This is a genomic window from Micromonospora sp. SD12 (assembly GCF_052068495.1).
GTDB lineage: Bacteria > Actinomycetota > Actinomycetes > Mycobacteriales > Micromonosporaceae > Micromonospora > Micromonospora echinofusca.
This window is the reverse complement of sequence record NZ_JBQHDF010000002.1, coordinates 1-111,554: the sequence shown is the minus strand read 5'-3', so window position 1 is coordinate 111,554 and position 111,554 is coordinate 1. Positions and strand designations below refer to the sequence as shown.

Below are 111,554 nucleotides of genomic sequence, written 5' to 3'. Positions count from 1 at the left end.
TCGCGGCGCTGCTCGCGGCGACCGACCTCCTCGTCGCCGGGCCGTTCCTGGCCGACCGGATCGACACCCGGCGGCCCTGGGTGGGCTCCACCAACCAGGAGTTCGTGCTGCTCGACGGCCGCTTCCCGGGCCTGCTCGACGAGGTGTCGCGCAGCCCCGACCGGGTCGAGGTGACCGTCGACGCCGCCGGCCGCGTGGCGGTGAACGGCTGGGCCGAGGTCGACGCCCTCGACGAGTTGCTGGCGTCGGTGGCCCGCCCTCAGCCCCGGCGGCGGGCCAGCGCCGAGCGTCGGTAGCCGTAGAGGGCGTAGATGATCGCGCCGAGCACGAACCAGACGGCGAAGCGCAGCCACGTCTCCGGCGCCAGGTAGGTGATCAGCCAGAGGGAGAAGGCCGCGCCCAGCGCCGGCACCACCGGCATGCCGGGCAGCCGGAAGGTACGCGGCGCGTCCGGGCGGCGGTAGCGCAGCACGATCACCGCGACGCAGACCACCACGAAGGCCAGCAGGATGCCGATGTTGGTCAGCTCCGCCGCCTCCCGGATCGGCAGGAAGCCGGCGATCAGGGCCGAGCCCACGCCGACGATCCAGGTGACCCGGCTCGGCACCCGGCGGACCGGGTGCAGCTTGGCGAACCAGCCCGGCAGCAGACCGTCCCGGCTCATCGAGAACCACACCCGCGTGACGCCGAGCATGAAGGTGAACATCACGGTGAGGATGCCGATGATCGCGCCGACGGCGATCACGCTGGCCAGGCCCGAGAGCCCGACGAAGGCGAACGCCGAGGAGAAGCCGCTCTCCGGGTCGATGTCCCGGTAGTTCTGCATGCCGGTCAGCACCAGCGTGGCCAGCACGTAGAGGACCATCGAGATCGCCAGCGAGTAGATGATCGCCTTGGGCATGTGCCGGCGGGCGTCCTTCGACTCCTCGGCGGCGGTGCTCATCGCGTCGTAGCCGAACACGGCGAAGAAGACCGTGGCCGCGCCGGTCAACGCCCCACCCACCCCGAAGGGGAAGAACGGCGAGTAGTTCTCGGTGCGGATGTGGAAGAAGCCGACCACGACGACCAACAGCACCACGGCGATCTTCAGCCCGACGACGATCGTCTCGAAGCGGGCGGCGGACTTGATCCCCAGGTTCAGCAGGAAGGCGATGAACAGGCAGAGGATCACCGCGAACAGGTCGACCACCCGCCCCTCGCCGGTGCCCGGGGCGCCCAGCATCCAGGCGGGCAGGTCCGCCCCCAGCTCGCCCACGAGGAACGAGAAGTAGCCGGAGATGCCGATCGCCACGACGGCCACGATCGCGGTGTACTCCAGCAGCAGGTCCCAGCCGATGAACCAGCCCACCGCCTCACCGAGCACCGCGTAGCCGTAGGTGTAGGCCGAGCCGGCCTTGGGGATCATGCCCGCGAACTCGGCGTACGACAGGGCCGCCGCCGCGCTGGCCAGCCCGGCGATCAGGAACGACACCAGCACGGCCGGGCCGGCCGTCTCGCTCGCGACGGCGCCGGCCAGGGCGAAGATGCCCGCGCCGATGATGCCGCCCACCCCGATGGCGGTGAGCTGCCAGAGCCCGAGGGAGCGCGCCAGCCCGTCACCGGTCTCGTCGGCGATCTCCTCGACCGGCTTGCGACGGAAGATCCCCGTCCCGCCGCCGCCCGTCGTCCTTCCCGTGGAGGTCATCGTCGTCCCCCTTCCCGACCCGCCCGGCGTGCCCGACCCGCCGGCTGCGATGCCCATGCGGGTACCCGGCAACGACGCCGGTAAATCTCCAACGAGGACACCCGGGCCGGGTTGCGACGCGGGCCGCTACCGGCCGTCGACCTCCGGCTCGGCCGAAGCCGTGTCCTCCGGTCGGGGACGCGGGGCGGCCCGGGTCAGCCGCCAGTACTGCCGTCGCCCGTCGTCGCGGATCACCACCCCCGCGCGGCCCAGCTCGCCGCGCAGCTCCCGGGCCTCGCCGCCCCGGTCGGCGTCGAGCGCGCGCTGCCGGGCCCGCAGCAGCGCGTCCGCGCCGGTCGGCAGCCCGGGCAGGCCCGGCACCCACCGCCGGTACGCGTCCCGGTGCGGGTCGCCGTCGGTCCACGGCCAGCCGTGCGCGCGGAACGCGTCGCGCAGCCGGGCGGCGGCCAGGTCCGAACGCTCCCGGAGCAGTTCCTCGTCGTCCGCGCCGAGCAGCACGAGGTCCTTGCCGTCGACGAAGACCGCGCGCACCGCCCGCCGCCCGACCTCCCGGTCCGCGCGGTCGCGACGCAGCCGTACGCGTTCGGTGTCGACGCTGACGGCGAGCCGTTCGGCGGTGCCCACGGCGGCGACCAGCAGGCCGCCCAGCGTGCCCAGGGCCACTCCGCCGATGCCGGCCTGCGGGTCCGGTAGCCGGGCGACCACCTCGAACAGGTCCCGCGCCGGGGCCCAGGGCAGCCCGGCGACCCACTCCGCGCCGGTGACGAGCAGCCACCCCGCGCCCGCGCCGAGCGCCGGGAAGCCGCCCCAGAGGATCGCCAGTTCCGCCGCGCCGCCGTCGACGACGGTGGGTGCGCCGTAGCCGTCCACCGTCAGGACACCTCGCGCCGCAGCGTGCGGATCAGCCCCGCGACCAGTGGAACGGCCAGCCAGACCAGCAGCGACACGGCGAACCGTCCCCACTGCCCGGCGGTCACGTCCGGCGTGAGCAGCGGCTCCATGGTCCGGCCCGTGTCGAGCCAGCCCGCCGGGCCACGCAGCGGCCGGATCATCTCGCCCAGGATCGACCAGAGGGTCGGCAGCAGCAGGTACCCGACGATCGCCAGCGGGGTGTTGAGCAGCAGCAGGCCGAAGCCGGCCCCCATCAGCACGTTGGCCACCTGGAGCACCACGGCGTGCAACACCAGGGCCCACTCCAGGCGCCAGCTGCCGGCGCCGCCGGTGACCCCGGCGACCAGCGTGCCGGCGGCGGCCACGCCGAGGCTCACCAGCACCGACGCCAGCGCCGCCAGCACCATCGCGGCCAGCTTCGCGACGATCACCCGGCCCCGGCGGGGCACCAGGGCGAACGTGGTCAGCGCCGTACGCTGCGACCACTCCCCGGTGATCGACAGGATGCCCAGCACGGGCAGCAGCAGGCCGATCGGCAGCATCGAGGGGACGAAGAAGTTGTCGAAGGTCTGCGCGGCGTCGTCCGCCCAGATCAACTGGACCACCACGAGGGCGGCGGCCAGCAGCCCGATGGTGATCAGCAACCAGAGCCCGGCCCGGGTGTCGACGAGCTTGCGCAGCTCCACCCCGGTGAGCCGGAGCAGCGACGGCCGGCGTACGCCCGGATGGCCGGGGGTGGCGGCGGCGGTGGGCGGGCTGGCGGTGGTGGTGGTGCTCATCGGACGGCCTCCTGGGTCGACGCGCCGGCGGTCAGGGTGAGGAAGAGCTGCTCCAGGCCGCCGCTGCCGGCTGCCCGCAGCTCGGTGAGGGCGACGCCGGCGTCGGCGGCGGCCTGCCCGACGGCCTCGGCGTCGGCGTGCACCAGCAGCCCCTCGGTGCCCTCGGTGACGGCCAGCCCGGACCGCTCCAGCGCGCCGCGCAGCGCCACGCCGTCGCGGGCCCGGACCAGCGTCCCGCCGCCGGCCAGCAGTTCGGCCTTGTCGCCCTGGGCCACGATCCGGCCGCCCCCGATGACCACCAGCCGGTCCGCGACCGCCTCCACCTCGCGCAGCAGGTGGGAGGAGAGCAGCACGGTGCCGCCCCGGTCGGCGAAGTCGCGCAGCAGGCCGCGCATCCAGAAGATCCCCTCCGGGTCCAGGCCGTTGGCCGGCTCGTCGAGGATCAGCACCCGGGGGTCGCCCAGCAGGGCGTGCGCCAGGCCGAGCCGCTGGCGCATCCCCAGGGAGTACGCCCGCAGCCGGCGCCCGGCCGCGACCTCGTTCAGCCCGACCAGGTCGAGCTTGGTGGCCACCTGCCCACGGTCCACCCCCATCGTGGCGGCGGCCACGGTCAGCGCCTCCCGCCCGGTGCGCCCGGCGTGCTGCGCCGAGGCGTCCAGCAGCACGCCCACCTCGCGTCCCGGGTTCGGCAGTTCCCGGTACGGCCGGCCGCCGACCGTGGCGCCGCCGCCGCTGGGCGGCGTGAGGCCGCAGATCATCCGCATGGTGGTGGACTTGCCGGCGCCGTTGGGCCCGAGGAAGCCGGTGACGGTGCCCGGCCCGCAGCGGAACGACACGTCGTCGACGGCCGTGTGCCGCCCGTACCGTTTGGTGAGGTGTTCCACGTCGATCATGCCGGTCACGCTGCCGGAGCCACCCGGCCGTGCGCTGCGGCCGACGGTGCAGTCCGGTGGCTACCTTGGTCGACACCCTGGTCTCGACTTTGGTAGCTGGTCGGCCCGTCGTGGGGCTGCCTAGCATTGCGGGCGTGACCAGTGCCGCCGTACCGGAGCACCCCTGGCTGCTGCCGGGGGCGCTGAGCGTCGACCCGACGGCCCGGGCCGGGCGGCTGCCGCGGCGCACCACCCGCGACTGGGTGGTGGACTGCCTCTGCTTCCTGCTCTCCCTCGGCTGGGTCCTGCTCGCCACGGCCGACGCGGCGTCGCCCGACCCCGAGTTCGCCACCCCGCTGCCGCAGCGCTGGATGGTCCCGGTCGACGCCGTGCTCGGCCTCGTCTGCTGCGCGTTGATCTGGGCGCGCCGCCGTTGGCCGCTGGGGCTGACGGTGGCGACCCTGCCGCTGACCGTGTTCTCGATGGCGTCAGCGGTCCCGCTGCTGATCTTCTACTTCACGGCCGTGGTGCACCGTCGTACGGCTGTCGCGCTCGGGGTGACCGCCGCCGGTCTGGTCACCAACTTCGCCTTCAGCTACCTGCGCCCGGACCCCCAGATGCCGTACTGGGCGACGACGCTCTGGGGAGTGGTGATCAGCCTCTGCGTGCTGGCGTGGGGGATGTTCGTCCGGGCGCGGCGGCAGCTCGTCGTGTCGCTGCGCGAGCGCGCCGAGCGGGCTGAGGCGGAGCAGCAGTTGCGGGTGGCGCAGGCCCGGCACCTGGAGCGCACCCGCATCGCCCGGGAGATGCACGACGTGCTGGCGCACCGGATCTCGCTGCTCAGCCTGCACGCCGGCGCGCTGGAGTTCCGGCCGGACGCGCCGCCGGGGGAGGTGGCGAGGGCGGCCGGGGTGATCCGGGGCAGCGCCCACGCCGCGTTGCAGGACCTGCGCGAGGTGATCGGGGTGCTCCGCGCGGAGACCGTCACCGAGGAGGACCCGGAGCGCCCACAGCCGACCCTGGGCGACCTGCCCGCGCTCGTCGAGGAGTCGCGGGCGGCCGGGGTGCGGGTCGGTGTCCGCGACGTGGTCACGGCGGGGGAGCAGGTGCCCGCGGCGGTGGGGCGCAGCGTCTACCGCATCGTGCAGGAGGGCCTGACCAACGCCCGCAAGCACGCCGCCGGGGCGGCCGTCACCGTCGACGTCGCCGGCGCACCCGGTGACGGGCTGACCGTGGAGGTACGCAACCGGTGGCCGGTCGGCGGCGTCGCCGACCCGGCGATCCCGGGCGCCGGCACGGGCCTGGTCGGCATCGCCGAGCGGGTCAGCCTGGCCGGCGGCCGGCTGGAGTACGGGCGGGACGACTCCGGCGACTTCCGGCTGGCCGCCTGGCTGCCGTGGCCGGCGTGACCGGCGTGACCGGGCCGGGCGGGGGTGGGCCGGGCCCCACCGCCGACCGGCCGGTGCGGGTGCTGATCGTCGACGACGACGCGCTGGTGCGCGCCGGGCTGTCGATGATCCTCGGCGGCGTGCCGGACCTGCTCGTCGTCGGGGAGGCCGCCGACGGCGGCGAGGTGCCCGCCGCCGTGGCCGCCTGCGCGCCCGACGTGGTGCTGATGGACATCCGGATGCCCCGGGTCGACGGCCTCGCGGCCGCCGAGGCGCTGCGCGCGTCGCCGCACCCGCCGGAGGTGCTGGTGCTGACCACCTTCGACGCCGACGAGCAGGTGCTCCGGGCGCTGCGGGCGGGGGCCGGCGGCTTCCTGCTCAAGGACACCCCGCCGGCCGAGATCGTGCGGGCGGTGCACCGGGTGGCGGCGGGGGAGGCGACGCTCTCCCCGGCGGTCACCCGCCGGCTGATCGACCACGTGACCGCGCCCGGCGCGCCCGGGGGCCCGGAGCCACGCCGGGAGCGGGCGCGGCGTCAGCTCGCCGGGCTCAGCGAGCGGGAGCGCGAGGTCGCGGTCGCGGTCGGGCGGGGCCGGACGAACGCGGAGATCGCCGCCGAGCTGTTCATGAGCGTCGCGACCGTGAAGGCGTACGTGTCGCGGCTGCTGGTGAAGCTCGACCTCAACAACCGGGTCCAGGTCGCCCTGCTGGTGCACGACGCCGGCCTCGTCTGAGGCGGGGTTGAACCTTTCGGCGCGCCGGGCCGTACCAGTCGCCGAGGATGCGGTGCGGCGGGTCGGCCGCACCGCTGCCGGAGCCGCGGGAGGTCTGCCGTGCGATTTGGTGAGCAGTCGACGGATCCCATCGACCAGATCCTGGGCGAGGTGCCGGTACCGGCGTCGCTGACCCCCGAGGACGTCCGGCTCGCGGTGCGGGCCGTGGTGGTGCACGCCGCCGAGGAGTGGCCGGCGGGCCCGCTGTGCCGCAACGACGGCGCGACGTACCCGTGCCGGCTGCACCGCTGGGGCCGGCGGGTGCTGGAGCGGCACGGGCTCAACGAGCGGCAGGTCGACGCGCTGGTGCGGCACGGCAACCCCTTCGTGCACGTGCCGTTCCCGTTCACGGTGACCGGCCCCGCGCCGGCTTCCCGCGCGTCCGCCGGGCACCCGGGCGGTCCGCGGGCGGTCGCGCCCGGCGCCCGGCCCGCCGGCCCCGGCCGGCCGGTGGCTTCCCCCACCACCGCGCCGCGCTGGCCCCGGGCGAGCTGAGCGGGGGTACGCCCGCCGGCACGACCGGGAACGGAACCGGCCCGGGACACGGGGTGTCATCCCGCGTCCCGGGCCGGCGTCGCCGTGCCACCTGCCGGCGTCACCTCTCACCCGTCACCCGTCGACCGCCGGTGACCGTCGCCGCCCGGTCGCCCGGCGTGGCGGTCAGTCGTTGCCGGCGCCGATCCCGCAGTCCGGCGCGGACCAGCTGGTGGTGTTCGGGGTGTCGTCCCGGTCGTTCTCCCGTCGCGAGTCCACGTGCACGTGGTCGTCGTGGTCCGGGTAGCCGGGCCCGTAGATCCCGCTGAAGCCCCGGCTGCGCGCGTCGCGGGCCAGTTGGCAGAGGGAGCTGGTGCGGGAGGTCAGGTCGGCGGCGTTGCCGTAGAGGTGCTGGCTGTCCGACGCCCCGCCGACCTGGCTGTTGCAGACACGGCTGCGGAAGCCGCTGCTGACGTAGAGCGGCTTGTCGCCGAGGCTGCGCCGCATCGCCTCCAGCTTCCACATCGTGCGCAGCGCGTTCTGCCTGGTCTGCGCGGGGGAGAGCGGACCGCCGCTCCAGCCGCCGCGACCGCAGCCGTCGTCCATCTCGCTGAAGCTGAAGTGCCGCGGCGTGCAGTCGTTGTCCTGGAGGTCGTAGAGCTTGCCGTACGTCTGCGGCCCGGCGACGCCGTCGGCGCGCAGCCCGTACGCGGACTGGAATCGCTTGACGGCGGCGGCGGTCTTCGGTCCGTAGCGACCGTCGTTCTCCACGATGTCCCGGTTGCCGGCCCACCCGGCCACCCGGATCTGCAACTGGCGGACGTCGTCGCCGGAGCGTCCCTGGTAGAGGTTGCGCTTCCACGTGTAGCAGCCGTCGGCGTGGGCCGCTGGCGCGGCGACCACCGTGGCGACAGCGGCTGCCGGCAACGCCAGGGCGAATGCGACAGCGGCCCGTTTCAGGGTGTTAACGCGCACAGAAGTCCTCCCGATAGGAGTGCGATTGGGGTGGCGTCCGGGACATCGGCCTGCCCGTCCCGTGATTTCCACCCTGGCAGGGCGACGGACGGTTCGCGGCAATTAACAAGAATTGTCCTCACGATTCGCCGTTCCTGGGCGTTGCCTGGGCAGTACGCGAATTGCGAAACACCCAAGGGTCGGCATTCGACGACAGGGGACCGCGAAAGGCACGGAAAGCGGCAGTCGGGCACACGCAGGGTGATGTGAGCCGGCCAGTCCGACCCGGTAACGTCAGCGCCGGCGGGAGCGGGGGAGGGGGCGGCATGGCACGTGGTGGCGTCTTCTGCATCGAGGGCCAGTGGCACCGCGACCTCAACGAGCGCGGCTCCGTCCTGCCCACCCTCGAACTGCTCGAACGGCTCGGAAAGATCCGCTTCATCCACAAGGACGCGGCCACCCGCGACGAGCTGTTCTACTTCGTCGACCGCTGGCTGCTCAAGCAGTACGCCGACCACCGGGTCGGCTTCTTCGCCATGCACGGCGAGCCGAGCCGGCTCTGCCTCACCGACTGGGAATCGGTGGCGCTCGCCGACGTCGCCGAGCTGATGGCGGGTCGCTGCGAAGGCCGACGGCTCTATTTCGGCAGTTGTTCGGTGCTGCGCGCCTCCGACGCGGTGCTGCGCGGCTTCCTCGACGCCACGGGGGCGGCGCTGATCTGCGGGTACACCCGCGAGGTGGACTGGGTCGAATCGGCCGCCTTCGAAACCGTCCTGCTCGACGTGCTGGCCAACGGCCAGCGCCACAACGCCGCCGAGCTGCGGATGGGCTCGGCGCACTGGGCGCCGCTCGCCTCGTACCTCGGCTTCCGGGTGATCTACGCCAACGGCCGCGCCTGGCGGCCGTCGGTCCGCCCCCGCGTGCCCGCCCAGGCCGCCCGCCGCGCCGCCCCGCGACCCCGGTGAGGTCGCCCGCGTGCCCGCGTGGCCGGTGGGCCACCGCGCCCGGGTGGGCCGGTGCGGTCGCCGTGCGGCGGGCGCCCTGGTAGGAACGAACGATGGCACGCAGCATCGCGACGAACACCCGGGTCGACCGGGCCGAGCTGACCGAGTTCCTCCGGCCGCGGCACCGGGTGGTGCTGATGACCACCCGCGCCGACGGCCGGCCGCAGTCGTCCCCCGTCACCGCCGGGGTGGACGGCGAGGGACGGTTGGTGATCTCCACCTATCCCGGGCGGGCCAAGGTCGCCAACGTCCGCCGCGACCCCCGGGTGTCGGCGTGCGTGCTCTCCGACGACTGGAACGGCCCGTGGGTACACCTCGACGGCACCGCCGAGGTGCTGGACCTGCCGGAGGCGCTGGAACCGCTCGTGGAGTACTTCCGCTGCATCTCCGGCGAGCACCCGGACTGGGACGAGTACCGGGCGGCCATGCTGCGTCAGGGCAAGTCGCTCATCCGGGTCACCATCGACGCGTGGGGTCCGATCGCCACCGGCGGCTTCCCGGCCCACCTCGCCGACTGACCCGCCCCCGCCCTCAGTACGCGGCGGTGAAGCGGGCGTTCTCGTGGCGCGGCTGCTCGATCTCGTCCACGATCGCCACCGCCAGGTCCTCGTAGCTGAGCACCGAGCGGCCCTCGTGGTCGGTCACCGGCTCGTCGCCGCCCGTGCGGTAGTGCCCGGTGCGCTCGCCCGGATGGAACTCCAGCGGCGGCGGGGAGACGTACGTCCAGGTCACCCCGTCGGCCGAGGAGCGGTAGAAGTCGAGGGCGTCGGCCTGCCCCAGTGCCGCGTCGCGGTACTCCTCGGGGAAGTCCGGCTCGTCGAGGTAACGGGTGCCCTTCGGGGTGAGCAGGGTCGAGCCGCCGCCCACGTGGACGATCCGGGGCGCGCCCGGCATGCCCCGCAGCGCGCCGACCAGGTTCCGCGCCGCGTCGAGCCACAGGTTGTGTTCGCCGCCGCCGATCGCCACCACCATGACGTCCGTGTCGGGCGCCAACTCCCGTACGCTCCGCTCGCTGGTGGCGTCCCCGGTCACCACCGTGACGGCCGGTGGCAGGTACGAGGTAGCCTCCGGCCGGCGCACCGCGGCGGTGACCCGGTGGCCCCGGCCGACCGCCTCGGCGGTGATCCGCGAGCCCGCGGTGCCACCCGCGCCGAAAACGACGATGTTGCTCATACCGCCTCCCGCCCGGCCCGTCCGGCCCGGCGGACGTAGCCCGTCTCCAGGCTATTGACCGGTGCCGCCGCGCGCTGGCGGACCGGGGATCCCGGCCGGCGCAACCGCCCTTGCGCCCTCGCCCGGTGTCGGGGTGCACTGGTATCGGGCCGTGACCGCTGAGGGCGGGGGTGGACGCGATGACGAAGGAACGTGACGCGCCCGCCGAGACGCCCGTGCCCCCCGGTCCGTCGACGGCACCGGCGGAGGAACCGGGGACGCGCCGGTCGGATCGGCTGTGGTCGCTGCTGCGTCGGCTCTCACCCGCCGGCCCGCCCGCCGGCCGCTGGTTCGCCGGGGTCCTCGCGGCCGTCGTCACGGCGGTGCTGACCGCCTGGCTCCTCGCCTGGGGTCTCCTACCCGGCACGCCCCCGCCGCCTCCGCCCGACCCCGACGCGCTGCCGTTCACGGTCGCGGTCCGCGTGGGCCACGACCCGACGGACGGCTGGGTGGTCGAGGCGCCGCTGGCGGACATTCCCACCCGACCGGTCTGGTCGGGCGACTGGACGCAGTGGGCCCGGGAGGCCGCCGGAGCCCCGGCCTCCCGGCAGTACGTCTACTTCACCGTCCAGGGAGTCGACGAGGCACAGGTGACCCTCACCGACCTGCGGGTGCGGGCGGTGACGCGGCGTCCCGCCCTGCGGGGCGTGTTCGCCGCTCCGGGCGGGGGCGGCCCGACCGCCTACCGGTGGGTGGACGCGAACCTGGACGAGGACCCTCCGGTGCTCACCGCCGGCATGTTCGACGAGGGCGGGCAGAGCCTCCCCGAGCACGAGCGCAAGGAGATCCGCTTCCCGTACCGGGTGTCGCTGGCCGATGCCGAGACCTTCCTCGTCATCGGCTACACGGATGACTGCGACTGCGACTGGAAGATCGAGCTGGACTGGGCGGCGCGGGGCCGCACCGGCACCGTCACGATCGACGACGCGGGCCGCCCGTTCCGGGTCACCGGCACGGCCCGGGCGCACACCGACTGCCGGACGTCCCCCGACGGGACGGAGGACTGCCGGCAGCGGTGACCCGGCGACCGGAGCCGAGCCGGGACCGTGCCGCCGCTCACCCGCGCCGGCGGAGTGCGGCCGGCTCAGTCGACCAGGGCGGAGTAGACGAGCTGCCGCAGCTGCGGCCGGATCGGGTAGGTGCTCGACGGCATGAGCTGGGTGAAGAACAGGGCCGTGACCTCCTCGGCCGGGTCGACCCAGAACGCCGTGCTGGCCACCCCGCCCCAGTAGTACTCGCCGGGGCTGCTCGGCACCCGGCTCGGGACGGGGTCGTCGACCACGGCGAAGCCGAGCCCGAAGCCGATCCCGTCGAGGGTGGTCTCGGCGAAGCCGCCGGTCGAGAGGGTCTCCAGGTCCTGCCCGCCGGGCAGGTGGTTGCGGGTCATGAAACGCACCGTGCGCGGCCCCAGCAGGCGCACCCCGTCGAGCGCCCCGCCGCGCAGCAGCATCTGGGTGAACCGGTGGTAGTCGGCGGCGCTGGAGATCAGGCCGCCGCCGCCGGAGAGCAGCAGCGGCTTCTCGTACGCCAGGGCGCCGAGCGTGTCGTAGCGGAAGGCGCGGCCGGTGCGCGGGTCGGGCGCGTAGAGAGCGGCGAGCCGCTCGGCGGCGTCGCCCTCGGCCCACCAGTGCGTGTCGGTCATGCCCAGCGGACGGAAGATCCGGTCGGCGAAGAACGCGTCCAGGCTCTGCCCGGAGACCACCTCGACCAGCCGGCCGAGCACGTCGGTGGCGACCGAGTAGCCCCACGCGGTGCCGGGCTGGAACAGCAGGGGCAGCTCGCCGAAGGCCTGGCAGGCCGTCGCCAGGTCGACGTCCGCCGGCGGGTACAGGTCGTAGCCGGCGGCCCGGTAGATGGTGTCGACCACCGAGGTCTGCATGAAGCCGTACGTCAGGCCGGCGGTGTGGGTGAGCAGGTGCCAGACCCGGATCGGCTCGACCGCCGGCACCGTGTACGGCTTGAGGGCCGAGCCCTTGGAGTAGACCCGCAGGTCGGCGAACTCGGGCAGCCACCGGCTGATCTCGTCGGTCAGCTCGAAGCGGCCCTCCTCCCACAGGATCATCGCGGCGACCGAGGTGACGGGCTTCGTCATCGAGTAGATGCGCCAGAGCGTGTCCGCCTCGACGGGCCTGCCCGCCTCCGCGTCGCACAGCCCGTACGTCGAGGAGTGGGCGATCTCGCCCCGGCGGGTGACCAGCACCTGCCAGCCGGCGAGGCGACCGTCGTCGACGTACCTTCCGAAGTGCTCGTCGATGCGCGCCAACCGCGCCGGGTCGAAGCCGATCTGGTCCGGGTCGATGCTGCGTGCCACACTCACGCCGCCGAAACTACTAGCCGGTACGCCGCGCCGGAAGGGCCGCCGCCAGTTGTCCCAGCCCCTCGGTAGCCTGGTCCGATGCCCGAGGTGACCGAGGACGCGACGTTCCGCGACGAGGACTGGTACGGCGAGGAGCTCGTGGACCGGCACTTCGTCCGCTGCACCTTCTTCGACGTCGACCTCAGCGAGGCGGTGAGCCGGGGCGCGGTCTTCGACGGCTGCACCTTCGGCAACGTGCGGTTCAACTCCTCCCGGCACACCGACTCGGCCTTCACCCGCTGCACCTTCCAGCGGTGCAACCTCTTCGAGGTGCAGTTCACCGGCTGCAAGCTCGTGGGCAGCAGCTTCGCCCAGTGCGACCTGCGGCCGCTGACCGTCGCCGGCGGCGACTGGTCGTTCGTCGGGCTGCCCGGTGCCGACCTGCGCGGGGCCCGGCTGACCGACGTCCGGATGCGCGAGGCGGACCTCACCGGGGCCAACCTGACCGGCGCCACGGTCACCGGCGTCGACCTCTCCGCCGCGCAGCTGCACCGCTGCCGGCTCGTCGGTGCCGACCTGCGCGGCAGTGACCTCACGACGCTCGACCCGACGGCGGTGGAGCGGGCCGGGGCCATCGTCGACGCCGCGCAGGCCATCGTGATCGCGCAGGCACTGGGCTTCGAGATCCGCTGACGGGAGCCGACCCGCCCGCAGGACCCGCGACGACGTTCCCGATCGATGTCCGCTACGGTCCGGTGACGAACTGGACACACCCGTCCCGCCCGGCGCGACGGGCGGGGCGGTGCGGGCCGGGAACGCCCACGGCGGGTGTTCGCGTCCGGCCGGGCCGGTGGGGAGTGGAGGGTCGGTGGCGGAGGAAGACCTCACCCGGCAGCGCATCCGGCCGTCGCGGTACGGTGCCCCGCCCCCGATCCGCCACCCCCTCCTCCCCCTGGCCGGGCGCACCCGCGCCGACCTGCGGCGACTGGTCCGGGCGCGGCAGCGCCGCCGGTGGGTCGTCGGAGGGGTGGCCGTGGTCGTCTGCCTGGTCGCCCTCGCGTCGTACCTGATCGCCGGCGACCCCGAACCGGGCGGGCAGAGCGCCGACGGCGTGCCCGCGGGTGCCGGCCGGCCGAGCGGCCTGCCCGGCCTGGAGGGGCGCGACCTCGACGCCGGCCTGGTCTCGCCCGGGCTGCGGCCCCGGCAGCGTCCGCCGAGCCCGTCCCCGACGCCGCCGACGTCCGCCCCGGCGGTGCCGGCGGTGCTCGACGCCGGCATGGCCGAGGCGCCGGCCGAGGTGGACCTGACCACGGTGGGCGGTCGCGACTGGGTCCACTGGGGCCTGCGCGGCGCGGACTCGACGGTCCGCAAGCGCGGCGGCTCCGGCGAGATCCGCGACGAGGGCGGCTCCGGCCGGCGCGGCGGCTGGGACGACAACCAGGAGAGCTTCAGTTGGCGCGACGGCAGCCCGGTCGCCTCGGTGAGTGGCTCGTCCCACGGGGTCTACCGGTGCGGCGTCGGCAGTGGCTTCACGCTCGCGGTGGCCGCCGACGGCCGGGCCCGCACCGTCCGCCTGTACGCCGGGGTGTGGATGGCCCGGGGCCGGCTGGACGCCCGCCTCTCCGTCGGCGGTCCGAGCCGGACCCTGCGGATCGAGGACCGGCACACCAGCCGGTCCACGGAATTCACCATCCGGTTCCAGGCGCCGAAGGGCGGCCGGCTCGTGCTGACCTGGACGGTGGAGCAGGCCTTCAGCGACGACTGCGGCAGCGTCGGGGTCCAGGCGGTCGCGCTGCGCTGACCCCGGCCGCGCTGACCTCGGCGGTCACGGCTCGCTGACCTCGGCGGTCGCGGCTCGTCGGCACCAGTGTCGTCGTTCGCCCGCCGGCCGGTCGTGACCCACAGTAGCGTGGGCGCGACGACCGGTGGGTGCGGGCGAACGGAGAGTCGATGAGCGAGCAGGTGCTGGACAGCCCGCAGGGCTGGGTGGCCGACCACATCCGGCGCTACGTCGAGACCGACGGCGCCGAGGGACACGAGTGGCAGCCCGGTGTCTTCACGCTGCTGCTGACCACCCGGGGCAGGCGTAGCGGGAAGCTGCGGCGCACCGCGCTCATCTACGGCCGCGACGGGGACGCCTACCTGGTTGTCGCCTCGCAGGGCGGCGATCCGAAGCACCCGGCCTGGTACCTGAACCTGCTCGACGAGCCGCTGGTCGAGGTGCAGGTGGGCGCCGAGCACTTCACCGCGCGGGCGCGTACCGCCACGGCGGGGGAGAAGCCGCGCATGTGGTCCACGATGGCCGCCATCTGGCCGGCGTACGACGAGTACCAGGCGAAGACCGACCGCGACATCCCGGTCGTCGTGCTCGAACGCGCCTGACCTGGGCGACAGCCCGTCGTTACCCCACGGGTAATCGACGTCGGGCGGGCGGCGGCGCGAGACTCGGCGTACCGCCCCGGTCATCCGGCCGGGCGCACCGGCCCCCGGGAGGCACCATGCCCGCGTTCGCGCTCGCCCACCTGCACGACGCGCCGATCAACGAGGACATCCTCACCTACATCGAGCGCATCCAGGCCACGCTGGACCCGTTCGGCGGCCGGTTCCGGGTGCACGGCGGCGAGGTGGAGGTCAAGGAGGGCGACTGGCCGGGCACCGTGGTCATCGTCGAGTTCCCCGACGTGGAGCGGGCCCGGGCCTGGTACGACTCGCCGGCGTACCGGGAGATCCTGCCGCTGCGCACCCGGCACATCCCGGGCGCGACGCTGATCGTCGACGGCGTGCCCCCCGACTACGACGCCAGCCGGACGGCCGCGCGGCTGCGGGCCCGGGCGGCCGGCTGACCGGCGGCTCCGCCCCGACGACGTCGCCCACCGCCCGCCGCCCGATCGACGGCGGGCGGTGCCCTGTCCACGCTTCGGGACAGTTTGTCCGTCGCACCGCGTCGATCCCGCCGTAACTTTCTGCTGTCCACGTCCGACCATCCCCTGTGGAGGCGTCACCGATGAGCAGCACCACCACCCGCACCGTCCGTCCGAGGGCCCCCCGGGGCGTGCGGGAGCCGTCCGGGGAGGTGCTCCGGGAGATCCCGATGCCGCCGTACGTGACGGTCGAGGACGCCCAGTTCGCCGTGCGGGCGGTCGTGGTGCACGCGCCCCGGCTCTGGTCCGGCGGGACGATCTGCCGCAACGACGCCAGCCCGCACCCGTGCCGGCTGCACCGCTGGGGAACCCGGGTACTGACGCAGCGCGGCCTGCGTCCCGCCGAGATCGCCGCGCTGATCGAGCGCGGCGACCCGGCGGCCGAGCTTCCGCACCGTCCCGGCGCCTAGCGCCGGCGGGGCCCTCGCACCGGGCCCCGCCGGCCCGTCAGCAGGCGGTCGGCTTGATCCACGCGCACTCCAGGCCCTCCGGGACCCGGGGGGCGTCCGGCGCCGCCGGGGGCGCGACCCGCGCGCCGGTCACGCTCCTTGCCGTGTACGAGGCCAGGGCGATCGCGATCTGGTCCTCCAGCGTCTTCACGGAGGAGGCGAGGTAGTTGTTGAGCAGGATCGAGAACGCCAGCACCCGCCCGTCGGCGTCGGTGACGTAGCCGGAGAGGCCGGAGACGCCGGTCAGGCTGCCGGTCTTGGCGTGCACGTTGCCCGCCGCCGGGGTGCCCCGCATCCGGCTGCGTAGCGTGCCGCCGACGAACCGGTCCGCCTCGCCGGCGACCGGCAGGGCCGCGTACCAGGTGTCGAACCAGGGCTCCGCGCGGACGGCGGTGAGCAGGTCCACGAACTCGTCGGCGGGGATCAGGTTGCGCCGCGAGAGCCCGGAGCCGTCCCGCTGGCGCAGCGTGCCGGTGTCCATCCCGGCGTCGGCGACGTACTCGCTGATCGCGGTCAGCCCGGCCGACCAGGTGCCGGAGCCGGAGAGCACCCGCCCGATCTCCTTGGTCAGCACCTCGGCGTGCCCGTTGTTCGACAGCTTGAGGAACGGCACCATCAGCTCGGCCAGTGGCATCGAGCGGTGCCGGCCCACCTCGGCCGCGCCCTCGGGGGTGGGCTGCCCGAGCACCGTGCGGCCGAGCACCCGTACGCCGTGCCGGCGCAGCGCCGAGCGGAAGACGTCGGCGGCGTAGCCGGTGGGCTCCCAGACGCTGACCCAGTCGCTCTCCGGCGCGGTGCCGAGCGCGATCTGCCCGGTGACCACGACGGTGTTGCTGCCGTGCGCGCGCTCGAAGGAGATCGACGTCGCTCCGCCGGCGACCGTCTCGGCCCGGTTGTCGATCTTCAGGTATCTGGTGGGCGGGGTGGTGGTGACGACCGGTCGCGCCCCGGCGGTCGCGCCGGGGGCGGCGTGGACGATGACGGTGCCCGCGTCGTAGTCGGTGTCCGGCGCCACGGTCAGGGCCGAGACCTGCGCGGCGTAGTAGTACGGCTCGTCGTCCCAGGTCCAGTCCGGCCCGAGGCGGGTGCTGTCGTAGCGGGTGTCGTCGGCCACCAGGTTGCCGGTGACCACCCGGACGCCCGCCTCGGCGACCTGCGCGGCCAGCGCGTCGTAGTCGGCGGCCAGCATGGTCGGGTCGCCGCCGCCACGCAGGTAGAGGTTGCCGGAGACCAGGCCCGCGCGGCGGGCGCCGCTCGTGCGCACCTCGGTGCTGAAGCGGTGGCCCGGCCCGAGCAGTTCCAGCGCGGCCGCCGAGGTCAGCAGCTTGGTGTTGGAGGCGGGCACCAGCCGGCGGTCGCCGTTGCGGTGGTAGACCGTCTCCCCGGTGGTCGCGTCCTTGACCACCACCGAGGCCTGCGCCCCGGCCAGCCGGCTGTCGGCGAGGATCGCGTCGATGGTGGCGTTCAGGCGGGTCGCCGCGGGGGTCGGGGACTCGGCGGTGGCGGTGGGCGCGCCCGCCGTGGCAGCGGCGGCGACCAGCGCCACCAGCGCGAGCGTCCGGGGGAAGAGACGACGATGCATGGGGTGATGCTGCCATGCAGGTATCTGCCAGAAAAGACCGTCGATGGAAAGAAATTTTCCGGGGACCCGGCGGGCTGTGACCGGCGAGACGCTTCCGGCGGGCAGCCGGGCGGGCCCGCCGGTGTTGTACGGGGCATGGACGAGCGCTCCGTCGACGTGCTGGTGATCGGGGCCGGGCAGGCCGGCCTCTCCGCCGGCCACCACCTGGGCCGCGCCGGGTTCGCCCCCGGGGACGGCTTCGTGATCCTCGACGGGGGAGACGGGCCGGGCGGGGCGTGGCGGCACCGCTGGCCCACGCTGCGGCTCGACCGGGTGCACGGCTTCCACGACCTGCCCGGCCTGCCTTTTCCGGCGGCCGGACCCGACCGGCCGGCGGCCGAGGTGGTCAGCGCCTACTTCGCCGCGTACGAGCGCGAGTTCGACCTGCCGGTGCGGCGGCCCGTGCGGGTCCGGGAGGTGCGCGACCGCCCCGACGGCCGGCTGGCCGTGCACACCGACCACGGTTCCTGGAGCACGCGCGCCCTGGTCAACGCCACCGGCACCTGGACCCGGCCGTTCTGGCCGCACTATCCCGGCCGGTCGACCTTCCGGGGCCGGCAGCTGCACACGGCCGACTACCGGGGGCCGGCGGAGTTCGCCGGTCGGCGGGTCGTGGTGGTAGGCGGCGGAACGTCGGCCGTGCAACTGCTCGCCGAGGTCTCGACCGTGGCCGCGGGCACCACCTGGGTGACCCGGCGCCCGCCCGACTTCCGCGACGAGGAGTTCACCCCCGAGCGGGGGCGCGCGGCGGTGGCCCTGGTCGACGCGGCGGTACGCGCGGGCCGCCCGCCGGAGAGCGTGGTGGCGGTGACCGGGCTGCCGCTGACGCCGGAGCTGCGCCGGCTGCGCGAGCGCGGCGTGCTGGACCGGGTACCCGTCTTCGACCGGATCACGCCCGACGGGGTGGCCTGGGACGACGGGCGGTTCGTGCGGGCGGACGTGATCCTGTGGTGCACCGGTTTCCGGGCCGCGCTGGACCATCTCGCGCCACTGCGGCTGCGCGGCCCGGGCGGCGGTATCACGATGGACGGCACCCGGGTGGTCGCCGACGAGCGGATTCACCTGATCGGGTACGGCCCGTCGGCGAGCACGATCGGCGCGAACCGGGCCGGCCGCGCGGCGGTACGCGACATCCGCGCCCGGCTCGCCCCGGCCGGCGCTGCGCACTGAGACCGCTCTATTTGACGGATGCCCCGGCAGGGGGCAACGTAGGCCGTGGAGGGGCCCTCAGCTGCCCCGAAGAGCGACGGCGACGTGCGTACGCGTCGCCCGCCATCGCCTCCCACGTGTGCTCGTCCGCGGGCCGATGCCCGGTCCCGCACCGTGAATCCGAGAATCCACGAGGAGGTCCGCCATGCTCACCATGACCGACAACGCCGTGCTGGTCATCCGAGACCTCGCCAGCCAGCAGGACGTCGCCGAGGACGGCGGGGTGCGGATCGCCGCCGACACCGACGCGGGTTCGCTCACCGTCGAGCTGGTCGCCGAGCCCGTCGACGGCGACCACGTGGTCGACAACCAGGGCGCCCGCATCTTCCTGGACTCCGACGCCGCCGAGCTGCTCGGCGACGCGTCGGTGGACGCCAGCGTCGACGACGAGGGCGTCATCCAGTTCGGGTTCACCGAGAAGCAGTGACGCCGGTGCGTACCGGTGCCCGGCGGGACGGCGCTCAGCCGGCCCGCCGGGTCTCCCCGTTGCGGTGCGGCCGGGCGGGGCGGCCCCGCTCCGGCGGCGCCTGACCGGACCGCCACGGCCCCGGCCGGAACTCCCGTCCCGGGTGCGGCAGCGTGGCCAGCACGTGTGCCAGGTGGTGCGACGTGCTCCACGCCGCCCAGTTGCTGGCGGAACCGGCGCCGGCGCCCCTGCGGGCACGCCGCAGGATCTCGTGGTCGCCCCAGGAGAACGCCGCGCCGGCGGCAGGCCAGTGCGGCGCCGAGACGACGGTGCGGCACAGGTCCGCGAACCGGTCGTCGCCGCGGCCGCCCCGCCGCGACCAGCGGTACACCCACCAGGCGCCGTCGGTGGTGTAGCGGACGGTGGGGAGCCGGTCGCCCTCCTGCTCGGCGCCGGGCACCGCGGAGCCGACGCCGTAGTCGCCGTACCCGACGCCGAGGTCGGCCAGGCGCTGCCAGAGCTGCCAGTCCCAGCGGTCGACGCGTACCGGTTCGTCGGTCGGCAGGGCGGACACCGCCGGGGGCATGCCGCCCGCCGCCACGCTCACCGAGCGCCAGGCGTGCCGGCGGGCCCACTCCAGCAGCCGGCGCACGCGGGGCTCGGCCACCCGCACGTCGGCCCGGCAGCACACGTCGCCCGCGTCGAGGAGCAGGTCGCACTGCTCGGGCACCAGGCGGGTGAACCGCCAGACCCGCTCCGCCGCCGCCGTGGCCGCGTCCGGGCCGCCGCGGTCGTGGCCGACCCGTAGTCGGACGACCGCCCGCCGGGCGTGGGCCCGGGCGGCGGCACCGTGCGCGACGAGGCGCCGGTCGCTGTCCGCGAGCCCGATCACCGGCACCAGCGGTACGCCCCAACGGGCCAGTTCGGTCTCGGGGGCGTCGGGCAGGGCGCTGATGTCGACGCCCGTGAGCAGCCCGTCGGGCAGCCGACGGAGCACGTCGATCGTGAGCCGGTCCAGGGCGGACACCTGGAGGACCGGGGCGAGCAGGGGCACGACGACGTCGTCGAGATGACCGAGCGCCTCCAGCTCGCCCCGCCGGTTGGCGAGGATGGGGCGGTAGACCGGTTCCGCCGCCCGGCCCCGGTGGGCGGGCACCATACCCCAATGTAGCCAGACATCGGTGTCCGTCACAGGGTCGATCGGCCCGCACCGCCCGCCCGGGGGTGCCGCGCGGAATCCGTGGGGGACAACGGTTGCGCGCGCCGGGGCCGGTCGGCTGCGCCGCACGTCGGAGGGCGCACGCCTCTACAAGCGCAACGGCGCCTGCTACCTCGGCTGCGGCGGCGTCCTCGGCGTCGCGGCCGGCACCTCGAACCGCACCGACCCCGCCGCCGCCGTCCGGGCCGCTGCGTCCGCGGAAACGACGACGCCGCCGTCCCAGGATCGGGACGGCGGCGGGCAGGACGCCGGATCAGTCGTCGTCGCGGTCGTCGTCGTCATCGTCGGAGTCGTCGTCGCGGTCGTCGTCATCGTCGTCGTCGACCGGCTCCTGCTCGGCCTTGACCACGCTGCCGTCGCCCCGGTCCACGTCGACCTCGTGCTCGGTCTGCCCGGACACGATCTCGACGCTCCACACGGCGCGGCCGTCCTCGTCCTCGCGCTCGACCTCGACGACCTCGCCGCCACCCGCCCGGGCCAGCGCGATCTCGCGGGCCCGCTGCTCGCTCACCTCATCGCCGCCGGTGGCCGGCGCGCTGCTGCCCGACGGGGTGCCGCTGCCCGAAGGGCTGGCGGGCGCCGCCGGGGTGCCGGTGGTCGGCGCGCCGCTCGTCGCCGGGGCGCCGCTCCCGGTGCCGCTCGGCGTGCCCGGGGCGGTCGGGGCGGTGGTGGCGGCGGCCAGGGTGGTCGCCCGGGCCGCGCCGTTGTCGGCCGCCGCGACGCCGAAGGACGCGCCGGTCACGGCCAGCACGGCCGCGCCGCCGAGCGACGCCAGCATCAGGGACTTGCGCTTCATCTCGTTCACCCTTCCTCGGTCTACGTGTCCCAGGATCACGCCCGCCCGGATAGCGCCACGCTGCCCGAACGCTAAGGCCGGGTTAAGCCTCACCAGGGGTGCGCCGAGGACGGGCCGGGCGAGGGCGCCTCGCCGGGACGGGGCGGGGGAGGGTCAGGGCCGGGGCGGGCCGAGTTCGAGGCGTACCTCGGCGCCGCCGGAGGGCGCGGCACCCAGGGTGAGGCGGCCCCCGCTGGCCTGGGCGGCCCGGCGGGCGATGTCCAGGCCCAGGCCGGTGGAGCCGGCGGTGCTCGCGCCCCGGTCGACCGTGCCGGGCGGCATCCCCGGCCCGTCGTCGGCGACGGTCAGCGCCGTGCGGCCCGCCTCCGCCGCCAGCCGGACGGCGAACGCGGTGCCGTCCGGGGTGTGCGCGAAGACGTTGCCGAGCAGCGCGTCCACCGCCGCCGCCAACTCGTCGGCGGGCACGCCCACCGGCAGCGGTCCCGGCGCCAGGTCGAGCGTCACCGCCCGCCCGGTGTCCTCGGCCAGCACCGACCAGAACGCCACCCGCTCGGCCACCACTGCCGCCGCGTCGGCGCTGGCCGCCCCGGCCGTGGGCACCCGCCAACGGGCCTGCCGGATCAGGCCGGTGACCGCCCGCTCCAGCCCGTCCACGGCGGCGGTCACCCGGGCCGCGTCCTCGGGGTCGCGCAGCGACTCGGCCTCCAGGCGCAGCGCCGTCAGCGGGGTGCGCAGGCGGTGCGAGAGGTCGGCGACCTCCTCGCGCTCCTGCACCAGCAGCACCTGGATCCGGCCGGCCAGGTGGTTGAGGGCGCCGGCCACCTCACGCAGCTCGGCCGGCCCGGCGGGAGTGACGCGCGCGTCCAGCTCCGCGTTCGCCAACCGGTGCGACACCTCGGAGAGCTCACCGATCGGCCGGACCAGGGTGCGGGCCAGCCGGTCGGCCACGGCCAGCCCGATCAGCACCAGCAGCACGCCGAGCAGGGCCAGGGCCAGCCAGGACCGGGTCACCCCGGCGGTCAGCTCGGCGGGCGGCACCACCGTGCGGATCACGCCGGTGCCGTCCGGGCGACCCTGCACGGCGAGCACCACCTCCCGCCCCCGCCCGGACTCGGCGGTGAGGCTCTGCCCCCGCGCCGCCAGCGCCACCGCGGGCGTACGCGGGGCCGGGGCGCCGAGCACCGTGCCGTCGGGCAGGAACACCGTGACGGAGCGCTCGGACTCCGTGGCCAGCTGCTCGACGGTCAGCCGGATCGTCGCGGTGTCGGCGGTGCCGACGACGGTGACGAGGCTCTGCGCGTCGGCCGTGGCCCGTACGGTGGCCCGGTCCGCCGCGACGGTGCGCACCAGCAACGCCAGCGGCACCAGGAAGGCGACCAGGGTGAGGACGCTGACCGCGGCGACGAGCAGCGCCAGTCGGGCCCTCATCCGGCGCTCCCGGGCGCCTCGAGCCGCACCCCGACGCCCCGCACGGTGTGCAGGTAGCGGGGTGCCTGCGCGCTCTCCCCGAGCTTGCGTCGCAGCCAGGACAGGTGCACGTCCACGGTCTTGTCGGCGCCGCCGTACGGGACCCGCCAGACCTCGGCCAGCAGCTCCCGCTTGGTGACCACCTGGCCGGGCCGACCCGCGAGGTGGTGCAGCAGGTCGAACTCGCGGGGGGTCAGCTCGACGGGTATACCGTCCAGGGTCACCTGCCTCGACCGCGGGTCCACCCGCAGGCCGCCGACGACCAGCGCGGGGTCCCCCTCCGAGGCGGGTCCCGTCCCACGCCGCAGGACCGCCCGGATACGCGCGTCGAGCTGCGCGGCCGTGAAGGGCTTCACCACGTAGTCGTCCGCCCCGGCGTCGAGCACCCGGACGATCTCGGTCTCGTCGTCGCGGGCGGTGGCGACGATGACCGGCACGGCGCTGACCGCGCGGAGCATCCGCAGCAGCTCCCGGCCGTCCAGGTCGGGCAGTCCCAGGTCCAGCACCACCAGGTCGGGCCGGTCGTCGAGCGCGTCGCGCAGGCCGGTCATCGCCGTCGAGGCGGCGGCCACCGCGTGCCCCCGCTCGCGCAGTGCCCGCAGCAACGGCGTACGGATGGTCAGGTCGTCCTCGATGAGCAGCAGGCGGGCCACAGTGGCAGGCTAGCCGCCACCGGGCGGGCCGGCGGCGGACCTTAACCGTCCCTTAGCCCTGCCCAGGGCTCGGGCCAACCGCCGGTCGGGGAGACTCGGAGGATGCGCCGCCGTTCGTTCCTCGCCGTCGCCGGGTGGCTGGCCACCGCCGCCGTCGCCACCCTGATCGGGGTGGCCGCGATCCGGTGGGTGGGCGAGAGCATCGCCGGCACCCCGGGCGGGGTGCTCAGCCAGGAGGAGGTCGAGCGCGCCCTGGCCTCCCCCGCGGCACCGGGCGGATCCGCGCCGGCGGCGACCGGCACCGGCGGGCCGTCGTCGCCGGTGGCGGGCGGCTCGTCCCCGGCGGGAACGCGTCGGGCCTTCGCGACGACGGGTGGCAGCGCGGTGGCCGAGTGCGGGCCGGGCGGGGCGCGGCTGGTCTCCTGGACGCCCGTGCCGGGCTACCGGATCTCGGACGCGGAGCCGGGGCCGGACGACGACGTGGAGGTGACCTTCACCGGCCCGTCCGGCGAGTTCGAGCTGAAGGTGCGCTGCGTGGGCGCGGAGCCGGTGTCGGCCGAGGACGACGACTGAGCGTTCCGCCGCAGGTCAACGGGGGTGTGCGCGGCGCGACTGTCCGTGATCGGACACCCGTCGCGGTGGTTGCGGGCCGCTGCGGCGGCATACGTTCGACCACAAAGGGTGCCGATCGCTGCTGATCCCCCTCAGCCACCACAACTGCCTCATCGCCGCCCCGATCACGGGCCACGAGGGAGGACCGAGATGTCCAGCTTCAGACCTCGGCGCGCGCCGGCGGCGCAGCCCGTGCCGAGGGACGACGACGCGGCCCGGGCAGACGCGGAGACCACCACCTGCGCCGGTGTCGGTCTGCCCGCGACCGCACGGGTCCTCTTCGCGGTGGTGCACGCCAGCGGCGGCCTGGCGCGCGGGCTGGGCGTGGCCACCGCGAGCCGGCTGGCGACCGGGGTGTACCAGGTGGTGTTCGACCAGGACGTCACGGCCGCCGGCTACGTCGGCACCGTCGGCCTGCCCGGCAGCACGGGCGTCGCGCCCTGCGGAAAGATCGTGGTCGCCGGGCGGACCGGCATTCCGAACGCCGTCTTCGTCTCCACCTTCGCCGACGACGGCCGCCCGGCCGACCGGCCGTTCCACCTGGCGGTGTTGGCCTGACGCGCCCGGGCCGGCCCCGGCGGCACAGGTCCCGCCGGGCCCGGGGCCCGGACACGAGCGCGCGGCGCCGTCCGGATCCCGGGGATCGAACGTCGCCGCGCTCTGGCCGTCTCCCACCATCGCAGCCGTACGGCGGTACGCCGGCGGGGACCTGGCTCGACCGGCCACCGTGCACCGGCTACTTCCTCGATCCCCCTCCGTCCGGGATCGAAACCCCCGACGAGTGGCGAATTCCATCATCTGCGAGTCCCGGCGTGGTGCCGGGCCTGAGCGGGTATGGGCGTGGGCATGGAGCATTTCACGATCGCGACCGTCGCCGAGAAGAGTCCGGATTTCCGGCGGGTGCTGTGGACCGGTGAGCAGACCCAGCTGGTGATCATGACGATCCCGCCGGGTGGTGAGATCGGCGAGGAGGTCCACGAGGGAATCGACCAGATCCTGACCTTCGTCAGCGGTACGGGCGAGGCCCGGGTGGCGGGGGAGAAGCGCGAGGTCGTGCAGGGCGACCTGGTGGTGGTGCCGGCCGGCACGAAGCACAACTTCGTCAACACCGGCCCCAACCCGCTGGTGCTCTACACCGTCTACGGCCCGCCCGAGCACGCCGACCAGGCGGTGCACCGCACCAAGGAGGAGGCCGACGCGGCGGAGGCCGCCGGCGAGGACGAGCCGCCCACCTCCTGACCGTCCGCTCGCCCGCGCCGCCTGAGCCGGCCGGAACCGGGTAACCGCAGCGGGTGGAGCAGTTGGCGATCTCCGACTACGGGTTCCTCTCCGACTGCCGGTCGGGCGCCCTGGTCGGTCGGGACGGTTCGATCGACTGGTGGTGCCCGGACCGGTTCGACTCCCCGTCGGTCTTCGGCCGCCTGCTCGACCCGGACGCCGGCCACTGGCGGTTGGCACCCACCGCCGCCGGGCTGCCCGGACACCGGGCGGAGCGGGCGTACGTGGCCGACACGCTGGTGCTGCGCACGGTGCACCACACGCCGGAGGGGAGCGTCGCGGTCACCGACGCGCTCGCCGCCGAGTTCGGCGCCCGCGGGCACCAACTGGGGATGAACTCCCCGGCCGTGCTGCTGCGGGTCGTCGAGGGACTGACCGGGCGGGTGCGGATGTCGCTCGACTTCCGTCCCCGCCCGGAGTACGGCCTGCTCACCCCGTACCTGCACGAGCAGCCCGACGGCGCGGTGCTGGCCGCGGCCGGCCCGGTGGTGCTGACCCTGCGCACCGGCGGGATCCCGCCGCACGTCGACGCCGACCGGGTCCGGCAGGAGTTCGAGGTCGCCGCCGGGCAGGTGGTCGGCCTCGACGCCGCGTACGGGCAGGCGTACGGGTCGGCGCCGGTCCGGCTGGAGCCGGCGGTCGCGCTCGCCGAGACGGTGCAGGCCTGGCAGGCGTACCGGGAGTCGCACCACTACGACGGCCGCTACCCCGAGCAGGTCCGGCACAGCGCGACCGTGCTCACCGGCCTCACGTACGCCCGCAGCGGCGCGGTGGCCGCCGCCCCGACGACGTCGCTGCCGGAACGCGTCGGCGGCGACCGCAACTACGACTACCGCTACTCCTGGCTGCGCGACTTCGCGATGACCCTGCGCGCCCTCTGGGTGGCGGCCTGCCCCGCCGAGGCGTCCCGGCTCTTCGCCTGGGCGGCCCGCTCGATCGGCCGGGTCGGCCCCGAGCCCGTGCCGGTGCTCTTCGGCCTGGAGGGGGAGCGGGACGTCTCCGAGTACGAGTGCGCCCACCTGCGCGGCTACGGCGGCAGCCTGCCGGTGCGAATCGGCAACGACGCCTGGCGGCAGCGCCAGCTCGACGTGCCGGGCGAGGTGATCTCGGCGGTCTGGCAGCTGCGCGACCACCTGGGCGAGGCGTTCGACATGGAACTGCGCGAGATGGTGCTCGGCCTGACCGAGCAGGTGGCCGCGACCTGGCACCTGCCCGACCGGGGCATCTGGGAGACCCGCGACGCCGACCGGCACTACCTGACGTCGAAGGTGTTCTGCTGGGTGGCGCTGGACCGGGCGGTGACGCTCGCGCCCCGCCTCGGCGACCGGGCCGACCCCCGACGCTGGGCGGCGATCCGCGACGAGATCCGGGCCGTCGTGCTGCGCGACGGCTGGCACGAGCGGACCGGCGCGTTCGGCGGCGTGTTCGGCTCGCCGAACCTGGACGCCTCCGTGCTGCTGCTGCCGCTGGTGGGGTTCCTGCCGGCGACCGACGCGCGGATGCGCGCCACCGTCGAGGCGGTCGAGCGCGAACTGGGCGCCGGCAACGGTCTCCTCCGCCGTTGGGAGACCGACCCGGCGGGGTTCCTGCCCTGCTCGTTCTGGCTGGTGGAGTACCTGGCGATGGCCGGTGAGCGGGACCGGGCCGAGGCGCTCTTCGCGCGGCTGCTGGGGCACGCCAACGACGTCGGGCTGTTCAGCGAGCAGATCGACCCGCGCTCCGGCGCGCAGCTCGGCAACACCCCGCAGGCGCTGTCGCACATCGGCCTGGTCAGTGCGGCCTGGCGGCTGACCGACCCCGGCACCGAGTGACGGCGGGGTCGGCGCGTCAGGCGGGCAGCACCGGTACGTCGCTGACGTCCACCGTCTCCGGGTACTTCACGCCCGCCCCGGTGTTGAGCACCACCACGCGTTCGCCGGCCCGGATCCAGCCGCCGGCGCGCAGGTGGCGGGCGGCGGTCAGGCAGGCGGCCCCCTCCGGGCAGAGCAGCAGGCCCTCGCGGGCGGCGAAGTCCCGCAGGTCGGCGAGGATCTCGGCGTCGTCCACGGCGATCGCGGTGCCGGCGCTGGCGCGCAGCGCGTCGAGGATCAGCTCGTCGCCGAGCGGGGCCGGCACGGTGATGCCGAACGCGACGGTGTGCGCGTCGGCCCAGGGCCGGGCCCGCCGCTCCCCGGCGGCGAAGGCGCGCACGATCGGCGCGCACCCCGTCGACTGCACCGCGACCAGGCGGGGCAGCTTGTCCTCGATCCAGCCCAGCTCGCGCAGCTCGTGCAGCGCCTTCTGGATGCCGATCAGGCCGACCCCGCCGCCGGTGGGATAGATGATCACGTCCGGCGCCTGCCAGCCGAGCTGCTCGACGATCTCGTACCCCATCGTCTTCTTGCCCTCGAGCCGGTACGGCTCCCGCAGCGTGCCGGCGTCGAAGATCGCGCCGCCGGAGTCGGCGACCAGCCCCGCGACCAGCCGGCCCGCATCGCTGATCAGCCCGTCGACCAGCCGCAGGTCGGCCCCGGCGGCCACGCACTCGCGGCGGCAGATGGTGGGGGCGTCCAGCGGCATGACGATGGTCGCGCCCAGCCCGGCCCGCGCGGCGTAGGTGGCCCAGGCCGCGCCCGCGTTGCCGTTGGTGGGCATGGCGATGCGCCGCACGCCCAGCTCACGGGCCCGGCTGACACCGACCGCCGCGCCCCGCGCCTTGAAGGACCCGGTCGGGGTCAACCCCTCGTCCTTGACCATCAGGTCCGCGATGCCGATCTCCGCGCCGTAGTTCGGGGTGCGCAGCAGCGGCGTCCAGCCCTCGCCCAGCGTGGTCTCGTGCCGGGGGTCGGCCACCGGCAGCAGCTCCCGGTAGCGCCACAGGTCTGCCGGGCGCAGCGGGAACCGCTCCGGGGTGAGCACCTTCGCCACCGCCGCCAGGTCGTAGCGCGCCAGCAGCGGGGAGCCGCAGTCGCAGAGGTTGGCCAGCTTGCCGGCGTCGTGCTCCCGCCCGCAGCGCGGGCACTCAAGGTGCGTCAGGTACACGATGCTCCTCGCCGTCTCAGCTCGGGTCTCGGCTCGCGTCGATGCTCAACCAGCGCCGGCTGCGCCGGCCCGGCTCGTAGACCGAGTCCAGGCGCTTCGCCACCACGCCGGGCAGCCCCTGCTCCCGGCCGGTCCGCAGCGCCTCCCGGCCGGCACCCGGGAACCACGGCGGAGTCTGCCAGTGCCCGCCGGCGAGCGCCAGGGCGTCGAGCAGCTCCCGGCGCTGCGCGTACGGCAGGTCGAGGCTGGTCACGCCCTCCATCCAGAGCAGATCGAAGATCAGGTACTGGGCGTCGGGGGTCCGGCGTCCGCCGCGCGCCGGCCGCACCCGGCCGGCGGTGTCGATGCGGACCAGGACGCCGTCCAGCACGACCTCCGTGGGCGCCAGCTCCTCGGCCAGCTCCCGCAGCCAGGGGTACGCGCCGGAGACGTCCTCGTCGTCCTCCGCGAGCAGCCGCAGCCGCCCGCCCGAGACGTACGCGACCGCGCGCACCCCGTCCCAGCGCAGCTCGTAGCCCCACTGCGCCTCGTCCGCCGGCAGCTTCGCCGCCCGGGTGGGGCGCATCGGGCGGAGCAGCTCCGGCATGCTCGTCCAGCCCTCCGGGGACGGGTCGGTACGGCGCACCATCCAGTCCCGCCCACCCTTGCCGCCGGTGGCGAAGAGGACGTACCGCCCGGAGGTGCGCTCGCCGTCGAGCACCACGACGACCTCGTCGTCGCGCCACTTCTCGCAGCGGTAGGTGCCCCGGTCGTGCACGGTCATCCGCCCGCCGCCGTACTCGCCGGCCGGGATCTCGCCGTGGAAGTCGAGGTATTCCATCGGGTGGTCCTCGGTGTGCACCGCGAGGTGGTTGCGGCCGGTGTCGCGGGGCAGCCCGCGGGGCACCGCCCAGGAGGCCAGCACCCCCTCGTGTTCCAGCCGCAGGTCCCAGTGCAGGCTCCGGGCGTGGTGCTGCTGGATGACGAAGCGGGCCGTACCGTCGGCGGGCCGCCCGCGTCGCGGGGGCCGCTTCGGCACCGGCTCCGGGGTGCGCGCCGCGTCCCGTCTGCGCCGGTACTCCTCCAGCGGGTCAGCCACACCCGCATTCTCCGGCAATCCGCGCCGACCCGCCGGCCGCCCGCGTGTCCGGTTCGGCGGGCATGGGGTAGGTCAGCCCGGGTAAGACCCGGGGCATGGACCACGACGACCAGCCCACCGTCACGCTCCCCGGCGAGGTGCGGATGCCCCTGCTGGGCTTCGGCACCTGGCAGGCCACCGGCCAGGCCGGGTACGACGCGGTGCTCGCCGCGCTCGACGCCGGCTACCGGCACGTCGACACCGCCACGATGTACGGCAACGAGGAGGAGGTCGGCCGGGCGGTCCGGGAGAGCGGGCTGCGCCGCGAGGACCTCTTTCTCACCACGAAGCTGCCGCCGGACCGGGTGGGGCGGGAGCGGGAGACGATCGAGGCGAGCCTGGCCGCGCTCGGCGTCGACCAGGTCGACCTGTGGCTGGTGCACTGGCCGCCGGCGAACCCCGCGGACAACATCCCCGTGTGGCGGGAGATGCTGGCCGCCCGGGACGAGGGGCTCGCGCGCGCCGTCGGGGTGAGCAACTACGCCACGGGCCAGCTCGACGAGCTGATCCAGGCGACCGAGGAGAACCCGGCCGTCAACCAGATCCGGTGGAGCCCCTCGTTGTACGACCGCCAGCGGCACCGGGAGCACCGGGACCGGGGGGTGGTGCTGGAGGGCTACAGCCCGTTCAAGACCAGCGACCTCGCCGAGCCGGTGCTGACCCGCGTCGCCGCCGCGCACGACGTCTCCCCGGCCCAGGTGGTGCTGCGCTGGCACATCGACCACGAGATCGTGGTCATCCCCAAGTCGGTGACCCCGGAGCGGATCCGCGTCAACGCCGACGTCTTCGGCTTCTCGCTGACCGCCGAGGAGATGCGCGACATCGACGCGCTCGGCAACCCCTGACGGACCCCTTCCGGCCACTGTGACGGTGGCCCGGTCCGGGTGCCGGACCCGGACCGGATTCGCCAAATTCCTTCAGCCTGAATAGGGGCGATGAAGGGTATCGACATAGATGCTCGTGACGATATACCGTGCGCGTCACCAGTTCATCGATGAGTCGGAACCCCTCCGCCCTTGTCTGAAGGAGCGCCATGAACGCGTCACGACCCGCCCGTCTCCCCCGACGTGGGGTGCTGGGCATGTCGGCCCTGGTGGCCACCGCGGTGGCCGTAGCCGCCAAGCCCGCCGCGGCGAGCGCCGCGCCGCTCGCCGCTCCGAAGGCCGAGTGCCTCGCCGACCTGCTCGGGGAGTCCTGATGGCCACAATTCCCTGGCTGGTGGACGTCCTGCGGGGGGCGGGCGTCCAGGTCGTCACCCACGGCGACTGGGTCAACCGCATGCGTCCCGGCTCGTTCGACCCGATCGGCGTGCTCTGGCACCACACCGCCGCCACCTCCAGCGCCAGCAACCCGCACCCGGCGCTCAACATCTGCATCAACGGCCGCTCCGACCTGCCCGGGCCGCTGTGCCAGGCGCTGGTCGACTACCACGGCGTCTTCCACGTCATCTCCGCCGGGCGCTGCAACCACGCGGGCGTCAGCCGGGGCAGCGGGCCGATCCCCGCCGGCGACGGCAACACGCTGATGATCGGCTGGGAGATCGACTACAACGGGGTCAACCAGGAGATGACGGCGGCGCAGTACAACGCGTCGATCGCCGCCACGGCCGCCGTGCTCAAGCGGCTGGGCAAGGACGCCAGCTACGCCCGGGGCCACCGCGAGACGAGCACCACGGGCAAGATCGACCCGTCCTTCATCGACCTGAACTCGATGCGCGCGGACGTGGCCGCGAAGATGGCGGGCGGCAGCACCTGGAGCGCCGTGGTGGACAACTCCACCGCCGGACGCTTCACCGCCAGCGCCAACTGGGGCACCTCGTCGTACTCGGCCCAGCGCTACGGCACCGACTACCGCTTCGCGGACCCGGTCGCCGCCAGCGACGCCGCCTGGTACAAGTTCAACGTCCCGGCGACCGCGAACTACCGGGTCGACGCCTGGTGGCCGGCGGTCAGCGGCTACAACTCCGCCACCCCGTACATCGTGTCCACCACGACCGGAAACCGGACGATCATCGTCGATCAGCGGGTCACCGGTGGACAGTGGCGCAGCCTCGGCACCTTCACGCTGCCGGCCGGGGACGCCAACCGGGTCGCGGTCAGCCGGTGGAGCTCGGCCCCGGGGCTCATCATCGCCGACGCCGTCCGGCTCACCCGGGTCTGAGCCGGCCGGCCCCACGCGACGTCCGCCAGGCCCGGGGGTGGCCTGGCGGACGTCGTGTCTCCGGCCGTACGCGGCGGCCCCTGGGGGACCCGGGTCGCGGCGGCGCCGGGGACCGGTGACGCGGGGGCGCACTGCCCCCGCGTCGGCGTTCCGTAGGGCGTCCCGGTCAGGACCGGGAGCAGGGCACCCCGTTGAGGCTGAAGCTCGTCGGCGACGAGTACTGGCCGCTCAGCGTGCCCTGGTAGCCGAAGCTGGCCGTGCCGCCCGGGGCGAGCGAGCCGTTCCAGCTGATGTTGCGCGCGGTGACCGCCGAGCCGCTCTGGCTCACCGTGGCGTTCCACGCGCTGGTGACCTGCTGCCCGGCGGGCAGGTTGTAGTTCAGCGTCCAGCCGTTGATCGCGTTGGACCCGGTGTTGGTGATCTGCACGTCGGCGGTGAACCCGTTGTTCCAGGAGTTCGGCGTGTACTTCACGGCGCACCCGTTGCCGCCGGGCGGGGGAGTGCTCGGCGGGGGCGTGGTGGGCGGCGCGGTCGTGGGCGGCGGGTTGCCCCCGCCGTTGACCGCCGCGGAGAACGAGGTCACGGCGAGGCCGGCCCCGCCCTGCCACGGCTCGAAGCCGGCCTGGATGCTGGTCAGGTACCAGGAGTTGGTGATCGCGCCCCGGTTGCGGGTGTCGTTGATGAACGCCAGCAGGTTGAGGTTCGCGCTGCTGATCGCCGACGGCGCCAGGTACGAGATGACGTTGTTGGAGCCGTTGCTGCCGCGCCAGACCTCCCAGCTGCGGCCGTCGATGGTGGCGGTGCCGACCGGGGAGCCGATGGGCTGGATCGGGCCCTGCCGGTTCAGCCAGATCATGATCTCCATCTGGTTCACCCCGTCCCGCTTGGGCGAGGGGTCCAGCCAGATGTCGTACGAGGCGTTGTAGACGGCGTTGCTGACGTACCGGTAGGAGATGTTGCTCGTGGCGCTGCTGATCTGGCTGACCTGGATCGGCAGGTTGGTGCCGGGGGAGCAGTTGGTGTAGTGGCAGCCGAGGAAGACCGACGGGTACGCGGTCGGCGCGCCGTTGGTCGGGTTGCTGCCGTTCTGGGTGGTGATCTCGAAGCCGCTGTCGGTGACGTTGATGCACTGCTGGGCGGTGGTGCCCCAGCGGTTGTTCTGCACCACGTAGCGGCCCTGGATGGTCGTGGAGCCGTACTGCTCGCAGATCTGGGTGTCGGCGCTGGCGGTGCCGCCGAGGGCCACGGCGACGATCGAGCCGGTGGCGAGCAGCGCGGCCGCCGCGAGGGCCCGGAGTGGACGTTTCATGATGCTCCTTCGGCTTCGGCGCGGGACGCCGGACGGAGTCGGCCGGTGGGTGCGGGAGCGCTCCCACATTCCTTCGACACATTTACACCTCTGAAACCCCCGCGCAACGGGGCTGGGGTATTGGGGAGGTAAGTGAGGTTTGTCACGGCCGATCCGGTCGGCGGGCAGGTGGTCCTTCGAAGCAGCGGGGAGCGCCGCCGAGGAATGTTTCCGCTGGGACGATTGGCTCTGGTGTGTGCCGATTGCGCCGAGTAGTGTCTTGCCTCCAACGCGTGCCGAACCCCTCCGGAGGCGTACACCACCATGGGTGGCTCTCCCCTGCGCATCCTCGTCGTCGGCGCGGGCATCGCCGGCCTGGCCGTGGCCCGGGCGCTGCGGATGGCGGGCTTCCGGCCCGACGTCACCGAGAGGCTGCCCCCGGGCGAGAACGCCGAGACCGGTCTCTACCTGCCCGGCAACGCGGCCCGGGCGCTGTGCCGGCTCGACCTCGACGGGCCCGTCCGCCCGCTCGGGCGCGTCATCCACCGGCAGCGGTTCCTCGACGCCGCCGGGGTGCCGCTGTGCGAGGTGGACCTCGACGCACTCTGGTCCGGCGTCGGCGAGTGCCGGGCGCTGCCCCGGGCGGAACTGCACCGGGTGCTGCTCAGTGGCGCGGGCGGCGCCGTCCGGCACGGCGCCGAGGTGCGCACCCTCGACCTGCTGCCGCGCTCCGTCGGCGTCACCTTCGTCGACGGCACCGCCGCCGAGTACGACCTCGTCGTCGGCGCCGACGGCCCGCGCTCCTCGATCCGGGCCCTGGCCGCGCTCGGCGGCCCACCCCGGCCCGCCGGTCAGGTCGTCTACCGCTGCGTGGTGCGCGACGGACCGCCGGTGGCCGAGTGGACCGCGCTGCTCGGTCAGCGCGCCGGCTTCCTGGTCGTGCCCCTCGGCGCCGGGCGGCTGCACTGCTACGCCGACGAGGCCGGCACCACCGTGCCGGCCGACCCGGCGGCCCGGCTGCGCGAGCTGTTCGGCGGCTACGGCGGACCGGTGCCCGCCGTGCTGGAGGTGCTGGACCGGGTGCACGTCGGCGTCACCGAGGAGGTGGAGCTGGGGTGCTGGTCCCGGGGGCGGGTGCTGCTCGTCGGGGACGCCGCGCACGCCACCGCGCCGACGCTCTCGCAGGGCGCGGCGATGGCGTTGGAGGACGCCGTGGTGCTCGCCGAGTCCCTCCGGGCGACCGGGAGCGACGTGGAGTCGGCACTGGCGGCGTACGAGAGTCGTCGTCGCCCCCGTACGCGCTGGGTGCGGGACCGGACCCGGGACCGCAACCGGACCCGGGACGTGCCGCCGGCGCTGCGCGATCCGTTGCTGCGCGGACGCGGCGCACGCATCTTCGCCGAGCACTACCGGCTGCTGCTCGGCCCGCTGTGACGCCGGCGACCGGCAGCCCTCCGCGGCGGGGCGCGGCAGGCTACCCGACCACCCCACGCGGCGCAGCCACCTGCCGGGGACTATCCTCCTTGCGGATGACGGCCCGCAGATAACCAGCGCGTGCCGAGCGGGACAACCCAGAACCGGAGGCCACTCGTGACCACCGTCGCACCCAAGCCGGTCGTGACCCGGCCCTGGCCGGTCCGAGCGCCGGTCAAGGGGTCGGCCATCGCGCGGCTGCTGCGTACCACGGACGCGAAGCAGATCGGGATCATGTACATGGTCACCGCGTTCGTGTTCTTCATGATCGGCGGCCTGATGGCCCTGATCATGCGGGCCGAGCTGGCCCGACCCGGGCTGCAGTTCCTGTCGCCCGAGCAGTACAACCAGCTGTTCACCATGCACGGCACGATCATGCTGCTGTTCTTCGCGACGCCGATCGTGTTCGCCTTCGCGAACTACGTGGTGCCGCTGCAGATCGGCGCCCCCGACGTGGCGTTCCCCCGGCTGAACAGCTTCGCCTACTGGCTGTTCCTGCTCGGCGGCTCGATGACGATGGTCGGCTTCCTCACCCCGGGCGGGGCCGCCGACTTCGGCTGGACCGCCTACGCGCCGCTGAGTTCCGTCGAGCACGCGCCCGGCGTGGGCGCGAACCTGTGGGTCGTCGGCCTGGTCATCTCCGGCCTGGGCTCGATCCTCGGCGCGGTCAACCTGATCACCACGATCCTGACCCTGCGCGCGCCCGGCATGACGATGTTCCGGATGCCGATCTTCACCTGGAACATCCTGGTCACCGCCCTCCTGGTGATCCTGGTCTTCCCGCTGCTGGCCGCCGCGCTGATGGCGCTGGCCGCCGACCGCCTGCTGGGCGCCCACGTCTACGACCCGGCGACCGGCGGGCCGATGCTCTACCAGCACCTCTTCTGGTTCTTCGGCCACCCCGAGGTGTACATCATCGCGCTGCCGTTCTTCGGCATCATCTCCGAGATCATCCCGGTCTTCTCCCGCAAGCCGATCTTCGGCTACAAGGGCCTGGTCGCCGCGACCATCGCCATCGCCGGCCTGTCGATGAGCGTCTGGGCGCACCACATGTTCGCCACCGGCCAGGTGCTGCTGCCGTTCTTCAGCTTCCTGAGCTACCTGATCGCCGTGCCGACCGGTATGAAGTTCTTCAACTGGATCGGCACGATGTGGCGCGGCCAGATCAGTTTCGAGACGCCGATGCTCTTCTCGATCGGCTTCCTGGTCACCTTCCTCTTCGGTGGTCTGACCGGTGTGCTGCTGGCCAGCCCGCCGCTCGACTTCCACCTGCACGACTCGTACTTCGTGGTGGCCCACTTCCACTACGTGCTCTTCGGCACGATCGTGTTCGCCGTCTTCGCCGGCATCTACTTCTGGTTCCCGAAGATGTTCGGCCGGATGCTCGACGAGCGGCTGGGCAAGGTGCACTTCTGGCTGACCATGATCGGCTTCCACACCACGTTCCTGGTGCAGCACTGGCTGGGCAACGAGGGCATGCCGCGCCGGTACGCCGACTACCTGCCCGGTGACGGCTTCACCACGCTGAACATGATCTCCACGATCGGCGCCTTCATCACCGGCATCTCGACCCTGCCGTTCATCTGGAACTGCTGGAAGTCGTACAAGGCCGGCCCGGTGGTCGAGGTCGACGACCCGTGGGGTCACGGCAACTCGCTGGAGTGGGCGACCACCTCCCCGCCGCCGCTGCGCAACTTCGACCGGATGCCGCGGATCCGCTCCGAGCGGCCGGCGTTCGACCTCAAGTTCCCGGAGCTGGCCGCCGGCGGCCAGAGCCTGGCCGGCCCGCCGGAGGGCGGCGCGAAGCCACTGACCAGCGAGTCCGACGGTGGCGCCAGCTACCGCGAGGACACCGCGAGCGACGCCGACCGGCGCTGACGCTCCGCACCGCGCACGACGGGCGCCACCCCCACCCGGGGTGGCGCCCGTTCGCGTGGCCGAGAGGTACGCACAGCGGCAACCATGGCGCTGACGGCGCATGCCCGGCACCGTCCAGCCCGGCGCCGCCTCGCCCGGCACCGCCCTTTCCCGCAGGCTGACCGTGGAACTCCCGCACGCCACCCCCGGGTCAGCGTCCCGAACGCCTGCGAAGTGCTTCAGAGGTGGTCGGGTCTGATCGCAGTCCTGGTGGCGTTCCGGCTGACGGAGCCGTGACGCCATGCGTCGCGCCGGGCACCTGCGTGTCGACTCAAGGGTCGCCGGGCCCGGGCGGCTGGGCTCGGGCGCGGGTCAGCCGGCGGGGGCCGGGGTGCTGGGCCGGGGCGCCCGCCGATGAACGTGATCACCGACACCGGCCAGGTCAGGCGGCAGGGGCCGGGCGCCGGGTCAGGCGGCGGGGGCCGGGGCGAGTTCGGGGGCGGGCGTGCGGGCGGCGGCGGTGCGGCGGCGGCGCAGCTCGATCGGGAGCACCACCAGCGCCACCAGCGCGCCGACCGCCCCGGTGACCGCGAAGCCCCAGGCCGGCGCGGAGGCGTCGATGACGGCGCCCGCGAGGGGCGCGCCCACCGCCATGCCGACCGTGACCGCCGAGCCGTGCAGGCCCATCGCCTCGCCGCGTACGGAGGCGGGAACCAGCCGACTGACCGCGTCCGAGGTGGCCGCGATGGTGGGTGCGCAGAGCGCCCCGGCGGGGATCAGCGCCAGGCAGAGCAGCCACCAGTGCGCCCCGCCCAGCCCGACCGGGATGGTGCAGAGGCTGAGCGCGGCCATCAGGGCCAGCGGCGGGAAGGAGCGGGTGACCGCCCCGTACGCGAAGCCGCCGGCCAGCGAGGCGACGGCCCAGACGGCGAGGACGGCGCCCGTCCACCCCACGTCGCCGCTCTCCCGCAGCACGGCGACCACGGCCACGTCGGTGCCACCGAGCACGAGCATGCCGGCGGCGCTCACCGCCAGCACGGCGAGCAGGCGCGGGGTGAGCCACGACCGGCGGGGCACCCGTGGCTGCGGCCCGGCCGGCTCGCCCCCGCCCCGGACGGGCGGGTTCAGCACCCAGAACGCGACCCCGGCGGCGACGATGCCGGCGCCGACCAGGTAGAGCGTGGTGCGCGCGGAGATCGCGGTGACCGCCGCCACGGCCAGCGCGGGACCCACCATGAACGACAGCTCCACCGACATCGAGTCCAGCGCGTACGCGGGGCGGCGCCGCTCCGGCGGCACCAGCGCGGCGATGGACTGCCGGATCACGGAGAAGATCGGCAGGGCGAGCGAACCGGCCAGGAACGCGGCGGGCAGCAGCACCGGGTACGGCAGCATCGGCGCGGTAGACCAGAAGACGGCCTCGGCGATCGCGGTCAGTACGAGCACCGGCCGCAGGCCGCGCCGGTCCACCAGGCGGCCGAGCAGCGGGCCGCCGACGGCGGCGCCCACGGTGATCGCCGCGCCGACGAGCCCGGCCGCACCGTAGCCGCGCCCGAGATCGAGCACGACGTAGAACGTCAGGGTCACCCCGGTGGCGGTGAGCGGGACGCGGGCGAGCACCGACACCAGCAGCAACGACCGGAGACCGGGCAGGGCGAGCGCCTCCCGGTAAGGCTTCAGGTTCATGTCGGTGCGTACCTCCGCCGGACATCCTCGGCCGGAGGTACGACACCCGCCAGTGAATTACCGCCTCATGCGGCCCTGATCACAGGCGCACCGCGCATGGTGACCCCGGCCCCCTCCATCGCGCGCAGCGCCACGTCGGTGGTGTCCGGGGCGACCCCGGCGGTCAGGTCCAGCAGCACGGTGGTGGCGAAACCCTCGCGGGCCGCGTCCAGGGCGGTGGCGCGTACGCAGTGGTCCGTGGCGATGCCCACCACGTCGACCCGGTCCACCCCGTGCCGGCGCAGCCAGTCGGCCAGGCACTCGCCGTCGTCGGCGTGCCCCTCGAAGCCCGAGTACGCGGCGGCGTGCTCGCCCTTGTGGAAGATCGCCTCGATCCGGTCGGTGGCCAGGTCGGGGTGGAACTCCGAGCCGGGGGTGCCCACCACGCAGTGCCGCGGCCAGGAGTCCACGAAGTCCGGCGGGTCGCCGAAGTGGGCCCCCGGGTCGACGTGGTAGTCCTTCGTCGCGACCACGTGGTCCCAGCGGCCCGGTTCGGCGGCGAGCAGCCGGGTGATCCCGGCCGCCACGCCCGCCCCGCCGCCGACGGCCAGCGAGCCGCCCTCGCAGAAGTCGTTCTGCACGTCCACGACGATCAGCGCGTTGCTCACCGTGGTGCTCCTTTCAGTCGGCCGGGACGACCGTGACCGGGATGGCCGGGTCGCCGGCGGAGAGCTTCAGCCCTTCCCAGGGGATGGAGATCAGGCACTGGCGCAGGTGTTCCCGGGACTCGTCGAGCGTCGGGCGCTCGACGGGCTCGCCGCCGGCCAGGAACGAGTGCTGGAGCAACCGGTCGTTGGGTCGGGGGTCGGGCACGCCCTGGGGTACGACGATCTCCTCGGTGGCGGTGCCGGTCGGCTTGTGCCGGCGTACGGCCACCTTGCGCCCGCCGATGGTGGCCTTGTGCTCGGAGCGCTTGACCACCGGGCGGCCCTCGACCTCGACGAGCTTGTAGACCAGCCCGGCGGTGGGGGCGCCGGAGCCGGTGACGACGGCGGTGCCCGCGCCGTACATGTCGACCGGCTCGGCGGCGAGCGAGGCGATGGCGTGCTCGTCGAGGTCGCCGGAGACGATGATCTTGGTTTCGGTGGCGCCCAGCGAGTCGAGCAGCTCGCGGGACTGCTGGGCGATCACCGCCAGGTCACCCGAGTCGATCCGCACGGCCCGCAGGTCCGGCCCGGCCACCGCGATCGCGTTGCGGATGCCCTGGCTGATGTCGTACGTGTCGACCAGCAGCGTGGTGTCCTTGCCCAGCGTGGCGACCTGCGAGGCGAACGCGGCCCGCTCGTCGGAGTGCAGCAGCGTGAACGCGTGCGCGGCCGTGCCGGCGGTCGGGATGCCGTAGCGCCGCCCGGCGGCGAGGTTGGAGGTGAACCGGAACCCGGCCAGGTACGCGGCCCGCGCCGCGGCCACCGCCGCCTCCTCGTGCGCGCGCCGGGAACCCATCTCGATCAGGGTCCGGCCGCGCGCCGCGGTCACCATCCGAGCGGCGGCGGCGGCGACGGCGCTGTCGTGGTTGAGCACCGAGAGGATGAGCGTCTCCAGCACCACGCACTCGGCGAAGCCGCCGGAGACGGTGAGGATCGGCGAACTGGGGAAGAACAGCTCGCCCTCGGCGTAGCCCTCGACGTCGCCGGTGAAGCGGTAGTCGCGCAGCCAGGCGGCGGCCCGCTCGTCGACCACCCCGGTACGCCGCAGGAAGTCGACCTCGTCGGCGTCGAAGCGGAAGTCGCGGATCAGCTCGATCAGCCGCCCGGTGCCGGCGACCACGCCGTAGCGCCGGCCGGCGGGCAGCCGGCGGCTGAACACCTCGAAGACGCAGCGGCGGTCGGCGGTGCCGTCGCGCAGGGCGGCACTGACCATGGTCAGCTCGTAGTGGTCGGTCAGCAGCGCGGGGCGAAGGGTGCTCACCTCCCCAGCCTAGGGTTCACCCGCTCTCGCCGCCCTCGTGGCCCGGGATCGCCTGGAGGGCGGCCCGTAGCTCCGCCCGCCCGGCGACGCCGAGCTTGCCGTAGATGCGCTGGAGGTGGTTCTCCACCGTGCGGGCGGAGAGGAATAGCCGCTCGGCGATGGCCCGGCTGGTCACCCCGTCGGCGGCGAGGCGCGCCACCTGCCACTCGCGTTCGCTCAGCGCCGGGCAGCCGGCCCGCAACGCCGGGGTACGGATCAGGTCGCAGCGGCCGAGCAGGGCCGCGAGGCGTTCGCGGGCCGGGGCCGCCGCCGGGGACCGCTGCCGGCGCAGCCGGTCCAGGGCGGCGGCGGTGGCCTCCACCGCGTAGACGGCCAGGTCCAGGGCGTCGAAGCCGTCGGCGACCGCCAGCAGCTCGTCGGCGGAGCCGCCCACGGCGGCCCGGGCGTGCCGGGCGAGCAGCGGCGGCAGCACCCCGTCGACCCGTTCGGAGAGCTCGGCGAGCCGCTGCGCGACGGTGCGCCGGCTGCCGTCGGAGCAGGTCGGCCCGAGCGGCGCGGCCGCCTGGCCCAGCCGGACCAGGTCGTGCAGCACGTGCACCTCGTGGCCGGCGAGGCCGTCCGCGCGCAGCCGGTCGGCCAGCCCGGTCAGGTGCTTGACGGCGCCGGACACGTCGCCACCGGCGGCGAGCACGGCGCCGCGGGCCTGCTCCAGCCACGGGTAGAGCACGACCATGCCGGGGGCGTGGGTGCGGTCGGCCTCCGCCATGGCCTCCGCCGCCTGCGCGGCGTCGCCTCGCAGCGCCGCCGCCTGGGCGCGCTCGGCCTGGGCCAGGCCCGCGTAGACCCGGCTGGTGGCGAGCACCGCGCAGGCGCCGAGGCTGGTGCGCAGCGCCGTGTCGCTCTGGCCGCGCAGCCGGGCCGCGTACGCCTGGAGGATGGCGAGGTAGCCGGTGCCGAGCCGGAAGTCGCCGGCGCCGGCCAGGTCGGCGAACTCGTCGGCCACGATGGCGTCGATGCCGGCCAGGTCGCCGGCGAGTGCCAGCCGGGTGCCCCGGGCCAGCTCCAGGGCCAGTTGCAGGTACGGCATGTCTCCCCGCCACCGGCCCGCCTCGGCCTGCACCTTGTTGATCGCGGTGGCGCTGCGGTGCAGCTGCCCCTGCGCGGCCTGGAGGTGGGCGATCGTGCTGCGGGCCAGCTCCCGGGCCGCCACGCTCGCGGCCGGCCGGTCCAGCACCGTCTGCCCGAGCCGCAGCGCGATGCCGGTGTCCAGCCGGTGCAGCCGCATGATGCCCTCGAAGGCCAGCACCCGCGCCTGGTCGGCGGAGTCGGCGAGGGTCGACCGGCGGGCCGCGATCTCCTCCACCGTGGACTCCCGGCTCAGCCCCCAGTAGCTGACCATGCCCCGCACGGTCAGCCAGCGGCTGAGCCGCCGGTCGCCCTCGATGTCGGTGGCGACCGCGTCCAGCACCTCGATCGCCTCGTCCGGGCGGTCGCCGAACATCAGGATGGTGGCCAGCAGCTCCGCCGCGTCGAAGCCGCCGCCCGCGTCGAGCGCCGCGCGGGCCAGCCGGGTCGCCAGCGGTACGTCGTAGCGGGCGAACGCCTGCCCGGCCGCGTCGAGCAGCAGGGCCGGATCCTGCGCGGTGCCCGAGTCGAGCCGCCAGACGGCCACCCGGAGCAGGTCGTCGCGGCGTCGCTTGCCGGCGAGCTCCAGCAGCTCGGCGAGGCGGGCCTGCAACCGCCGTGTCCGGCTCACCGGGCAGCGGCGGCGCATCACCTCGCCGTAGAGCGGGTGGGCCAGCCGCACGTTGGCCCGCCGGTCGTCGTGCTCCACGGCGATGAGCCCGCGCTCCTCGGCGGTCTCCACGTCCACCGGGTCGGCGGCCTGGTTGAGCAGGTGCAGCCCGAGCGGCTCGCCGAAGGCGACCAGCTCCACCACCCCGCGTACGCCCGGGGTGAGCTGGCCGATCCGGATGTCGATCAGGTCGGTCAGGTTGGGCGCCAGCTCCAGCCGGCCGGTCCACTTCCAGATCCCGTACGTGCGGGTCAACTCACCGCGGTCGGCGGCGAACACCAGTTCGCGCAGCAGCAGCGGGTTGCCCTCGGAGAGCCGGCCGAGCCGGTCGGCGGAGGTGGCGTCGACCGGTCCCCGCAGGATCTCGGAGAGCAGCCGGGTGGTCTGGGCCGGCGGCAGCGGCTTCAGCTCGACGTGGTCGACCAGGCCGTCGGTCCACAGGGCCCGGATCGGCAGCGGGAGCTGCTCGCCGTCGCGCGAGGTGCCGATGACCGTGGCGTTGTCGGCCCGCGCGACCAGGTGCACCAGCGCCGCGGACGGCGGGTCGAGCAGGTGCGCGTCGTCGACGGCGAGCACGATGCGACGGCCGGCGGCCTGCTGTTGCAGCACGTCCACCGCCCAGCGCAGGATGCCGGCGGGGGAGAGGCCGTGCGGCTGCTCGGTGGGGAGCACCTGGACGAGACCGCCGAAGGGGAGCGCGGCGGTGGTGGCGCTGGCCGCGATCGACCAGACGGCGTACCCGTCGCGCGGCAGGGCCGCCACCCCCTCGCGCAGCAGCCGGCTCTTGCCGATGCCCGCGCTGCCGCAGAAGAAGAGGCCCCGCCCCTCCGCGCCGGTCACCGCCGACAGCAGACGGTTGAGCTCATCCGTACGGCCGACGAAACCCCACCGACTCATCGGGGCAGCATATCGACCGGAATCCGTCCGCGTGCACTTCGTCACGCACCGAAGTTGAGTAGCCTCGTGGTTACCCCTGAGTATTCGAAGTGTTCGGTTCGGGGGCCCGGTCGCCCGTACTCTTCCGGCATCCGGGTGCCCTCACCGGACGTTTCCACGCGGCCGGCCGCTGCCGGTCGCCTGCCACGGGAGGCCGCTTTCGATGAAGCCCGGCCCTCTCCCCGCCGTCGGAGTGCCCGACGGCGACGTCGCCGCGGCGGCCGAGCTGCCCCGTCGGGAGCGACTGCCCGTCCGGCTGGGGGCGACCGAACCCCGGCCGGAGGAGCCGCTGGCCGTGATCGGCGTCGGCCCGGCCGGCGCGGGGCGGCCCGAGGTGCTCGCCCGCCTGCTCCGGCTCGATCCCGCCATGCTCGCCGTGCCGGCCGGCAGCTGGCTCGTGGTGCGTCACTCCCGGGTGCCGACGCGGGCCGCCTACGTGCCCGGCTACCGCCAGCCCCACTCCTACGGGGCCGACCGGTTGGCCGCCGGGCCGGCGCTCGCGCGCCCGCCGCGCCGGGTCGAGCTGAGCCTGCCCGAGCCCCTGCTGCGGCACTTCAGCCTCGTCGACACGCCCGACACCGGGTCGCTCGGGGTGGCCGGCGGCCAACTACTGCTCGACGCGGCGGTCCGGTCCGGGGCGGTGCTCTTCGTGATCGCCGCCGACCAGGCCTTCGCCGCCGTCGAGCTGCACCTGCTCGCCGACCTGGCCCGCGCCGGGGTCGAGGTCGTCTTCGCGGTGACCCCGGGCGCGGGCGGCTGGGCCCCGGTGGGAGAGGACGCGGCGACGACGGAGGACACGGGGGTGTCCGTCGGGTCGGCCACCACGCCGGTGGATTCCGTCGCGGTCACCGTCGAGGCGCACCGGGCGGCCCTGCTGGCCGCCGTCCCCGGGCTCGCCGACGCCCGCTGGTTCCCGCTGGCGGCGGCGGACGACGGGGCGGACCTGCGCCGGGCCCTGGTCGGCTGGGCCGCCGACGAGGGGCTGCGGCGCGCGAGCGCCGAACCGCCGGTGCTCCCCGGTTCGCACGGCCGGGTGCCGGTGGTGGCCGAGCCGGGCGACTGGTCGGAGCAGCTCGACCGGCAGGCCCGCTCCTCCTCCCGGCGCATCCGCCAGCACCTCGCCCTGGAGTTGGCGAACATCCACCTCCGCGTGGTCCAGGAGATCGTCTTCGGGGTCGGCTGCGCCGGCCTGCCGCAGCTGCTCGACCGGGAGATGGAGGCGCTGTCGCTGCTGGCGACCGCCCAGTGCGACGAGGCGGTGCGGAGACTCATCGACGAGGCGGCCGGCCGGGTCTTCGGCGCGCCGCTGCCGGTGGGCGTCCGTCGGCGCCTGTACGCCCCGATGCGCTGGGCCCTGACGGACCACCGGGGCGAGCACGAGCTGGACCGGGTGCTGCTGGTCACCAGCACCGGCGGCGTGGCGGGGCTGACCGGCGCCGGGGCGGCCGACGCGCTGGCGAGCCACCCCGGCGTGGAGCGCGTGGAGGTGCTCCCGCCGGTGGCCGTGGCCCTCTCCGGCGGCTGCTGGCAGCACTGGCGCAGCCCCGGCAACCGCGACTCCAACGCCGCCCGCGCGTGGGCGCAGCGCGCGCTGCGGGAGGTCGAACTCGAGCTGTCCCGGGAGGTGTCCCGGCGGTTCGAGGTGGTCCGCCTCTCCCTGGACGGGGTGCTCTCCGATGCTGTCGACCACGGCATCCTGCTCGCCTGAGGGCGGCCCGCCCGCTCGCGGCGTCGGCACCGGGCCGAGGCCGCCGCTCGCTGCCGCCGACGCCCCTGACCAGGCCGGACGCGGTGATCCACGCCGACCCGGCGTTCCGGTTCCTCGGTTCGCCGAATCCGGTGGCACGATGGGGGGCATGGCGGCTCCGCAGGTTGCACCTGTCGAAACGCCGGACACCGACGAGGTGCCGGCGTCCGATCGGCCGTGGGTGACGATCGTGTGGGACGACCCGGTCAACCTCATGACGTACGTGACCTGGGTCTTTCAGAAGCTCTTCGGCTACAGCCGGGAGAAGGCGGAAGAGTTGATGCTCGACGTGCACCACAAGGGCCGCGCCGTGGTCTCCAGCGGCGCCCGGGAGCGGATGGAGCACGACGCGTCGCAGCTGCACGCGTACGGGCTGTGGGCGACGGTGGACCGGTCGTGAGCATGTTCCGTCGCCAGGGCGACCGTTACGTCGCCACCTTCGCCGTCGACGAGGTGCGGGTGCTGCGCAAGGTGGCATCCGAGGTGGTGGGGCTGCTCACCGACGGCTTCGACCACACCGATCCGGTGGTGGGCCGGCTCTTCCCCGAGGTCTACCCGGACGACGCGTCCGGCACCGCCGAGTTCCGCCGCTACACCGAGGGCGACCTGAAGACCGCCAAGATCGACCAGGCGGGGGCGATCCTCGCCTCGCTGCCCGACTCGGCCGGCGGCGAGGTGCGCCTCGACGCGGAGGCGGCCGAGGCGTGGCTGCGGGCGCTCAACGACGCCCGGCTGGCGATGGGCGTCCGGCTGGAGATCAAGGACGGCACCGACCTCGGCGAGGAGCTCGACGACGCGGTCGCGGAGGATCCGACCTCCAGCCGGGTGTTCCAACTGTCGGTCTACGCGTACCTCGGTTATCTCCAGGAATCCCTGCTCAACGCCCTGATCGACTAGTCGTGACCGTCGCCACCTTAAGGTCGCGGCAGGTACGCGTTAGGCTGGAGCACGTGCTGAGCATCGACCGGTCGATCGTCGAGGCGATCGTCGCCCACGCTCGTCGGGACCACCCCGACGAGGCCTGTGGCGTGGTCGCCGGTCCCGCCGGCAGCGACACCCCCGCCCGGCACATCCCGATGGACAACGCCGCCCGTTCCATGACGTTCTACGAGTTCGACTCGATGGAGCAGTTGCGGGTGTGGCGCGAGATGGACGACCGGGACGAGGAGCCCGTCGTCATCTACCACTCGCACACCGCCACGGAGGCGTACCCGTCCCGGACGGACATCTCCTTCGCCGGTGAGCCCGGCGCGCACTACCTGCTGGTCTCCACCCGCGACCCCGACTCGGAGGAGATCCGCTCCTTCCGGATCGTCGACGGCGTGGTGACCGAGGAGCCGGTCCGGATCGTGGAGGCGGGGGTGGACCCGCACGCCGTGCAGTCCTACATGTTCGGGCAGAGCCCGGCGACGGTCGACTACGAGTGTTCCGGCCGCTGATCCAGCGCCGTCCCACCCGTCCGTCCCGTCACCTTCCGGCACGCCCGACCATCGTCAAGGAGCACGACACCATGGCCATCGAGGTTCGCATCCCCACCATCCTGCGCAGCTACACCGGCGGCGCGAAGGTCGTCGAGGGAGCCGGCGACACGCTGGCCGACCTGCTCGCCGACCTGGACTCCCGGCACGCCGGCCTGCGGGCCCGGCTGGTCACCGACGCCGGTGCGCTGCACCGCTTCGTCAACGTCTACGTCAACGACGAGGACGTCCGCTTCCTGGGCGCGCTGGACGCCAAGCTCAACGACGGCGACAGCGTGACCATCCTGCCGGCGGTCGCCGGTGGCGCGTTCGGGTTCGCCGCGGCCGCCGCGATCGCCCAGCACGGCGCCGCGGTGGCCGCGCGGTCGGCCGTCACCGTCCGCTGACGGCGGCGGTCGCCATGGCGCGGTACGACAGCCTGCTCGACGCCTGCGGGGGCACGCCCCTGGTCGGGCTGCCCCGGCTCTCCCCGACGGTGCCCGACGGGGCGCCGCCGGTGCGGCTCTGGGCGAAGCTGGAGGACCGGAACCCGACCGGCAGCATCAAGGACCGGGCGGCCCTGTTCATGGTGCGGGCGGCCGAGGAGGCGGGCCGGCTGCGGCCGGGCGACACCATCCTCGAACCGACCAGCGGCAACACCGGCATCTCGCTGGCGATGGTGGCCAAGCTGCGCGGCTACCGGCTGGTCTGCGTGATGCCGGAGAACGTCTCGACCGAGCGGGTGCAGCTGCTCCGGATGTACGGCGCGGAGATCATCTTTTCGCCGGCGGCCGGCGGCTCCAACCAGGCGGTGGCCACCGCCAAGCAGATCTCGGCCGAGCACCCCGACTGGGTCATGCTCTACCAGTACGGCAACGACGCCAACGCCCGGGCGCACTACGAGACCACCGGCCCCGAGCTGCTGCACGACCTGCCCACGATCACGCACTTCGTGGCGGGTCTCGGCACCACCGGGACGCTGATGGGCACGGGGCGCTACCTGCGGGAGAAGGTCGACGGCATCCAGGTCGTCGCGGCGGAGCCGCGCTACGGCGAGCTGGTCTACGGGCTGCGCAACATCGACGAGGGCTACGTCCCGGAGCTCTACGACGCGTCGGTGCTGTCCCGGCGCTTCTCCGTCGGCACCCGCGACGCGGTGCTGCGGACCCGGCAGCTCGTCGAGGTGGAGGGCATCTTCGCCGGGTTCTCCACGGGCGCGATCCTGCACGCCGCCCTGGCGGTGGCGCACGAGGCCGTCCGCGCCGGGCAGCGGGCCGACGTGGCCTTCGTGGTCGCCGACGGCGGCTGGAAGTACCTCTCCACCGGGGCCTACGGCGGCACCCTCGCCGACGCGGAGGACGCCCTGGAGGGCCAGCTCTGGGCCTGACGTCCCGTGGCCGGGCCGCCGACATCCGTCGGTGGCCCGGCCACGCGTCGGGGCTCGTGGCCCGGCCGGTCCACTCACCCAGCGCTACCGCCGGACGGCGTCTCGTCACGCCGACGGTGCGGCGGGGTGTCACGTTGATGACAACTTCCAGTGGATGACTCTTGTCGCCGCGCGGGCGCGCGTAGGCTGCCCTGCGTGGCGTACGCGTCGGTAGAGATCATCCACGGCGGGACCGTCGACGCGAAGACTACACAGCGTGACAGTGAGATGACTCGATGCGACTGACCGTCCTCGGCTGCGCGGGCAGTTTCCCCGGTCCCGAGTCCCCCTGCTCGGCCTACCTCGTCGAGGCGGACGGCTTCCGGCTGCTGGTCGACTTCGGCTCCGGGTCGCTGTCCAACCTCCAGCGCTACGCCGGTCTGCACGCCCCCGACGCCATCGTCCTCACCCACCTGCACTGCGACCACATCCTCGACGCCGCCTCGTACGTGGTGGTGCGCCGCTACGCCCCCGACGGCCCCTGCCCGCCGCTACCGGTCTACGCCCCGTCGGGCGCGCCGGACCGGTTGGCGGCCGTCTACGGGCAGGAGGACAGCACGGTCGAGGACGTCTACCAGTTCTACGCCCTCGAACCCGGCACCTTCCCGATCGGCCCCTTCGCCGTCACCGTCGACCGGGTCAACCACCCCGTCGAGACGTACGGCGTCCGTTTGGAGCACGACGGCCGGGTGCTCTGCTACTCCTCGGACACCGCGCCCTGCGACGCGCTGCTCCGGCTGGCCCAGGACGCCGACACGTTCCTCTGCGAGGCGAGCTACCTCGACGGCGTGGAGAACCCGCCGGACCTGCACCTGACCGGCCGGGAGGCCGGCGAGGCGGCGACCAAGGCCGGGGTGGGCCGGCTGCTGCTCACCCACCTGGTGGCCGCCTGGGGCAGCGAGGCACACACCGTGGAGTCGGCCGGCGCCGCCTTCGACGGGCCGCTCGAGGTGGTCCGGCCCGGCGCCAGCTACGAGATCTGACCGGCCGCCGCGCCGGGGCGGGACACCCCGGGGCGCACCGCTCGGGGCACCGCATAGGGTGCAGGGATGGCACGACCTGACGGGCGGCGACCCGACGAACTCCGACCTGTGACGTTGACCCGGGGCTGGAGCACCCATCCGGAGGGCTCGGTGCTCGTGGAGTTCGGCGGCACCCGGGTGCTCTGCACCGCCAGCGTCACCGAGGGGGTGCCCCGCTGGCGCAAGGGCTCCGGGCTCGGCTGGGTGACCGCCGAGTACGCGATGCTGCCACGGGCCACCAACACCCGCTCCGACCGGGAGAGCGTGAAGGGCCGCGTCGGCGGGCGTACGCACGAGATCTCCCGGCTGATCGGCCGGAGCCTGCGGGCCGCCATCGACCTCAAGGCCCTCGGCGAGAACTCGATCGTGCTCGACTGCGACGTGCTCCAGGCCGACGGGGGCACCCGCACCGCCGCGATCACCGGCGCGTACGTGGCGCTGCACGACGCGGTCACCTGGCTGGCCGGGCGCAAGTCGCTGGTCGGCAAGCCGGAGAAGGTGATGCACCGCTCGGTGGCCGCGATCAGCGTCGGGATCATCGACGGCGAGCCCCGGCTGGACCTCGACTACGCCGAGGACGTGGCCGCCGAGGTCGACATGAACGTGGTCTGCACCGGCACCGGCGAGTTCGTCGAGGTGCAGGGCACCGGTGAGGCGGGCGTCTTCGCCCGCGAGCAGCTCGACGCCCTGCTCGACCTGGCCGTCGCCGGCTGCGTGGAACTGGCCGAAGCCCAGCGGAAGGCGCTCTTCTCATGAACAAGGTGCTGCTCGCCACCCGTAACCGCAAGAAGCTCGTCGAGCTCCAGCGGATCCTCGACGGCGCGCTCGGCGCGCACCGCGTCGCCCTGATCGGGCTGGACGACGTCGAGGAGTACCCGGAGTTGCCCGAGACCGGCCTGACCTTCGGCGAGAACGCGCTGATCAAGGCGCGGGAGGGCTGCCGGCGCACCGGCCTGCCGACGATCGCCGACGACTCCGGGCTGGCCGTCGAGGCCCTCAACGGCATGCCGGGAGTGTTCAGCGCCCGCTGGGCCGGCCGGCACGGCAACGACCAGGCCAACCTCCAGCTCGTCCTGGACCAGATCGCGGACCTGCCCGACGAGCACCGGGCCGCGTCCTTCGTCTGCACGGTGGCGCTGGTGCTGCCCGGCGGCAAGGAGCACCTGGTCGACGGCCGGCAGGCCGGGCGACTGCTGCGGGCGCCGCGCGGCGACGGCGGGTTCGGCTACGACCCGATCTTCCTCGGCGACGGGCAGGACCGCACCAACGCGGAGCTGACGCCGCAGGAGAAGGACGCGGTCAGCCACCGGGGCAAGGCGTTGCGGGAGCTGGCCAAGCTGGTCGCCAAGGTGCTGCCGCCCGCGAGCTGACGGCCCCGCCCCGGTGGGAGGGGTGCTGACGGGCTTCGCCGTCATCGCCACCGTCATCGCCGTCGGCTACGCGCTCGGCCGCGGCGGGGTGCTGGGGCCGGAGGCGGCCACCGTCCTCTCCCGGGTCGCGTTCTTCGTGGCGACCCCGGCGCTGCTGTTCCAGACGGTGGCCCGGGCCGACGTGCCCGCGATCGTCTCGTCCGCCCTGGTCGTGACGGTGACGAGCACCATCGCCGTGGCGTCGCTGTTCGTGGCCGTCGCGCGGTTCTGCTGGCGCCGCTCCGTCGCGGAGGCGACGATCGGGGCGCTGGCCTCGTCGTACGTCAACGCGGCGAACATCGGCATCCCGGTCGCCGTATACGTCCTCGGCGACGCCGCGTTCGTCGCGCCCGTCCTGATGTTCCAGCTGGTCGTCGTGACGCCGGTCGCGTTCGCCTTCCTCGAGGCGGCCACGGCGAAGAGACGACCGTCGCTCGGCGCCGTGGTGCTCCAGCCGCTCACCAACCCGGTCACCGTCGCGTGCGCGCTGGGCGTCGCGGCCAGCCTGACGGGGTGGTTGCCGCCGGAGCCGGTGCTGCGGCCCATCGCACTCGTCGCGGCGATGGCGGTCCCCGCCACGCTGATCGCGTACGGCGTCTCCCTGCACGGCGCGCCGCGGCCCGGCTCTGGCGACACCGGTCGGGACGTACGCCTCGCGGTCGTCCTCAAGACCGTGGCCCAGCCCGCCGTCGCCTACCTCGTCGCGCGCTTCGCGATGGGGCTGCCGGCCGCCCTCGTGCTGGCCTGCACGGTCACCGCCGCCCTGCCGACGGCGCAGAACGTCTTCGTGTACGCGGTCCGCTACGGCCGGGGCACGGCCCTGGCGCGCGACTCGATCCTGCTGTCGACGGTGACCGCCGTGCCCGTGCTGATCGGGGTGGCGGTGCTGGCGGGCTGACACCCGGCGGGCGCCCGGGCCACCGTGGCGCGACGGTGGCCCGGACGGCCGTCAGTCCAGGGTCCCGATCTCGCGCTCGATGGCGGCGCGCAGGTCGGGCCCGGCCACCACGGCCCGGGCGGCCTCCATCAGCGGGGCCAGGAAGACGTCCGGCCCGGGGTCCCCGGCGATCCCGCCGAGCGCCGCGACGGCGGCCCGGCCGGCCGGCGACGGGTCGAGCGGGGCGCGCAGCTGGAGCCCGCGTACGCCGGCGAGCAGCTCGACGGCGAGCAGGCTGGTCAGGTTGTCCAGCACGGTACGCAGCTTCTTGGCCGCCGCCCAGCCCATCGAGACGTGGTCCTCCTGCATCCCGCTGGTGGGCAGCGAGTCCACCGACGCGGGCGCGGCGAGCCGGCGGTTCTCCGCGACGATCCCGGCCGCCGTGTACTGGGCGATCATCAGCCCGGAGTTGACGCCGGCGTCGGGGGAGAGGAAGGCCGGCAGGTCCCGGGACCGGGTGACGTCGAGCAGCCGGTCCACCCGGCGCTCGGCGATCGCGCCCACCTCGGCTGCGGCGATGGCGAGGAAGTCCGCGGCGAAGCCGAGCGGCGCGCCGTGGAAGTTCCCGGTCGACTCGACGCGGCCGTCGGGCAGCACCACCGGGTTGTCCACCACCGAGACCAGCTCCCGGCCGGCCACCGTGCGGACGAAGTCCAGCGTGTCCCGGGCCGCCCCGGCGACCTGCGGCGCGCACCGCATCGAGTACGCGTCCTGCACCGCGTGCGCCAGGTCGTCGCGGTGCGAGTCCATCACCCGGGAGTCCTGGAGCAGCCGGTGGATGTTCGCCGCCGAGGCCGACTGCCCGGGGTGCGGCCGGATGGCGTGCAGCTCCGGCAGGAACGGCCGCTCCGAGCCGAGCATCGCCTCGATGGCGAGGGCGGCGGTGACGTCGGCCATCGTGAACAGGTGCGCGGCGTCGTGGATCGCCAGCAGCAGCATGCCGAGCATGCCGTCGGTGCCGTTGATCAGCGCCAGCCCCTCCTTGGCGGCCAGCCCGACCGGCGACAGCCCGGCCCGGCGCAGTGCGTCGTCGGCCGGCAGCCGCTCGCCGGCCGGGCCGAGCACCCAGCCCTCGCCGAGCAGCACCAGCGCGCAGTGCGCCAGCGGCGCCAGGTCGCCGGAGGCGCCAAGCGAGCCGTGCTCCGGCACCCACGGCGTCACATCGTGGTTGAGCAGGTCGACCAGCGCCTCGGCGAGCAGGGGCCGGACCCCGGAACGGCCGAGCGCCAGCGAGCGGACCCGCAGCAGCATCATGGCCCGGACCACCTCGCGCGGCATCGGCGCGCCCACGCCGGCGGCGTGCGAGCGGATCAGCGCGTGCTGGAGCTCGGCCCGCCGCTCGGGCGCGACGAAGGTGTTCGCCAGCGCGCCGAAGCCGGTGGAGACGCCGTAGACCGGGCGGCCGGCGGCCTCGATGCCGTCGACGATCGACCGGCTGGTGGTCATGGCGTCCACGGTGGCCGGGTCGAGCACGACCTTGGCGGAGCCGCGCGCCACGGCGAGCACGTCGGCGGGGGAGATCCCGGTGGGCAGGATGGTCACGGTCATTGGAGCACTCCGTTGCGCAGGACCTGGCGGATCAGTGGCACCCCCGGCCGGTAGGCCAGGTGCAGGTGGGAGGGGGCGTCGAGGATCATCAGGTCGGCCCGCGCCCCCACGCCGAGCCGCCCGATGTCGTCGCGGCGCAGCGCCCGCGCGCCGCCGGCGGTCGCGGCCCAGACGGCCTCCGCCGGGGTCATCCGCATCTCGCGTACGGCGAGAGCGACGCAGAACGGCATCGACGAGGTGTACGACGAACCGGGGTTGCAGTCCGTCGCCAGCGCCACGGTGACGCCGGCGTCGAGCAGCCGGCGGGCGTCCGGGTACGGCGAGCGGGTCGAGAACTCGGCGCCGGGCAGCAGGGTCGCCACGGTGGTGTGCCCGCCGTCGACCCGGGTCGAGGCCAGCGCGTCGACGTCGGCGTCGGTGAGATGGGTGCAGTGGTCGACGCTGGCCGCGCCCAGCTCCACGCCGAGCTGGACGCCCGGCCCGGGGCCGAGCTGGTTGGCGTGCACCCGCAGGCCCAGCCCGACGGCCTGCCCGCAGGCGAGGATCGCGCGGGCGTGGTCCACGTCGAACGCGCCCCGCTCGCAGAAGACGTCGATCCAGCGCGCGTGCGGCGCGGCGGCGGCCAGCATCGGCCCGCACACCAGCCCCACGTAGTCGTCGGGGCGGTCGGCGTACTCGGCGGGGACCACGTGGGCGCCGAGGAAGGTGGTCTCCTCGCTGACCTCGGCGGCGATCCGCAGCGAGCGGGCCTCGTCGGCGACGGTGAGGCCGTACCCGCTCTTGATCTCCATGGTGGTGGTGCCCTGCCGCAGCGCCTCGCCGCGCAGCCGCCGTACGGTGGCCCGCAGCTCGTCGTCGCCGGCCGCCCGGGTGGCGCCGACCGTGGTCCGGATGCCGCCGCCGGTGTACGGCTGCCCGGCCATCCGGGCGGCGAACTCGGCGGCCCGGTCCCCGGCGAAGACCAGGTGGGCGTGGCTGTCCACGAACCCGGGGAGCACGGCGGCGCCCCGCGCGTCCAGGCGCCGGTCGGCGGCCGGCGCGTCGCGGGACGGCCCGATCCAGGCCACCCGCCCGTCCTCGACCAGCAGGGCGACGTCGCGCCGGATGCCCAGCGGTCCGTCCTCGCCCCCGAGGTCGTTGGTCACCAGCTCGCCGATGTCGTCGACCAGCAGACTGCTCAAGAGGTCACCTCCTCGATCGCCGCGGTCAGCTCGGCCGGCACGTCGACCGTCAGGTGCCGGCCGTCGCGCACCACCGGCCGGCCGTCCACCACGACGTGCGTGACGTCGGCCGCGCCGGCCGCGAACCACACCCCCACCGGCGGTACGCCGGCCGTGCGCGGGCTGTCCAGCCGTACGGTCACCAGGTCGGCGCGCGCCCCGACGGCGAGCCGCCCGGCGTCGCGCCAGCCCAGCGCGGCGTGACCGCCCACGGTGGCCGCGTCGCGCAGCTCGGCGGCGCTGAAGTGGCCCCGCCGGCGGGTGCGCAGCCGCTCGTCCAGCTCCACCGCGCGGGCCTCCTCGAAGAGGTCGACCACGGCGTGGCTGTCGCTGCCCAGGCTGAGCGGCAGGCCAACGTCGGCCATCCGCCGGGCCGGGCCGATGCCGTCTGCCAGGTCCCGCTCGGTGGTCGGGCAGAGGCAGACGCCCGTGCCGGCGTCGGCGAGCAGGGTGAGGTCGGCGCCGGTCAGGTGGGTGGCGTGCACGGCCGTGGTGCCCGGGCCGAGCGCCCCCCGGTCGGCGAGCAGTCGGGCCGGGGTGCAGCCGTGCACCGCCCGGCAGGCGTCGTTCTCGGCCGGCTGTTCGGAGAGGTGCACGTGCAGGGGCGCGCCGCGCCGGTCCGCCCAGCCGGCCACGGTGGCGAGCTGCCCGGCCGGCACCGCCCGCACCGAGTGGATCGCCGCACCCACCCGGACGTGGTCGTCGCCGGGCCGGAACGCGTCGACCCGCTCCGCCCAGCGCAGCGCGTCGCCGTCGCCGAAGCGCCGCTGCGGCCCGGCGAGCGGCTCCCCGTCGACCGTGGCGGTGAGGTAGCAGGTGTCCAGCAGCGTGATCCGGATCCCGGCGTGCGCGGCGGCCTCGACCAGCGCCTCGCCCATCGCGTTCGGATCGGCGTACGGGGTGCCGTCCGGGTCGTGGTGCACGTAGTGGAACTCGCCGACGCAGGTGATCCCGGCCAGCGTCATCTCGGCGTAGACCGCCCGGGCCAGGGCCAGGTACGAGTCCGGGTCGAGGCGCCGCGCCACGTCGTACATCCGGTCGCGCCAGGTCCAGAAGTCGCCGCGCCCGCCGTGGGTGCGCCCGCGCAACGCCCGGTGGAACGCGTGCGAGTGGGCGTTGGCGAGCCCCGGCAGAGTCAGCCCGGGCAGCCGCTCGGCGTCGACCATGACCTCGACGCCGGCGGGCGGCGTGCTCCCGGCCGTCAGCGGGGTCACACCGGTGATCCGCCCGTCGGCCGTCTCGATCAGCACGTCGGCGGTCGGCTCGGCGTGGTCGGGCAGCCAGGCGTACTCGGCGAGCCAGCGGGTTCCGGTCATCTCGTGCGCCCCCTGTCGAGCTGAATCGTCTGCGACATCAGTCGATCACCACGGGGGCGAGTCGTCTGCGACATCAGCTCGACAGGCCGCCGACAACCTCCCCGGGCCGCGGTCAGCGGCATGTCAGCTCCTCCAGCACCCGGGCCAGGGCGGTCACCCCGGCCGCGCAGTCGGCGTCGGCGGCCGACTCCGCCGGCGAGTGCGACACCCCCGTCGGGTTGCGCACGAAGAGCATCGCCGTGGGCAGGTGTGCGGCGAGCACGCCGGCGTCGTGCCCGGCCCCGGTGGGCAGCACCGGCGCGTCGAGCAGGGTCGCCAGCCGGCCCGCGAGGCCGCCGTCGAAGGCGACCAGCGGGGTGGCCGACTCCTCCGTCAGCGCCACCTCCGTACCGTCGCGGCGGGCCCGCTCGGCGGCCTTGGCGCGCACCGCGTCGACCAGCCCCGTCAGCGTCTCGGGCTCGGCGGCCCGGGCGTCCAGCCAGCCGGTCACCTTGGACGGGATCGCGTTGGTGGCGTTCGGCTCCACCGCCACCCGGCCGACGGTGGCGTGCGCGCCGCGCAGCCGCGCCTCCTTGTTGGCCGCGAGCACTGTGAAGGCGTACGTCAGCATGGGGTCGCGGCGGTCGGCCATCCGCGTCGTGCCGGCGTGGTTGCCCTCGCCGGTGAACTCGAAGCGCCAGCGGCCGTGCGGCCAGATCGCGCTGGCCACCCCGACCGCCGCGTCCGCGTCGACCATCGCGCGGCCCTGCTCGACGTGCAGCTCCACGAAGGCGGCGAAGCCGCCAAGCAGCTCGGGGCGGGCGCCCGCCGGTCGTGCGCCCAGCGCCTCGGCGAAGCTCACCCCGTCGGCGTCGCGCAACCCGGCCGCGCGCTCCACCGCGATCTCCCCGGCGAGCAGCCGGGACCCCAGGCACGGTACGCCGAACCGCGCGCCCTCCTCCTCGACGAACGCGCCGACCACGATGGGGCGGGCCGGCGCGACGCCCGCCGCGCGCAGCTCGTCGACGGCGAGGAACGCGCTGACGATGCCGAGCGGCCCGTCGTACGCACCGCCGTGCGGCACCGAGTCGAAGTGGCTGCCGGTCAGCACCGCGTCGCCGGCCTCCGGTTCGCCCCAGCGGGCGAACAGGTTGCCGTTGCCGTCGTCGGTGACCGGCATGCCCCGGCGGCCGGCCTGCTCGCGGAACCACTCCCGCAGCCGCAGCTCCGGCTCGGTCAGCGCGTACCGCAGGTAGCCGCCGCTGCGATCGTCACGCCCGACCGGCGCGATCTCGTCCCACAGCGCCCGGAACCGGCCGACGAGGTCGCTCACGCGGTACCTCCCTCCGCCATCGGCACCCGTACGCCGGTGGCCTCCGCGACCTCGCGAGCGGCGTCGTAGCCGGCGTCGACGTGCCGGATGACGCCCATCGCCGGGTCGTTGGTGAGCACCCGCTCGATCTTCTGCCCGGCCAGCGTGGTGCCGTCGGCGACGCAGACCTGCCCGGCGTGGATGGAACGGCCGATGCCGACCCCGCCGCCGTGGTGGATCGACACCCAGGACGCCCCGCTGGCGGTGTTGACCAGCGCGTTGAGCAGGGGCCAGTCGGCCACCGCGTCGGAACCGTCGGCCATCGCCTCGGTCTCCCGGTACGGGCTCGCCACGCTGCCGCAGTCCAGGTGGTCCCGCCCGATCACCACGGGCGCGCTCAGCTCGCCGGAGGCGACCATCTCGTTGAACCGCACCCCGGCCTTGTCCCGCTCGCCGTAGCCGAGCCAGCAGATCCGCGCCGGCAGGCCCTGGAAGGCGACCCGCTCGCCGGCCATCCGGATCCACCGGGCCAGCGACTCGTTCTCCGGGAACAGGTCCAGGATCGCCCGGTCGGTGGCCGCGATGTCGGCCGGGTCGCCGGAGAGCGCGGCCCACCGGAACGGACCCTTGCCCTCGCAGAACAACGGCCGGATGTACGCGGGCACGAAGCCGGGGAAGTCGAAGGCCCGCTCGAACCCGCCGAGCTTCGCCTCGCCCCGGATCGAGTTGCCGTAGTCGAAGACCTCCGCGCCTGCGTCGAGGAAACCGACCATCGCCTCGACGTGCTTCGCCATCGACGCCCGCGCCCGGTCGGTGAACTCGGCCGGCTTCGCCGCCGCGTAGTCCCGGGCGTCGGCCAGCTCCACCCCCTCGGGCAGGTACGACAGCGGGTCGTGGGCGCTGGTCTGGTCGGTGACGACGTCGATCTCCACGCCCCGGCGCAGCAGCTCCGGAAAGACCGCGGCCGCGTTGCCGACCACGCCGACGCTCAGCGCCCGCCGGTCCCGCTTCGCGGCCAGCGCCCGCTCGACGGCGTCGTCCAGGGAGTCGGCGACCTCGTCGAGGTACCGGTCGTGCACCCGGCGGTCCAGGCGGGTCCGGTCCACGTCGACGACCAGGCAGGCGCCGCCGTTCATGGTGACCGCGAGGGGCTGTGCCCCGCCCATGCCGCCGCAACCGGCGGTCAACGTCAGCGTGCCCGCGAGCGTGCCGCCGAACTTCTTCGCGGCGACGGCGGCGAACGTCTCGTAGGTGCCCTGGAGGATGCCCTGGGTGCCGATGTAGATCCAGGAGCCGGCGGTCATCTGCCCGTACATGGTCAGGCCGAGCTGTTCGAGGCGGCGGAACTCCGGCCAGGTGGCCCAGTCGCCCACCAGGTTGGAGTTGGCCAGCAGCACCCGGGGTGCCCACTCGTGGGTACGCATGACGCCCACCGGCCGGCCGGACTGCACCAGCATGGTCTCGTCGTCGCGCAGGTCGGTCAGGGTGCGCACCAACGCGTGGTACGACGGCCAGTCCCGCGCGGCCTTCCCGGTGCCGCCGTAGACCACCAGGTCGTCGGGGCGCTCGGCCACCTCCGGGTCGAGGTTGTTCATCAGCATCCGCAGCGCGGCCTCCTGGGGCCACCCACGGGCGGTGCGTTCGGTGCCGCGTGCGGCGCGGACGGGCTGGGTCATCTCGGCTCTCCTCCGGGTCATCCGAGGAACAACTGGCGGCGGGCGGCGGAGGCCTCGAAGGCCTCCAACCGGCGCTGGGTGTCGGTCGGGGCGGCGTCGCAGATGGCCTGGAGCAGCACCATGGCCAGGGTCATCGGCGCGGTGTGCAGGTCGAAGACGAGCCGCGCGCCGACCGCGGCGGGCAGCACCACGTCGGCGTGCTCGGTGGCCGGGCTGACCGGCGAGTCGGTGATGGCCACCACGGTGAGGCCGGCGGCCCGGGCCTCGCGCAGCGCGTCCAGGGTCTCCCGGGGGTAGCGGGGGAGCACGAAGGCGAGCAGGGCGCCCGCCCCGGCCTCGGCGGCCTGCTCGATGCGGTCGGTGAGCAGGCTGCCGCCGTCGTCGAGTACCCGCACGTCGGGGTGCACCTTGGCCGCGAAGTAGGCGAAGTAGGCGGCGAGCGGCGCGGCGGCGCGCAGGCCGAGCACCGGCAGGGGACGGCTGGCGGCCAGCAGCCGGCCCGTTTCGGCGATCCGGTCGCGGTCCGCGAGTTGCCCGGCGAGCCGGTCGAGGTTGCCGATCTCGGCGCGTACCGCCTGCTGGAGCTCGTTGCCGGCGTCGGCGGCGTCGCCGGAGGTGCCGGCGGTCAGCTCGCGCAGCCGGCGGCGCAGCGCGGGGTAGCCGTCGTGGCCGAGCGCGACCGCGAACCGGGTGACCGACGGCTGGCTGACCCCCGCCAGTTCCGCGACCTCGGCCGCCGACAGGTACGCGGCGGCCGACGCGTGCTGCACGAGGCAGTGCGCGATCCGACGCTGGGTGGGCGTGAGCCGGACCCCCTGGAACAGGTCGAGCACCTGCTCGGTAGGCGCCACGACAGCTCCCTCATTCATGCCGCGACTGTATGCATGAAAACTTTCACAAGCAACACCCCCTGTCGTCACGGACGACCTGTGGCTTGAGGAGGGACCTGGAGAGACGCGGCCTGCCGGGCGTCCCGGTGCGTGTCGGGCCGACGACGGGTGGGCGGAGCTGCTGGCGCCGCCTCTGTAGGATCCGCACGGCGGTTGAGCAGAGGAGTTGGCATGCAGCCGGCAGGTCCCTACAGGTTCACCCACGTGCTGGGCGGGTCTCCGGTGGGTAAGGCGTGGGCGGCGATCGACGAGCAGGGACGCCTCGTCACCGTGGCCGTCCTGGACGCCGCCGTCGCCGCGGCCCCCGGCTGGCGGGAGGCGTTCGTCGGGATGACGAACTCGCTGGCGCAGGCGGCGGACCCCCTGCCCTACGCCTACGCCGACTTCTCGGCCGCCGCGCCCTGGGTGGCGTACTCGGCGGAGGTCGGGCCGGGGGCGGAGAAGCTGCTGCGTGCACTCGGCGTGGGGTACACCCCGGACCCGGCGGCCGCACGGCCGGTCTCCGGGGTGCCCCACCCGGTCTCCGGGATGCCTCAGCCGGTCTCCGGGCTGCCCCAGCCGGTCAGCGGGGTGACCCACCCCGTCTCCGGTGTTCCGCAGTCGATCTCCGGGCCGCCGCATCTGCCGTGGGCGATGCACGCAGGTCCGAACCCCACCCAGCCGGTGTCGTCGGCCCCGCACCCCGCCTCGGGACCGCCGGCGCCAGGCTGGGACGCGCCGACCACCGCGATGCCGGCGCAGCCGGTCGCCGAGGCGCCCCAGTCGCCTGCCGCCGCCCATGCCCCCGCCCCGGCCGGCGTTCCGCCGTACGACCCGCTCGCCGCACCCGCGCGCCGCATAACGCCCTCCGAGACGCGCCGGCGCCGTACCGGGCTCCGGGTCGGGATCGTCGCACTGGTGTTGGTCCTCGTCGGCGGTGCGGGTGCCTTCGCCTGGACCGGGCTCAGGGACACGACCGAGCCGACGGCGAACCCCTCACCCACCGGCGTGGTCCAGTCCGGCGCCCCGGAGTGGTCACCGAGTGCGCGCCCACAGCAGCCGGGCCTCGAGCCGCCACGGCCGGGGGACTGGCCCAAATGGCAGGTCTTCAGCAGGAGCGATGCCGTACGGACGCTGACCCCGGACGGCCTGGGCTTCGATTTCGTGGCCCCGGCTGACTGGACGTGCACTCCTGGCGGCAGCACGGAGGGGCAGGTCAAGTACAACTGCGGTGCCTCGATCGGGGACAACTCGGAGATCGGCGGCGAGCTGATCGTCCGTGACTGTCCTGAATGCGGCGAGGAGCAACGCGACGCCCTGCGCAAGGCGGAGGAGGCGTGGGGACTTCAGTGGCGCAGCGGCGGGCCGTACGTCGTCCTCGCCGAGACCGTGAAGCTGAACGGCGCCAACAGGTACGGCATCGTCGTGGTCGCCTTCTGGCGTTCGGAGCCGGACGGTGCGATCGACCGTCAGCTCGTGCTGCGAATGACCGCCCCGGAGGACTGGATCGACGTCATCCGGCGCGTGGTCAACTCCATCCGTGACAACGCAGGCTTCTGAGCGACATCCGGACCGGCCGGAGAGCGAGCCCGCAGCGATCCGGCTGCGGGCGGTGGTGAGCGGCAGCGGTCACCGAAGTGGGGCGGGCCGCCGCCGGTGGACGAGCGAATCGCCGACGGGCGGGACGGCATCAGGGCCGCTGGATTACGAGGCGGCACGGGCCTTCTGGAAACTGCTCTTCAGCCCGTTTCGCAGCGCCCGGCTGAGCGGGCGTTCCACGAGCCGGTGCACGGCGTAGGCCAGCAGCAGCGCCGCGCCGACGACGCCGCCCAGGAGCAGCCACGGGGGAACGTCGTCGCGCAGATGACGGATGACCGTGCGCCCGTTGGCCGAGTGGAGCAGATAGAGCGGGTAGGTGAGCGCGCCGATCGTCACCAGCCCCCGCCACTGGATCTTCGCGAACCAACCGAGCGCGATACCGATCATCAGGAGGTAGAAGAAGGCGACCAGGATCAGTGACACCTTCCACGACATGGGCAGGCCGGCCTTCACGAGCGGGGCGACTCGCAGATCCAGCATGACGGCGTTGACCGCGAACGAGAAGGCGACGATGCACCAGAGCAGCAGGTCGGGCCCGAACCGGTGGATGAGGTAGAGGGCCATCCCCGCGACGAAGTACGACGCGAACCGAGGTTCGACCACCAACGTCAGGAGCGTGAAGTCGGCGCTGTGCGCGTAGAGCGCGAGCGCCGTCCAGATCATGCAGAACATCAGGACCCGGCGGTACGTGACGCCGAAGGCGATCACGATCAGGAACAGCAGGTAGAACTTCAGCTCGATCAGCAGGGTCCAGTACGGCTCGTCGATGTCGTTCACCCGCAGCAGATTCTGCACCATGGTGAGGTTTCCGATGATCTGCGGCAGGTTGGGAACCTTCTCTCCCGGCTGCGGCCACAACACGAGGACCGACGCGGTCAGCACGACCGCGAACAGATACGCCGGCATCAGCCGCGTGACCCGCGAGATGAAGAAGTCGTGCAGGTGCCGACCCCACGAACTCATGCAGATGACGAAGCCGCTGATCATGAAGAAGAGCTCGACGCCCAGCCACCCGTATCCGGCGGCAAGCCGCAGCGGGGCACCGAACAGATCTGCCGTGTTGGCCCCCCACGTCTGTCTGGCGTCGGCGAACAGCAGGTGGTATGCGACGACGCTCATCGCCGCCAGGAAGCGCAGCAGGTCCAGCACGTACAGCCGCGGCGCCCGCGAGGTGGCCGGTGGGGTCGGCCGATCGAGCGCCGTGGGCACCGGGAACTCGACCGTCTGGTCCGCGGACGTCGAGCCGTTTGCCTGGGTCAGGTTCATGTTGGCGCCTTGGCGAGAGAGGTGATCGGCGAGTCGTAGGATACGGATCGGCTCCTGCCTGCTGGCCGCAGGATCTGCGGTTCGGAAGTCCTCGTGAGCGGGCCCGGGACCTATGGTTCGTCGCTGACACCCACCTCTATGATGAGCGCGCGAAGTCCCGCTTCGGCCCGGAGCGATCCGTCATCGGCTCTGGATCCCGCCCTCCGGGCGTGAGCGAAACCCCCGCACGGCGGCACGACCAGCGCAGCCGTGGCAGCGACTGGCCGACCAAGGCTGATACGGAGATGTCATGTTCACCGGTACGGCCAGTGGTCATCCCCAGGGTGATCCACGCCATGCCCCGGCGACATGGCGCAGCGGCGGTCAGGAGCCAGCTCGGACATACGTCGACCCGGCTGCCGGCCCGGGCGGCGAGAGCCGCGGAGGCCGTGGGCCGGGCCGCCACCGGGCCCCGAGCGTGGTCGTCCAGCTGACCCGGGCCGGCCGGTCGATCGCCACAGGGCTGCGGTCCGATCCGGATCAGCGCATCGTTGCCGCACTGGCGCTCCTGGTGGCGACGCTCGGACTGGTGCCGATCGCCCTCGCTCCCGCCGATGTCGTCATCTACGCCGGTGTGTCGACGGGAACGCCGACGCTCTACTCGTACACCATCGTGATCGCCGTGGCGTTCGTGCTGGTCATGATGCACACGCGTCGTCGATTCGTCCGCGCCCTCCTCCTGTGGGTGCCGTTTCTCGGGTGGCTGGCCCTGTTCGCCGCGGTCCACTGGGACGCGTCCCTGCGTACCGTGAGCGGCCTGCTGCACTTCTGCCTGGCGGCGATCGTGTTCGCCGTCGGGGCCACGGCCGAGCGCGCGGACCGGCGGCACTCGGTCCTGCTCTGGGCCTTCGCGGCCGTGGCGTGGCTCCAACTCTTCGCGATCACCGCAGCGGTCCTCGGTTTTCCGCTGCGACGCGTCTCCGGACAACAGGCGCTCGACGTGCTCGGGCGTGCCACGGGCCTGACGAGCCATCCAGGCGAGCTGGCGAAGCTGTTGTTCTTCTGCGGCCTGTGCGCGCTGACGCTGCCGCAGCGGACGGTGCGGGAACGATGGGTGGCCTGGACGACGCTCGGTGTCGTCCTCATCGGCGTGTCCCTCACCCAGAGTCGCACGGTTCTCGCAGCCGTGGTCTCCATGATCCTCATCTTCATGTTGCTCGAGCTGATGACCGGGCGGTGGCAGAAGAGGTACTTCGTGGTCGTCGGCCTTACCGGGGTGCTCGGCGTGGCGTCGCTGCCGTGGCTGATCGAGCGATTCATGACGGACCCCGGTGGGGGCTCCCGGCAACACCTCCTTGCGGTCGCGGCGGACGCGATCCGCGCGCATCCGTGGGCCGGGGTGGGACCCAACAGCTACGTCGCCGTCGTCGGCGCCTCGGATCCGCTCACCGCGAGCGGCGTGCCCGTACACAACGTGTTGCTGCTGAGCGCCGCCGAGGTGGGCATCGTCGGCGCACTGCTCCTCTGGCTGCCGTTCGTGCGGACCGCGACGGCGGCCATCCGCGCCGTCTTTCGTACGCGGACCTCGGAGCTGGCACCCAGGGTTCTGGTCAGCGCTCTGCCGGCTCTCGTCCTTGTCGGTATGACGGGCTGGGGCCTGATGCAGGGGCCCTACTTTCTGATGCTGGCGCTCGTGGCGGGCTACTTCCATGCCCGGACGCGGTTCTCGGCGGTTGCGACTGGCAATGGTCGCGACTGAGGCCAGGGCGCCGGCGGGGCGGCGCACGTCTCTGACGGTCGTGTCGGGCCTGCTGGGGCTCTCCACCCTGGCCACGCGGTTCACCACCCTGGTGGTCATGGCGCTGCTGACCAGGGGCGCCGGCGTCGAGGCCGTCGGCTTCTACGGGATGGCCACGCTTTCCGCGTCCTTCGCCGCCGCCGCGCTCTCCCTCGGTCTGCCGACCTACCTGACCAGGGAGGCCGCAGCGGGGTCGGTCTCGCCGTCCGTGGTCGCCCGGATCCACGGCGGCCGTTTCGTCGTGCTGATGTCGGCCGCCGCCGTCGCGTACGTGGTGATCGGCGTGCTCCTCCCCCCGGAAGCGCAGCTCGCCTTCTTCCTGGTCTTCGTCGCCAGCCTCTTCGAACAGTGGAACGAGACGGCGTGGGTCCTCATCCGAGGCACGCGTTCGGCCTGGCTCGAACCGCTCACGAACACCTCCACCGGTCTCCTGCTCGTCGGCGCGTGCGCCATCGACGTGTGGCTGATGGACGGGCTCACCCTCGGTGACGCCGCCGTCTATTTCCTGGTGACGTCCGTCCTCCGGTCGACGGCCGCGGTTCTCGTCGTGCGGATCCTGCCGTCGCTGCGCGCCTCCCGAGGGGTCCGCTCGGCCCAGCACATCAGGCTGGCGCTGCCGTACTTCGCCTCCGACCTGCTCGGTCTCTTCTACTTCCGCGGCGACGTCTTCATCCTCGCGTTCTTCGTCACCGCCGTGGAAGTCGGAGAGTACGTCTCGGCCGCGGCCATCATCGGACCGGCGGTCCAGGTCGCGGCGTCCATGGGCCTCGGCGCCCTCGCCTATGCCGCGCCGAAGGGGACTTCCGGGACCGCCCAGGCGAACGACCCGCTCACGATCTTCCAGTTCTTCGGGCTCGCGGGTCAGGGCGCCGCCGGCGCCATGTTCATCGGCCTTCCCATCGCGACCGTGGTGCTGTTCGGTGACCAGGCGGGGAACATCCCGGAGCTGGCGATGGTGCTCACCCTGTTCCTCGCACTGCGATTCGCCAACTTCGGTCTGTCCGCCATCCTGCTTGCCCGGGGCCGTGCCGCCAGCCGGCTGGTGGTGCTCGTACTGAGCATCTGCGGCAGCGTGGGATTCAACCTTGCCCTCGACGGCAGGTACGGCGCCTACGGCGCCGCCTGCGCGATGGTGTTGAACGAGCTTGTCGTGGCCGGGTCGCTGCTGTGGTTCCTGCGGATCAGGGAACTGGTGTGGCCGGTCCTCATCTCGTTCGGATATGTGGCAGCGGCGGCATGGGCGCTCGCCGGACTGCTGACCGTGATGGGATCCGCCTCGGCGTCCGCCACTCTCGGGGGCGTCATCCTTGCTCTGGCTACCGTCAGATTTGTGAGACAACGGAGGGCCGCAGGCAAACTGCGGGCCGCAACGACGGAGGACATGTGAGGGTCGGAATAGTCGGGTGGTTCGGATCGGACAATCTCGGAGACGAGATCCTCCTCCACTCGCTCATCACCTGCGTCCGCGAGGTCAAGGAGAACGCGTCCTTCGTGGTCTTCTGCCCCAACCCGGAGCGGGTCGCCGAACTTCATGGCGTGCAGACGGAGCACATGCCCGTACTGCGGGCTCGTGGTGCCTCCGAGCGTCAGGTCGCGGTGCAGCGCGCGATCAAGTCGTGTCAACTGCTCCTGCTCGGCCCTGGAACGGTCTTCCAGGAGCGTTCCCCCAACCTGTCCTGGCCCGGCACCCTGCCGATGTTCGCCCGGATCATCGCGATGGCCAAGTTGGCGGGAACGCCCGTCGCCACCGTCGGCGTCGGCGTACGCGAGGGCGGAACGCCGTTCGGTCGTCAGGTGCTCCGCATCATCGGCGCATCCTGTGTCGCGGTGGGTGTGCGCGACGAGCGGACCGCGTCGCACTTCGGCTCCGGCGCAGAGGTCATCGGCGACATGGCGTACACCCTGCCGCTGCCCGAGCTGGACCGGGTCGACTCCGGCCGTCGCTTCGCGCTGTCGATGCGGCCGCTCGCGCCCGACCTCGAGGGCCCACTGCTGGCGGCGACCTCCGGATGTGCCGGTCGGCTCCGCCAGGAGGGATGGTCGGGCACCTTCCTTCCGATGGCCTTCGGCCGGGGAGCACACGGCGAGGACGACCGCGTCATCTACGAGCGCGCCTTCCGCGACCTTCTCGACCTGGACTCCACCCCGTTGGACGGCAGCCGGCCTCTCGTCGGAGCGCTCCGCGACTGGTTGCAGTCGCTCGCGACGAACCAGCTCGTCCTCGGCACCCGCCTGCATGCCGCACTCCTCGCCGTGGCGATCGGCGTTCCGACGGTGGCCATCGCGTACGAGCGGAAGGTCCATGACGCCTTCGTCGACCTGGGGCTCCGCGAGTTCCTGGTGCCACCGGACGTCGACGCCGAGACGCTCTACCGCACGGCGACCGCGGCTGCCGCGTCCGCCGAGCAGTTCCGGGAGGCCGCCCAGCGGGTCGCCGCCCAGGGGCGCATCGCGCAAGGGTTCGTCACGGCGCTCGTGAAGCGGCTGGGCTGATGCGCGTCCTCCTGCTCACCCCGTTCGCGCCCAACGCGCACCACTACCATGCTGCGGCCGACACGATCGTGCAGCTCACACCGCGGTTGGCTGAGCAGGTCGACCTCTTCGTCTACTCGCCGGAGCACACGGCGCCCACGGAGCCGGACGACCTGAAGTACACGTTGTTGCCCGCCACGGTCACCGCTCGTCCGAGCCACCGGGACCGCCTCCGCCTGGAACCGGCATGGCTCCGCCAGGCGTGGCCGCGAGAAGCGACCCGGGAGGCCGCCGAGCTCATCCGTCGGATCCGGCCCGACGTCGTGCACTCGGAGTATCTGCAGTCCGCCGAGGTCGTCGGGATCGGCCCCGCGTCGGTGCTGGGCCTGCACGACATCACCGAGAAGGTGATGCTGGAGTCCTACCGGGCGTCGTCCGGCCTGGAACGGCCGTACCGTCTCGTCGAGCTGCTTCGGACGCGACGGTTCGAACGCGCCGCGATCCGCCAGGCGGACGCCGTCATCACCCTGTCCGACGCCGACTTCGCGGTCGCCGCCGCAGGCAACCCGAACACCGTGCTCGCCCGGCCGGGAATCCACGTCGGTGACCGGTCCTGGTCGCCGCCGCCAGCGACGGAGCGACCGCGACTGGTGTTCGCCGGGGCGATGTGGCGACGCGCGAACGCACTCGTCGCCCAGTTCCTCGCGCGTGAGGTGATGCCGCTGGTGTGGCAGAGCCTGCCGCAGGCGGAACTCAGGATCGTCGGGGCGGAGCCCTCCGCCGACGTGGTCGGCCTCGGCGAGAGCGACAGCAGGGTGGTGGTGACGGGTGCGGTGCCCGACCTCCGGTCGGAGATGCTCGACGCCCACGCCGTCGTCGTGCCGTCGATCGTGGGCGGGGGAGTGCTGATGAAGGTGGCACACGCCATGGCCCTCGGCTGTCCCGTCATCACGTCGGAGGGGCCGGCCGCGTCGGTACGCGGTGACGCCTCGATGTTGTACACCGCGTCGACTGCCGATGAGATCGCGGCGGCGGTCCGGGCCGCAGTCGAATCACCCGACGACGCGGCACAGCGTGGTCGACGTGCCCGCGCACACATCGAGCGGACGTTCCGTTGGGACGACACGGTCCGCTCGTACCTCGACGCCTACGGGATTGCGAGTCGACAGTGAAAATCGCAGCCATCATCGTCTCCTACAACTCGGCCCGGGAGCTTCCCCAGAGTCTGGGCTGCCTGGGCGCCCTGCCGGTGGACCACGTCGTGGTCGTGGACAACTCCTCCACGGACGACAGCGTCGAGGTCGCGAAATCCTTCGGGTACCCGGTCATCTCGCTGCCGAACGTGGGCTTCGGCAAGGCGATCAACGCCGCGGCGGAGACCCTCCCCGGCGCTGACGCCTACTTCCTTCTCAACCCCGACTGCCACATCGACCCCGAGTCCTTCGCGCACCTCGTGGAGGCGCTGCGGGCCGACCCGAAGCTGGGTGTGGTCGCGCCGCTGATGCGATACCCGGACGGGCGCTTCGGAATCTCGGCGGGCCCCGAGCCGAGCATCGCGAAGGAATGGCTGGCGGCGCTGAAGGTCGACCATCTCGTGCCGAGGCGACTGAAGCAGTATCTGGCTCGGGCGACACCCTTGCGTAAGAAGTTCCAGATGCTCGAGTATCTCGATGTCGAACCAACCGGCCAGGTGCGCGAAACCGCCTGGGTGTCCGGGTTCTGCATGCTCGTACGAGCTGAGGCGTTCCGGTCCATCGGTGGGTTCGACCCCCGCTTCTTCCTCTACTTCGAGGACGTCGACCTGTGCACGCAATTGCGCGCCAGTGGCTGGGGTGTCGCGTCGGTCGGGACGAGTGTCGCCGAACACAAGGAGAGCACCAGCACCGGTGCGGTCGGCAAGAACCCCCTGTACCGGTCCGGTATGTATGTCTATTTCGCGAAGCATGGCACGCGGGGTCAGCGACTCCTCGCGTCCGCCCTGAGGAGACTGCCGATTTGAAGATTCTGTTTGTAGCGCCGTGGATCCCGGCATCGGTCCGCCCGCGCAGCCTCGTGATCCTGGAGATGCTCGCCGCCGAGCACGACGTCCGCTTCCTGGGGCTGGTGCACGACGAGGAAGAGGCGCGGCTGGCGGAGCTCCTGCCGGTCAAGGAGCGCACCCTCGTCCCCAACCCACGCGTCGGTTCCATGCTGCGCTCCGCGCGAGCACTCGGCACCGGGGTCTCGTTGCAGACGGGGTACGCGAGCCCGAAGGCGCTCACCGACGCGCTGCGGCGGGAGTTGGACGACTTCCGGCCGGACGTCGTGCACCTCAATGTCTTCCGTACCGTCCACCTGGTCGAGGCCTGTGGCTCGACGCCGGTCATCGTCGACCTGGACGAGTTCCGCAGCGAGTACTACGAGCAGCTCGCCTCGCACGGGCCCAGCCCCGCCTGGCGGGCGTTGGGCCGCGTGGAGGCACCCCGGATGCGGGCCCGGGAGGACAAGTTGGTCGGCATGGGGGTTCCCCTGATGCTCTCCGCTCCGTCCCTGCCCGGCCAGGAGCGGCCCAACACCTTCCTCGTCAGAAGCCCCTGCGACTTCTCCGTCCAGCGGCAGGCGGGCCCGATCGCACCGACGGTCCTGTTCGTCGGTCGGCTCAGCTACGAGGCGAACGTCAACGGCCTGATGTGGTTCGTGCGTGAGTGCTGGCAGGGCATCCGTGACGCCGTCCCGGACGCCCGGCTCCGGATCGTCGGCACGGACCCGCCCAAGGCGGTCCAGGAGCTGGTCGGGAACGGCATCGAACTCCACGCCAACGCGCCCGCGGTCGAGCCCCACTACGCGGATGCCGCCGTCGCCATCGCGCCGATCTTCCGGGGTACCGGCGTCCAGCTGAAGCTCATCCAGGCCATGTCGGCCGGAGTTCCGAGCGTGACGACAAGCATGGTGGCCGACCGCGCGGGTGTGGCGGACGGCGTCCACGTCCGCGTCGCCGACGACAGGGCTGGCTGGATCGCGGCGGTCAGTGGGCTGCTGTCCGCGCCCGAGACCGCCGCGCGACTGGCCGCCAACGGACGGGAGTGGGTGGCGGCACACCACAGCTCGGCGGCGGTTCGCCTGCAGTTGCAGGCGGCGTACGCCTCGCTTCCCACCGGTGCGCGGATGGACGGCGCGCCCGGCCGGTGAGCCGAGCCAGCGGACGCTGGATGACGACGCCGCGCGCCGGCGGGCCCAGGCCCGCCGGCGCGCGGCATCCGGCCGCGACCGTGGTGCCGGTCGTCGGACCGATCGGCGACCTGCCGAGGGTGAGTCGTCGGTACCGGTTGCGCGAGCAATAGGCAGGCCGCTCGCATTCTGAGTCGAGCTCGGTGGTAATCATCCGTCGTCTTCGTCCGCCACTTGGTAATAGGGGCCGGGGGCGCACCCCTTGGCATTCGCCACCAGTTAGTCCGAACGGCTGAGCCGCCGATGACGTTGATCGACGAAGATGGGCTGCGTCTGTGCCGAAGGGCAACGCTGTCCATTGTCAACGGTGGACGTTCATCCCACGGGGAGTCTGGCGTGTATCAAGTTCGTCGAGCTTGTCGGTCGGTTGTGGCGGGGCTCGCGCTCGCCGCTGTCGCGACCGCGGCAACCGTGTCCGGCGGGGGTGCCGCGTCCGCGGCTCCGCCGGACGACAAGAAGGTTGCGGGAATCCTGGGTGCCGCCGACATGGGGGCCATCAAGGACAGTTACATCGTGGTGTTCAAGGACGGCAAGGCCACGCCGGCCCAGGTCGGTGCGAACGCCACCGCGTTGACCAAGCGGTACGGCGGCACGGTGTCGCGTACGTACACGCGCACGATCCGCGGTTTCGCGGGGCGGATGAACGAGGCGCAGGCGAAGCGGCTGGCTGCCAGCCCCGAGGTGGCCTACGTCAAGCAGAACCGCAAGGTGTCCAAGAGCGACACCCAGTTGGACACGCCGTCGTGGGGGCTGGACCGGCTGGACCAGATCTTCGCGCCGATGAACAAGCGGTACACGTACCCGAACACGGCGAGCAACGTGCACGCCTACGTCATCGACAGCGGCATCCGGATCACGCACCAGGAGTTCGGCGGGCGCGCCAGCAACGGCTACGACTTCATCGACAACGACCCGGTCGCGAACGACTGCGACGGGCACGGCACGCACGTCGCGGGCACCATCGGTGGCACCAACTACGGTGTGGCCAAGGCCGTGCAGCTGGTGGGCGTGCGGGTGCTCGACTGCGAGGGCAACGGCACGGAGGCCGGTGTCATCGCCGGCATCGAGTGGGTCACGGCGAACGCGGTGAAGCCGGCGGTGGCGAACATGAGCCTCGGCGGTGGAGTCAGCGCCGCGATCGACGCCGCGGTGGAGGCGTCCATCGCCTCCGGGATCACCTACGCCGTCGCCGCCGGCAACAGCCAGGACGACGCCTGCTCGTACTCGCCGGCCCGCGCGGCCTCGGCGATCACGGTGGGCGCCACGGACGAGGTCGACTTCCGCGCCTCGTTCTCCAACTACGGGCCGTGTGTGGACATCCACGCGCCGGGGCACCACATCTCGTCCTCGGTGGCCACCAGCGACACCGCGATCGGCCGGTACAGCGGCACCTCGATGGCCAGCCCGCACGTGGCCGGCGCCGCCGCGCTGCTGCTGTCGGCGAACCCGTCCTGGGCGCCCACCCAGGTGCGTAACGTCATCGTCTACGGCGGCACCCGGCGGGTCGTGCGGAACACCGCCGCCTACAACACGAGCGACGTGATGCTGCGCATCGGCACCACCGCCGTGCCGCAGGTCACCGGCCTGCGGTCCCTGACCAACGGCAAGAACGTCTCGGTCGGCGCCGGCGGCACCCAGCCGCTGACCCCCACCCAGCCCATGAACCAGATGGGCGACTCGGAGAAGTTCACCGTGGTCGACGCCGGCAGCGGCTACGTCGCGTTCGGGTCCTGGGCCAGCGGCAAGTACGTCACCGCTACCGCCGGCGGCACCGCCGCGCTGTACGCCAACAGCAGCACCATCACCGACGCCCAGCGGTTCCAGGTCGTCATGAACGGCGACGGCACCACGAGCCTGATCGCCAAGATCAACGGCAAGTACGTCACCGCCCCGTCCAGCGGCACCCTGCCACTCATCAACAACGCCACCACCATCGGCGGACCCGAGAAGTTCATCTGGGCCTCACCCGCCGCGGTCGTCGTGCTCCGCGCGGCCGTCAACGGCAGGTTCGTCACCGCGGCGGACGCCGGCAGGAGTCCCCTGATCGCCAACTCCACCGTGACCACCGACTGGCAGAAGTTCGACATGCTCGACATGGGCGCCGATGCCGTCGCACTGCGCTCCCACGTCAACCAGCGTTACGTCAGCGCGCCGTCGGGCGGCACCCGGCCACTCATCGCCAACGCCACCGCGATCGGCACGGAGCAGTCCTTCTGGCTCTACCACTGGGGTGACGGCAACCTGCTGTTCCAGTCCCAGACCAACTACAACCTGGTGCAGGCGCCGAACAGCGGCAACTCGGCGCTGATCGCCAACTTCGATCCGTTCGCGGCCGACCCGGGCCCCTCGACGATGTTCACCTACGAGGTCCTGAAGGTCGGTTGAGTGACCGGCGACTGAAGATCCCGTCCTGACGCGGCAGGGTCAGTGGGCCGTCGAGACACGTGCGATGCGCGTCTCGGCGGCCCATCCGCGTCACCGCGACACTCCGGGCGCGACCGGCTGGTACCCGGCCCCGGGGTCCGCCCGCACCAAGGGCTTCGCATACATTTGCTGCATGGCCGACGCCTCGTTGCTTCTTCGCCGCGCCGGCTTCGGTCCCACGTCCGCCGAGCTGGCCGCCGCGAAGAAGGCAGGGTACGGGGCGACGGTCGCCGCCCTGACAGCGCCGACAGCGCCGGACGTGGGTGCGCTGAAGGCTCCCGTGCCGGGACTCGGCCCGGATCCCTTCGCCGGGTTGTCGAACCCCACTCCCAGCCAGCGGAGCAAGGGCGATGAGAAGCGGCGGGAGCAGACGAAGCGGATCACCCAGTGGTGGCTGGATCGCCTCACTGTCGCAGACCACCAGACCCGCGAGAAGCTGTGGTTCTTCTGGCACGGGCACTGGGCCACCTCGGTCCGGAAGGTGATCCGCCCGCAACTGATGCTCCAGCAGCACAGGACGCTGCGCAGCTCGCTCGACTTCGCGACCATGGCACATTGGATGATCACCGACCCGGCGCTCATCTACTGGCTCGACGGGCAACTCAACACACGGACCGCGCCCAACGAGAATCTCGGCCGCGAGTTGATGGAACTCTTCATGCTCGGCATCGGCAGGTACACCGAACGGGACGTGAAGGAGGCGGGCCGTGCGCTGACCGGCTGGAAGATCGACTACGACAGCGGCCGCGCGTACTTCAGTCCTGCCTCACACGACGGCGGCAGGAAGAGCATCCTCGGTGTCACGAAGGACTTCGATGCCCACTCGCTGGTGGATCTCCTGCTCGAGCACGAGGCCTGCCCGGGGTTCATCGCCGAGCGGTTGTGGTTCCGGTACGCCTCGTCGGCCGACCTGATCCCGATGTCCACCCGCGACAACATGGTTCGCGCGTTCCCGGACTCGATGGCGATGCTGCGGAAGCTCTTCGAGGACGACGCATTCCAGGCCAGCGCCGGCAGGCTGGTCAAGCAGCCGACGGAGTGGTTCGTCGGCGCGATGCGGCAGTTGGGTCTGCGGCCGGGGAGGCTGTCCGACGAGATGCTGACGTACGCCCTCAACGCCCTGGAGCGAATGGGGCAGTTGCCGTTCGCGCCCCCGAGCGTCGAGGGGTGGGCCGCCGGAGCGGAGTGGCTGACGGTCGGGGCGGCGCAGGTCCGCCTGAACCTTGCCGGTCGGATCGCCCAACTGGTCCCGGCCCAGCGGCTGACTCCGGAAGACGTGGCGCACGTCCTGGCCATCGAGACATGGACCAACAGGACGTACTCGGCCCTGAAGGGCACCACCGATCCGCAGCGTCTGCTGACCCTCGGGTTGGCCAGCCCGGAATATCTGGTGACGTGACATGGACGCATTGACCCGGCGCAGGTTCCTCCTGGCCTCCGGCGTCGTCGGCGGCAGCGCCATCGCCGCCGGGGTGGGGGGTCTGGGCCTGGCGGAGCTCCTGCGGACCGCGGGCGACGCGTCTGCCAGCGATGATCACCGGAAGACACGCAAGTTGGTCATCGTCACGCTGTACGGCGGCAACGACGGGCTCAACACGGTCGTCCCCTACGCGGACCCGGCGTACTACGCGGCCCGACCCGAGCTGGCCTACGAGCCTGACCGGGTGCTCCGGATCGACGACTCGCTCGGGTTGAATCCGGTGATGAAGGGTCTGAGTCGACTGTGGAGTGGGCGGCGCCTGGCTGTCGTCCTCGGGGTCGGGTATCCCAAACCGGACCGTAGTCATTTCCGGTCCATGGACATCTGGCAGACCGCCTCACCGAGCGATCCGGCCACCTCCGGCTGGATCGGTCGATGGTTGGACGGCATCAGGGCCGCGCCGGAGGCCGCGGTGAGCTTCGAGCCCATGCTCCCGCCCCTGCTCGTGGGAGAGACCCGTACCGGAGCCTGCGTGAGTATCGGTGGGCTCAAGTTGCCGGCCGGGGTCACCACCGACATGATCGGCGTGCTCGGGCGGCGGGAGCCGAACGAATCCGAGATGCAGGCACGGGCTGCGGACGCCTATGCGAACCTCATCAAGATCGACCAGCTCATCCGGGATGCCGAAGCGGTGGACGCCCGAGCGGACGTCCCCGCCGAGCCGGAGATCGCGGCAACGGGCACGGGCGGGGCGAATCTCCTCTCCGAACAGCTTTCCCGGGTGGCTCACTGCGTCGAAGCCGGGGTCCCCACCCGCGTGTATTCGGTGAGCCTCGGTGGATTCGACACGCACGCGGCGGAGAGGCCCGGCCACGAGCTGCTGTTGCGCCAGCTCGATCAGGCGTTGACCAGCTTCGCGGGCCGGCTGGCGCAGACCGAGGCCGGTCAACGGGTCTCCGTGGTCGTGTACAGCGAGTTTGGTCGGCGGGTTCGGGCGAACGCCTCCGACGGCACCGACCACGGAACCGCCGGGCCCGTCTTCGTTCTGGGTCCTCAGGTCGCGGGCGGACTCTACGGGGAGCAGCCGAGCCTGACCGACCTGGACGACGGCGACCTCAAGGCGACGACGGACTTCCGAGACGTCTTCGGTACGCTGCTGGCCTCGGTGTTGGATGCGGACCCGGCACGCTACCTCGGCGGGTACGGGCCGAAGATGCTGCCGTTCCTCCCGCGCGACTGAGACCTGGCCCCTGGTGAGGCCCTGCCGGGCGCGGCGACGATCACGGGTCCCGCCGCGGGCGCAACACCGCACACCGGCCCGCCCACCCGTCAGGGACGCCGGTCACCGCCAGGGTGGAAGTGGCTATCTTCCGCCGCAGGCGGGGTCAGCTCCCATCCGCTGGCTGGCGGTGAACGCGCGGCAGGTCCGGTAGTCCGGCAGCAGTCCCGATTCCCGCGCCTCGGCCAGGCTCGGCGCGGCTGCGTCCCGGGCCGACAACTGCGGTGACTCCGCCGGCCAGTCGATCGCCAGTTCGGGGTCGAGGGGGTGCACGGTGTGCTCAGCGGTGGGGTTGTACGTGGTGGAGCAGAGGTAGCTCAGGGTCGCGTCGTCGGTGAGGGCGCAGAAGCCGTGGCCCAGCCCCTCGCCGATGTAGACGGCGCGCCGGTCGACGTCGTCGAGGCGGACCGCCTCCCACTGCGCGAAGGTCGGCGAGCCCACGCGGATGTCCACGACCACGTCGATGACGGCACCGCGTACGCAGGTCACGTACTTGGCCTGGCCGGGTGGCACGTCGGCGAAGTGGATGCCGCGGACCACGTCGCGCGCGGAGACCGACAGGTTGCCCTGGGCGAGTCGGAGTGGATGCCCGACCGCGGCAGCGAGCTGGTCGAAGCGGTACCACTCCATGAACAGCCCGCGTGGGTCGCCGTGCTGCTGTGGGTTGATCTCCCAGGCCCCGTCGATGCTCAGCGGTCGCATCTTCATCGGTGGGTGTCCCCGGGTTGGCGTTCGGCGAGCAGGCCGAGCAGGTAGTCGCCGTATCCGCTCTTGCTCAGGGACTGGGCGAGCGTCCGGAGGTGGTGGTCGTCGATCAGGCCGGCCCGCCAGGCGACCTCCTCGACGCATCCGATCTTCAGGCCCTGGCGTTCTTCGATGACCCGCACGAACTCGGCGGCCTGCATCATCGAGGTGAAGGTGCCGGTGTCGAGCCAGGCGGTGCCCCGGTCCAGCACCGTCACCGACAGCTCGCCCCATTCGCGGTAGGTCTCGTTGACCGCCGTGATCTCCAGTTCGCCGCGGGCGCTGGGGGTCAGCTTGCCGGCGATGTCCACCACGCGGTTGTCGTAGAAGTAGAGGCCGGGCACGGCGTAGCGGGACCTGGGGCGGGCGGGTTTCTCCTCGATCGACAGCACGCGCCCGGCCGGGTCGAAGTCGACCACCCCGTACTCTTGAGGGTTGGCCACCGGGTAGGCGAAGATCCGTCCACCGACCAGGTCGCCGTGGCCGGGGAGCTGCCGGCCCAGGCCGACGCCGTGGAAGATGTTGTCGCCGAGGATGAGGGCCACCGACTCGTCGCCGATGAAGTCCGCGCCCAGAAGGAACGCCTGCGCGATTCCCTCCGGGCGGGCCTGCGTGCGGTACTCCAACCGCAGGCCCCACTGGCTGCCGTCACCGAGCAGCCGCTGGAACTGGGGCTGGTCCTCCGGCGTCGTGATGATCAGGATCTCCCGCACCTCTGCCATGATCAGGGTGGAGAGTGGGTAGTACACCATCGGCTTGTCGAACACCGGCATCAGCTGCTTCGACACGGCACGGGTGATCGGCCACAACCGGGACCCGGTGCCACCGGCGAGAAGGATTCCGCGCACCGGGCGAGACTACCCGCACCGGCGGGCGCCTGAGAATGGGCTCGCTGCCCCGGTTGTCCTGGGGTTTCGCGTACACTCTCCGACCCGTGAGGATCCTTGTCACCGGCGGTGCCGGCTTCATCGGGTCGGAGTACGTTCGGATGCTGCTGGGCGTGCCCGGTGGGGACGCCGCCAGGGGGTCGGGCGTCGAACCCACGGCGGTGACCGTGCTCGACGTGTTGACGTATTCGGGCAACCTCGCCAACCTCGCACCGGTGGCCGATGATCCCCGGCTGCGCTTCGTGCACCGGGACGTCCGCGACGCCGCCGTGGTCGACGAGGTCGTTCCCGGCCACGACGTGATCGTGCACTTCGCCGCGGAATCCCATGTCGACCGGTCGATCGACGGCGCCGCCCCGTTCGTCACCACGAACGTGCTCGGCACCCAGAACCTGCTCGACGCCGCGCTGCGGCACGGCACCTCCCGGTTCGTGCACGTCTCCACCGACGAGGTGTACGGGTCCATCGCGGAGGGCTCCTGGACCGAGGACTGGCCGCTGGCGCCGAACTCGCCGTACTCGGCCTCCAAAGCCGGCTCCGATCTGCTGGCGCTGGCCTACCACCGCACCCACGGCATGGACGTCGTGGTCACCCGCTGCTCCAACAACTACGGGCCGTACCAGTTCCCCGAGAAGGTCATCCCGCTGTTCGTCACCAACCTGCTCGACGGCGGCACCGTGCCGCTCTACGGCGACGGCGGCAACATCCGGGACTGGCTGCACGTGCACGACCACTGCCGGGGCATCGCACTGGTCCAGGAGAAGGGCCGCGCCGGCGAGGTCTACCACATCGGCGGCGGCACAGAACTCACCAACCTCGAACTCACCGGCCGGCTGATCGAGGCCTGCGGCGCCAGCTGGGACCAGGTCGTGCGCGTCGCCGACCGCAAGGGCCACGACCGCCGCTACTCCCTGGACATCAGCAAGATCAGCACTGAGCTCGGGTACGCCCCGAGCATCGACCTGGAGCGCGGCCTGGCGCAGACCGTGCAGTGGTACCGCGACAACCGGGCCTGGTGGGAGCCGCTGAAGGCGGGCACCAAGCCGCTGATCGCCCCGTGAGCCGGCTGCTGGTCACCGGCGCTGGGGGCATGCTGGGCAGGGACCTGGTCGCCGTCCTGCGCTCCCGAGGTGACCTCTCCGTCAGGGCCACCACCCGCGCCGAGCTCGACATCACCGACCCGCAGGCGGTGCGAGCCGCCGTCGCCGGACACGACGTGGTGATCAACACCGCCGGGTGGACCGACGTGGACGGGGCCGAGGCGCAGGAGGAGGCCGCCACCGCCGTCAACGGCCACGCCGTCGCCCACCTCGCCGAAGCCTGTGCCGCAACCGGCGCGCGGATGATTCACCTGTCCACCGACTACGTCTTCTCCGGCGACGCCACCGAGCCGTATGCGGAGGTTGCCACCACGTCCCCGGTCAACGCGTACGGGCGCAGCAAGCTCGTCGGGGAGCTCGCCGTCACCCGGCTCCTCCCCGACGCCGGTTACATCGTGCGCACCGCCTGGCTCTACGGCGAACACGGACCGAACTTCGTCGCGACCATGCTGCGGCTGGCCGACCAGCGCGAGCATCTCGACGTGGTCGACGACCAGCGGGGGCAGCCGACCTGGTCGTACGCGCTGGCCGGGCAACTCGTCGCGTTGGCCGACGCGGTGCTTGCCGGCCGCGCCGCCCCCGGCGTCTACCACGGCACCGCGTCGGGCCAGACCACCTGGTACGGCCTCGCCCGCGCCGTGTTCACCCTCCGCGGCCTCGACGCCGACCGCATCCGACCGACCACCAGCGACCGCTACCGGCGCCCGGCTTCCCGTCCCGCGTACAGCGTCCTGGCCCACAACCGCTGGGCGGCGGCAGGCCTGCCGCCCCTGCCGGACTGGCGCTCGGCCCTCACCCGGGCGCTGGACACCCTCCACTAGGGGGTTTCGACTGAGGCGGCGACGCGGCCGGCCGCGGCTGGCGTCGGCCGTGCCTGTCAACGACCCCCAGCGCGGAACACCTCCGCCACCGTCCGGATGAGCACCTTGGCGTCGAGCCACAGCGACCAGTTCTCGATGTAGTAGTTGTCGAAGCGCGCCCGGTCGGAGATCGGCGTGTCGCCGCGCAGGCCACTGACCTGTGCCAGCCCGGTGAGCCCCACCGCGACCCGGTGGCGCATGGCGTAGTTGGGGTACTCGGCGGAGAACTTCTCGACGAAGTACGGCCGCTCGGGGCGCGGCCCGACCACGCTCATGTCGCCCCGCAGGATGTTCCAGAGCTGCGGCAGCTCGTCGAGCGACGTGCGGCGCATGAAGCGGCCGATCGGTCCGACCCGCTGGTCGTGCGCGATCGACCAGTTCGTCTGCGACTCGTGCTCGTCGACAGGACGCATCGAGCGGAACTTGATGATGTGGAACGGCTTGCCGTGACGGCCGATCCGTTCCTGGTAGAAGAAGATGCCCGGGCCGCCGTCGAGGAGCGTCGCGACGGCACAGAGCAGGAGGACGGGGCTCAGCAGGAGCAACGCGGTGGCGGCGAAGAGGATGTCCGACGCACGCTTGAGCGCCCAGCGGGGCCCGGACAGGGTGATGTCGCCGACCTTGACGATCGGGATCGCGCCGATGTGGTCGCCGTGCGAGCGGGAGCCCCAGAGCCGTGGCACGGCCCACAGGTCGCAGCTCGCGCTTCGCGGCTGGCGGAGGACCTCCATCAGGGTCAGCTCCGGGCAGCTCGGGTCCGCGATGAGGAGCACGTCGCACTCGACCATCCGGACGAGCGGTTCCAGCTGGTCCAGGGTGCCGATCAGGGGGAGCGCCGCCGACACCTGCGGAGGCGTGGAGTCGACGCAGCCGACGAAGCGCAGCCCGTACTGGGGATAGCGGCGCAGCAGCCGGGCGAGCTCCACGGCGATCGGCCCGCTGCCGATGATGATGGCGTTGTGCTCCACCCACCGGCGCTTGCGGGCGATGGTGGCGAACTCCCGCGAGAAGACACGACCGACGATGACCAGCCCGGCCGCGATGATCACCCCGCGGGCGAACCCGCCCACGTACTCCGCGGAGTCGTGACGCAGCGCCGCGACGATGGTGATCACGGCCGCGGACGCGAGCAGCCGCCCGCAGAGGCTCGGCAGCTCGTCGAGGATGCTCACGTGGCGACGGGCCCGGTAGAGCCCGCCCGCCGCGAAGATGGCCACCGTCAGGCCGGCCATGGCCAGCGTCCCGCGCCAGTACTGGAGGCTGATCAGCAGGGGCGCCAGCAGGGCGGCCACGTCGACGGGCGCCGTCATCATCCAGGCCCGCAGCCCCCGGGTGCGCGTGGAGGCACGGGAACTCGCGTACGGCAGCACCGCCGTCACGTCGAGGCCGGGGCGGGGCGGGGCGTCGCTCGCCTGACCGCCCGCCGGCGGCGTGGAGGTGGGCAGCGCTCCGGTGGCACCGCCTCCGGCGTCGGTCCCGCCGCGCACCTCCGCCCTCATGCCCTGCGCCGCCATGTCGTCGCGCTGCGGTGTGGTGGCGTGGTGGCCCATCGCCTGTTGCCTGGACATGGTCGGTCCTTCCCCGTTGACTGCCCCGGCGGCACGCGGCAGCTTCGAGGCGAACGAAGGATACGACCGGTCCGCGCGTGTCACCAGAGCCGGGACGGCAGTACGACCTCCTACTTTCCGGCGTTGACGATCTCCGCTACGGCGTCTCGTCGTACCGCGTCGTAGAAGGACCTGGCCTTCTCCGTGTTCGCGAACACGACGCTCTCGCTACCCACCCGACCGGTGCCCTTCGTCGGGCTGGTGATGAAGCGCAGGTTGTCGCCGCGCAGTCCACGCAGGTCGGTCGCCATGCTCAACAGGGACATCTTCTCGTCCACCGACACCGCGTTCGACGTCGCCTTGACGAAGGAGTTCAGCTTCCCCGGGTTCGTGACGATGCCCCCGGACACGGCGCGGTCCAGGATCGCCTTGATGACCTGCTGCTGGTGCCGGATGCGGGCGAAGTCCCCGTCCGGGAACTGCTTGCGCTGGCGTGAGTAGTCGAGCGCCGTCTCACCGTCCATCCGCTGCACCCCCTGCCGGAAGGTGCGGAACGGAGGGTGGATCGAGGTGAACGATTTCTCCGCGTCGATGTCGATGCCGCCCAGAGCGTCGATGATCTCCTTGAAGCCGGCGAAGTCGACCATCATGACGTGGTCGATCCGCACGTCGGTGAACTTCTCGACGGTCTGCACCATCAACGGCACGCCACCCCACGCGTACGCGGCGTTGATCTTCGCGTCCCGGCCGCCCTGGCTGCCGTCCTTCGACCGGGGCACGGGGACCCAGGTGTCGCGGGGGATCGAGATCAGCTGGGCGCTCGACCGGTCCTTCGGCAGGTGGGCCAGGATGATCGTGTCCGTGCGGGAGCCCGACGTGCTCTCCGGGTCACGGGTGTCGCTGCCCAGGATCAGGATGTTCATCGCGCCCTTGGCCACCGCCTGCGGGCGCCCCTGCTCGGGAACGTCCGCGAAGGCGTCGACGCGTTCGATGTCCGACTCCACGGATCGCAGGTAGAGCCCGCCGGCGATCAGGCCGCCGCCGCCGAGCAGCGCCACCACCAGCAGGCTGATGAGGGCGACGCGCCGCCACCGGCGACGAGGCTCCGCGTGCTTCCCCGGCTTGCGCCCGGTCTGGTCGGCGACCGGATTCGGCTCAACGAACTGTTGTGGAACTGGCATGGCGGCGATGCTACTTATCCGCAGGGGTGTGCGCGTACCCTCATCCGGCTGGTGACGGCCCCCATCCGTGCCGACCCGTCCCATTCCGTCGTACACGGTCCACCTCATCCGGGCCAACGGAGCTTTCCCCTACACCTGTTCGCTTCCGGCTGGTAGAACCCTTCCGTGGACGCAACGAAGCTCCGACGGGCCATCGCCCGCACCCGCCTCGCCCCCGTCGCGGCCTTCCCCAAGCGCCTGGCCCGCGTCGCCCGCCACGACGCCAAGGTGCTGCGCACGTCGGCCCGCTGGCTGGTCACCTCGCGGGAGCATCACAACTACACGTACGAGCTGACCAAACTGAGCCGCCACCACCTCGCCTGGTTCGTCAGCGTGGTCTGCGACGTGCCCGTCAAGCAGGTCCGGGCGTACTTCGCCGAGATCGAGTCGGACGACGTGCTGCGCCGGCACATCGAGTCCGCCACCGCCGGCGCCGCCCGCCGGGGCCTGGCCGACAGACAGGTCCGCTACGCCCGCCGCATCGGCTGGTACGCCATCGTGCGCGCCACGAAGCCGACGCACGTCGTGGAGACCGGCGTCGACAAGGGGCTCGGCAGTTGCGTGCTCGCCGCCGCGCTGCTGCGCAACGTCGCCGACGGCCACCCCGGCCGGGTCACCTCGTTGGACATCAACCCCGAGGCTGGCTACCTCGCCCGTACCGCGCCCTGGTCGGAGGTGGTCGACCTGGTCATCGGCGACTCCATCGCCTCCATCGCCGCGCTCGACCGGCCGGTCGACCTCTTCCTGCACGACAGCGACCACAGCCGGGCCCACGAGAAGCGCGAGTTCGAGGCGGTCGAGAGCAGGCTGGCGCCGGGGGCGTTCCTGCTCACCGACAACGTCACCGCCACCAACGTCCTCGCCGAGCACGCCGAGCGCACCGGCCGGCGGTTCCTCGCCTACCGGGAGACGCCCGCCAACCACTGGTACCCGGGAGACGGCATCGGCGTCGCCTGGTGAGGTGCCCCTCAGGCTCGGCGCGGGCGCCCGGGTGAGCAGCCCAGCACTCTCCGGGGCACCGGTCGGCCGCGGGCCGTGGCAGGGTGGGCGCATGCGGTTGAGCGCCATCCACACGTACCCCGTCAAGGGCTGCCACCGGCTCGACCACGACGTCGCGGGGGTCGAGCCGTGGGGCCTGGCCGGCGACCGGCGCTGGATGATCGTCGACGCCGAGGGCGTCGGCGTCACCCAGCGGGAGACCGTGCGTCTGGTCGCCCTGCACGCCACGCCGCACGTCGGCGGGCTGCTGCTGCGCGCCGAGGGGCATCCCGAGCTGGACGTGCCCGAGCCGACGGGCGGCGAGCCCGTCGCGGTGCGGACGTTCCGCAACCGGAAGCTGCCGGTGCCCGCGCTTTCCGCCGGGCCGGCGGCCGACGCCTGGGTCGGTCAGGTCCTGGGCCGCGCCGCCCGGCTGGTCTGGCTCGCCCGACCGACCCGGCACATCCCGCCGGGGGACCGGGAGCACGACACCGGCGACCGGGTCAGCTTCGCCGACGCCTATCCGCTGCTGCTGGCCACCGCCGCCTCGCTCGACGCGCTCAACGGCTGGCTCGCCGAGGCCGGCGAGGAGCCCGTGCCGATGGCGCGGTTCCGCCCCAACCTGGTGGTGGAGGGTGCGTCGGCCTGGGCAGAGGACGACTGGGTCGGCCGCCCGCTGCGCATCGGCGGCGTCCGTTTCCGCGCCGCCGGGCCGTGTGACCGCTGCGTGGTCACGACCACCGACCAGGAGACGGGCGTACGCGGGAAGGAACCACTGCGCACCCTGGGCCGCCACCGCAACGTCAACCGGAAGCTCCTCTTCGGACTGCACCTGGTTCCCGAGGAAACGGGCAGTATCGCGGTCGGCGATCCGCTCGTGCCCGATCGCCCCGCGTGAGCTGGGCGCACGGCGGGCTCCGCCGCACCACGTTGCCGGGTCCGCTGCCAGCGGGGGGCCGCGCCGAGGGCGGCCGCGCGTGAGCGCTGTGGCGAGCGTCGATCTCCTTAGGTGACCTGAACGCCGCCCCTCCTCGCCCGTGCGGAGGGCGATTCCGGGGGCGATCGACGGGGCAGCGGCGTTGCCTGGCGTGCTCTAAGGTCGGAATCCTGCGACGATCGCAGCTTGTTCCGAGGCTTCACGGGGGGCCTCTGATAACTCATGTGCATCGATAGGATGGTCGGCGCTTCTCCCCGGAGCGTCCGTCGCCCGATCTGGACTGCGGGCGTCGCGACGACGGCGGCCAACGCCAAGCCACCGATCCTGTTGGGCCATGTTCGAGGTAAGCGAGGTCATGAGTGAAGAACTTTCGGGCGTTGCTCGTCACCGGATTGGTCGCCGGCGTCGCCGTCGCAGGCGGCATGACGCTGGTCTCCGGCGCCGCCAGCGCTGCCTTGGAGGACGCGCCGCCCTCGATCGAGGAGGACTTCAGCTACCCGGGGGCCGCCCAGATCGAAGCCAGCGACGGCATCAAGTTGATCAAGGGTGACGGGAAGATCATCTTTGCCGAGTGCGTGACCGGCGCCACCAACCAGATCATCGTCCGGAGCTACGCGAAGCTCAGCGGATACTGCTTCACGGTCAAGGGCGCACCCGGCTACCTGACCCTGGAGATCTCGGATGTCTACCAGATCCGTGGTGACAGTCACACGGCATCCGCCAGGGTGAGCGTGGACGGCGAAACCCAGACGGTTGCCCTCCCCAAGAACGGTTGGGTCGGTGTCGGGGTGGGAGAAGACGACACCCTGCCCCCTGCCGTCCTGCTCGAGCTGCGGGTCACGGGCTGATCCGGACAGCCAGTCGGTGTCCTGAGACCTCGGGTTGCTCTCGGGGTGGTACGGCTCGCTTTCCGCGCGGGGCTCCGCTGTCTGGGGCCCCGCGCGTCTTCAAGCGGCAAGCCCCGGGCGCGGTGGTCGCGCCTTCCGCGCCCGGGTCCACGTCGCCGCGCAGGTGCGGGGGATGAGGCCGGGCTCGCGGCTCAGCGTGCGGGTGCCGGCGGGGCGGTGAGGTCCAGCCACATGAGGATCTCGTCGCGGTCGTCGCCGGGGGCGACCCGCAGCGCGCCGGGCAGCCGGCCGATCTCCCGGTAACCGAGTCCCCGGTAGAACCGGTCCAGCCCCAGCCCGTCGCGGACGGTCACGTGCAGCGCCTCCCAGCCCATCGTGCGGCCGAGGCGCTCGGCCTCGCGCATCAGCGCGGCGCCGTACCCGTGGCCCTGGGTGTCGGGATGGACCATCACCCGCTTCAGTACGCACCAGTGTGCCTTGAGGCCGAACCGGTTGTCGCAGAAGATCAGCGCGGCGACGGGTCGCCCGCCCGCGTACCCGACGAGGAGGCGGTCGGGGCCGTCGGTGATGCCGGCGAAGGTGGGCTCCGCCGTGTGCCGGACGTCGGCGGCGGTGACCGGTGGCACGAAGCCGACCGCGCCGCCGGCGTTGGTGACGTCGACCCAGAGGTCGACGATCCGTTCGCGCAGCTCGGGGGTCAGCTCGGGATCGAGGACGAAGCGCAGGCTCACCCGGTAATCCTCACCGTGCGGGACCGCGCCGACCCCCGATCGTGATGCGCGCGACAGGGGTGCTCGGTGCGGGAGGGGGGATTCGAACCCCCACGTCCTTTCGGACAATAGGACCTAAACCTACCGCGGCTGCCGTTACGCCACTCCCGCCGACCCGCAAAGTCTAGAGTGTCGCGCCGCATCCGTGGTGGGCCCGGCCACGGGATCGACCCCCGGGTGCCCGGCCGGCGGCGCGACCGGGCCCCGAGGCCGCGAACCGGGCGGACGGCGTGCGCCGGCGACCTCAGTCCAGCCCGAGGTCGCGGCGCAGCTTGGCGACGTGACCGGTGGCCTTGACGTTGTAGAGTGCGCGCTCGATCTTGCCGTCCGCGTCGATCACGAAGGTCGAGCGGATCACGCCGGTCACCGTCCTGCCGTACGACTGCTTCTCGCCGTACGCGCCGTAGGCGGTCAGCACGGACCTGTCGACGTCGGCGACCAGCGGGAAGGTGATGGCGTCGCGCTCGCGGAACTTCGCCAGCTTCTCCGGCTTGTCGGGCGAGATCCCGACGACCTCGTAGCCGGCGGCCTGGAGTGAGGCGAGCGAGTCGCGGAAGTCGCACGCCTGCTTGGTGCAGCCGGGCGTCATGGCCGCCGGGTAGGCGTACAGGACGACCTTTCGGCCGCGCAGGTCGGCCAGCGAGAGCGTCTCGCCGGTGTCGGTGGGGAGGCTGAACTCCGGAGCGGGGTCACCGGGGGAGAGGCGGTCGGGCGCGGTCATGGCACGACCCTACCGCCGCCTCCGGCCGGCCCCGGGCGGCACGCCGTCCCCTGACCGTCAGCGGACGAGGGGTGGAGCGGGGGGCGGGGACGAGGGGCGGGGAGAGGGGGAGGGGCGGGAGGCGGCGTGGAGGCGGAGGGCGCCGGCTGCCGTGGCGCCGGCACCGGCGACGAGAATCAGGGCGATCAGGATCCGGGCCGTCGTCGCCGGCCAGGGCACGGGGGCGACGGCGCGGGCGAAGACGGCGGCGTTCGCCACCCCGGCGAAGAGTGCCAGGCAGGCCCCGGCCAGCGCCAGCGCGAAGTCGGCGGCCGGCCGGCGGGCCACCGCGAAGACCCCGGCGGCGATCGCGCCGAGCCCGGTCAGCAGCGCCCAGACCTGGCCGCCCAGCAGGCCGGTCAGCACCCCACCCACGCCCTGCGCGCCGGCGTCCAGCTCCCGGCCCACGGTGAACACCACCGCGGCCACCCCGCCGAGGACCAGCAGCCCGCCGAGCCCGGCCAGTGCCCGCGCGCCCGGCCCGGAGCGGGCCGGCAACAGCCCGAGTGCCCCCACGGCCAGCAGCCCGACCGTGGCGACCACCCACCAGACGTACGCGTCCGGCGGCGGCACCCAGTCGAGGGTGCCGCGGATCTCCCCCGCCTCGGTGCCGGCGCGCAGCGGCACCGTCCAGTCCCGCACCCGGTGCTCCCGGTCGGGGGCGGCACGCACCTGCGGCGGCGGCGCCGACTCCCGCCAGAGGGCCCGTTGGTCGTGCCAGCGCACCGTGGCGGAGTCGTCGACCCGCCGCCAGTCGGGCGCGGCGGCGGGGTCGGCCTCGGCCGGCAGCCGCGTGTCCCCGGCGATGGTCCGGTTCAGGTAGGTCGCGGGGGAGCGGGTGTTCTCGTACACGCCGTCGGGGCCGACCCGCAGGTAGGGCTCGCCGGAGTAACCGAGCACCTCGACGGGGCGGTCGCCGGTGTTGGTCAGCTCCAGCCGCGCGCCCGCCTCGATCACCCGTACGCTCAGGCCGGGGCGGGCCGGGGTGACGGCGCTCACCTCGGCGCGGTAGTCGGTGCCGTCGGGGGCGTCCGCGCCGTGCGCGGCGGCCGGCCCGGCGAACGCGGCCGTCGCGGCCAACGCGCCGACGAGCACCAGCCCGGCGCGCGTCACCAGGTGGCGGATCACTTGCCGGCCGCCTCCACCGCCGCCTTGATCCCCTCCGGGCTGCGGTCGGCGATCTCCTCGCCGTCGACCAGGATCGTCGGGGTGCCGGTGATGTTGGCCTTGCTGGCCTCCTCCGTCACGTGCTCGGTCCACGGCTTGAAGGTGCCCTCCCGCAGGCAGGAGGCGAAGCCGTCCCGGTCGAGGCCGGCCCCCACCGCGATGTCGACCAGTTCCGCGTCGCTGAGCCCCGCACCGCCCTCCGGCGGCTGCCGGTCGAACAGCGCCTTGGCGTACTCGCGGTACCGGCCGCCCTCCGCCGCGCAGCCGGAGGCGGCCGAGGAGCGGGTCGAGTACTGGGTGGTGGAGAAGCGGTTCAGGTACGCCACCGGGTGGTAGACGACCCGGACCTTGCCCTCGCTGATGAGCTGGTCGAGCGTCGGGCCGCTGGCCTGCTCGAACTGCTTGCAGGCCGGGCAGAGGAAGTCCTCGTAGATGTCCACGGTGACCGGGCCCGATCCGGCGACGATCCCGGTGCCGGCCTCGTTCGAGCCGGTGGGCGCGGTGAAGTCGTCCGAGCGCTGGCTGGAGTAGACGCTCCAGCCGATGAGGCCGGCGACGACCAGGAGGGCCACGGCGGCCACGGAGACCCAGAGCGTGCGCTTGCGCCGCCGCTCCCGGGCCAGCTGCTCGCGGACCACCCGGGCGGCGCCCTTCTGCCCCTTGCGACTACTCATCCTCGTCCTCCACGGATGCGTCCCCCGCCAGCCAGCCGTCCACGGAGACGGGGGTGCGGGGCCAGATCAGCAGGAACCCGGCCAGTGCCAGGAAGCCCAGGTCCCGGAGGATCTCCGGGAGGTAGCTCGGGGTCTGGCCCTCGGCGAGCTCCCCGCCGGCGCCGAAGCAGCCGCAGTCGATGGCGAGGCCCCGGCTCCAGGCCGAGACGATGCCGACGATGAAGACCACCAGCAGCGCCGCGGAGATCCCGGCGGAGAGCCGCGTGGCCAGCCCGATCAGCAGCAGCAGGCCCAGCGCCAGCTCGACGAAGGGCAGCGCCGCGCCGATCATCGTGGCGAGGTCGTACGGCATGACCTGGTAGGCGTTGACGGCGCGGCCGGAGGCGGCCAGGTCACCGACCTTGCTGCCGCCGGCGACCAGCCACACGGCGGCCAGGCCCAGCCGGACGGCGACCCCGAGCCAGGGGCGGACGGCGGGCCAGCGGGCGACCCGGGTGTGCGGTGCGGTCACGATCATTGGTCGTCCCGTCCCCGGTGGAAGTTCCCGGTCATCCGGCGAGGGCGTCGCCGACCGCCTCGACGAGGTCGTTGCGGGCCCGGGCCACCCGGGAGCGGATGGTGCCCACCGGCACCCCCTCCACGGCGGCGGCCTCGGCGTACGACAGGCCGAGCAGTTGGGTGAGCACGAACGCCGCGCGTCGCTCGGCGGGCAGCCGGCGCACCAGGTCGGCGGCGCCGAACTGGCCGGCGGGGTCCGGGTGCGGCCGGTCCGTCCAGGCGTTGGCGGCGAGCCGCTCGCCGAGCCGGCGGCGACGGACGACCGTGCGCAGGTGGTCGGCGCAGGCCCGGCGGGCGATGCCCAGCAGCCAGGTGCGTGCGCTGGAGCGGCCCTCGAACGCCGGCAGCGCCCGGAACGCCCGCAGGTAGGTCTCCTGGGTCAGGTCGTCGGCGCTGTCCGGGTCGACCAGGGCGGCGGTGAAACGCCACACCTCGGCCTGGGTCAGCCGGACGAACGCGGCCTGGGCGACGGGGTCCCCGTCGCGGGCGGCCAGGGCCCACTCGGTCGCCGATTCCCGCGCGGTGGCGCCCGCGTCACCGGTCGGACTGGCGGCGGGGGTCTCGCGCGGGGCGGGGATCACGACAATCCAGGTTACGCGGCGGCGCCGGGGCCGGGAGAGTCCTTCGGCCCTTCCATGGCCTGCGCCACCTCGGGAACTATTCCGTCGCGCCGTCCGACTACCCCCACATGACATGCGACGACGTACGCGCGGCGCTGTCGGCGCGGCTGGACGGCGAGGACCCGCTGGCGGCGCCGGCGGTGCTGGACGCGCACGCGGAGAGCTGCCCCGGCTGCCGGGCCTGGCTGGCCCGGGCCGAGCAGGTGACCCGGCTGGTCCGGGTGCAGGCGGTGGCGGTGCCGGACCTCACCGCGTCGGTGCTGGCGGCCGTCGCCGCCGACCCGCTCGCGGCGGGACGTACCCGGGCGGCGGCCCGGGCGGCCCGCCGGCAGGTGCTGCGGGTGGCGGTCGCGGTGGCCGCGGTCGCCCAGCTGTCGATCGCCCTGCCGGTGCTGCTCGCCGGGCTGGGCGTGAGCGTCGATCCGCACACCAGCCGCGAGATGGCCTCCTTCGACGTGGCGCTGGCCGTCGGCTTCGCGCTCGCCGCGTGGCGGCCCGAGCGGGCCCGCGCGTTCGTGCCGGTGGCACTGGTGCTGGCGGTCTGCCTGGCCGGTACCAGCGCGGTGGACATCGCGAACTCGACGACCGCCCTGGTGCACGAGGTCGGTCACCTGGCCGCCGTGGTGCAGGCGGGGCTGCTCTGGGCGCTTGGTCGGGTCAGCGACGAGCCGGACCGCCGGCCGTCGGCCGCCCTCCTGGCCCGCCATGGCTGACGCCGCGCCGGCCGGGCCGGGCGCGATCCCGCCGGACGTGCGCGCGGCCGGGCGGGTACCGGCATCGTCGGTCGCGGTCGCGCCGGCGGCGTCGGGCATGGTTGGAGTCGCGCCGGACCGGTCGGATTCGAGAGCATTGCCGGCATGAACGTCGCCAACCGCCGCCCGATCGCCCGGCTGCTCGCCATCGCCGGCCTGCTGGTCACCGTCGTCGCCCTGCTGATCGCACCCGCCGGTCCCGCCAGCGCCCACGCGGTACTGGTGAGCAGCAGCCCGATCGCCTCGGCCGTGGTGTCGAACGCGCCGGCGGAGGTCGTGCTCACGTTCAGCGAGTCCGTCCGCAAGGTGCCCGGCAAGATCAGGGTGATCGCACCGGACGGGTCCCGCGCCGACCGCGGCGAACCGACCTTCGAGGGCACCGTGGTCACCGTGCCGGTCGACCCCGCCGGGGCGCGCGGCACCTACCTGGTCAGCTACCGGGTGATCTCCGCCGACAGCCATCCCGTCTCGGGCGCGTTCACCTACTCCGTCGGCGCGCCCTCGACGCCCCCGGTCGACAGCGGGGACGACAGCCGGGCCGACCCGGTCGTCGGCAACGCGGTCAAGGTCGCCAAGTACGCCGGCTACGTCGGCCTGCTGCTGCTCGTCGGCTCGGCGCTGGTGCTCGCCGCGCTCTGGCCCCGGCGGCTGCCCCGGCGGGGCCCGGCCCGCCTGGCCTGGGCGGGGCTCGGCCTGCTGGCGGTCTCCACGGTGGCGAACCTCCTGCTCCAGGTGCCCTACACCGCCGGCGGCGGCGTGCTCGACGTCACCGGCCAGGGGCTGAGCGACGTGCTGGGCAGCGCCTTCGGCGCCGCGCACCTGGTCCGGCTGGGCCTGTTGGCGGCGGCGGCGTTCCTGCTCCGGCCCCTGATGGCAGGGCCGGTCGAACGCAGCGACCTGGTCATCCTGGGCGTACTCGGTGCGGCGGCGCTGGTGACCTGGCCGCTGGCCGGGCACCCGGCGGCCTCGCCCGCCCCGGCGGTCTCCGTGGTCGTCGACGCCGTGCACCTGGGCGGCATGGCGGTCTGGCTGGGCGGGCTCGTGCTGCTCGCCGTCTTCCTGCTGCCCCGGGCCGACGAGCGGGAGCTGGGCGCGATCCTGCCGATCTGGTCGCGCTGGGCGGCGCTGGCGGTGTCGGCGCTGCTGCTCGCCGGCACCGTACAGGCGCTGATCGAGGTGGCCACCCCCCGCGCGCTGGTCGACACCTTCTACGGGCGGCTGGTGCTGGGCAAGATCGCGCTCTTCGTGCTGGTGATCGCGGTGGCCGCGTACTCCCGGCAGTTGGTGCGCCGGCGCACCGCGGCCGGCCGGCCGACGTCGATGCGGCGGGCGGTCTGGGCGGAGCTGGCGATCACGGCGGTGGTCCTCGGCCTGTCCGCCGTCCTGGTGCAGACCACCCCCGCCCGCACCGCCGGCGCCGACGTGGCCGGCTCGACGCCCCGCTACTTCTCCACGACGCTGTCCAGCCCGAACTACTCGCTCCAGATCGAGCTGGACCCGGCCGAGCGGGGCAACAACACCGTGCACTTCTACGCGTACACCAAGGACAACCGGCCCCAGCCGGTGGTGGAGTGGCGGGCCACGGTCGCCCTGCCGACGGCGGGGATCGAGCCCATCCAGGTCCCGCTGCTGCCCCTGACCGACAACCACGCCACCGGCGAGATCAACTTCCCGGCGGCCGGGGAGTGGCAGCTGCGCGTCACCGTCCGCACGTCGGACATCGACCAGGCCACGGTGACCGCCACCGTGCCGATCAGGTAACAGGAAGGCTCGCACCATGATCCGTCTCCGGCGTACCGCAAGCGCCGCCGCCGCCCTGGCGCTCGGCGCCGTCGCCACCGCCGTCCTCGGCTTCGCGGCGCCCGCCTCGGCCCACGTCACGGTCGACCCGCAGGAGGCCGCGCAGGGCGGCTACGGCCGGTTCGCCTTCCGGGTGCCGAACGAGAGCGACACGGCCTCCACCAGGAAGCTGGAGGTGGTGCTGCCGGAGAACGCGCCCGTCGGCTCCGTGTCGACCATGCCGGTGCCCGGCTGGACGGTGGCGGTGGAGAAGCGCAAGGTGGACCCGCCGGTCGAGGTGCACGGCAGCCAGCTCAGCGAGGTCGTCTCCAAGATCACCTGGACGGCGGCCGGGAACGCGGGGGTCAAGCCCGGCCAGTTCCAGGAGTTCCCGGTCTCGATGGGTCCGCTGCCGCAGGTCGAGACGATGGTCTTCAAGACGTTGCAGACCTACTCCGACGGCAACGTGCAGCGGTGGATCGAGGAGCCGCTCCCCGGCGGCGAGGAGCCGGAGACCCCCGCCCCCGTGCTCACCCTGACGGCGGCCTCGCCGTCGGCCGCCCCCACCGGCGCCGCCGCGCCGCAGGCCGACGACGATGACGACGCCGAGAGCGACGGAGTGGCCACCGGGCTCGCGGTCGCGGGCCTGGTCGCCGGCGTGGGCGGCCTGCTGCTCGGCGGGCTCGCCTTCTCGCGTACGCGGCGGGCGCCGACGTCGCGGGAGTGACCCACCCGCACCGCTGCCGGCCCGTCGGAGCACCGGCGGGCCGGCTGCTTTCCGGGCCCGTGCCGTGGATATCCGCTGATCAGTCGCCCCTCGTCGGTAAGGTCGGCCGGGTATCCGGCTACGGAGGGGGACGAGGCGAATGCGGTTCGTGCGGGTGCTCGCCGCCATGCTGCTGCTGACGGTCGGGATCACGGGGCTGCTCACCGGTGGGGCGCTCGCGCTGCTCGCCCGGCAGACCGACCCCGGCGGTGCCTTCAGCGCCCGGTTCGAGACCGTGCAGACCCCGGGCCACGCGGTGGTCGTCCGGGACGTCGACGAGCTGTTGCGGGCCGAGGCGCCGTTCGCCCGCGCCGGGCAGGCCCGGCTCCGGCTGGACGCCCGGACGCCCGACGGCCCGGCCTTCGTCGGGTTGGCCCCCACCGACGAGGTACGGCGCTGGCTCGACCCGTACGCGCACGCCGAGGTGCGCCGGGTGGCGCTGGCCCGGGGGCCGCTGCCGGTCCGGCTGGAGCCCGCCGGTCCCGCGCCGTCCGCCGGTTCCGCTCCGTCGGCCGCTCCCGCGCCGATCGGGCAGCCCTTCTGGGTACGCGAGGGGATCGGCGGGCTGGAGTGGACCCCGGCGGAGCTGGCCGACCGGGGGCTGAGCCTGGTGGTGATGCGCCCCGACGGGCGCGCCGACCTGACCCTGGAACTGCGCGCGGGGCTGCGGGCCGGCTGGACCGCCCCGGTGACCGCCGGGCTGCTGGCCGGCGGGGTGCTGACCGTGGTGCTGGCCCTGCTCCTGCTGCGCCCGGTGCGCCCCCGCGAGGTGGTCTTCGTGGTCGAGCCCGACCAGGTGCCGGTGCTCGCCGGCCGCCTCGGGGTGACCTCGCTCAGCGGCCTCGGCGCGCAGCCGACCCGGGACAGCGACCGGTCCCGCCTCGCCGGGCGTCAGCTCGCCTCGGTCGGCGCCGCCGCGCCGGGGGCCCGACCGGCGATCGGGCCGGTGCCCGCCCGTCGGCCCGCGACGCTCGCGGACCTCGCCGGGGGCGATCCGGCGCTCCGGCCGCCCGAGGTGAACCTCACGCTGGCCTGGCCGCCCGTCGCCCCCGAGGAGGCGGCCGACCCCGTCGCCGCGGAGGCCCGCCTCCGCCCCGCCGCCCCTGCCGTCCCCGAGACCCCCGACGCCGCCGTCGCGCCTGCCGCCTCCGGCGACACCGCCACCCTCGACCCCGACCGGCGGCCACCGGACGACGGGCGCTGAGCCACGACGGCGGACGGCCCTCCGCGCTGCCGACGCGGAGGGCCGTCCTCACCGGGGGATCGGTGCTACCCGAGAGACGCCTGAGGTAGTTGCGACCAGATTAGCGATGAAGGACGCTATTTGGGAAGACTGTCCAAATGAGGTGACTTCCCGCACTCGCGTCGCACCGGCAGGGCCACCAGCAGCAGCAGGCTCAGCAGCACGTACGTGTTGCGCACCAGGAACTCGCCCGGCGAGTCCGTGCGCACCGGGGCGACTCCCCAGTCGTGGAAGGTCACCACCCCGTACACGATGAGGGCGGAGGTGCCGACGGCGAGCGCGGCCAGCCCACGCCGCCGGCGGATGCCCTCGCCGGTCGCGGGTTCGGCGCCCAGCGCCGCGTCCACCAGCACCACGACGGCCGGGATGAACCAGTAGATGTGGTGGGTCCAGGTGATGGGGCTGACCAGCGCGCCGACCAGCCCGGTGAGGGCGAGGCCGGTGAGCGCGTCCCCCGCGCGGGCGGCCCGCGCGGCGCGCCACAGCCCGTACGCGGCGACGACCGCGACCAGCAGCAGCCAGATGAGCTGGTTGGGCTTCTCGGGCGCGGTGATGCGGCTGAGCAGGCCGAACAGCGACTGGTTGCCGGTGTAGTCCGTGCGGCCGACCCGGTCGGTCGCCCACAGCTCGTGCGTCCAGAACCGCCAGGAGTCGCGCGGCGCGACCGCCGCGGCGAGCAGGGTCGCCGTGGCGGCCGTCACGCTCGCCACCAGCGCCGCCCGCCACCGGCGGGTGACCAGCAGGTAGACGATGAAGATGCCCGGGAAGAGCTTGAGCGCCGTCGCGAGGCCGACGCCCACGCCGGCCCACCGGCTCGCCCGGGGTACGGCGAAGAGCAGGTCCGCCAGGATCAGCACGACCAGCAGCATGTTGATCTGACCGAACGTGATCGTCTCGCGGGTGCTCTCGACGGCCAGCACGAGCAGGACCGCCACGGTGAGGCTGAACACATGGGGCAGGCCGTGTCGGGCGATCACCGGCGCGAGCAGCCACCGGGTGGTGACCACCACCGCCAACCCGGTGAGGACCGTGAAGATCGCCACGGTGGCGCCCAGCGGCAGCAGCGCGAACGGGCGTAGCAGCAGCGCGCTGAACGGCGGATAGGTGAAGTAGAGCTCGCCCTGGACCCGGTCGGGCTGCGCGTAGTCGTAGAGCGGGTTCCCGGCCGACCACCAGTCCATCGCCCGCATGTAGATCTTCAGGTCGAAGAAGTCGTGCACCAGGCCGGGCAGGTAGAGCGCCGGCAGCACGGCGACCAGCGCCAGGACGGCGACGAGCCGACGGACCGTACGGCCACCGGGATCGTCGTCGGTGACGGCGGGCGGTGCGGCGGGTTCGGCTGGCACGGGGGAAACCCTAGCGGTCACCTCGCGCCCCGGTGCGCGGGCGCGCGGCCGGGTGGGCTGCGCGTAGGCTGTCCCGGTGGCTGATCTTCTCGTCTGGATCGACTGTGAGATGACCGGGTTGGACCTCGGCAGGGACAAACTGATCGAGGTCGCCGCGCTCGTCACCGATCCCGACCTCAACGTGCTCGGGGACGGCGTCGACGTGGTGATCCACGCCGACGAGGCGGCGCTGGAGGCGATGCCGGAGATCGTGGCGACGATGCACGCCAAGTCGGGGCTGACCGAGGAGGTCCGGCGTTCGACGGTGAGCCTCGCCGAGGCTGAGGACATGGTCCTGGACTACGTCGCCAGCCATGTGAAGGACCCGCGTACCGCCCCGCTGTGCGGCAACTCGATCGCCACCGACCGGGGCTTCATCACCCGGGACATGCCGCGCCTCGACGCGCACCTGCACTACCGGATGATCGACGTCTCGTCGATCAAGGAGCTGTGCCGCCGCTGGTACCCCCGGGTGTACTTCGGCCAGCCGCAGAAGGGGCTCGCGCACCGGGCCCTGGCCGACATCCGGGAGAGCATCCGGGAGCTCGAGTACTACCGGCGGACCGTCTTCGTGCCGCTGCCCGGGCCGGACGTGGAGACCGCCAAGGCGATCGCCGCCGAGCTCTGAACCGGCCCGGCGGAACCCGCTGGACGCGGCGGGCGGGGGTGGGGCTATTATTGGTCCGCACCCCGCCCGGGGCGATCGACCGGGCGCGGTTCCATCGGGTGTGAACGGCATGGTGGCTGTAGCTCAGTTGGCAGAGCACCGGGTTGTGGTCCCGGTTGTCGTGGGTTCAATTCCCATCAGTCACCCGGTGAATCGAAGGCCCCCTCCTCGCGGAGGGGGCCTTCGGCGTTCCGGGCTCAGCTGGTCGGGGTGACCGTGGGCTCGCCGCTCTCCCCCGGGGCGACGTCGCTCTGCGGCTCGTACGGCAGGGCGCTGCCCTTGACGTACTGCTCCCAGCTCATGTTCCAGTCGGTCCAGCCGTTGCCGTTCTGGAGCCTGCGCTCGGTGCCCTTGACGGTGATGGGGTCGCCGACGCGGGTGTTGGCGAACAGCCAGGCGCCGTTGGCCATCGAGACGTTGACGCAGCCGTGCGAGACGTTGACCCGGCCCTGCTGCCCCTCGGACCACGGCGCGGCGTGGATGAACTCGCCGCCCCAGGTCAGTCGCTGGGCATAGTCGATCTTGGTGCGGTAGCCCTCCTCGGGGCCCAGCTCCTCGAAGGTGTCGAAGACCGTCTTGCGCAGCTTCTCGATGACCACCATCGTGCCGCTGGAGGAGGGGGTGCTCTTCTTGCCGAGGCTGACCGGGATGGTCTTGATCACAGAGCCGTTCTTCGTGACCGTCATCCGCTTGGTCTTGTTGTCCACTGTCATGACCACCGCCGGGCCGATCTTGATGCCGACGCTGAGGTCCGCCCGGCCGTACCAGCCGTCGCCCAGCGGCAGGCCGCCGGCCTGGACCCGGTAGGTGACCTCGCTGTCGGCCCGCCAGAACTCCTTCGGGCGGTAGCGGATCTCGGTCGGGCTGACCCAGTGCCAGATGCCCTCCTGCGCCGGCGAGGAGGTGACCGTCATCCGGCTCTGCACGTCGTCGCGGTAGTCCTCCGGGATGGCCCGGCTGAACTTGACGATCAGCGGCATGCCGATGCCGACGACCTGGTCGTCGCCGAGGAAGCTGCTGATCCGCACCTGCTTGCCGGGCTTCGCCATGGTGGTGAAGGTGCTGGTCGCCGTGGCCGGCTTGCCGTCGTCGCCGGTCGCGGTCACCGTCGCGGTGTACGTCTCGCCGTACTTCAGCGCGCCGGCGGGCAGCCAGCTCTTCCCGTCGGCCGCCAGCTCGCCCTCGACGGCCGCGCCGGCGGAGTCCTTCAGCTCGACGCTGGTCTCCTCGGCCTCGGTGGCGGTGAAGGTGATGCCGGTCGACGCGGGCACGTCCTTCGCGTCGGCCCTGGGCTCGACGATGGCGGCGGCCGCCTTCGGCGCGGCGGGCTGGTCGGCGCCGTTCTGCCAGCCTGCGGGCTTGCCCCCGCCACCGTCGGTGCAGCCCGAGGCCAGCGCGAGCGTCACGGCGAGCACCGCCGCCGCGAACCCGCGACGTCGGCCGTCCCGCCGGTCGTCGCCGCGCCGGATCAGCTGGTTGTGGACAGCTCGCATGATTCCCTCACAGTTGTGGTCCCCGGTTGCCCATCGTCCCTCACTGACGCACGGGGACAGGTACCCGTTCCGCAAGGTGAACCGAAACACGCCGTACGAGATGTCCGGATGTTGATAAGATCCGGGGATTTCCCGAGAGGATCTCGTTTCCGGCGTACGCCCACCGCGGCCGGCCCGCGCGCGGCTCGCGCGGCGCCGCCGACCCGGAGCGGGCCCACGAAGACGGCGACCGGCCCGCTGGCGCGGGCCGGTCGCCGGATCGCCGTTGGGGCGTGCCTCAGAAGGGCGACCCCTCGCCGGCCTCGGGTACCGGCACGGCGCTGCCCTTGACGAACTCGGACCAGGTCAGGCTCCACGCCGTCCAGCCGTTGCCCGGCGCCAGCGTGCGCTCGGTGCCCTTGATGGTGATCGGGTCGCCCACCTTGGTCTTGCCGAACAGCCAGCGGGCGTTCGCCGTGGAGACGTTGACGCAGCCGTGCGAGACGTTCTGCCGGCCCTGCACGTGCTCCGACCAGGGCGCGGCGTGGATGTACTCGCCGCCCCAGGTCAGTCGCTGGGCGAAGTCGATCTCGGTGACGTAGCGGTTCGCCGGGTCCGGATCGTCGCGGGTGTCGAAGACCGTGGACTCCTTCTTCTCCATCACGACCATCGTGCCGCTGGAGGAGGGGGTCTTCTTCTTGCCCAGGCTCACCGGCAGGGTGCGCACCACCTGGCCGTTCTCGTAGACGGTCATCTTCTTGGTGGCGTTGTCCACCTTCATCTCGAAGGCCTGGCCGATCTTGGCGGTCGCCGTACGGTCGACGTTGCCGTAGCGGCCGTTGCTGAGCGGGATGCCGGCCAGCGCGATCCGGACGGTGAGCGTGGTCCCGGGCTTCCAGTACTCCGGGGCGCGGTAGTAGGCCTGGGTGCCGTTCTCCACCCAGTGCCAGGCGCCCGGCTGCGGCGGGTCGGTCTGCACGAACATGCGCCTCTGCACTGCCGCCCGGTCCTTCTTGGGGATCCCCGGGTGGAACTCGGTGACCACCGGCATCGCCACGCCGTAGGTCTTGTCGTCGAAGAGGTAGAGACCGGAGCTGATCACCGACCTGGGCTTCGCCATCGTCGTGAAGGTGCTCGTGCCCTGGCTGGTCACTCCGTCGGAGCCGGTCGCGGTGACCGTGGCCGTGTAACGGGTGCCGAACCTAAGCGGCTTCGACGGCACCCAGGAGGAGCCGTCGGCGCGCAGGCGCCCCTCGACCCGGCTGCCGTTGGCGGCGGTCAGCGTGACGCTGGACACCTTGCCGCCGCCGGGCACCTCGGCGCTGATCTCGGAACTGACCGGCCTGTTCTTCCCCCCGTCGGCCGGGCTCACCGTCAGCGGCGGCCCGCTCGGCGCGGCCGGGGTGCCCGGCTCCGCCGGCGTGCCCGACGCATCCGGCGCAGCGGACGTGGCCGGCGTGCCGCCGACGAACTGCGCGTTCTTCTTCTGCTCCGTGCCGCAGCCCGTCAGAGCCAGCGACGCCACCAGGCCGAGGGCGCCCACCATCGCCCCGGCCCGCGCGAACATGCCCATCCCCACCTCTGTTCTCGCGTACCTGGCGCACATCGTGCCGCATGCTCGCCCGTTGTCCGCCCCCTGTCATCGTCCGGCGGGAGGTTTTGTCCGTGGATGCCCGTTAAGCTCGGCCGAAGGGGGGACCCGGGGATCGGATTGGAACCCCGCTCGGGAGGCGTGCTAATCTTCTCCCCGTTGCCAACGAGCGCCGCTAGCTCAACTGGCAGAGCAGCGGACTCTTAATCCGCGGGTTCGGGGTTCGAGTCCCTGGCGGCGCACCAGCAATAGTGGCCCTGACCTGGTGATTTGCACCGGGTCGGGGCCACTTCTTTATTCCCGGCCTTCGATGGTGCTCCGTGGGTGCTCGGGAGCCGTTGGACCGGTTGCTGTTCGCCGGGACACGGGGCGGTGCTCGTGAACGTTGGTGACTGCCGCGCGGTGCACCTGACGAGAGCTCGCCGTGGAGCGCCGCTGAGGGCAGCGGGCGTTGTGGGGTGGGCAGGAATCGTCGTTCGTCTGGTATCGATGCATGCGGTCCGAACGTAGGATGCGCGCGTGTTGTCGATCGACAAGAAGAAGTTCGCAGCCGGTGTCCGGTGGTGGCAGACGAAGACGAATTGGCCGAACGACTTCCACAACAGCGACTACGAGGTACTGGCCGCCCAGAACCCGGATGGAGATTTCCGGGACAACTGGTGGGCGGGCTTCCTGCCCCGGTTGACCGCGTGGAAGGCGTTGCGGCCGCTCTCCCAAGCCGACGTGACCGATCGGTTGCACGAACATCGGGACGACCTGACCCGGACCTGGCATCAAGCGTGCGCGCCGATAAAGGACCTGGACATCACCGGCGTGACCTGGGATCAAGTGCGGACGTTCCCCGAGGTGGCCGCGCGGATCAAGCCGACGAAGTCGGGGTCCGCGGTGTTTCCGTCGAAGTTCTGCCACTTCCTGCTTCCCCGGATTTTCCCAGTCTTCGACAACGCGGCGGTCGGTGGTTCTCGCACCTTTGAGGCGTACTTTAATTTGATCAAAACCACCTGGGAGGCCACGCCCGCTGCGCTTCAAGCCGAGCTGGTCGCGGAGCTGTCCCAGCTCATCGAGGACCATGGGCGGGGTCCTCTGTACGAGGGCTTCCCGATGGCAACCAAGATCACCGAGCTTGCGCTCATCGGATCTCGCCACTCGTGACGTTCGCCGCTCGTGACGTCATCTGAGGGTTGTACTGCACAACATCGTCAGGGCATCGAGGCGGGCACAGTGTCCCAGGACCTCTTGGTCGACTCTGTCGAGCTGGCCGTATTCATCGAGAAAGCTCCTGCTGAGAGAAGGGTGGCAGGGCCACATGCGAGTGGCGAGGCGTACGAGATCGCGCGCGGCCAGGTCGTAACGGCTGTGCTCGAAGTCGATGAGCCGGACGATGCCGTCGTCACCATGAATCAGGTTGCGGGGCATGAAGTCGAGATGGCACGGGACGGCTGGTAGGGGTGCAAGGTCCTGCAGGGCTCGCATGTGAGCGCGTACCTCAGCTCGGTAGCTGGGCGTGATTCGATCTCCGGCATGGTGGATCCAGTACTCGGCGCGTTCGGCGAGCCAGGCCGTCCAGTCCGGTTCGAAGCGGGAAGGTCCGGCGGCGTGCAACGTCCTGAGTAGCTGTCCTGCCTGCCGGTACGCGTTTTGCTCGGCCGCGGGGTCGAGCTGCCGCTGGCTGAGTGGGACGCCCGTTACGGCGGTGATGACGATGGCCGGTGGGTCATCGGTCGTTGCGAGCAGTCGGGGTGCCCCGTCTCCGAGGGCGGGGACCCAGGTGCGGTAAGCGTGGACTTCCTGGACGTGGCGTGCGGGCCTGCGGTGGATTTTGACGATCACCTCACCCTGCGCGGTCGTCGAGGCGCGTAGGGCGCGAGTGCCGCCGTGGCCGGGGTGCCAGCTCACGGGCTTGGCGTCGGTGTCGAGGAGACGTTGGCAGAGCGCGAGGTGAACGTTGAGGTCAGTCACGGCGGGGTCGAAGGTGTCGGGTGTCGTTGTGGGTGACGAGCTGCCAGATGGTGCGGCCGAAGCGGTTGGTTGGCCGCTGCCACTGGGCGACGGAGGCATGGTCGGTGACAAAGCCGAGCCGCAGGCAGGCGTTCCGGGGGAGGCCGAGGAGTAGGGTGTGCGCCGCTTCGACGGTTTCGCCGTGAGCGGCGAGGATGATGCGCTCACCGTCGTGGCGGCCGAGGATCTTCTGTAGTGCTGCGGTGGCTCGATCGAGGTATTCGTTCCAGGTTTCCGAGTCGGGGGCGTACTGGCGGTCAGGGTTGTGCTGGGGCGGCCCTTGGAAAGAAGTCTTGACGTCTGCCCAGGGTCGGCCGTCGGCGTCGCCGTGGTCAGGGCCGCGGAGGTCCGGGTCGATGGTGGCGGGCAAGCGCAGGGCTCGGGTGATGATCTCGGCGGTCTGGGCTACGCGGAGTCGGGGTGTGGCGTAGAAGGCGGCATATGGTCGGTGGGCGTGCTCGGCGGCCAGCCGGGCGGCGAGTTGTTCCGCCTGGTGCCGGCCGAGGTCCGTGAGGCCGGTGCAGCCGTGTTCACCGCCGACGATTCCGGCGACGTTGCAGGCGGCTTCGCCGTGGCGAGCAATGACAAGTTCGGTTGTCGGGGCCATTCGGGGGTTCCTCCTCAGGTCGGTTCGGTGAGGAACGGGTCCGGCCAAGGCCGGACGGTGGGCCAGGGGTGCCGGTATCCGTTGCGGCCGAAATATCGCAGAGTCAGCAGGTGGTGCAGCTCGGCGTACCGTTTCAAGTCGGCCGAGCTGCAGATCTGAGGCGCGACAGCGACGCGGTAGGCGCGCAGACAGCGAGTGATCGATTGGTCAGCGAGGCGGCCGTAGGTCATGGATGCGGTGACCAGGAGGCCAGCCAGGTCGTAGCCGAAGGGCGCGAGTGTCAGGTCGTCGAAGTCGACGACGGCGATCTCGTTGCCGTTCGCAAGATAGTTCCGGATGTTCGGGTCCTTGAAGAACGTCACGGACTCCCCGGCTCTGTCGAGTACGGCGTTGATGACCGATCCGTGGATGCCCGCCGCGGCTGCGGCGTGGTGTAGCGCCGCCTGACGCGGGCTGGCGAAGTCGGGGATCACGAGTCCGGTCGAGGTGATGTGGGGTTGATCAAGACGGGCGGTCCGAAGTTCATTTCGGTGCGCGGCAGCGTGGAGCCGGCCGAGTGCTGCGGCGGCCCACGGAAGATCATCCACTTTCGGTGTGTGCCCCGAAAGCCGCTCGAAGATCAGATGCCGGCGGCCCCGCGCGACCAGCGCAGGTAGGCGTACGCCGGAGCCCAGGCCGGCCAGCCAGGCGTGGTGAGCGGCGGCGGCGGTGCAGCGTTCCGGGTCGTCGTACCGCTTGACGAAGGGGCCGCCACTCATGGCTGCACGGCCACGGCGTAGCTGACGGTGGATCGGGTCGTGTAGGGCGGTGGGGCCAGCCGCTGCTGCAGGGCCGCTGCGAGGGCGGGGATCCCGCCGGTCAGGGTGATCCGGAATTTGGGTGTGGTGGTGAGGTAGCGGGCGAGGTGCGTGGCGTCCGCGAAGTGGAAGATGTGTTCCTCGTGCTGGACGTCGAGGACGGTCAGGTTGGTGGCGGCGATGGTGTGCAGGTTGCCGCTGTGGAAGCTCTCGTAGAGGCTCGGTCGGCTGATGGCGTGCGGGTCGAGGCCTGCGGCGTGGACCAGATGGTCGAGTTCGGCGTAGCTGTCCAGCGACTTGGTGACCAGGACGGCTGTACCGCCGGGGCGTAGGCAGCGGGCGATTTCGGCGATGGCCCCGGCCGGCGTCGGCGAGTGGTACAGGCAGAAGGCGGCGACTGCGGCGTCAGCCACTTTGTCGGGTAGGGGTAGGTGGTGGAAGTCGGCGCAGATCATGAAGCCTCGCGCGCTGGCGTGGCCGAGGCGGTCGCGGGTGGTGTCAAGCAGTGCGGTCGAGGCGTCCACGGCGACGAGCTGCCGGGGACGGAGCCGGTCGGCCAAGCGCAGGGTTGTGGTGCCGCGCCCGCAACCGATGTCGAGCACGGCCGCCCCGGGTGGGACCCGGGTGGCGAGTAGGTCGGTGATCGTGTCGGCGACGTCGCTTCCGCTGATCTTGGCGCGATGCAGCGCGTGGGTGCGGTCGGCAAGCCGGCCGTTGCCCCGGTAGAGGTCGCCGTGGACCAGCGTGGGGTCAAGGAACGGGTTGGCCGACATCCGGCGCCTCCCGTTCCGCTGCCGTCAGGTCTCGGGCTGGTGCTCGTCGTGGACGCGTTTGATCAGTTGAGTGGCCTGGTGACGGCTGGTGAGGGTGATCAAGCGGACGTGGGGCCCGTGCTCGCGGAGTAAGTTCAGGACTCGCGGGCGCATGGTGCGCCGGTAGCCGAGGATGTAGCGGACGAAGTTCCAGGTGATGCGGTCGTAGACGCCGTCCTGTTGGTGTTGCCCGCCCCGGTAGCGCCAGCGGCGCTGGACGATGCCCCATAGGCAGGTCCGGGCCGGTATGTCGAGGAAGATCACGGTGTCGGCGGCGGCGAGCCGGATCGGCAGGGTGCCGGCATAGTTGCCCTCGATGATCCATCGTTCGCCAGCGACGAGTTTCTCCTGCTGGGCGGCGAACTCGTCCTGCGGTAAGGGGTTCCAGTGCTCGTCGTAGTAGGTCGCGTCGAGGTGCGTCAACGGCGCGTCGAGGATCCGGGCCAGCTGGCGTGCGACGGTGGACTTGCCGCTGCCGCCGCAGCCGATGATGGCGATCCTGTCCATGGTGCTCCAGCGTAGAGGTGTAGTGCGCTCGTCCGGTGGTGACACGGTGGGTCATGACGGCACCGACTCCGGGTGATGTAGCAGGTAGGTGAGAACCTTAAGCTGGGTCGAGAGCCGAAACGGGTCGAGGCGCCGTAGACACCCCGCGATCAGGCTGGCGTGGTCACCGGTGCCGGCGATCTCGCTGAGCCAGCCGATGCGATGCCGCACGTCCGTGGCGTCGCGGACGATCAGCGACGAGGGAACAAGGGCATCGGCGCCGCGGACGTCACGAGGCAGCAGGGGCACGCAGCCAGCAAGGACGGCCTCGAAGATTCGTTGGGTCATCTGCCCTGCTTCGGCGTACCGGGCGGGCAGCAGCAGGACAGTGGCGAGCGCGTCGGCGTAGATCGCGGACACCCTGGGGAACGGAACGCGGCCGATGAAGTTCAGATCCGGCCAGCGTCTGGTGTCGGCCCACTTGCCCGCGATCAGGTGAGGCAGTTGGGCGGCTGCCGGCGCGAAGTAGGTGTCGAACACGTGGTCACGGTCGTACTGGTTGCCGACGTAGACCAGCGGGGTGCGGCGGGGCAGGGCCGCCAGCGCAGCCGGGTCAGCGGCGTCGATAGCCGTGTCGGCGACCGGGAAAAGCAGCGGTACTGCGCCCGGAGTCGGGTGCAGAGCGGGCTCACAGACCATGATGTTGCGGGCACGGCGGAGGGGGTCCGTTGCGGGAAGCCGGCGGTCCTTGTCCCACAGGAGCGTCGGGGTGCCGACCCGGTAGGTGTAGTGGTCAAGCAGCTCGACCTGCCGATGCAGGTCGCAGGTGTGGCCGGGTCGCCCGCAGATGGTGGTGCTACGACCGGGAATGGGCCAGCGCCATTCGAGGAACAGCGCGTCGAGGTCGGGCAGGCCTACGTCCCAGCGGTAGTGGCCGGTGAGATCGTCGCCGGCCTCGCACAGGTCCCGGTTTGGTTGAAGGAAGACGATGTCGTGGCCGGCTGCACGTAGCCCGTCGACCAAGGTCCGGCGGTGGCTGCGGCCCCCGTCCGGGGTGTCGGTGATGCCAGGGCCGAGGAACCCCCAGAAGCTGTAGCCAATTCTCACTTGGTCACCCACCAGCCTTCGATGAGCAGCGCGTTCAGGCCGGACTCGGTGAGGCAGTCCAAGGCCATCTCTGGTGCGCCGCAGATCGGCTTGCCCTTGATGTTCAGCGAGGTGTTGATCAGCACGGGGTGGCCGGTGAGCTCGCCGAAGCGGGTGAGAACGTCGGCGAGGAAGGGGTGCTGCTCGCGCGTGACGGTCTGAACCCGGGCGGTGCCGTTGACGTGCACGATCGCGGGTAGCTTGTTGCGGGTCAGCTCGGTCACGGGAGCCGCGAGCGACATGTACGGCGACGGTTGGCGTAGCCGGAAGTAGTCGGTGGCCTTGTCGGCGAGTACGACAGGGGCGAAAGGTCGAAACGGTTCACGGAACTTGACGGTGGCGTTGAGCCGCTCGACCACACCGGCCTCCAGGGGAGAGGCGAGGATCGACCGGTGCCCCAGTGCCCGTGGGCCGGCCTCCAGCGCGCCGGTGAACAACCCCACGATCGCCCCGTCGGCTAACTGCCGGGCCAGATGTTGGACAGGTTCGGCGGGTCGGCTCGCGTGCAGTCCCGCGCGCGGTGCTGCCGGTAGTGCCAGGTCGGGATAGGCGGGGCCGAGGTAGCAGTGATGGCGGAGGCCGGTGGGTGGACGGCTGGTTACGTCGAGCCAGGCGTGGGCGGCGGCGCCGATCGCGGTGCCCGCATCGCCGGGGGCGGGCGGTACATGCACCTCGTCAACGATGCCGGCCTGGGCGATGAGGCCGGCGCTGACGCAGTTCATCGCAACTCCACCACCCAGGCAGAGCAGCCCCGAGCCGGTCAGCCGGCGGGCCTGCGCGGCGAGATGCAGCATCACCTGCTCGGTGCGTTCCTGCAGCGCAGTGGCCAGGTCGGCATGCACAGGCTCTACCGGTGCCGTCGGCGTGCGGGGCGGGCACGTTGCGACGGTGAACGCGCGCGTGACCCGGCCGTAGCGGCTGGCGAGCACCCGCAGGGCGATCAGCGCTGGGTCGAGGGTGAACCCGTCGGTGGTGAGCCGGATCGCCCGGGACATCAGCTCTCGGAACCGGGCGGGGTCGCCGAGGGCGGCCAGCGCCATCACGGTGCCTTCCTCGTCGCCGCGGCGCCAGCCGAGGTGTTCGGTGACCGCACCGTAGGCGTAGCCAAGGGAGGCGGGGTCGTCGATCGCGTGTGCCAGGTCGAGGCTGAGCCGCGAGTTGCGTTGACGGGCGTGCCAGGTGGTGGTGGTCTGCAACTCGCCGAGGCTATCGACGATCAGGACCGCCGCGTCGTCCACACCGGCGGCGGCGAAGGCGTACAGGGCATGCGCGCGATGGTGCGGCACTGGCTGGAGGTGTGCGCGTGGGAAACGCTCGGCCAGGTCTCGCATCCGGGCCTGGTAGCGGCGGTGGACCGTGGTGAAGCTGCGGGCCCGTGGTACGGCTCGGGCGCGGCTGGCAGCCTGTCGCAGATGGGTCGGCAGTTGACCCAGCGCGCGTAGGTAGCGGCGCCCGTCGAAGTTGTACGCGACCGTGGTCACGTCCGACGGTGTCAGGCCGGCCTCGTCGAGCAGCCAGGCGACACCGTGTGCCGGGTAGGCCTTGCTGTGCTTGACCCCGTCTAGCCGTTCCTCCTCGACGAAGCCGATCAGGTGGCCGTCGACCAGCAGCGCCGCCGCCGAGTCATGCGTGTACGCGCACAGCCCAAGCACCACATCCGCAGTCATGCCAGCTCCGGCGATACGAGGGCCGGCCGGGTGAGGTGCTGATACCAGGCGACAAGGGAAGCGCCGAGCGGCCCCGGTGTGTCGTGGGCGAACTTGCGCGCCAGGTCCCGCTCGCCGAGCTTCCATTTCCGGTAGCTGGTAAGCACTTGTCCGAACGTGTCCCACGGGGTGCCGTCGGACATGTTGCCTTCGCTACCGATGATCTGCGCGAGGACGGCGTCCAGGCTGGGCCAGGTCACGGCGATCGGTTCCATCTCGGTGACGATCGGCTCGTGGTGGAGGCATTCGGCAGCGGCCGGCGCGTGCTCGGCGTACAGGTGCAGCGAGTCGACGTGATGGTGGTACTCGCCGACCTCGACGCCGAGCCAGCCGGCCATCAATTCGTGCAGCAGCGTGGTGGCGAAGATGTCGTACGGGAAGCCGAGCCACAGGTCTTGGCTGCGCATGCTGGTGTGCATGACGAGCCGGCCCTGCCGGATGAAGAACCGGTATCCGAGGGTGCACGGCACGTCCCGGTAGCCTCGGTGATCACGGGCCGGGTCGAAGATCTGGACGACCGCCTGCCGCGACTGCCGGTCGACCGTCAGCTTCCGCACGACCGTGTCGAGCTGGTCGACGCTGCCATCCCAGCGGCGAATCCGGGGCCCGTACGCGCCCTGCAGCACGCCGTCGTCGGCGTATCGGCGCAGGTTGTCGTTGAAGTCGAAGATCCATGGATCGTCCGAGCCAGACAGAATCCACAGCGCCTCCGCGACCGCGAACGCCGGATTGATCACCCGAATGGGCGCAACGGCAACCAACCGGCGACGCGGGTTCGTCAGGCACAGATGTGCGCCGACGACCTCGGTGGTCGTCAGGTCGCGCGGAGCGACCAGTTTGCCGTTGAGAAGGACCGCCTGGCAGGCCGCAGCGAACAACTCGCTCGCGGAATCCGCAGTGAGAACGATCATGAGGGTTCCTTCGCAGTCAGGAGGTGAAGGTGGCGAGCCGGTCATGGGAGAGGCTGACCAGCCACGCGGACTGGCGGGCCAGGCCCTCGTGCAGTCCGACAGTCGGCCAATAGCCGAGCAGTCGGCCCGCGAGGGTCAGGTCCGCTGAGGTCGCTGGAACGTCTCCGGGTTGGGCGTTCGCCGCCTGGACGTGGATGTGCCGGCCGGTGACCGTCGACGCCTCCTGGATCACGCCCCGCATGGAGACGCTCGCCCCGCCACCGACGTTGACCACCGCCCAGCTGGCGTCGACGTGGGCGGCGGCGACCGTCGCGGCGACGACGTCGCTGATGTAGGTGAACTCCCGCCGCTGGCTGCCATCGCCGAAGAGCGTGACCGGCAAACCGGTATAGGCGGCGAACAACAGCCGGCCGATCGCCATGTCCGGCCGCTGCCGTGGCCCGTACACCGTGAAGTAACGCAACGCCACGACGCTGAGCTGGCTGTCGGGGCGGCGGGCGTAGGCCAGGCAGAGCTGCTCGGCGGCGAGCTTGCTCACCCCGTACGGCGAGACCGGGCACGTCGGGTCGGCCTCGCGGCTGGGCCGGTCCGCCGGGCCGTAGACGCTGGACGACGAGGCGTAGACCAACCGCCGTACGCCCGAGCGAGCGCAGGCGTCGAGGAGCCGGTGGGTGCCGAGCACGTTGGCTTGGGCGTAGTCGACGAAGTCCGCGCCCCACGACGAGCGGACACCCGGCCGGGCTGCCAGGTGGAAAACGGTGTCGCAGCCGTCCACCGCGTCGTCGAGTTGGTCAACGGACAAGTCCCGGCACAGCGGCGTGAACAGTGGGCTTCCGACCGCCGTCGCCAGGTTCTCGTCGGCGATCGCATGCTCGCCCAGCCGGCGGCGATCCAAGCCGACCACCTCCACGCCCCGGGACAACAGCGCGTCGACCAGGTGCGAGCCGATGAACCCGGCCGCACCGGTCACCACCACCCGGGTCATCATCGGTGCCCGTCGGTGAGAGATGGTTGCCCGAGCGCGCGTTGCCACGCGTAGGTGAGCAGGGGAGGCTCGGTGGAAAGGACCCGCGCTCGTCCGGTCGCGGTCGCCATCCGGCGCGACGCCGCCGGACGTGAGGTGTCGGTGGCGCGCGTGGAGGTTCGCCACCAGACAGATGACGCCCGGGAATCGGCGGGAGGGAAGCCCGCTGTTGCTGTCGGTCCTGAAGGAATGCTGCCCGGGCCCGCCCCTGTGAGCGGGTAGGGGCGACTGTCCGCCTTCAACCCGTTCACCTCGCAGATACGTTGCCATAGGTCCCCCAAAGGTCATCGATTGGTGGGTGCGGCGGCGGCCAGCACGTCGTGCGAGCTCGCTCCAGCCGACAGTGATGGCCGCCGCCGTCGCCCGGGACCCGACGGCCCGGTCATCGCGGCGCGGACTGTCGCATCCCTCGATGGACAGATTGGCCGTCGTCGGCAGCCAGGTTGAAGTCCTTGCCCGTCAGCCGGCGTCAGCGGACACGGAGCCGCGGGGCGAGTACGCAGCTGACACCCCGATAGGGTTCGGGCATGAGTACCGAGGCGCGGCGGGCCAGTGAGTGGACCATCCACGGCGAACGGGTCGTTGACGACACCAGGCGGGCAGTCCTCGGAATCGCAGACGTCGAACTGCCCGACGGCGTCCGGTTCGAGCAGTACGTCCTGCGGGTACCGCCAGCCGCGATGGTCATCGTCCTCGATGACGCCGAGCGCGTCCTCATGATGTGGAGACACCGGTTCGTCATCGACCGGTGGGTCTGGGAACTCCCCGGCGGCTACCTCGACCCAGACGAGGACCCGGCAGCATGCGCGGCCCGAGAGGTCGAGGAGGAGACCGGCTGGCGACCGCGAACGATGGAACCGCTCCTCGGTTTCCAGCCCATGGTCGGCACCATCGACCAGCAGAACCTCGTCTTCCTGGCCCGGGGCGCCGACTTCACCGGCGCGGCCCCCGACATCAACGAAACCGAGCGGCTCAGCTGGATCCCGCTCGCCGAGGTGGAGCAGCGGATCCAAGCGGGAGAGATAGTCGGCGCGGGTTCCGTTGCCGGCCTACTCGCGGTCCTGTTGGCCAAGGCCACCGGGCGGGTCTAGACAGCCTGGAGCACCAGTCGAGCCCGATCAGTAAACTCCCGCACCGCAGGCAGTCCGACGTGCGGCGCGAGCCGATCCGCGAGGGCCGCGAGGTAGTCACGCGACCGGACCGACCCCAGTCCCTCAGCCGCCTCGACGGCCTGCATTCCCACCGAACTGGCCTGCTCCAGCTCCCCCGACTGGGCATGGGCGACAGCCAACAGGGCGAGGTTGAACTGCCGCCCCCGCGCATACCTGCGGCCGTCCATCTGCAGCGACCGCACCGCGAACCGCGCCGCCAGCTCACCGCGACCGAGCGCGGAGAAGCAGTGCCCGAACTTCGCCGCCAGGTAGGACTCGTCGAAGTAGCCGATCCACTGCGGGGCACTGGTGCGGTCCGCGCGGTCGAAAGCCCGTTCGGCCCGGTCAAGCGCCTCCGCGCACGCCGCCTCGTCACCACCGACGGCATGGCCCTGGGCCTCCAGAACAGCGGACTCGGCCTGGATGGCGCCCACCCCGGCCTCGGCGGCGGTACGCCCGGCAGCACGGGCCAGGTCGATCGCTTCCACCGAGGCGCCAAGATAGGCCGCCTGATGGCTCATCGCCGCAAGGATCTCCGCCCCCAGCGGCTGGTCGCCGGCCGCCGCGGCCAGCCGCAACGCCTGGACCAGGTACCGCTGCGCCAAACCGTGCAAGCCGATGTCGTACGACGTCCAGCCGGCGAGCTGGGTGGCCTCCGCCGCAGCAGAGAACAGCGCGGCGCCGGTGCGGGCGTCGTACCGGCCCTGCAGCATCGCCGCCACCTCGGAGTTGAGGAACCGGACCAGGCCGTCACGGACGTGGGCGCCGCCGTACTGGTTGTCCAGCGCCCGGTAGACGTTTGTAATCTGCCGGACCGTTTCGACGTCTGGTGCGCCCACGAGACGCTCGCCGTCCCCAGCGGGCCGCTCGTCGAGCCGCACGGTCAGCCACCGCAGCGCTGGAGTGAGAAACACCGCCGCACTGAAACCCGCACCTACCAGGAGATCTCGCCGTTGCATGTCTTCCCGCCAGAGCTTCGCCGCGACCGCCACACCGTGGCGCCAATCTGCGGCGAACTCTAGACCGGCCACCGGCATGTCGACCGGCTTCGCAGGCAACGTGGTCCGTCCGCCGCTGTCGGCTGACACCGCCCGGACAAGGGCGGACAGCTGCCCGTCTGCACCCAACGCGGCGTCGAGCAGGGCCGCAACGGACAGGCTCGGCCGTTTGCTGCCGGCCTCGAGGTCCCACAGGTACCCGTGCGAACAGTGGACCTGCTGGCCGAGCCGGCGAAGCGACAGTCCCCGCCGCTCGCGCAGCTCCTTCAAACGCGGCCCGAAGGCCGGGTCAACGGCGACGACCTGTCGCGTCATGGGCACGCTCCTTAGAGGAGATCGTGTTGCCTGATCGCCATCTGGTCGGGGTGACGATGTGGATTGACGGTACCCGTTTGAGCGCGACGACGGGACCACGAAACGTGTCGGTTGCCGCCGTGTCTACGGCTCAATGCGACCGGCTACCTGCTTGAGAACGCGACTCGATCCTCAAGGTAGACACCACCACGTCCGATAGCGGCGATGGCTGCGGCAACCCGCCGAGCCATCCGTGGGATCAATACGTCGCCCAAGCGCTCCGGTTCGACGAACTCGAACCGATCCAGTTCGTCCGGGCACAGTCGTAGCGTCGCGATCTGGTCCGCCGTCAGGACCCCGCCGTCGAACACGACATGAGGCGCCGTCCCATGGCGGATTCGTTGGGTTCGCCGGGATCGGCTGGGAGAAGCTCGCCGGTAAGCGTTGGGCTTGTCGTGACACAAGCCAGGGTGAGAGTCGCCGAGGCAATGGGGGTTCGGGTGGGTCCACCGAAGAAGAGGGACGAGGGCTGGTTCACCGGCCTCTACGTCGCCGAGTACGCGAACGTGGTGAGGTATGGCCTGCGCCGACTCGCGGACTCCGACGCGTCGGCGGAGCTCGCCCAGGAGGTCTTCGTCGTCGCCTGGCGTCGTCGTAACGAGGTGCCGGACCGCAGCCTGCCCTGGCTGTACGGGGTGGCCCGGCGGCTCCTTGCGAACCACTGGCGGTCGCGGCGCGGCGCCCCCGATGTCCTGCCCATCACTGGTGCCGACCTGGCACGGGTCGCCAGCTCGTCGGGTGCCGACACCACCCTCGGGGTCGCCGACGTCCGGGCCGCGCTGGCCATCCTCAGCGACCTCGATCAGGAAATTCTCCGGCTGATCGGCTGGGAGGAGTTGACGGTGTCCGAGGCGGCCCAGGTCCTTGGCTGCACTCGGGCGACCGCGGCAGTGCGCCTGCACCGCGCCCGCCGCCGCCTCGCCGAAGCGATGTCGGACCAGCCCGCTCAGTCCCGGCGCCGCCCCGTGTTGGCGACGACCACGCGAGAGGAACTGTGATGTTCGGAGCAGAGCGCACCCGTACCCTCCTCGGCCCGGTCGACCCGGCCCGGACCGCCGCCGTCGCGCCGCCGCTGGTCTCGGCACACGAGCTGATCGACCGCGCCGACACCACCGAGACGGTTGCCGGGCGTCGTCGCGTACGCCCGACCCGCCGGCTGGTTCTGACGGCGGGGACGCTGGCGGTCGCGGTCGGTGCCGTGGCCGTTCTCCAGCCGTTCGACAGGCCCTCACCGCACGTTCCGGGCGGGCCCGGGAGCACAGCGGGATCGGTGCTCGTGCCGGTCTCATACCAGTTCGATACGGACCCACCAGACGCTGGCCCGCAACTGCGCGCGCTGGCGGGCAAGATCAAGGACGCGGAGTACGACCGCGTCGGCGGGCGCTACATGTACCACCACACGAAGGTGTGGGGCGATCCGGTGATGACCTCCGCCGACGGCCGTCACCGGGTCGCCTTCGCCGGCGAGACGAAGGTCTGGCAGGCCGCCGACGGGACCGGCAGCCAGAGCAACAAACAGTTGGAGCCGCAGTACCCCGACCAGGAGTCCCGCGACTACTGGCAACGCAACCTGGACCCGCGTCCCGCAGTTGGCGCCACGGCGGCTCCGGCCATGATCCCGCTGCCGCCCGTGGAGCTCACGCCACCGTCGGCCGACCCGTCGCGGCTGCGCGAACTGCTCAAGGTCGAGTACGGGCCGGGCGCCGCGAGCAAGGAAGTCAGCACTCTCTACGCGCAGTTCGTCGTACCGCGTGCGGCCCGAGCGGAGATCCTGCGGGTCCTCGCCGACGTGCCCGGCTTCCGCTGGCGGGGGCAGGTGACGGATCGCGCCGGTCGGGACGGGGTCGCCGTCACCTTCGACGACCGCGAACACGACGCGCAGTCTCTCCTGATCTTCGACCCGAAGACGGGTGAGCTGCTCGCCCACGAGCGACTGACGCTGTCGCCCGTGCGGATCAGCGCGTACCAGGTGATCCTCGATGCCGCCTGGACTGATCGAACGGGTTGAACGCCGAACTCCGGGGCCGCTCCTTCCGGGAGCGGCCCCGCCGCAATCTCGGGCCAGAGCTGTGGCCGGACAGGCCGCGCACGTTGTTACTTCAAGTAACCATCGTGTCGATGCGTGGCGCATCACCGCCGAGTCGGGACGGGCTTGTCGCGCGCCTTGAAAGATCAGCGCCGCAGTGCGGCGCCGACCGTAGAGATCAACTATTGGCGGTCTGATTTGACCGTACCGCGTTTTCTGTCCTCGGCTCTTCGGCTGATTCACTGAACAGTGATCTCCAAAATCAGCCCCGAAACCACGGTTTGGGTATGTGGGGTGCTCGCACGGTCCGTCGACGCCTCGCCCAACGGCCCACGGCGAGCGCTGTCTCCCATCACGGCGGTCCCGGCTTACCGATCTCCCGGCCGAAACATCGACCACTCTCCGTTACGGCTGTGGGAAACAGGATGTCGGACCGCCGGTACGCGGAGGGATCATCGAGGGATGGGAGACCAGGGTGCCACGCGGCGGTTGTCCCCGCGGCGGTGGCGGATCCTGTCGTACCTCGCGCAGCAGGTTGAGCCACCCCCGCTTTCATGGAGCTTCTTGATCATGGTCTGATGGCCGTGGGGAGGAAGTCGTCCGTGGCAGCACC

The 111,554-nt window shown here is 72.7% G+C and carries 106 protein-coding genes and 3 tRNA genes (1 of these 109 running past the window's edge); 59 read left to right on the top strand and 50 right to left on the bottom strand.

The genetic code is table 11. The annotated features are described in order from the left end of the window. Positions 1-296, top strand: the 3' portion of a protein-coding gene (locus tag ACTMS2_RS04295; protein ID WP_441174204.1) for a 4Fe-4S single cluster domain-containing protein. The gene continues 388 nt to the left of window position 1, outside the view; the window shows 296 of its 684 coding nt (coding positions 389-684); its start codon lies off the left edge, out of view; the stop codon is at positions 294-296. Here the strand turns inward: ACTMS2_RS04295 and ACTMS2_RS04290 are convergent. From ACTMS2_RS04290 to ACTMS2_RS04275, 4 genes are all read right to left on the bottom strand, one after another. Then, positions 260-1,684: an amino acid permease gene (locus ACTMS2_RS04290; RefSeq protein ID WP_441174203.1), complete on the bottom strand. Its 1,425-nt coding sequence runs from the start codon at positions 1,682-1,684 to the stop codon at positions 260-262. The genes ACTMS2_RS04295 and ACTMS2_RS04290 overlap by 37 nt on opposite strands. Positions 1,685-1,810: 126 nt before the next feature. Continuing rightward, positions 1,811-2,554, bottom strand: coding sequence for a YqeB family protein (locus ACTMS2_RS04285; protein ID WP_441174202.1), 744 nt, complete (start codon positions 2,552-2,554; stop codon positions 1,811-1,813). 2 nt (positions 2,555-2,556) lie between these two features. Continuing rightward, positions 2,557-3,354, bottom strand: a complete 798-nt coding sequence (locus ACTMS2_RS04280) for an ABC transporter permease (RefSeq protein WP_441174201.1) — start codon at positions 3,352-3,354, stop codon at positions 2,557-2,559. Continuing rightward, the gene (locus ACTMS2_RS04275) at positions 3,351-4,247 is read right to left on the bottom strand and encodes an ABC transporter ATP-binding protein (RefSeq protein WP_441174200.1); all 897 of its coding nucleotides are present in this window, start codon (positions 4,245-4,247) and stop codon (positions 3,351-3,353) included. Before ACTMS2_RS04275 ends, ACTMS2_RS04280 begins: the two co-directional genes overlap by 4 nt. Positions 4,248-4,381: 134 nt before the next feature. Here ACTMS2_RS04275 and ACTMS2_RS04270 point away from each other — a divergent pair, with 134 nt between their 5' ends. The 3 genes from ACTMS2_RS04270 (at position 4,382) to ACTMS2_RS04260 (ending at position 6,882) form a co-directional block, all read left to right on the top strand. Continuing rightward, a complete protein-coding gene (locus tag ACTMS2_RS04270; protein ID WP_441174199.1) occupies positions 4,382-5,635 on the top strand; it encodes a sensor histidine kinase in 1,254 nt (417 codons plus the stop codon). After that, entirely contained in the window at positions 5,614-6,348 is a 735-nt protein-coding gene (locus ACTMS2_RS04265; RefSeq protein ID WP_441174645.1) for a response regulator, read from the top strand. Before ACTMS2_RS04270 ends, ACTMS2_RS04265 begins: the two co-directional genes overlap by 22 nt. Before the next feature lie 99 nt (positions 6,349-6,447). Continuing rightward, a complete protein-coding gene (locus tag ACTMS2_RS04260) occupies positions 6,448-6,882 on the top strand; it encodes a hypothetical protein (protein WP_441174198.1) in 435 nt (144 codons plus the stop codon). 165 nt (positions 6,883-7,047) lie between these two features. Here ACTMS2_RS04260 and ACTMS2_RS04255 read toward each other — a convergent pair whose 3' ends face one another. After that, the gene (locus tag ACTMS2_RS04255; protein ID WP_441174197.1) at positions 7,048-7,836 is read right to left on the bottom strand and encodes a D-Ala-D-Ala carboxypeptidase family metallohydrolase; all 789 of its coding nucleotides are present in this window, start codon (positions 7,834-7,836) and stop codon (positions 7,048-7,050) included. 305 nt (positions 7,837-8,141) lie between these two features. On the opposite strand from ACTMS2_RS04255, the gene ACTMS2_RS04250 reads away from it, so the two are divergent. Then, a complete protein-coding gene (locus ACTMS2_RS04250; RefSeq protein ID WP_441174196.1) occupies positions 8,142-8,780 on the top strand; it encodes a DUF6642 family protein in 639 nt (212 codons plus the stop codon). 92 nt (positions 8,781-8,872) lie between these two features. Then, complete coding sequence (locus tag ACTMS2_RS04245) at positions 8,873-9,337, top strand: PPOX class F420-dependent oxidoreductase (RefSeq protein ID WP_363898277.1); 465 nt, start codon at positions 8,873-8,875, stop codon at positions 9,335-9,337. A gap of 13 nt (positions 9,338-9,350) precedes the next feature. Here the strand turns inward: ACTMS2_RS04245 and ACTMS2_RS04240 are convergent, their stop codons facing one another. Further along, positions 9,351-9,992: an NAD(P)-dependent oxidoreductase gene (locus ACTMS2_RS04240; protein ID WP_441174195.1), complete on the bottom strand. Its 642-nt coding sequence runs from the start codon at positions 9,990-9,992 to the stop codon at positions 9,351-9,353. 179 nt (positions 9,993-10,171) lie between these two features. Between ACTMS2_RS04240 and ACTMS2_RS04235 the strand changes: the two genes are divergently transcribed. Beyond that, entirely contained in the window at positions 10,172-11,050 is an 879-nt protein-coding gene (locus tag ACTMS2_RS04235) for a hypothetical protein (RefSeq protein ID WP_441174194.1), read from the top strand. Between the two features lie 65 nt (positions 11,051-11,115). On the opposite strand, the gene ACTMS2_RS04230 is transcribed toward ACTMS2_RS04235, so the two are convergent. After that, positions 11,116-12,348: a serine hydrolase domain-containing protein gene (locus tag ACTMS2_RS04230; protein WP_441174193.1), complete on the bottom strand. Its 1,233-nt coding sequence runs from the start codon at positions 12,346-12,348 to the stop codon at positions 11,116-11,118. 78 nt (positions 12,349-12,426) lie between these two features. Here ACTMS2_RS04230 and ACTMS2_RS04225 point away from each other — a divergent pair, with 78 nt between their 5' ends. The 5 genes from ACTMS2_RS04225 to ACTMS2_RS04205 all read left to right on the top strand — a co-directional run bounded on the left by ACTMS2_RS04225 (position 12,427) and on the right by ACTMS2_RS04205 (position 15,658). Then, positions 12,427-13,020: a pentapeptide repeat-containing protein gene (locus ACTMS2_RS04225; protein WP_441174192.1), complete on the top strand. Its 594-nt coding sequence runs from the start codon at positions 12,427-12,429 to the stop codon at positions 13,018-13,020. Positions 13,021-13,195: 175 nt separating this feature from the next. After that, a complete protein-coding gene (locus ACTMS2_RS04220) occupies positions 13,196-14,128 on the top strand; it encodes a hypothetical protein (protein WP_441174191.1) in 933 nt (310 codons plus the stop codon). Between the two features lie 149 nt (positions 14,129-14,277). Continuing rightward, a complete protein-coding gene (locus tag ACTMS2_RS04215) occupies positions 14,278-14,709 on the top strand; it encodes a nitroreductase family deazaflavin-dependent oxidoreductase (RefSeq protein WP_441174190.1) in 432 nt (143 codons plus the stop codon). Positions 14,710-14,825: 116 nt separating this feature from the next. After that, positions 14,826-15,170, top strand: coding sequence for a DUF1330 domain-containing protein (locus tag ACTMS2_RS04210; protein WP_089001802.1), 345 nt, complete (start codon positions 14,826-14,828; stop codon positions 15,168-15,170). 161 nt (positions 15,171-15,331) lie between these two features. After that, entirely contained in the window at positions 15,332-15,658 is a 327-nt protein-coding gene (locus ACTMS2_RS04205) for a hypothetical protein (protein WP_441174189.1), read from the top strand. Positions 15,659-15,695: 37 nt separating this feature from the next. Here the strand turns inward: ACTMS2_RS04205 and dacB are convergent, their stop codons facing one another. Further along, a complete protein-coding gene (gene dacB, locus ACTMS2_RS04200; protein ID WP_441174188.1) occupies positions 15,696-17,279 on the bottom strand; it encodes a D-alanyl-D-alanine carboxypeptidase/D-alanyl-D-alanine endopeptidase in 1,584 nt (527 codons plus the stop codon). 135 nt (positions 17,280-17,414) lie between these two features. Between dacB and ACTMS2_RS04195 the strand changes: the two genes are divergently transcribed. Continuing rightward, on the top strand, positions 17,415-18,488 hold the full coding sequence (locus ACTMS2_RS04195) for an NAD(P)-binding domain-containing protein (RefSeq protein WP_441174187.1): 1,074 nt from the start codon (positions 17,415-17,417) through the stop codon (positions 18,486-18,488). 184 nt (positions 18,489-18,672) lie between these two features. Next, positions 18,673-18,954 carry an adhesin gene (locus ACTMS2_RS04190; protein ID WP_101414353.1) on the top strand — a complete coding sequence of 94 codons (282 nt, stop codon included), beginning with the start codon at positions 18,673-18,675 and terminating at the stop codon, positions 18,952-18,954. A gap of 34 nt (positions 18,955-18,988) precedes the next feature. Here the strand turns inward: ACTMS2_RS04190 and ACTMS2_RS04185 are convergent, their stop codons facing one another. The 4 genes from ACTMS2_RS04185 to ACTMS2_RS04170 all read right to left on the bottom strand — a co-directional run bounded on the left by ACTMS2_RS04185 (position 18,989) and on the right by ACTMS2_RS04170 (position 23,068). Continuing rightward, positions 18,989-20,092: a beta family protein gene (locus ACTMS2_RS04185; protein ID WP_441174186.1), complete on the bottom strand. Its 1,104-nt coding sequence runs from the start codon at positions 20,090-20,092 to the stop codon at positions 18,989-18,991. Between the two features lie 313 nt (positions 20,093-20,405). Beyond that, on the bottom strand, positions 20,406-20,948 hold the full coding sequence (locus tag ACTMS2_RS04180; protein WP_441174185.1) for a PepSY domain-containing protein: 543 nt from the start codon (positions 20,946-20,948) through the stop codon (positions 20,406-20,408). Between the two features lie 153 nt (positions 20,949-21,101). Next, entirely contained in the window at positions 21,102-22,376 is a 1,275-nt protein-coding gene (locus tag ACTMS2_RS04175) for an ATP-binding protein (RefSeq protein WP_441174184.1), read from the bottom strand. Further along, positions 22,373-23,068 carry a response regulator transcription factor gene (locus tag ACTMS2_RS04170; RefSeq protein WP_441174183.1) on the bottom strand — a complete coding sequence of 232 codons (696 nt, stop codon included), beginning with the start codon at positions 23,066-23,068 and terminating at the stop codon, positions 22,373-22,375. The genes ACTMS2_RS04175 and ACTMS2_RS04170 overlap by 4 nt, the downstream gene beginning before the upstream one ends. Before the next feature lie 102 nt (positions 23,069-23,170). Here ACTMS2_RS04170 and ACTMS2_RS04165 point away from each other — a divergent pair, with 102 nt between their 5' ends. The 4 genes from ACTMS2_RS04165 (at position 23,171) to ACTMS2_RS04150 (ending at position 26,769) form a co-directional block, all read left to right on the top strand. Continuing rightward, the gene (locus ACTMS2_RS04165; RefSeq protein WP_441174182.1) at positions 23,171-23,641 is read left to right on the top strand and encodes a septum formation initiator; all 471 of its coding nucleotides are present in this window, start codon (positions 23,171-23,173) and stop codon (positions 23,639-23,641) included. A gap of 189 nt (positions 23,642-23,830) precedes the next feature. Then, positions 23,831-24,238 (top strand): hypothetical protein, encoded by a 408-nt coding sequence (locus tag ACTMS2_RS04160; protein WP_441174181.1) that lies wholly within the window; start codon positions 23,831-23,833, stop codon positions 24,236-24,238. A 288-nt stretch (positions 24,239-24,526) separates the two neighbouring features. Then, the gene (locus ACTMS2_RS04155; RefSeq protein WP_441174180.1) at positions 24,527-24,919 is read left to right on the top strand and encodes a cupin domain-containing protein; all 393 of its coding nucleotides are present in this window, start codon (positions 24,527-24,529) and stop codon (positions 24,917-24,919) included. 53 nt (positions 24,920-24,972) lie between these two features. Then, positions 24,973-26,769, top strand: coding sequence for a glycoside hydrolase family 15 protein (locus tag ACTMS2_RS04150; protein WP_441174179.1), 1,797 nt, complete (start codon positions 24,973-24,975; stop codon positions 26,767-26,769). 16 nt (positions 26,770-26,785) lie between these two features. Here ACTMS2_RS04150 and ACTMS2_RS04145 read toward each other — a convergent pair whose 3' ends face one another. Both ACTMS2_RS04145 and ACTMS2_RS04140 read right to left on the bottom strand, forming a co-directional pair. Then, the gene (locus ACTMS2_RS04145; RefSeq protein ID WP_441174178.1) at positions 26,786-27,979 is read right to left on the bottom strand and encodes a threonine synthase; all 1,194 of its coding nucleotides are present in this window, start codon (positions 27,977-27,979) and stop codon (positions 26,786-26,788) included. Between the two features lie 16 nt (positions 27,980-27,995). Further along, entirely contained in the window at positions 27,996-29,057 is a 1,062-nt protein-coding gene (locus ACTMS2_RS04140) for a DNA polymerase ligase N-terminal domain-containing protein (RefSeq protein WP_441174177.1), read from the bottom strand. A gap of 95 nt (positions 29,058-29,152) precedes the next feature. On the opposite strand from ACTMS2_RS04140, the gene ACTMS2_RS04135 reads away from it, so the two are divergent. From ACTMS2_RS04135 to ACTMS2_RS04125, 3 genes are all read left to right on the top strand, one after another. Next, complete coding sequence (locus ACTMS2_RS04135; protein WP_441174176.1) at positions 29,153-29,941, top strand: aldo/keto reductase; 789 nt, start codon at positions 29,153-29,155, stop codon at positions 29,939-29,941. A 188-nt stretch (positions 29,942-30,129) separates the two neighbouring features. Next, complete coding sequence (locus ACTMS2_RS04130; protein WP_172896572.1) at positions 30,130-30,294, top strand: hypothetical protein; 165 nt, start codon at positions 30,130-30,132, stop codon at positions 30,292-30,294. Continuing rightward, on the top strand, positions 30,294-31,256 hold the full coding sequence (locus tag ACTMS2_RS04125; protein WP_441174175.1) for a golvesin C-terminal-like domain-containing protein: 963 nt from the start codon (positions 30,294-30,296) through the stop codon (positions 31,254-31,256). The genes ACTMS2_RS04130 and ACTMS2_RS04125 overlap by 1 nt, the downstream gene beginning before the upstream one ends. 166 nt (positions 31,257-31,422) lie before the next feature. Here ACTMS2_RS04125 and ACTMS2_RS04120 read toward each other — a convergent pair whose 3' ends face one another. Continuing rightward, complete coding sequence (locus ACTMS2_RS04120; RefSeq protein WP_441174174.1) at positions 31,423-32,565, bottom strand: GH12 family glycosyl hydrolase domain-containing protein; 1,143 nt, start codon at positions 32,563-32,565, stop codon at positions 31,423-31,425. Between the two features lie 303 nt (positions 32,566-32,868). Between ACTMS2_RS04120 and ACTMS2_RS04115 the strand changes: the two genes are divergently transcribed. Both ACTMS2_RS04115 and ctaD read left to right on the top strand, forming a co-directional pair. Next, a complete protein-coding gene (locus ACTMS2_RS04115) occupies positions 32,869-33,978 on the top strand; it encodes an FAD-dependent monooxygenase (RefSeq protein WP_441174173.1) in 1,110 nt (369 codons plus the stop codon). A gap of 156 nt (positions 33,979-34,134) precedes the next feature. Further along, entirely contained in the window at positions 34,135-35,895 is a 1,761-nt protein-coding gene (gene ctaD / locus ACTMS2_RS04110) for an aa3-type cytochrome oxidase subunit I (RefSeq protein WP_441174172.1), read from the top strand. 447 nt (positions 35,896-36,342) lie between these two features. Here the strand turns inward: ctaD and ACTMS2_RS04105 are convergent, their stop codons facing one another. The 4 genes from ACTMS2_RS04105 to ACTMS2_RS04090 all read right to left on the bottom strand — a co-directional run bounded on the left by ACTMS2_RS04105 (position 36,343) and on the right by ACTMS2_RS04090 (position 42,199). Next, on the bottom strand, positions 36,343-37,560 hold the full coding sequence (locus ACTMS2_RS04105; protein ID WP_441174171.1) for an MFS transporter: 1,218 nt from the start codon (positions 37,558-37,560) through the stop codon (positions 36,343-36,345). A 65-nt stretch (positions 37,561-37,625) separates the two neighbouring features. Beyond that, positions 37,626-38,207: an isochorismatase family protein gene (locus tag ACTMS2_RS04100; RefSeq protein ID WP_363898212.1), complete on the bottom strand. Its 582-nt coding sequence runs from the start codon at positions 38,205-38,207 to the stop codon at positions 37,626-37,628. A 13-nt stretch (positions 38,208-38,220) separates the two neighbouring features. Continuing rightward, positions 38,221-39,507, bottom strand: coding sequence for a nicotinate phosphoribosyltransferase (locus ACTMS2_RS04095; RefSeq protein ID WP_441174169.1), 1,287 nt, complete (start codon positions 39,505-39,507; stop codon positions 38,221-38,223). 16 nt (positions 39,508-39,523) lie between these two features. After that, positions 39,524-42,199 carry a LuxR C-terminal-related transcriptional regulator gene (locus tag ACTMS2_RS04090; RefSeq protein ID WP_441174168.1) on the bottom strand — a complete coding sequence of 892 codons (2,676 nt, stop codon included), beginning with the start codon at positions 42,197-42,199 and terminating at the stop codon, positions 39,524-39,526. A 202-nt stretch (positions 42,200-42,401) separates the two neighbouring features. Here ACTMS2_RS04090 and ACTMS2_RS04085 point away from each other — a divergent pair, with 202 nt between their 5' ends. From ACTMS2_RS04085 to ACTMS2_RS04040, 10 genes are all read left to right on the top strand, one after another. Further along, the gene (locus tag ACTMS2_RS04085) at positions 42,402-43,946 is read left to right on the top strand and encodes a hypothetical protein (protein ID WP_441174167.1); all 1,545 of its coding nucleotides are present in this window, start codon (positions 42,402-42,404) and stop codon (positions 43,944-43,946) included. A 148-nt stretch (positions 43,947-44,094) separates the two neighbouring features. Continuing rightward, positions 44,095-44,385, top strand: coding sequence for an ATP-dependent Clp protease adapter ClpS (clpS, locus tag ACTMS2_RS04080; RefSeq protein ID WP_101414370.1), 291 nt, complete (start codon positions 44,095-44,097; stop codon positions 44,383-44,385). A 2-nt stretch (positions 44,386-44,387) separates the two neighbouring features. After that, the gene (locus tag ACTMS2_RS04075; protein WP_172896708.1) at positions 44,388-44,882 is read left to right on the top strand and encodes a DUF2017 domain-containing protein; all 495 of its coding nucleotides are present in this window, start codon (positions 44,388-44,390) and stop codon (positions 44,880-44,882) included. A gap of 53 nt (positions 44,883-44,935) precedes the next feature. Continuing rightward, on the top strand, positions 44,936-45,424 hold the full coding sequence (locus tag ACTMS2_RS04070; RefSeq protein WP_089001779.1) for a Mov34/MPN/PAD-1 family protein: 489 nt from the start codon (positions 44,936-44,938) through the stop codon (positions 45,422-45,424). A gap of 71 nt (positions 45,425-45,495) precedes the next feature. Then, positions 45,496-45,849, top strand: coding sequence for a MoaD/ThiS family protein (locus tag ACTMS2_RS04065; RefSeq protein ID WP_363623871.1), 354 nt, complete (start codon positions 45,496-45,498; stop codon positions 45,847-45,849). Between the two features lie 14 nt (positions 45,850-45,863). Then, positions 45,864-46,829: a PLP-dependent cysteine synthase family protein gene (locus ACTMS2_RS04060; protein ID WP_089001777.1), complete on the top strand. Its 966-nt coding sequence runs from the start codon at positions 45,864-45,866 to the stop codon at positions 46,827-46,829. A gap of 275 nt (positions 46,830-47,104) precedes the next feature. Further along, complete coding sequence (locus ACTMS2_RS04055) at positions 47,105-47,851, top strand: MBL fold metallo-hydrolase (RefSeq protein WP_089001776.1); 747 nt, start codon at positions 47,105-47,107, stop codon at positions 47,849-47,851. A gap of 66 nt (positions 47,852-47,917) precedes the next feature. After that, the gene (rph, locus tag ACTMS2_RS04050) at positions 47,918-48,646 is read left to right on the top strand and encodes a ribonuclease PH (protein WP_089001775.1); all 729 of its coding nucleotides are present in this window, start codon (positions 47,918-47,920) and stop codon (positions 48,644-48,646) included. Further along, positions 48,643-49,260 carry an RdgB/HAM1 family non-canonical purine NTP pyrophosphatase gene (gene rdgB, locus ACTMS2_RS04045; RefSeq protein ID WP_089001774.1) on the top strand — a complete coding sequence of 206 codons (618 nt, stop codon included), beginning with the start codon at positions 48,643-48,645 and terminating at the stop codon, positions 49,258-49,260. Before rph ends, rdgB begins: the two co-directional genes overlap by 4 nt. Positions 49,261-49,282: 22 nt before the next feature. Further along, on the top strand, positions 49,283-50,197 hold the full coding sequence (locus ACTMS2_RS04040) for an AEC family transporter (RefSeq protein WP_441174166.1): 915 nt from the start codon (positions 49,283-49,285) through the stop codon (positions 50,195-50,197). 51 nt (positions 50,198-50,248) lie between these two features. On the opposite strand, the gene hutH is transcribed toward ACTMS2_RS04040, so the two are convergent. The 6 genes from hutH to ACTMS2_RS04010 all read right to left on the bottom strand — a co-directional run bounded on the left by hutH (position 50,249) and on the right by ACTMS2_RS04010 (position 58,156). Then, positions 50,249-51,784, bottom strand: coding sequence for a histidine ammonia-lyase (gene hutH, locus ACTMS2_RS04035; RefSeq protein ID WP_441174165.1), 1,536 nt, complete (start codon positions 51,782-51,784; stop codon positions 50,249-50,251). Then, positions 51,781-52,965 (bottom strand): imidazolonepropionase, encoded by a 1,185-nt coding sequence (gene hutI, locus ACTMS2_RS04030; protein WP_441174164.1) that lies wholly within the window; start codon positions 52,963-52,965, stop codon positions 51,781-51,783. The genes hutH and hutI overlap by 4 nt, the downstream gene beginning before the upstream one ends. Then, entirely contained in the window at positions 52,962-54,320 is a 1,359-nt protein-coding gene (locus ACTMS2_RS04025) for a formimidoylglutamate deiminase (protein WP_441174162.1), read from the bottom strand. Before ACTMS2_RS04025 ends, hutI begins: the two co-directional genes overlap by 4 nt. A gap of 112 nt (positions 54,321-54,432) precedes the next feature. Further along, the gene (locus ACTMS2_RS04020) at positions 54,433-55,632 is read right to left on the bottom strand and encodes an allantoate amidohydrolase (protein WP_441174161.1); all 1,200 of its coding nucleotides are present in this window, start codon (positions 55,630-55,632) and stop codon (positions 54,433-54,435) included. Next, the gene (gene hutU / locus ACTMS2_RS04015) at positions 55,629-57,287 is read right to left on the bottom strand and encodes a urocanate hydratase (protein WP_441174160.1); all 1,659 of its coding nucleotides are present in this window, start codon (positions 57,285-57,287) and stop codon (positions 55,629-55,631) included. Before hutU ends, ACTMS2_RS04020 begins: the two co-directional genes overlap by 4 nt. A 17-nt stretch (positions 57,288-57,304) precedes the next feature. Beyond that, positions 57,305-58,156: a MurR/RpiR family transcriptional regulator gene (locus tag ACTMS2_RS04010; protein WP_101414381.1), complete on the bottom strand. Its 852-nt coding sequence runs from the start codon at positions 58,154-58,156 to the stop codon at positions 57,305-57,307. A 192-nt stretch (positions 58,157-58,348) separates the two neighbouring features. Here ACTMS2_RS04010 and ACTMS2_RS04005 point away from each other — a divergent pair, with 192 nt between their 5' ends. Next, a complete protein-coding gene (locus ACTMS2_RS04005; protein WP_441174159.1) occupies positions 58,349-59,716 on the top strand; it encodes a hypothetical protein in 1,368 nt (455 codons plus the stop codon). A 144-nt stretch (positions 59,717-59,860) separates the two neighbouring features. On the opposite strand, the gene ACTMS2_RS04000 is transcribed toward ACTMS2_RS04005, so the two are convergent. Continuing rightward, on the bottom strand, positions 59,861-61,021 hold the full coding sequence (locus ACTMS2_RS04000) for an acyltransferase family protein (RefSeq protein WP_441174158.1): 1,161 nt from the start codon (positions 61,019-61,021) through the stop codon (positions 59,861-59,863). Between the two features lie 457 nt (positions 61,022-61,478). On the opposite strand from ACTMS2_RS04000, the gene ACTMS2_RS03995 reads away from it, so the two are divergent. The 9 genes from ACTMS2_RS03995 (at position 61,479) to ACTMS2_RS03955 (ending at position 73,561) form a co-directional block, all read left to right on the top strand. After that, a complete protein-coding gene (locus ACTMS2_RS03995) occupies positions 61,479-62,759 on the top strand; it encodes an O-antigen ligase family protein (protein ID WP_441174157.1) in 1,281 nt (426 codons plus the stop codon). Between the two features lie 40 nt (positions 62,760-62,799). Continuing rightward, positions 62,800-64,185 (top strand): oligosaccharide flippase family protein, encoded by a 1,386-nt coding sequence (locus ACTMS2_RS03990; RefSeq protein WP_441174156.1) that lies wholly within the window; start codon positions 62,800-62,802, stop codon positions 64,183-64,185. Continuing rightward, the gene (locus ACTMS2_RS03985; protein WP_441174154.1) at positions 64,182-65,291 is read left to right on the top strand and encodes a polysaccharide pyruvyl transferase family protein; all 1,110 of its coding nucleotides are present in this window, start codon (positions 64,182-64,184) and stop codon (positions 65,289-65,291) included. The genes ACTMS2_RS03990 and ACTMS2_RS03985 overlap by 4 nt, the downstream gene beginning before the upstream one ends. Continuing rightward, positions 65,291-66,442, top strand: coding sequence for a glycosyltransferase (locus tag ACTMS2_RS03980; protein WP_441174152.1), 1,152 nt, complete (start codon positions 65,291-65,293; stop codon positions 66,440-66,442). The genes ACTMS2_RS03985 and ACTMS2_RS03980 overlap by 1 nt, the downstream gene beginning before the upstream one ends. Then, on the top strand, positions 66,439-67,269 hold the full coding sequence (locus ACTMS2_RS03975; RefSeq protein WP_441174151.1) for a glycosyltransferase family 2 protein: 831 nt from the start codon (positions 66,439-66,441) through the stop codon (positions 67,267-67,269). The genes ACTMS2_RS03980 and ACTMS2_RS03975 overlap by 4 nt, the downstream gene beginning before the upstream one ends. Then, on the top strand, positions 67,266-68,438 hold the full coding sequence (locus ACTMS2_RS03970; RefSeq protein ID WP_441174150.1) for a glycosyltransferase family 4 protein: 1,173 nt from the start codon (positions 67,266-67,268) through the stop codon (positions 68,436-68,438). Before ACTMS2_RS03975 ends, ACTMS2_RS03970 begins: the two co-directional genes overlap by 4 nt. A 525-nt stretch (positions 68,439-68,963) precedes the next feature. After that, positions 68,964-70,862 (top strand): S8 family serine peptidase, encoded by a 1,899-nt coding sequence (locus tag ACTMS2_RS03965; RefSeq protein ID WP_441174149.1) that lies wholly within the window; start codon positions 68,964-68,966, stop codon positions 70,860-70,862. A gap of 172 nt (positions 70,863-71,034) precedes the next feature. Beyond that, positions 71,035-72,300 (top strand): DUF1800 domain-containing protein, encoded by a 1,266-nt coding sequence (locus tag ACTMS2_RS03960; protein WP_441174147.1) that lies wholly within the window; start codon positions 71,035-71,037, stop codon positions 72,298-72,300. Position 72,301: 1 nt separating this feature from the next. Then, positions 72,302-73,561 (top strand): DUF1501 domain-containing protein, encoded by a 1,260-nt coding sequence (locus tag ACTMS2_RS03955; protein ID WP_441174146.1) that lies wholly within the window; start codon positions 72,302-72,304, stop codon positions 73,559-73,561. A 123-nt stretch (positions 73,562-73,684) separates the two neighbouring features. On the opposite strand, the gene ACTMS2_RS03950 is transcribed toward ACTMS2_RS03955, so the two are convergent. Then, entirely contained in the window at positions 73,685-74,308 is a 624-nt protein-coding gene (locus tag ACTMS2_RS03950) for a dTDP-4-dehydrorhamnose 3,5-epimerase family protein (RefSeq protein ID WP_441174145.1), read from the bottom strand. Further along, the gene (rfbA, locus tag ACTMS2_RS03945; protein WP_441174144.1) at positions 74,305-75,192 is read right to left on the bottom strand and encodes a glucose-1-phosphate thymidylyltransferase RfbA; all 888 of its coding nucleotides are present in this window, start codon (positions 75,190-75,192) and stop codon (positions 74,305-74,307) included. The genes ACTMS2_RS03950 and rfbA overlap by 4 nt, the downstream gene beginning before the upstream one ends. 86 nt (positions 75,193-75,278) lie before the next feature. On the opposite strand from rfbA, the gene rfbB reads away from it, so the two are divergent. Next, positions 75,279-76,292, top strand: coding sequence for a dTDP-glucose 4,6-dehydratase (rfbB, locus tag ACTMS2_RS03940; RefSeq protein WP_441174143.1), 1,014 nt, complete (start codon positions 75,279-75,281; stop codon positions 76,290-76,292). Then, the gene (gene rfbD, locus ACTMS2_RS03935; RefSeq protein ID WP_441174141.1) at positions 76,289-77,152 is read left to right on the top strand and encodes a dTDP-4-dehydrorhamnose reductase; all 864 of its coding nucleotides are present in this window, start codon (positions 76,289-76,291) and stop codon (positions 77,150-77,152) included. Before rfbB ends, rfbD begins: the two co-directional genes overlap by 4 nt. Positions 77,153-77,208: 56 nt before the next feature. On the opposite strand, the gene ACTMS2_RS03930 is transcribed toward rfbD, so the two are convergent. Both ACTMS2_RS03930 and ACTMS2_RS03925 read right to left on the bottom strand, forming a co-directional pair. Then, a complete protein-coding gene (locus tag ACTMS2_RS03930) occupies positions 77,209-78,759 on the bottom strand; it encodes a sugar transferase (protein WP_441174140.1) in 1,551 nt (516 codons plus the stop codon). Between the two features lie 110 nt (positions 78,760-78,869). Continuing rightward, on the bottom strand, positions 78,870-79,919 hold the full coding sequence (locus ACTMS2_RS03925; RefSeq protein ID WP_441174138.1) for an LCP family protein: 1,050 nt from the start codon (positions 79,917-79,919) through the stop codon (positions 78,870-78,872). 165 nt (positions 79,920-80,084) lie between these two features. On the opposite strand from ACTMS2_RS03925, the gene ACTMS2_RS03920 reads away from it, so the two are divergent. From ACTMS2_RS03920 to ACTMS2_RS03910, 3 genes are all read left to right on the top strand, one after another. Beyond that, positions 80,085-80,918, top strand: coding sequence for a class I SAM-dependent methyltransferase (locus ACTMS2_RS03920; protein ID WP_089001751.1), 834 nt, complete (start codon positions 80,085-80,087; stop codon positions 80,916-80,918). A gap of 91 nt (positions 80,919-81,009) precedes the next feature. Beyond that, a complete protein-coding gene (locus tag ACTMS2_RS03915) occupies positions 81,010-81,834 on the top strand; it encodes an MOSC domain-containing protein (RefSeq protein WP_441174136.1) in 825 nt (274 codons plus the stop codon). Between the two features lie 398 nt (positions 81,835-82,232). Beyond that, on the top strand, positions 82,233-82,721 hold the full coding sequence (locus tag ACTMS2_RS03910; protein WP_441174135.1) for a hypothetical protein: 489 nt from the start codon (positions 82,233-82,235) through the stop codon (positions 82,719-82,721). Between the two features lie 191 nt (positions 82,722-82,912). On the opposite strand, the gene ACTMS2_RS03905 is transcribed toward ACTMS2_RS03910, so the two are convergent. The 7 genes from ACTMS2_RS03905 to ACTMS2_RS03875 form a co-directional block, all read right to left on the bottom strand. Beyond that, a complete protein-coding gene (locus ACTMS2_RS03905) occupies positions 82,913-83,452 on the bottom strand; it encodes an N-acetyltransferase family protein (RefSeq protein ID WP_441174133.1) in 540 nt (179 codons plus the stop codon). Positions 83,453-83,519: 67 nt separating this feature from the next. After that, a tRNA-Leu gene (locus ACTMS2_RS03900) sits at positions 83,520-83,602 on the bottom strand. 133 nt (positions 83,603-83,735) lie between these two features. Continuing rightward, positions 83,736-84,212 (bottom strand): thioredoxin-dependent thiol peroxidase, encoded by a 477-nt coding sequence (bcp, locus tag ACTMS2_RS03895; protein ID WP_441174132.1) that lies wholly within the window; start codon positions 84,210-84,212, stop codon positions 83,736-83,738. Between the two features lie 57 nt (positions 84,213-84,269). Further along, positions 84,270-85,379 (bottom strand): hypothetical protein, encoded by a 1,110-nt coding sequence (locus ACTMS2_RS03890; protein WP_441174131.1) that lies wholly within the window; start codon positions 85,377-85,379, stop codon positions 84,270-84,272. Then, positions 85,376-86,092 (bottom strand): DsbA family protein, encoded by a 717-nt coding sequence (locus tag ACTMS2_RS03885; RefSeq protein ID WP_441174130.1) that lies wholly within the window; start codon positions 86,090-86,092, stop codon positions 85,376-85,378. Before ACTMS2_RS03885 ends, ACTMS2_RS03890 begins: the two co-directional genes overlap by 4 nt. Next, positions 86,085-86,609: a MauE/DoxX family redox-associated membrane protein gene (locus ACTMS2_RS03880; RefSeq protein WP_441174129.1), complete on the bottom strand. Its 525-nt coding sequence runs from the start codon at positions 86,607-86,609 to the stop codon at positions 86,085-86,087. Before ACTMS2_RS03880 ends, ACTMS2_RS03885 begins: the two co-directional genes overlap by 8 nt. Positions 86,610-86,640: 31 nt before the next feature. Then, on the bottom strand, positions 86,641-87,231 hold the full coding sequence (locus tag ACTMS2_RS03875) for a sigma factor-like helix-turn-helix DNA-binding protein (RefSeq protein WP_441174127.1): 591 nt from the start codon (positions 87,229-87,231) through the stop codon (positions 86,641-86,643). A gap of 107 nt (positions 87,232-87,338) precedes the next feature. Here ACTMS2_RS03875 and ACTMS2_RS03870 point away from each other — a divergent pair, with 107 nt between their 5' ends. The 4 genes from ACTMS2_RS03870 (at position 87,339) to ACTMS2_RS03855 (ending at position 91,771) form a co-directional block, all read left to right on the top strand. Then, on the top strand, positions 87,339-87,983 hold the full coding sequence (locus ACTMS2_RS03870; protein ID WP_363898101.1) for a zf-HC2 domain-containing protein: 645 nt from the start codon (positions 87,339-87,341) through the stop codon (positions 87,981-87,983). Between the two features lie 135 nt (positions 87,984-88,118). Beyond that, positions 88,119-89,783 carry a copper resistance CopC/CopD family protein gene (locus ACTMS2_RS03865; RefSeq protein WP_441174644.1) on the top strand — a complete coding sequence of 555 codons (1,665 nt, stop codon included), beginning with the start codon at positions 88,119-88,121 and terminating at the stop codon, positions 89,781-89,783. Between the two features lie 16 nt (positions 89,784-89,799). Next, positions 89,800-90,528 carry a YcnI family copper-binding membrane protein gene (locus ACTMS2_RS03860; RefSeq protein ID WP_441174126.1) on the top strand — a complete coding sequence of 243 codons (729 nt, stop codon included), beginning with the start codon at positions 89,800-89,802 and terminating at the stop codon, positions 90,526-90,528. Positions 90,529-90,667: 139 nt separating this feature from the next. Then, a complete protein-coding gene (locus tag ACTMS2_RS03855; protein WP_441174125.1) occupies positions 90,668-91,771 on the top strand; it encodes a hypothetical protein in 1,104 nt (367 codons plus the stop codon). 116 nt (positions 91,772-91,887) lie between these two features. Here the strand turns inward: ACTMS2_RS03855 and ACTMS2_RS03850 are convergent, their stop codons facing one another. Continuing rightward, positions 91,888-93,156, bottom strand: coding sequence for a glycosyltransferase 87 family protein (locus tag ACTMS2_RS03850; RefSeq protein WP_441174124.1), 1,269 nt, complete (start codon positions 93,154-93,156; stop codon positions 91,888-91,890). Between the two features lie 76 nt (positions 93,157-93,232). On the opposite strand from ACTMS2_RS03850, the gene orn reads away from it, so the two are divergent. Together orn and ACTMS2_RS03840 are read left to right on the top strand one after the other, a co-directional pair. Next, on the top strand, positions 93,233-93,823 hold the full coding sequence (gene orn / locus ACTMS2_RS03845) for an oligoribonuclease (RefSeq protein WP_441174123.1): 591 nt from the start codon (positions 93,233-93,235) through the stop codon (positions 93,821-93,823). A 112-nt stretch (positions 93,824-93,935) separates the two neighbouring features. Then, positions 93,936-94,008 (top strand) — tRNA-His (locus ACTMS2_RS03840). A gap of 51 nt (positions 94,009-94,059) precedes the next feature. On the opposite strand, the gene ACTMS2_RS03835 is transcribed toward ACTMS2_RS03840, so the two are convergent. Both ACTMS2_RS03835 and ACTMS2_RS03830 read right to left on the bottom strand, forming a co-directional pair. Further along, a complete protein-coding gene (locus ACTMS2_RS03835; protein WP_441174122.1) occupies positions 94,060-95,355 on the bottom strand; it encodes an Ig-like domain-containing protein in 1,296 nt (431 codons plus the stop codon). Positions 95,356-95,632: 277 nt separating this feature from the next. Continuing rightward, on the bottom strand, positions 95,633-96,907 hold the full coding sequence (locus tag ACTMS2_RS03830) for an Ig-like domain-containing protein (protein ID WP_441174121.1): 1,275 nt from the start codon (positions 96,905-96,907) through the stop codon (positions 95,633-95,635). A 187-nt stretch (positions 96,908-97,094) separates the two neighbouring features. Here ACTMS2_RS03830 and ACTMS2_RS03825 point away from each other — a divergent pair. Continuing rightward, a tRNA-Lys gene (locus ACTMS2_RS03825) sits at positions 97,095-97,170 on the top strand. Between the two features lie 274 nt (positions 97,171-97,444). Continuing rightward, positions 97,445-98,077 carry a hypothetical protein gene (locus ACTMS2_RS03820; protein ID WP_441174119.1) on the top strand — a complete coding sequence of 211 codons (633 nt, stop codon included), beginning with the start codon at positions 97,445-97,447 and terminating at the stop codon, positions 98,075-98,077. 18 nt (positions 98,078-98,095) lie between these two features. On the opposite strand, the gene ACTMS2_RS03815 is transcribed toward ACTMS2_RS03820, so the two are convergent. From ACTMS2_RS03815 to ACTMS2_RS03775, 9 genes are read right to left on the bottom strand one after another with little or no spacing between them, the layout of a single operon-like run. Then, entirely contained in the window at positions 98,096-98,884 is a 789-nt protein-coding gene (locus ACTMS2_RS03815) for an aminoglycoside phosphotransferase family protein (RefSeq protein WP_441174118.1), read from the bottom strand. After that, on the bottom strand, positions 98,877-99,530 hold the full coding sequence (locus ACTMS2_RS03810; RefSeq protein ID WP_441174117.1) for a histidine phosphatase family protein: 654 nt from the start codon (positions 99,528-99,530) through the stop codon (positions 98,877-98,879). The genes ACTMS2_RS03815 and ACTMS2_RS03810 overlap by 8 nt, the downstream gene beginning before the upstream one ends. 14 nt (positions 99,531-99,544) lie before the next feature. Next, positions 99,545-100,288, bottom strand: coding sequence for a phosphotransferase (locus ACTMS2_RS03805; protein ID WP_441174116.1), 744 nt, complete (start codon positions 100,286-100,288; stop codon positions 99,545-99,547). Then, the gene (locus ACTMS2_RS03800) at positions 100,285-101,100 is read right to left on the bottom strand and encodes a class I SAM-dependent methyltransferase (RefSeq protein ID WP_441174115.1); all 816 of its coding nucleotides are present in this window, start codon (positions 101,098-101,100) and stop codon (positions 100,285-100,287) included. Before ACTMS2_RS03800 ends, ACTMS2_RS03805 begins: the two co-directional genes overlap by 4 nt. Before the next feature lie 24 nt (positions 101,101-101,124). Continuing rightward, the gene (locus ACTMS2_RS03795) at positions 101,125-101,646 is read right to left on the bottom strand and encodes a topology modulation protein (RefSeq protein ID WP_441174114.1); all 522 of its coding nucleotides are present in this window, start codon (positions 101,644-101,646) and stop codon (positions 101,125-101,127) included. A gap of 51 nt (positions 101,647-101,697) precedes the next feature. Then, entirely contained in the window at positions 101,698-102,732 is a 1,035-nt protein-coding gene (locus tag ACTMS2_RS03790) for a hypothetical protein (protein WP_441174112.1), read from the bottom strand. After that, on the bottom strand, positions 102,729-104,438 hold the full coding sequence (locus tag ACTMS2_RS03785; protein ID WP_441174111.1) for a carbamoyltransferase family protein: 1,710 nt from the start codon (positions 104,436-104,438) through the stop codon (positions 102,729-102,731). Before ACTMS2_RS03785 ends, ACTMS2_RS03790 begins: the two co-directional genes overlap by 4 nt. Then, positions 104,435-105,388, bottom strand: coding sequence for a thymidylate synthase (locus tag ACTMS2_RS03780; protein WP_441174109.1), 954 nt, complete (start codon positions 105,386-105,388; stop codon positions 104,435-104,437). Before ACTMS2_RS03780 ends, ACTMS2_RS03785 begins: the two co-directional genes overlap by 4 nt. A 16-nt stretch (positions 105,389-105,404) precedes the next feature. Next, the gene (locus ACTMS2_RS03775) at positions 105,405-106,376 is read right to left on the bottom strand and encodes an NAD-dependent epimerase/dehydratase family protein (protein ID WP_441174108.1); all 972 of its coding nucleotides are present in this window, start codon (positions 106,374-106,376) and stop codon (positions 105,405-105,407) included. Between the two features lie 563 nt (positions 106,377-106,939). On the opposite strand from ACTMS2_RS03775, the gene ACTMS2_RS03770 reads away from it, so the two are divergent. Continuing rightward, entirely contained in the window at positions 106,940-107,503 is a 564-nt protein-coding gene (locus ACTMS2_RS03770) for an NUDIX hydrolase (RefSeq protein WP_441174107.1), read from the top strand. Here ACTMS2_RS03770 and ACTMS2_RS03765 read toward each other — a convergent pair. Beyond that, the gene (locus tag ACTMS2_RS03765; RefSeq protein WP_441174106.1) at positions 107,500-108,876 is read right to left on the bottom strand and encodes a helix-turn-helix domain-containing protein; all 1,377 of its coding nucleotides are present in this window, start codon (positions 108,874-108,876) and stop codon (positions 107,500-107,502) included. The two genes, ACTMS2_RS03770 and ACTMS2_RS03765, sit on opposite strands and share 4 nt — an antisense overlap. A gap of 479 nt (positions 108,877-109,355) precedes the next feature. On the opposite strand from ACTMS2_RS03765, the gene ACTMS2_RS03760 reads away from it, so the two are divergent. Both ACTMS2_RS03760 and ACTMS2_RS03755 read left to right on the top strand, forming a co-directional pair. Next, complete coding sequence (locus ACTMS2_RS03760; protein ID WP_441174105.1) at positions 109,356-109,913, top strand: RNA polymerase sigma factor; 558 nt, start codon at positions 109,356-109,358, stop codon at positions 109,911-109,913. Next, on the top strand, positions 109,913-110,923 hold the full coding sequence (locus ACTMS2_RS03755; RefSeq protein WP_441174104.1) for a CU044_5270 family protein: 1,011 nt from the start codon (positions 109,913-109,915) through the stop codon (positions 110,921-110,923). Before ACTMS2_RS03760 ends, ACTMS2_RS03755 begins: the two co-directional genes overlap by 1 nt. Positions 110,924-111,554: the final 631 nt, after the last annotated feature.

What these genes read in the sequence shown, in the direction of transcription:
- ACTMS2_RS04290 (WP_441174203.1), bottom strand. Translation starts at nt 1,684, where the DNA reads ATGACCTCCACGGGAAGGACGACGGGCGGCGGCGGGACGGGGATCTTC.
- ACTMS2_RS04280 (WP_441174201.1), bottom strand. Translation starts at nt 3,354, where the DNA reads ATGAGCACCACCACCACCGCCAGCCCGCCCACCGCCGCCGCCACCCCC.
- ACTMS2_RS04275 (WP_441174200.1), bottom strand. Translation starts at nt 4,247, where the DNA reads ATGATCGACGTGGAACACCTCACCAAACGGTACGGGCGGCACACGGCC.
- ACTMS2_RS04250 (WP_441174196.1), top strand. Translation starts at nt 8,142, where the DNA reads ATGGCACGTGGTGGCGTCTTCTGCATCGAGGGCCAGTGGCACCGCGAC.
- ACTMS2_RS04245 (WP_363898277.1), top strand. Translation starts at nt 8,873, where the DNA reads ATGGCACGCAGCATCGCGACGAACACCCGGGTCGACCGGGCCGAGCTG.
- ACTMS2_RS04240 (WP_441174195.1), bottom strand. Translation starts at nt 9,992, where the DNA reads ATGAGCAACATCGTCGTTTTCGGCGCGGGTGGCACCGCGGGCTCGCGG.
- ACTMS2_RS04235 (WP_441174194.1), top strand. Translation starts at nt 10,172, where the DNA reads ATGACGAAGGAACGTGACGCGCCCGCCGAGACGCCCGTGCCCCCCGGT.
- ACTMS2_RS04225 (WP_441174192.1), top strand. Translation starts at nt 12,427, where the DNA reads ATGCCCGAGGTGACCGAGGACGCGACGTTCCGCGACGAGGACTGGTAC.
- ACTMS2_RS04215 (WP_441174190.1), top strand. Translation starts at nt 14,278, where the DNA reads ATGAGCGAGCAGGTGCTGGACAGCCCGCAGGGCTGGGTGGCCGACCAC.
- ACTMS2_RS04210 (WP_089001802.1), top strand. Translation starts at nt 14,826, where the DNA reads ATGCCCGCGTTCGCGCTCGCCCACCTGCACGACGCGCCGATCAACGAG.
- ACTMS2_RS04205 (WP_441174189.1), top strand. Translation starts at nt 15,332, where the DNA reads ATGAGCAGCACCACCACCCGCACCGTCCGTCCGAGGGCCCCCCGGGGC.
- dacB (WP_441174188.1), bottom strand. Translation starts at nt 17,279, where the DNA reads ATGCATCGTCGTCTCTTCCCCCGGACGCTCGCGCTGGTGGCGCTGGTC.
- ACTMS2_RS04195 (WP_441174187.1), top strand. Translation starts at nt 17,415, where the DNA reads ATGGACGAGCGCTCCGTCGACGTGCTGGTGATCGGGGCCGGGCAGGCC.
- ACTMS2_RS04190 (WP_101414353.1), top strand. Translation starts at nt 18,673, where the DNA reads ATGCTCACCATGACCGACAACGCCGTGCTGGTCATCCGAGACCTCGCC.
- ACTMS2_RS04185 (WP_441174186.1), bottom strand. Translation starts at nt 20,092, where the DNA reads ATGGTGCCCGCCCACCGGGGCCGGGCGGCGGAACCGGTCTACCGCCCC.
- ACTMS2_RS04180 (WP_441174185.1), bottom strand. Translation starts at nt 20,948, where the DNA reads ATGAAGCGCAAGTCCCTGATGCTGGCGTCGCTCGGCGGCGCGGCCGTG.
- ACTMS2_RS04175 (WP_441174184.1), bottom strand. Translation starts at nt 22,376, where the DNA reads ATGAGGGCCCGACTGGCGCTGCTCGTCGCCGCGGTCAGCGTCCTCACC.
- ACTMS2_RS04165 (WP_441174182.1), top strand. Translation starts at nt 23,171, where the DNA reads ATGCGCCGCCGTTCGTTCCTCGCCGTCGCCGGGTGGCTGGCCACCGCC.
- ACTMS2_RS04160 (WP_441174181.1), top strand. Translation starts at nt 23,831, where the DNA reads ATGTCCAGCTTCAGACCTCGGCGCGCGCCGGCGGCGCAGCCCGTGCCG.
- ACTMS2_RS04155 (WP_441174180.1), top strand. Translation starts at nt 24,527, where the DNA reads ATGGAGCATTTCACGATCGCGACCGTCGCCGAGAAGAGTCCGGATTTC.
- ACTMS2_RS04135 (WP_441174176.1), top strand. Translation starts at nt 29,153, where the DNA reads ATGGACCACGACGACCAGCCCACCGTCACGCTCCCCGGCGAGGTGCGG.
- ACTMS2_RS04130 (WP_172896572.1), top strand. Translation starts at nt 30,130, where the DNA reads ATGAACGCGTCACGACCCGCCCGTCTCCCCCGACGTGGGGTGCTGGGC.
- ACTMS2_RS04125 (WP_441174175.1), top strand. Translation starts at nt 30,294, where the DNA reads ATGGCCACAATTCCCTGGCTGGTGGACGTCCTGCGGGGGGCGGGCGTC.
- ACTMS2_RS04120 (WP_441174174.1), bottom strand. Translation starts at nt 32,565, where the DNA reads ATGAAACGTCCACTCCGGGCCCTCGCGGCGGCCGCGCTGCTCGCCACC.
- ACTMS2_RS04115 (WP_441174173.1), top strand. Translation starts at nt 32,869, where the DNA reads ATGGGTGGCTCTCCCCTGCGCATCCTCGTCGTCGGCGCGGGCATCGCC.
- ACTMS2_RS04105 (WP_441174171.1), bottom strand. Translation starts at nt 37,560, where the DNA reads ATGAACCTGAAGCCTTACCGGGAGGCGCTCGCCCTGCCCGGTCTCCGG.
- ACTMS2_RS04090 (WP_441174168.1), bottom strand. Translation starts at nt 42,199, where the DNA reads ATGAGTCGGTGGGGTTTCGTCGGCCGTACGGATGAGCTCAACCGTCTG.
- ACTMS2_RS04085 (WP_441174167.1), top strand. Translation starts at nt 42,402, where the DNA reads ATGAAGCCCGGCCCTCTCCCCGCCGTCGGAGTGCCCGACGGCGACGTC.
- clpS (WP_101414370.1), top strand. Translation starts at nt 44,095, where the DNA reads ATGGCGGCTCCGCAGGTTGCACCTGTCGAAACGCCGGACACCGACGAG.
- ACTMS2_RS04075 (WP_172896708.1), top strand. Translation starts at nt 44,388, where the DNA reads ATGTTCCGTCGCCAGGGCGACCGTTACGTCGCCACCTTCGCCGTCGAC.
- ACTMS2_RS04065 (WP_363623871.1), top strand. Translation starts at nt 45,496, where the DNA reads ATGGCCATCGAGGTTCGCATCCCCACCATCCTGCGCAGCTACACCGGC.
- ACTMS2_RS04060 (WP_089001777.1), top strand. Translation starts at nt 45,864, where the DNA reads ATGGCGCGGTACGACAGCCTGCTCGACGCCTGCGGGGGCACGCCCCTG.
- ACTMS2_RS04055 (WP_089001776.1), top strand. Translation starts at nt 47,105, where the DNA reads ATGCGACTGACCGTCCTCGGCTGCGCGGGCAGTTTCCCCGGTCCCGAG.
- rph (WP_089001775.1), top strand. Translation starts at nt 47,918, where the DNA reads ATGGCACGACCTGACGGGCGGCGACCCGACGAACTCCGACCTGTGACG.
- rdgB (WP_089001774.1), top strand. Translation starts at nt 48,643, where the DNA reads ATGAACAAGGTGCTGCTCGCCACCCGTAACCGCAAGAAGCTCGTCGAG.
- hutH (WP_441174165.1), bottom strand. Translation starts at nt 51,784, where the DNA reads ATGACCGTGACCATCCTGCCCACCGGGATCTCCCCCGCCGACGTGCTC.
- ACTMS2_RS04025 (WP_441174162.1), bottom strand. Translation starts at nt 54,320, where the DNA reads ATGACCGGAACCCGCTGGCTCGCCGAGTACGCCTGGCTGCCCGACCAC.
- hutU (WP_441174160.1), bottom strand. Translation starts at nt 57,287, where the DNA reads ATGACCCAGCCCGTCCGCGCCGCACGCGGCACCGAACGCACCGCCCGT.
- ACTMS2_RS04010 (WP_101414381.1), bottom strand. Translation starts at nt 58,156, where the DNA reads ATGAATGAGGGAGCTGTCGTGGCGCCTACCGAGCAGGTGCTCGACCTG.
- ACTMS2_RS04005 (WP_441174159.1), top strand. Translation starts at nt 58,349, where the DNA reads ATGCAGCCGGCAGGTCCCTACAGGTTCACCCACGTGCTGGGCGGGTCT.
- ACTMS2_RS04000 (WP_441174158.1), bottom strand. Translation starts at nt 61,021, where the DNA reads ATGAACCTGACCCAGGCAAACGGCTCGACGTCCGCGGACCAGACGGTC.
- ACTMS2_RS03980 (WP_441174152.1), top strand. Translation starts at nt 65,291, where the DNA reads ATGCGCGTCCTCCTGCTCACCCCGTTCGCGCCCAACGCGCACCACTAC.
- ACTMS2_RS03965 (WP_441174149.1), top strand. Translation starts at nt 68,964, where the DNA reads ATGGGGGCCATCAAGGACAGTTACATCGTGGTGTTCAAGGACGGCAAG.
- ACTMS2_RS03960 (WP_441174147.1), top strand. Translation starts at nt 71,035, where the DNA reads ATGGCCGACGCCTCGTTGCTTCTTCGCCGCGCCGGCTTCGGTCCCACG.
- ACTMS2_RS03955 (WP_441174146.1), top strand. Translation starts at nt 72,302, where the DNA reads ATGGACGCATTGACCCGGCGCAGGTTCCTCCTGGCCTCCGGCGTCGTC.
- ACTMS2_RS03950 (WP_441174145.1), bottom strand. Translation starts at nt 74,308, where the DNA reads ATGAAGATGCGACCGCTGAGCATCGACGGGGCCTGGGAGATCAACCCA.
- ACTMS2_RS03930 (WP_441174140.1), bottom strand. Translation starts at nt 78,759, where the DNA reads ATGTCCAGGCAACAGGCGATGGGCCACCACGCCACCACACCGCAGCGC.
- ACTMS2_RS03925 (WP_441174138.1), bottom strand. Translation starts at nt 79,919, where the DNA reads ATGCCAGTTCCACAACAGTTCGTTGAGCCGAATCCGGTCGCCGACCAG.
- ACTMS2_RS03915 (WP_441174136.1), top strand. Translation starts at nt 81,010, where the DNA reads ATGCGGTTGAGCGCCATCCACACGTACCCCGTCAAGGGCTGCCACCGG.
- bcp (WP_441174132.1), bottom strand. Translation starts at nt 84,212, where the DNA reads ATGACCGCGCCCGACCGCCTCTCCCCCGGTGACCCCGCTCCGGAGTTC.
- ACTMS2_RS03885 (WP_441174130.1), bottom strand. Translation starts at nt 86,092, where the DNA reads ATGAGTAGTCGCAAGGGGCAGAAGGGCGCCGCCCGGGTGGTCCGCGAG.
- ACTMS2_RS03880 (WP_441174129.1), bottom strand. Translation starts at nt 86,609, where the DNA reads ATGATCGTGACCGCACCGCACACCCGGGTCGCCCGCTGGCCCGCCGTC.
- ACTMS2_RS03870 (WP_363898101.1), top strand. Translation starts at nt 87,339, where the DNA reads ATGACATGCGACGACGTACGCGCGGCGCTGTCGGCGCGGCTGGACGGC.
- ACTMS2_RS03860 (WP_441174126.1), top strand. Translation starts at nt 89,800, where the DNA reads ATGATCCGTCTCCGGCGTACCGCAAGCGCCGCCGCCGCCCTGGCGCTC.
- ACTMS2_RS03855 (WP_441174125.1), top strand. Translation starts at nt 90,668, where the DNA reads ATGCGGTTCGTGCGGGTGCTCGCCGCCATGCTGCTGCTGACGGTCGGG.
- ACTMS2_RS03835 (WP_441174122.1), bottom strand. Translation starts at nt 95,355, where the DNA reads ATGCGAGCTGTCCACAACCAGCTGATCCGGCGCGGCGACGACCGGCGG.
- ACTMS2_RS03830 (WP_441174121.1), bottom strand. Translation starts at nt 96,907, where the DNA reads ATGGGCATGTTCGCGCGGGCCGGGGCGATGGTGGGCGCCCTCGGCCTG.
- ACTMS2_RS03810 (WP_441174117.1), bottom strand. Translation starts at nt 99,530, where the DNA reads ATGGCCCCGACAACCGAACTTGTCATTGCTCGCCACGGCGAAGCCGCC.
- ACTMS2_RS03805 (WP_441174116.1), bottom strand. Translation starts at nt 100,288, where the DNA reads ATGAGTGGCGGCCCCTTCGTCAAGCGGTACGACGACCCGGAACGCTGC.
- ACTMS2_RS03800 (WP_441174115.1), bottom strand. Translation starts at nt 101,100, where the DNA reads ATGTCGGCCAACCCGTTCCTTGACCCCACGCTGGTCCACGGCGACCTC.
- ACTMS2_RS03795 (WP_441174114.1), bottom strand. Translation starts at nt 101,646, where the DNA reads ATGGACAGGATCGCCATCATCGGCTGCGGCGGCAGCGGCAAGTCCACC.
- ACTMS2_RS03785 (WP_441174111.1), bottom strand. Translation starts at nt 104,438, where the DNA reads ATGACTGCGGATGTGGTGCTTGGGCTGTGCGCGTACACGCATGACTCG.
- ACTMS2_RS03780 (WP_441174109.1), bottom strand. Translation starts at nt 105,388, where the DNA reads ATGATCGTTCTCACTGCGGATTCCGCGAGCGAGTTGTTCGCTGCGGCC.
- ACTMS2_RS03775 (WP_441174108.1), bottom strand. Translation starts at nt 106,376, where the DNA reads ATGATGACCCGGGTGGTGGTGACCGGTGCGGCCGGGTTCATCGGCTCG.
- ACTMS2_RS03770 (WP_441174107.1), top strand. Translation starts at nt 106,940, where the DNA reads ATGAGTACCGAGGCGCGGCGGGCCAGTGAGTGGACCATCCACGGCGAA.
- ACTMS2_RS03765 (WP_441174106.1), bottom strand. Translation starts at nt 108,876, where the DNA reads ATGACGCGACAGGTCGTCGCCGTTGACCCGGCCTTCGGGCCGCGTTTG.
- ACTMS2_RS03755 (WP_441174104.1), top strand. Translation starts at nt 109,913, where the DNA reads ATGTTCGGAGCAGAGCGCACCCGTACCCTCCTCGGCCCGGTCGACCCG.